Below are 115,343 nucleotides of genomic sequence, written 5' to 3'. Positions count from 1 at the left end.
GCGGCGGACGACCTCAAGCGCAGCGGTCAAGATCTGGCATTTTGTGTTTTTGGTGGTCTTCGACATCTTGGATTCTGAACCGTCTGGTCAGTACAGTTCAAATGCATATAAACCGTCCAGCCGGTACAGACAAGGAGTTCATAGCAGCCGTGAGGCGATTATTCTTTAAAGCGTTTATTCAGAAGGCAGAGGAACCGCGAAAAAAAGAACCGAAAACTAAAGGATTGGCAGATCACTGAGCGACCCGCGAATCCCAGGAATGCATGGTGAAAAAACCGCTCGAAGTAGTCTGTGAGTGGTCCAAGCCCCGGATCAGGCCGCTTCGTCTTCCATGGACGCTTCGGCTGCGGCCTGTTCCGCAGCGGCCGCTTCCGCGGCGATCCGTGCGCGTTCACGGGCTTCATCTTCAACACGCTCGGCGAACTCGATAAACTCTTTGGCCGGCATGGGTGCTGCGAAGTAATAGCCTTGCGCTGCTGTCACGCCGAGTTCCATCAGGCGGTCAATCTGCTCTTCTTCCTCAACGCCTTCGGCGATGATGCCCATCCCGAGATTGTCTGCAAGCTCGACCATGGAATCCACAATGGTCGTGGAGTTGTCGTCGGAACTGATGCTGTCGATGAACATCTTGTCGATCTTGATGATATCCACGCCCAGCTTCTGCAGATAGGCCATACCGCCATGGCCTGTGCCCACGTCATCAAGCGCAATGCGGACGCCGAGAGCCTGCAATTCGGCCATGATCTTGCGCGCTAACTCCATATCCTCAAGCGGATAACGTTCGGTGACCTCAACAACAATTTGTTGATAGGAGATCTCGGAGTTCTCGAACGTATTCTTGATGTCGGACACGATCTCACGGTCGAGGAAATGCCCGGCAAAGAGGTTGATCGACAGCTTGAAGTCCGGATGCTCGCCGTAGAGCGCACCGACCTCGTCGCTTGCCACCCGCATCATGTGGCGGGTCATGTCAAAGATATGCCCATTGGCTTCGGCATAGGCCATAAATTGGCCAGGTGAGACAATCATGCCGTTCGGGCGGCGCCAGCGCATGAGAACCTCGCAGCCACGAACACGCTTGGTCTCGATATCCATGACCGGCTGGTAATACGGAATGAATTCGCCGTTTCGGATCGCGGCCACGAACTCGTCGTTCGCCTCGCTCTCCGGCCGCCAAGAGTACCAGATACCGATAGCGACAAACAGAACAGCAATGGCTGCGCAGGCCGCCGCGGCAATGACCTTCAACTGCTGCACGACCTGCAAGGCCGCCGACGCAGGCGCATTGACGATGGCAATCAGCGGATAAAGCTCAGATGCAACTTCAACCGACAGCATTTCACTCGGATCGTTGCCTTCCGAATTGTAGCCACCGACCTGATACCAGAGAAGATTGTCGCCGAGGCGCAATTCTGTCCGCCTGTAGGATCTCAGATACTCAGGGCCAGGATCCATTGCGATCACCGCCGGGGTGATCTCGGCAAACAACCGTGTCTCGTTTTTCAGATCCCAACTAACCACGGCGGCTCTGGCGCCAAGGTAACTGCGCTCCAGCATACCAATGCCCACCAGCGGGCCGTCTGGACGCAGGGGCGGCAGGACCACTTCTGCAGACAGTTCCCGATCAGGGATGATGCACATGCGCTGTCCGGCAGCATCTACCAGCCCAATGGCGTCGATCATGCCGTGGTCGATGATCTGCTGCTCGTAGATAATCCGGTCGGCTGCATCGCAGGTTTCAACGTCGTCTCGATCCAGTCTTTGCAAGAAAGAAACAGTGGTGGTTATGGCCTCTTCCGCACGGCGGATGGACACCTGCCCCATCGCTTCCATCTCGCTGACGGCGCGGCTCTCGGCATATTGATTGAGGATAATATTGATCGCAAACAACGGCGTTGTCGCAAGCACCAATGCGATCAGAACCGTCTTAGCAAAACCGAAATAACGAAAGGACAATGCGCAAGCCCGTTGAGTACCATCTCCCGCAAACCATGCCGCGAAATGGGTAAACAAGCCCTGAATGCAGAAGCATTTCTTAACCCTGACAAGACGATTTCACTAAGCCAGCAGGCTAATTGGCAGCTTATGATGAACCCAAACTGCGACTGCATATGCTGAGGCTGCGCCCACCGCTGTTTTCATTTTCCACAACCTTTCGGCGCACATTTACCGGCCCAAGTGCGGAAATCCGCCAAGAGCGTGATCGCCGTCACATTATCGCTGCACCAATCGGGTGACAAAACCTTCGAGGCAGGTCAAGAAACCGGTCTCTTTTTCAATTCGCACCAGCTGCAATAAATGGGTCCCTATCTGTCGCCGTTGGTATTAAGCTACGACGCAGGCTCGCGTCAGCCCTGACACTTCACGTTTGGAGTACACATCATGATTTCCAAGAAGTCCCGGATCGGCCTCGGCCTTTCAACCGCAGTTGGTCTGTTTTTGGCTCAGGCTGCACCGGCCATAGCATTCGACCCAAGCGGCGTACCGGTTGCCGATGCGTTCTTGAAACTCCTCGATTCAGACAGCGGCGACGTGGAAAGCTATGGCAGCGTCAACGAAACGGGCGGTGACGTAACAATCGCCGACCTCGTTCTCAAAAGCGAAGATGACGATGGCACTGTCACCATCGGCACCACGACCCTCTCCGGCGGTTCTGTTCTGGACAATGGCCGTTTGAAACTGAGTGGCCTTCAGCTTCAAAACCTGGAACTTGCTGCCGACGATGGCGGCCTCACCATGGCAAACATGACCGCAACGGATCTTGTCTTGCCAGCGGCTGAAGAAGTTCAAAACGGCGCCCCGACCGTTGATCCGAGCTACAAGACCTTTGAAGCTTCGACCATTCAGATTAATGACGAAGACGGCAAGATCGCCACAATCGACACGATCACCTCGACCATCGACGAAATGGACGGCGATCAGCCAACAAGCGGCAGCTTTGCAATCTCAAACATCGTCGTAGATGTGAAAGAGATCCAGGCCGAAGAAGCCAAATCCCTGCAGGACCTTGGCTACGAATCCCTCAACATGAACATTTCCGGCTCAGGCAAGTGGGATCCGGATGCGGCTACCATCAATATCCCGGACCTTAAGATCGATGGCCAGGACGCTGCCGCGCTGACACTGTCGCTCTCACTTGGCGGTGTAACGCGCGAAGTTGTGGAGGAGCTGAACAAGGCTTCCGACAATCCGGAAGAGTCCATGGCCCTTCTTCAGAACATCTCCGTGTCCAATGTGCGCGTCCGTTTGGATGATGCATCTCTGACCGGCCGGGTGCTAGATCAGGAAGCCCAAAAAGCTGGCGTCGACACCCAGCAGTATGTTGCTGGCCTAACCGGCAGCTTGCCGCTGATGCTGGGCATGCTTCAGAACAAGGATCTCGAAGGCCAGGTTGCTGAAGCCGTGACACAATACCTGACCAATCCGGGTTCCCTGGAAATCACCGCGTCTCCGGAAAACCCGGTCCCGTTTGCCCAGATCATGGGGGCGGCGATGTTGGCCCCGCAAATGGTTCCGCAGTTGTTGGGTGTGTCGATTACTGCCAATCAGTAATCCATACTCCGAAACCCAAAACGCGGCGGAACGTACCGCCGCGTTTTTCTGTTTTCATCAGGCTTGATCAGGTATTGGTGATTTCGAAGCCGATGGCGTCGAAGAAGGTGACATCAAACAGCTCACCACCCTTGATCTTAAGATCACTCAAGATTTCCGGGTTTTGAACTGTGTAGGTGCGTTCCTCACCATCCGGGCCAGTGAAACGGATCTTTCCGGTTTCAGTGTCCGCGGTAAGGATCTTGACCGTGACGGTCATCTGACGGGCTGTCAGGCCCGCGGGCAAGCGGTCCTCATCGGCAAGAACGACCGTTTTTGAGGCATCGATCTCAGGCTTGGTGTTTTTGCTTTTTTCGATGTCGATGACGACACCGGCAAGATACGTCACGTTCAGGAACTGGTTTTCCCGCACCGATGCGATGTCAAATCCGGCCTGAACCGGAACAGCGAATTCATTGCGGTCCTTCGCCTTGACGATGATCTCGTTGCGGGCCGGGTTGGTCGTGACGACCTGCGCTTTATAGGACACTGTTTCGGCGGCTGCGAAGGCTTCCTCAAAGGTTGGCTCGGACATCGCCGAGGCGGCACCAGAAAAAGCGAACACCGACAGCGCGGCGGCCGCAATGGTCAAAATGAGGGGACGTGCTGACATTTGAAAAGTCCTTTGCAAAATCGGTCAAGGTTTTCGATGACGCCAAGGCCGCTCGCTGATCACTCAGCGATGTCCCTGGTTTCGCTCAGCAAACATCTGAACCAATTGCGGCTCTTTCATGAACGCAAAGATTGCAAATTTTTTAGAATTCGCCCTATCGAGGAAACTGATCAGTGGGTCGCAAAAAGGCTTTGTCGACCCGCAATCCCGGCGTCGCAGGAGAATTACTCCGCAGCTTCCGTTTTGTCCTGAAACTGCAAATCACAGAGCCGCCGGTAGATGCCGTCGTGATCGTAGAGCTTGTCGTGCGTTCCGCTCTCCACTACCTTGCCCTGATCCATGACATGGATCTGGTGAGCATGGCGAACCGTTGAAAGCCGGTGTGCAATAACGAGTGTCGTCCGGCCGGTCATCAAGGTTTCCAGCGCGGACTGGATCTTGGCTTCAGATTCTGCATCCAATGCCGATGTTGCTTCGTCCAGCAAAAGGATCGGTGCGTCCCGGAGCATCGCACGGGCTATGGCGATCCGTTGGCGCTGACCACCGGATAGATTGTTGCCGCCCTCCCCGGCACTGGTGTTGTATCCGTCCGGTAGAGCGGTGATGAAGTCATGCGCATTCGCCGCTTTCGCCGCTTCGATGATGTCCGCTTCGGTTGCACCAGGCACACCAACGCCGATGTTGTCGCGAAGGCTCATGTTGAAGAGATATGCATCCTGCCCGACGTAGGCGATGGACCGGCGCAAGGTCGCGACCTGAACCTCCTGAACCGGCTGACCATCAATCCGGATTTCGCCGGATTGGGGATCATAGAACCGCTCGATCAGCGAGAACACGGTCGATTTGCCGGCACCCGAGGCACCGACCAACGCAGTCATTTTCCCCGGCTCGGCCTTGAAAGACGCACCGCTGAGTGCTGCTCCCTCGCCATAGGAAAACTGGACGTTGTCGAAAACGATTTCACCGCTTGAAACAGCAAGGGATTTGGCTCCGTCACGGTCCTTAAGATCGGCTTTCTCATCGATCAACTCGTACATCAAGCGCAGACCGACCATTTCACGGCCAAGATTGACATTGAGCCGCGCCAGGCGGCGTGCCGGATCGTAAGCGAGCAAAAGCGCCGTGATGAAGGAGAACAAAGCGCCCGGGTCCTGACCCAGCTCCACCACGGAATACCCGCCATAGAAGATCACCATCGCAATGGCGAAACCGCCGAGCGTGTCCATCATGGGCGATGTCCGGGCGCTCAAGGTTGCGATTTTGTTCGCCTGACGCTGGACGTCCTCTACCGAGTCGCCCATGCGGTCCCGCATGGCGTCTTCCATGCCAAATGCCTTGACAACACGCACGCCAAGCACGGTCTCTTGCAGGGCTGCCGTAATCTTGGCGGTTGAGACCACCTGGCGGTTCATATGTTTCTTGACCCGCCGGATCAGTATCGCAACGCCAATGACCGCCGGCGGCATGATGACAAAGGCAAAGAAACTCAGCAGCGGGTTCTGAACGACCATCACGATGACAAGACCGATCAAGGTCAGGAGATCACGGCCGAGCGAGACGACCACCATGTCCATCGTCATGCGGGCGGAGTTTACCCCTTGTGTGACGATCACATTGATCTCGGCGAGCGATTTCCGGTCGTAATAAGCCTGGTCGAGCTGCAAAATATGGTCAAACAGGCGCTTTTGAAGGCTGGCAATGATCGCGTTGCCCACCCGGGCAAGCACCACCAGCTGGCCATAGGTGGACACGCCCTTGACCGCGAATATCAGCATCACCACGCCGGCAATGACATAGACCATCTGTTGGTCGCGGTTGACGAACACCTCGTTGACCACGTCGCGCATGATCCAGGCACTGGCCGCTGTGGTCGCCGCCACGAACCCCATGAACACGAATGCGAGCGCGTACTGAGGCAGATAGGTCCTCAGGTTTTCCCCGAAGAGACGCCGGATCAAGGGAATGGTTTCATTTGGATCCGTCTCAGCGTTCACTTTCCGAAAATTGAGCACGCACTCATGCCTTTCTTCGGCGCAACCGGACCCTGTGTCCTTCCCTGCGCCACCCTGCCCGCACTATCTATCGCGTTTCGCTGCATTCTTAAAACCAGAAGCATCGCCTGTTGCATTGAAATCTGTGATTTCATGTTGCGATGGGTGATACAGCCATTTCGCGAACTGCGTTGTTGCGAGTCGATCAGCGGCAATTCACCGACCGGAGCTTTCTAACCCTCTGATGCGACAAAGGCCAGCAGAGCCGGCCTTTGTGCGGAAGTGAACTGGAGCCTTCTATCAGGCTTTTGCACCCTTTCCCGGTAAGATCACTCTTCCGGGAGGTTAAGCCGCAAATGAAGTTCGCGCAGCTGGGCGGTATCCGGCTCATTCGGCGCGCCCATCATCAGGTCTTCAGCTTTCTGGTTCATCGGGAACAGCATGACCTCACGGATGTTGGCCTCGTCCGCCAGCAGCATCACGATCCGGTCGATACCGGCTGCGCAGCCACCGTGCGGAGGTGCTCCGTACTGGAACGCATTGACCATGCCGCCAAAGCGCTTGTTGACTTCCTCATTCGGATATCCGGCGATCTCGAAAGCCTTGTACATGATTTCCGGCTTGTGGTTCCGGATCGCACCGGACACCAGCTCGTGACCGTTACAGGACAGATCGTACTGGTAACCGAGGACCTCGAGCGGATCACCTTCCAGCGCTTCCATCCCACCCTGCGGCATGGAGAACGGGTTGTGTTCAAAATCGATCTCGCCGGTTTCCTCGTCCTTCTCGTAGATCGGGAAGTCGACGATCCAGGCAAATTCGAACCGGTCCTTGTCGGTGTGGCCGAGCTCTTCACCGATGGTGACACGGGCTTTTGCGGCAACAGCCTGGAACTGCTTCGGCTTGCCACCAAGGAAGAAGGCCGCATCGCCGACCTCAAGACCGAGCTGCTGGCGGATGGCCTCGGTGCGCTCCGGACCGATGTTCTTCGCAAGCGGACCGGCCGCTTCCATGGACCCGTCTTCCGCCTTGCGCCAGAAGATGTAACCCATGCCCGGCAAGCCTTCGCCCTGGGCGAACTTGTTCATGCGGTCGCAGAACTTGCGGCTGCCACCTTTCGGGGCTGGAATGGCGCGGATTTCCGTGCCCGGCTGTTCCAGAAGGTTTGCAAAGATCGCAAAGCCGGATCCGGCGAAATGTTCGGAGACGATCTGCATCTTGATCGGGTTGCGCAAGTCCGGCTTGTCAGTGCCATACCACAGCGCGCTGTCCTTATAGGAGATCTGCGGCCAGTTGCGGTTGACCGGACGGTCGTTGCCGAACTTCTCGAAGACGCCTGCAATCACCGGCTCGATTGTGTCGAAAACTTCCTGCTGGGTCACGAAGGACATTTCCATGTCCAGCTGGTAGAAGTCGGTCGGCGAACGGTCGGCACGCGGATCTTCATCGCGGAAACACGGCGCGATCTGGAAGTACTTGTCAAACCCTGAGACCATCAGCAGCTGCTTGAACTGCTGCGGTGCTTGCGGCAGCGCGTAAAACTTGCCCGGATGCAGACGGGACGGCACCAGGAAGTCGCGCGCGCCTTCCGGGGATGAGGCTGTGATGATTGGCGTCTGGAACTCGTTGAAACCAATCGCCCACATACGGTCGCGGATATCGCGCACGACATTGGAGCGCAGGATCATGTTGTTGTGCAGCTTTTCGCGGCGCAGATCCAGGAAGCGATATTTCAGGCGCACCTCTTCCGGGTACTCCTGTTCACCGAAAACAGGTAGCGGCAATTCTTTGGCGGAGCCAAGAACTTCCATGTCCCGGATAAAGACTTCGATCTCACCGGTTGGAAGGTCAGGATTGATGGTCTCTTCGGTCCGCTTCTTCACGGTCGCGTCGATGCGGATACACCATTCGGAGCGCACGGTTTCAGCCAGACCAAAGGCCGCAGAATCAGGATCGACCACGCATTGTGTCATGCCGTAGTGATCGCGCAGATCGATAAACAGCACCCCGCCATGATCTCGGACCCGGTGGACCCAGCCGGAAAGACGGATGGTCTGGCCTTCGTCGGACAGACGCAGATCACCGCAAGTATGGCTACGGTAGGGATGCATTCTCGTTCCTCAATTCTTGTTCAGATGTGCAGAGCGCCTCAAACAGCCAGTCGCAATGTCGAGACACAGAAAACCATTACGGCCCGCAGAACGCCGGCCGTGCGCGCTGCACAAGCCATGCCCAGCGCGGAATGTCAAGGGAACGGGAAGCAATCATCAAAACGAAGAGCTGGAAAACCGGATGGAACCCCAACCGGTCTACCGGATCATGTCTTCCGGTTTCTCCTCATGATCCACCGCCTCGGCCGCCAGCTCGGCGTGAGGCCCGAGGATGCTGCGGATTTGACCACTCTTTTGAAGGTCGGTGATCCGGGTGTTGATGGCAGCGACAAACGCCCGCCCCGGCTCAGTATCGTGGCAGACAAAGGATATAGGCAGGCGAATGTTGTGGAGCGTTATCGGACTGACACGCAGGGCATCCGGCTTGCCCAATTCCTCCAACGCCAGTGCCGTATCCGGATGGTGCCCCAGGAATGCATCCAGGCGCCCGAGACTGAGCATTTCAATAAGCTGCTCTTCCGACGGGATCGGATAGAACTTCTCCGCGTTTGCAAGGCCGTGAATGCTGCCAGAGCCTTCGATGTAGCCCACCCGATACGGGTCGAAATCAGATAGAGATGTGAAAGATGCCCCGTCGGTCGTGGTGTAGACACGGAGCGACACAATATCGACAGGCTGAGAGGCGATCAAAGTTGCCGTTTGATCACCGGCATCAAGCCCCATGATGTTCGTCGGAAAGAGACAGCTGCCGGTATCACCGAGGAACAGGGCCCTTGCACGGTTGAGCGGGGCAGCTCCCCTCGGCACCTTCGCAAGTAGGCCAGACAGCGCCACGTCCAGCAAAAGGTCATATTGCTTGCCGCTGGTTTCGGTCAGCCTGTGCGGAAGATAGTTCAGATAGAGCTTAACGGTATCTGGCTGTTGCGCGCCTGCAGAGGCCGGCGACAGAATAACCGACGCAAGGAACAAAAATCCGACATGGCCAAGTCTAAGTTTCTTGCAGGTCATGATGTATTCTGTCTTTGCAATGCACCGGGATCAAGCCTAACCCTCATCAAACACCCCGTGATGACCGTTCTCCGTCAGAACGGACCGTTAAAACGTCATTCTCACTGAGAGACTTGGGCGCCAATGGCATCTTCAGCATCAGTCGGGAGATTGGCGTGTGGACCAAGGACCCGGCGAATGTCTCCATCCTGGTGGAGCTGCAGGATCCGCGCGTTCACCTCTTCGATGAAGTGCCTCCCGTCTGCCGTGTCGTGGCAGACGAAAGAAATTGGAAAACGCACATTGCTCACCGTGATGGGACTAACCCGCAACAGGCCCGGTCGGTTCAGATCTTCTAGAGCCAAAGCTGTGTCCGGGTGATGACCCAGGAACGCATCAAGACGTCCGAGCTCCAACATCCGGATAAGCTGTTCCTCCGAAGGAATGGGAACGAAAAGCTCATGCTTGGGGCCAAGACCCTGTACAGTCCCGGACCCCGCGATGTAGCCGACCCGTCTTGGGTCAAAGTCATCTACAGATGTGAAGGCTTTTTCCGTATCTCCGGTCGGTGTGTAAAGCCGCAGGGAAACAATGTCGATCAGTTCTGAAGATACAATTGCGTCCGGCTCGGCGACTGCGTGAAGTGCCTTGACGCTGATCGGAAAGAGGCAGCTATCACGGTCAGACAAGAACAGTGTCAACGCGCGCTTCATAGGGGACGCTTCGCGGGCAACAGTTAGCTCGGTGTCGGCGAAAATCTCGTCCAACAGGCGGTCATACTGCTTGTTGCTGGTTTCCGTCAGCCGGTGCGGCAGGTAGATCAAATGAAGATCCGTTTCGGCATCAGCAGCCGCCACAGGGCCCGCCAGATTCAAGCCCATCGCCAAAAAGACAATAGCAACTAGACGCTTGGAATTTCTGTATAGCGAATGCATTACCGCTCTCTACCCAGTGGCCTGCAGTATCTGCAGAGCTATTCCTGACCTCCCGTTGCGGAAGCCTCCTATTGCATTCCGGGCGTCAGGTCACCCATAAATCTTAGCCATCTTCTCGCAATTTGGGATGACCGCCGCTGACTGCGGCTTGCTGTGATGGGCTAACTCTTTAAATCAATTAGATATTCTATCCGCTCAAGTTGTTCCAAGCACAATCACGTCAAATGACTCTACGGTGTGGATACACAGCAGTGGTCAACCGCAAAGGCTCATCTCCTTGTTGCGAACAGACCTTGTTGCTCCACCGGTTCAACATGTTTGTCCAAGATCAAACGCATTGCGCAGTCTTACAAGCATCCCCAGTCTGTTGGTTCTCTCCGACTTGAAACTCGGCCCCCGAGGTAGTGTAGTGGCAGTTGAGGTTCACCGGACGCGCCGATGTATCCAACCCTGGCCAGGCCTTGCCAATGACCGACTTTTACGGCCCAGGCTTTCCCAGGGAGAAAACCGCAGAGAGACAACGGCTACAGTCACAATGCCATTTGACTTCTGATCAACATCTTCTGGTCGCAACCCAGTTTCTTTTTGAAGTTCAGACAAAACTTGCGACCAATCCGGATTATTCCGGTTTGAAAGATCTCGTTTTCCCAGACGATTGGGGTGAGGCAAATTTTAGCGAACACCTTTAAACGACTTAAACAGGTCGTATTGTTTTTGTAACGGACGATTGCGCGCTCAATACTCACAACAGCAGTCACCAGAACCGCGATATGCAATGATGAGAAGGCCCTCAATGCTTCGCTTTGCCGCCATCACGACCCTCTTAGTTAGCCTCCTGTCAGGAGCAATTGGCGGCATCGGTGCAGGTGTTGCGCAGGAACATCAGACACTCACGACGCCGTCCCTTGTTGTGGATCTCGACACCGGCGCTGTCTTGCATGCAGAAGCGGCTGGAGATCCCTGGTATCCGGCATCGACAGCGAAGTTGATGACCGCTCTCATTACGTTCCAAGCGCTTGAGCGCGGGGACGTCGACCTCTCAACGCCGGTTATCCTATCCCATAACGCAATCGACCAGTCCGCTGCATATGCCGGATTGAAGGTCGGCAATGCGATGACGCTGAAAGATGCGCTCTATGCGGTATTGGTCGGTTCGGCAAATGAAGTGGCCGTCGCACTTGCGGAAACCGTTGCGGGGACGGAAGCTGCGTTTGTCGACCTCATGAACTTGGAGGCGAACCGTCTGGGGATGACGGCAACCCATTTCACCAACCCGAATGGCCTTTTCGATCGCAAACAAACCGTATCCGCGCGCGATCTTGCGGTTCTCGGCCGCCACCTTTTTCAAAAGTATCCGCAATACCACGAGATGTTTCGAACCGCTGCTGTGACCATCGATGACAAGGAACTGATCTCGTACAACGAACTGATCACGCGTTACCCCGGAACGCTGGGTCTCAAGACCGGTTTTGTCTGTTCGGCAGGCCGCAACATCGTGGCGATTGCAGAGCGGGATGGCAAACGCTTGCTGGTGGTTGTTCTGGGCGCGACAACAGGCCGGGAACGCTCAGAACGCACAGCCAAATTGTTCAATGACGGCTTTGCCGGAAACCTCACCGCAAATGGTCAAGCCCTCGCCGAACTTTCCAACGCTTTGGAGACACGGCCGGAGGATATGCGCATGCGGCTTTGCAGCAATGAAACCGCTGACTATGAGGCCGGACAAAACCGGCGCTATCCGATGGGCCTCCCCGGAGCGCCGAGCTATCTCATGGATCCTGTTTCCGCCCCGACCTACAGCTTCCAGACATGGTTCGTGCCCCAGCCAGAGTTTGTTCCCGTGCCCAGCGCAAAGCCCGTGCAAGCGGTTGAGCTCATCGCTACACCACCGGCAAGCGGATCCACCGTCGAAATCGTGCCACCGAGCAAACCACCCTTGCCAAGAGGCTGATCCATTACGGTATCCTGGGACTACGACTGCCTAGGTGTCGGTCAGACTGATTGAGATGTGGAGCTTGTTGCCGTCCGGATCCCGGACATAAGCGCCATAATAGTCCGGATGATAATCGCGTGGGCCGGGCGCCCCTTCATCCGTTCCACCGTTGTTAAGTGCCGCGGAATGAAACGCGTGCACTCCGTCCTTGTCTGCAGCATGAAAGATGAACTGGGTGCCGTTTCCAAACGTCGCTGGCTTGTTGTTGTAAGGCGTTACGATGAACACGGTTACCCGTCCGTCTGCTTCCGCATAGCCTCTTTCATGTTCGCCTTTAAATGCTGGCGTCATTCCGATCGTTGCAAATACCGCGTCGTAAAATCCGGCTGCTTTCGCCATGTCGTTTGTCCCGATGCAAACACCGCTCAGCATGTTGAAATCCTTGCATTTACTAGGTAATTGGCAGGCTACCGCGAAGTGCGGAATAGCTGTCTCTACGATGGCTTATTGCGGAGTGTCGCCGCTAGAGCGATCTGTCACGACGCAAGTTCTGTTTGAAGGACAGTTTTCAGCTTGTCCAGACTGATCGGCTTTGTGAGAAAACCATTCATGCCGCTTTGGAGGCAAAGGTCCATATCCTGCTGCATGGCGTTTGCGGTCATCGCGAAAATGGGCACAAGGCCGGCAGGACCTGGCAGCTGCCGAATTCGGCGCGTTGCCTCTAGGCCGTCCATCACCGGCATCTGCATATCCATGAAGATCATGCCGTAGTCGGCTGACTGCACACGATCAATGGCTTCCTGCCCATTGTCCGCGATATCTGCTTCATATCCGAGTTTTTGAAGAAACCCAGTGATAACCAGCTGGTTCGTCACGATGTCTTCAACAACAAGCAAGCGCGGAAGAGACCCGGGCTCAGCTTCTGAGACTTGATGCGGAAATTCGGGTTTCGTGTCTTGCACCCGGTGAGATGTCGGCAAAGGGTTTCCAAGAAGCGTGTTCTGGATTGCGCCGCGGGTCAAAGGCTTTGGGAGTACAATCGTGTTTTGCGCAATCGCTGGCTCCAAATCCGCCGCGTCGAACACAAGATTTGACGCCAGAATGACCTCTGCAGTGCTGTAATCTGGCACCATACGTGCCTGTCTTAAGAACTCATACGCTTCAGCCTCTGAGACTGCGCTGATCAGAATGGTGTCTGTCCGATTTGCAGAGAGTTTCTGCAATGCATCGGCAGATGTTGATGCGCTGACAACTGTGTGACCCAGATCATCAACCAGCGCAACGAGTGTTGTTCTTGCAAGAGGCTCTCCAACCAGAACCAGCACGGTCTTCGGTGCCTGGTCCTGAGACATCGTTTTTGCAGTCTGTCCGAGCTGTTGATCGTCTTTGAGCAGTGGCAGTTCAAACCAGAAGAGACTGCCTTCGCGCTCTTCGCTTTGGACGCCAATCCGCCCGCCCATCAGACTGATCAATTGGCGGGTGATCGCGAGGCCAAGGCCTGTGCCGCCATGTTGCCGGGAGGAACTTGGATCGACCTGAACAAACTTATCGAAAAGTGTTGGAAGCTGGTCCTGCGGAATTCCGATCCCCGTATCTTCGATCTCAAACCGAACCTTACCGGAAGACTTGGCTTTTGAGACCCGAACGGCAACAGTGCCCGTGTCTGTAAACTTCAGGGCGTTCCCAGCGAGATTGAGCAGGATTTGGCGCAGGCGGCCAGCATCGCCAACCACACTGGTTTGCAGCTCCATGGGCAAAAAACTGACAAGGTCCAATGATCTGGAAATTGCCGCCGGAGCCAGGATCTCCAGGACGCCATCAATCACGTCCGCCAATTGAAACTCCTCGTTGGAGAGTTCCAGACGTCCGGCTTCGAGTTTCGAGAGATCCAGAATGTCGTTGATGATCGTCAGCAGTGCATCGCTGGATTCCCGGATCGTGGTCGCGTAATGCCGTTGGTTGTCTGACAAAGAAGTGTCGAGCAGCAAGGTTGCCATGCCAATGACGCCGTTCATCGGTGTCCGGATCTCGTGGCTGATGTTTGCGAGGAACTGGGACTTGGCTTCGTTTGCCTTCACAGCATCCGACATTGCTGTCTTGAGCGCTGCAGTGCGTTCTTCAACCTGCGCTTCCAAATCGCCGAGCGTGGAGATCAGTTTCTGATTGATCTCATAAAGCTCACTGCTCTTGTCTTCCAGGAGCCGCTCCGCTTCCTTGCGCGCCATGCGTTCGCGTTCAAAGCGCCGTTTCCATTTTATCGCATCGGGATGATCGCTCACACCGGCCTCTCCCGGCTGATCATGAACTGTACTTCGTGCGGGCCGTTTTGATCGGTGCGTTCGATCTCCAGATCGTCCTTAAAATGCGCGCCACATCCACGTATGAGCCCATGGGCGAGGTCTCCAAAAGGCCGCTTCGATTTGTAATTCATTTCCAACTTGTCAGGTGCATGCCGGATGCAGCGGAAGGTGGGAAGCTCCGCATTCGGATAGAGCTTTTTCACCTCGACATGAATGTAGCCTTCAATGTTTTCCAGAAAGTCGAGACTGCATGTTGCCCCGCTGAAAAACTGAGAATGGGTCACGGTGAAGCGCTGAAAAAGATGCTGACCGAATGCGGTGATCAGAGCATCGATTTCCATTCCCGTCACCTTGTGCAAGGCTGCGACCAGTTTGACCATGTCTGTGTGGGAGTATTCCTGGACCGCTGTGAACCCGGTTTCGACACCGACCCCGGAAATTTCCATGATCTCGTCGGCCACATCAAAGGAGAACTCGTCTTCGACCATCTCCATGAATTCGGTGAACACCACGCCAAGCATCTCTGTCGCCCCTCACCCGAATGCTTCGAGTCTCTTTGACCAGCTGCAGAACTTTCTCCCGCAGCGTAATTTGACCGGCACTCCGGTCAACACGTTTTTGCAGATCCCGTAAACGCAATCCGGCATTCCTGCTGGCCAAGCTTAAGATGATTTGGTTGCGAATGCGGAAACTAGCCTCAGACTTACCCTGAAAGGTGTAGCTGACGACGTTGACGCTTGCGGTAGCAAGATCGGACTGCCAAAAAGAGGCAACGTCAGATTTGGAGATACTCAAATGAAAGACATTGTCATCACCAGCGCAGCCCGGACGGCTGTCGGCAGCTTCGGCGGGTCCCTGAAAGACATGGCACCGATTGACCTCGGCACGGCGGCTGCAAAGGCTGCAATTGAGCGCGCCGGCATTCAGGCCGACCAGGTCGAACAGGCTTTCTTCGGCAATGTCATCCACACAGAGCCGCGGGATATGTACATCTCGCGTGTGGCCTCCCGTCAGGCTGGTGTGCCAGACCATGCGCCCGCGCTGACCATGAACCGTCTATGCGGGTCCGGTCTTCAGGCAATTGTCTCCTCGGTCCAGGCGATCTCCATGGGCGACGGCGATGTCACTCTCGCGGGCGGTGCGGAAAGCATGAGCCGATCCGGATATCTGATGCCTGCGGCCCGCTGGGGCCAGAAGATGGGCGACACGACAGCGCATGACATGATGACCGGCGCCCTGCACGATCCGTTTGGCATTGGACATATGGGCGTTACGGCAGAAAACGTTGCAGAGCAGAATAACATTTCCCGCGAGCGTCAGGACGCGTTCGCGCTGGAAAGCCACCGGCGTGCCAGCGAAGCGATCAGGAATGGTCACTTCAAAGATCAGGTCATCCCGCTGACTGTTGGCCGCCGCGGCAAGGAGACCGTTTTTGATACGGACGAACATGTCCGCCACGATGCCAAGATCGAAGACATCGCCAAGCTGCGCCCGGTCTTCAAAAAGGACGGCCTGGTGACCGCCGGCAATGCCTCCGGGCTCAATGACGGGGCTGCCGCGATTACCCTCATGACATCTGAAAAAGCCGCTGAACTGGGTGCCACACCAATGGTGAAAATCCGCGCTTATGGTGTTGCAGGTGTCGATCCGGCAGTCATGGGCATTGGTCCGGTCCCGGCAATGCAGATCGCGATGAAACGCGCTGGCATCACAGCGGCCGATCTGGATGTGGTGGAATCCAACGAGGCTTTCGCCGCCCAGGCCTGCGCTGTCAACGATCTACTCGGATTGCCGGGCGAAAAGGTCAACCCGAATGGCGGTGCGATTGCGCTTGGCCACCCGATCGGAGCAACGGGCGCAATCATCATGACCAAGCTCATTTATGAGCTGAAGCGGACCGGCGGCTCTCTTGGTGCTGCCACCATGTGTATCGGCGGCGGTCAGGGCATTGCGATCATCGTCGAAAACGCAGGCTAAAACCTGACAAGGCACAAATCCAAGGCGGCCCATGTGGCCGCCTTTTTTGTTTGTCGGTCAAAGACCCCAATCTGCTTTTCGCCCCGCCTTAAGTTGAAAAACTGCCCGTGTCCCGCGATGATGGTATCCAACGCCAAAACCCATCAAGGACCCCTTCTGATGCCCCATCTCCCCCAATGGATCGCAGCCGCAGTTGCTGGTGCATTTGCAACCAGCATCAGCTTCGTGCCCTTGTCCGCGCAAGAGCCGCCCAAAATGAAGATGACCACCGAAATTCCGGATGGCATCACCACGCCGGACAACATCGAGACTCAGCTTGGCGATTTGACCTTCTTTGACGGGGTTCCGGATGCAGAAACGACAGAGAAGATCTACAATCTTTACGATTTTTCACAGGCCTACCAAGCCTATCTCAATGGCCTGAAAATCGCCTCCATGGATGCGATGCTGCGCGGTATTGAGGAATGGGGCCCGGCCAACACAACTGTTGTTCAGTTTGCGGACTTGATGGATTCGACCGCGCTTTTCCTAACGCCGAACACGACCAGTGTGTATCAGACGGCCGTATTGCGCATGGGCGATGAACCGATGGTGATCGAGACACCGCCAAACGTGCTCGGCTTCATCAACAACGCCTGGTTCAAATATGTGATGGACTTCGGCAATCTCGGACCGGACCAGGGCAAAGGCGGCAAGTTTCTGATCCTTCCACCCGGTTTCGAGGGTGGCGTGTCCACGGACGGTTATACCGATGTTGTGCAAACCGACACCTATGCCCATTGGGTGCTATGGCGCGGTTATCTGGATGAAAACGGATCTCCGGAAACCGCTGTCTCGCAGACGCAGGAGCAGTTTCGGATCTATCCGCTCTCACAAGCAGACAATCCGCCAGAGATGACCTTCGTCGATGTGTCGGGCAAGGAATTCAACACCATCCACTTGATGGATGCGCGCATGTTCCAAGAGATCAACAACGTCGTGCAAGCCGAGCCGACATATGGCGAAAGTCCGGAACTGCTCGGCTATCTGGCGGCGGTCGGCATTATCAAGGGCCAGGACTTTGCGCCTGATGCGCGCATGCAATCGATCCTGGAACGGGCAGCGGCGGCTGGAGCCGTCACGGTCAAGACGCTGATTTCCAAACCGCGCGCGACTGAAGCCTACTGGTATCCGGGCGAAAGCAATTGGCAAAACGCGTTCCCGGGTGGCGCCTACACGTTCACCATCGACGGTGCGATGAAGCATGACTTCCGCTCAGCGTTTCATTTCTACGCGACAGGTATAACACCGGCGATGGCGTTCAAATCACCGGGCAAGGGCTCGCAATATGCCTTCACCTACCGGGATGCGGACGGAAACGCGTTGGATGGCGCCAAGACCTACAAGCTGAACGTTCCGGCAAATGTACCGGCCAAGGATTTCTGGTCGTTCACGCTCTATGACAACCAAACCCGCTCGATGCTGCAGACCGACAAGCAGTTCCCAGCCCTTGGCAGCAATGACGCAGGCCTGGTGCAAAACGCCGACGGGTCGACCGATATCTACTTCGGCCCGGAAGCGCCGGAAGGCAAAGAGAGCAATTGGCTGCAAACGGTGCCCGGCAAGGGCTGGAACACGATCATGCGCCTTTACGGCCCTCTGGAGCCGTGGTTCGACCAGACCTGGCGTCCGGGAGAGATCGAATTGGTTGAGTGAGGTGCAATATTCAGGAGCCGTTCGGGACATCCGGCGGCTCCTGACCGGCTGACCATGTCAGGCTGCTTCCGAGCCATTGGTGATGTCCAACAAACATCTCCTCTTTTTCGGATGAAACGCGGTTGCTAAAGCAAATCGCGCTTATGTGTATACAAGTTTCGCTGCCACTCGGCTTTGCCTCGTATGCGAAACCTGAAGCATCTTGTATTCAATTAAGTGCGACACCCTATAGAACGGGTCTAGATTCTGGCCCCGGAGCTTCCGCAATTGTTTTCCGTTCTTTCAAACCGAACATACCGGCTTCTGTTCTTTGCTCAGGTGGTAGCGCTTTTCGGCACGGGTCTGATGACCGTCGCGCTGGCTCTGCTTGCCTACGACCTTGCGGGCGCGGATGCTGGCGTTGTGCTCGGCACTGCACTCGCCATCAAGATGATCGTCTATGTGACCTTGAGCCCGGTCGCTGCCGGATTTGCAGCCCGGTTTCCAAGACGCGGGTTTCTGATCTTCCTGGATCTGGTCAGAGCATCGGTCGCTCTGGCTCTACCCTTCGTTGACGCGGTCTGGCAGATCTATGTTTTGATCGCCCTTCTCCAGTCAGCATCCGCCGCCTTCACACCGACGTTTCAGGCGACCATTCCGGACATCCTGACCGACGAAGACGACTACACAAACGCCCTGTCACTCTCCAGACTCGCCTATGATCTTGAAAACCTTCTGAGCCCGATGGCCGCCGCGCTTCTCGTCAGTGCGATCGGTTTTCATTGGCTCTTCACCTGGACCTCTGCAGGCTTCCTGGTATCGGCTGCTCTTTTGTTCAGCACCGTGCTGCCAGCGATGAAGGCGGCACAAAGCGTTTCCCCGTTAGAACGGATCAAAAATGGGGTGGAAATTTATCTCAAGACCCCGCGCTTGCGCGCGCTGATGGCGCTCAATCTCACGGTCGCGGCCTCCGGCGCCATGGTGATTGTCAACGGCGTTGTTCTAGTCAAATCCGAACTCAGCTTCAGTGATACCGATCTCGCGCTTTCCATGGCGGCCTATGGCGGCGGTTCCATGGCTGCCGCGTTTCTGGTCCCCAAGCTCTTGAAACGGTTTGCGGAGCGTTCCGTGATGCTCTCTGGTGGCGCGGTGCTGCCAGTTCTGCTTCTTGTATTTGCAGCGCTTTATTCAAACCTGCCTGAACAGGCGATCTGGCCCGCGCTTCTTGTCTCCTGGGCGATCATGGGTGCCGGCATGTCCGCCGTGCTGGTCCCTTCTGGCCGCCTGTTGCGGAATTCCGCGCACGCTGAAGACCGGCCGCTTGTCTTTGCCGCACAATTTGCGCTGTCCCATGCGGGCTGGCTGATCACCTATCCGCTGGCGGGCTGGCTCGGCAGTACCGCCTCGACACCGCAAACCTTGACCGCCCTTACGCTGGTTGCTGCACCCGCTGCCCTTGCAGCAGCGTGGCTCTGGCCGAAAGACGATCCGAGATACCTCATCCACGATCACCCGGACCTGCCGCCCGATCACCCGCATCTTGTCAATGCCCATGGCAACCGGCACGGGCATGATTTCGTTATCGACGGCCTCCATCCGAATTGGCCGGACCGATGAGTTAAGCTGCGCTCATCGGCGATCATTTGCGCAGTTCTTCTGTCTGCCCTCAGGTATCAACTGCCTGCAACAAAGGATGCCATTGACCGCGCACTTCATGGGACTGCGCATCCGAAAAATCAAAAACCCCGGTTCCGGCTGCCGCATGCTTTGCATAGGCAACCCGGTCGGAAATGCGGCAGAGAACCGGATATCCCTTCTGGGCCAAAGTCTGTTCCAGTTCAGCCACTTGGGCAGATCTGCGATTGATCCGGTTGGCCACCAAGTGAATATCCGCTTTGCCCTTCCGCACGCGTTTGATTTCCGAAATACCGTCGAGAAATTTCAAGGTCGCATCCCAGTCGAATGCGGAGGCCAGAACGGGGACCAGAATATCGGAAGCTTCCGCGATCAGTGTCTTTGCGAGTTCGGAGCGCAGACCACCCGGGCCGTCAATAACAATCGCGTCCAGCCCCTTGGTCTTGTCACCGATGCTGCTTTCCTTGGTCCAGTTCAGCCCGTCAATTGTGGCGAACTTGCCCGGCCGGCGCTTGACCCAGGAAAGGCTCGATTTTTGCCGGTCCGCATCGGCCAACGCCACGTCCTCACCGCGCACCGCCAAAGCGACCGCCAGATTGGTTGCAATTGTTGTCTTGCCGCATCCGCCTTTGGAATTGACCACCAAGATCTTGCGCATTCCCGCTCCCCATTCAAACGTCTTATCTGCTTGCGCCCACACTAGGCGCACATATTGCGCCTTTTCAAGATCTACATCGCCAATCGGCACCATTTCGTGGCGACAAGCTGGCAGAACTCGGGTATAGCTTTCGATCACCATGGAAGTGATTACAAAAACTGAAGACCTCGCCGCTGCCTGTCAGCGTCTTGCCACCAACGACTATGTCACCGTCGACACGGAATTTCTCCGCGAAACGACATTTTGGCCGAAGCTCTGCGTTATCCAGATGGCCGGAACCGACATGGCCTTTATCGTTGACGCTCTGGCTGAAGGCCTTGATCTAGATCCCTTTTTCGACCTGATGCGCGACGACAGTGTGACAAAGGTGTTTCACGCTGCCCGGCAGGATATCGAAATCATCTACCATTTGGGTGGCCTGATCCCGGCCCCGCTGTTCGACACGCAAGTCGCAGCCATGGTCTGCGGATTTGGGGATTCCATCTCCTACGACCAACTTGTCTACAAGGTCACGGGTGCACGGATCGACAAGTCGTCCCGGTTTACCGATTGGGCACGTCGGCCGCTGACCGCCAAGCAGCTGGATTACGCCCTCGCCGACGTCACCCACTTGCGCGATGCCTATCAGTTCCTGAAAGCAAATCTGGCCGAACAAAACCGGACCCACTGGGTGCAGGACGAAATGACAGTCCTGACGTCGGTTGCGACCTACCGCACGGATCCAGACCAAGCCTGGAAACGCTTGAAGCTTCGCGTGCGCAAGCCGGTTGAGCTCGCGGTCATGATGGAAGTCGCCGCTTGGCGCGAAACCGAGGCCCAAAACCGGGATGTCCCCCGCAGCCGCGTGATCAAGGACGACGCCATCTATGAACTGGCCGCGCAACAGCCGGTGACGGCGGAAGCGCTTGGCCGCTTGCGGACCATTCCGCGCGGCTTCGAGCGATCCCGCAACGCAGACGAAATCCTGAAAGCGGTCCGCCGGGCACTCGATATCCCGAAATCCGAGCTCCCGAAATTGCCGAAAGGCCGGCAAGCTCCTGATGGATCTGCCGCGGCGGTCGATTTGCTGAAGGTTCTTTTGAAGCTCGTCAGCGAAGCCCATGGCGTTGCGGCCAAGGTGATTGCCACTGTCGACGATCTGGAGAAGATCGCGGCTGATGACAATGCGGATGTTGCGGCGATGAAAGGCTGGCGGCGTGAGCTGTTTGGAGAAACGGCACTCAAGCTCAAGCGCGGCGAAGTGGCCTTGGCGTTCCAGAACCGGCAGATCACCGTTCTGGAGCAAACACCTCAGCAGGCCACACAGGCAGCAGAGTGATTACAAACTCAATATAGAGATCTGACAAAAAGGTGCTGTTTCAGGCACCTTTTTTCTTTTTTAGACCAGTAGACCAATCGAAAGTCGAAGTGAACAACTATGCGCTAACGCGCACACTCACCGGTGCATCAATGACCTTGGACAGCTGACCGACACGCTTGCGCAGGCGTTCTCCATCGAGATCAGCCAGCTCGGTGCCAAGATCAAGCACAAGCTCCTCGCCTTCCTTGCTGATGCCGACTTTCGGCAGCATGCCGCCCATGGAGGCACTCAAGAGCGAGGCAACACGCAACGTCGCGCCCAGAACCTTGGCGCGGATACGAAGCCGGTCGGTGAACAGCTCCCGGATAACGGTCGACAGTGCGCCTTCCCTGAGCCCCTCATGGCGGTAGAAGACGGCCGCAGACAAATACGCCCGGCTTGCGTGATCAAGACCTACGAACGATGCGTTGGAAATGATGTTGAGACTCTGCTCCCCGCGATAGTCCGGATGAGCCCGCCAGCCAATATCAGACAAGAGGCAGGCCGCATGACGCAGCCGGGTTTCGTTGGCGGTCTCTTCGATCGAAAGCATTTGGAACAAGGCGTCGGACCAGGCAATCAGTTCCTCGGCGAATTGTGGTGATCGCGCCCGCAACACACAGAGCTCTCGGGCGGCCTCAATAACCGGATCCTGCGCCTGCATTTCCGGTGACAATTTGGAATGCAGAAGTCCTTCACGAACGCCGGTTGCTGAAAACACCAGCCGTTCCGCCTTCATGGCGGTGAGCACACGCTCCAGAACAACGGCCCCGATCGGAACGAGCGGACGGCGTTGCTTGGAAACAACTTCGGCAAGTTCCACGTCTTCCAAATCCGGAACCGCAATCTTTCGACAGAACTCAATCGCTTCATCTGCGTTGATTTGATAGTTGTGCATCACGTGCAGCGGATAGTTTTTCTGCATCAGATGAAGACGGCCCAAAGACCGCCACGTTCCACCGACCGCATAGAACGTCCGCTCGCCCGGCGGTAAATCCGGCCAATGGAAGTCCTTCAGTGTTTCCTCTGCAATCTCAGAAGCCTTTTCGATACTCCCCTCGGCCATTTCCGCAAGGCGCAGACCGCCGAGTGGGAATGTCATGCCAAGGCCCGGGCCTTTGTCATCGACTTCGACGAGTTCCAGACTGCCCCCGCCCATATCGCCGACAAGTCCTCGCGGCTGCCAGAACCCTGCCGTAACGCCAAGGGCCGAAAAATAGGCCTCTTCGTTGCCGTCCAATATCCGCACCGGTGCACCGAGGATCGCCTCGACCTCGCGGACAAAATCCGGCCCGTTCTCTGCATCGCGGGTTGCAGCTGTTGCTACAATATAGATGTCCTGACAGCCTGTATGACGAATGAGCGCGCGAAAGCGGACCAGCTCGCCAAGTGCGGCCTTTACAGATCCGTCCGCAAGTTGCCCCGTCGCCGCAACACCGCGCCCAAGACCTGCCAGCATCTTTTCATTGAAAAGCATCGTCGGCGTGCGCGCCTTGCGCTCATAGATCACCAGGCGAACGGAGTTGGATCCGATGTCGACCACAGCGATTGGGCCGGTGCCGTTGAGCCGGCCACGCGCCGGATGATGTTGGGAAGACATCAAAGGTCAATCCTTGCCCTTGCGGCCTGTCGGCGGGCAGTTTTCCTGACCACCGATCTTGAATGTGCCTGCACTTAACGTCATCGGATCACAGGGTCAATTCCAGAATTACAGTTTCCGCCGCGCATCTGATCGCTCAGCTAAACGGCCAGTTCATCTTCTCTTTTTTCGCTTAACGAAAGGCTTCGGGCGGTCGCTTTTTAGTGACTTTCCGCGGCCGGACAAAGACGGGTTCGTCATGAAATAGCGATGGGCATTGAACGGCTCGTCAGTGGCGCCGGGTTCAATACGCTCGTGACTGCCGTTTGAAAGGATCCGCCAGCTTTGCTGATTGTCCTTCAAATTGGCCACCATGATCTGATCAAGAACCTGCTCATGCACTGTCGGTGTTGTGAGCGGCACCAACACTTCCACACGGCGGTCGATGTTGCGCGGCATGAGGTCGGCGGAGCCGATATAGACATGCGCTTCAGGGGACGGCAGGCCATGACCGTTGCCGAAACAGAAAATCCTTGAGTGTTCCAGAAACCGGCCAACAATGGATTTCACCCGTATGTTGTCGGACAACCCGGTAATCCCCGGCCGGAGGCAGCAAATACCACGGATGACCAGATCGACCTGAACACCCGCCTGGCTCGCCTTATAGAGCGTATCGATGATTTCCGGATCGACCAGGCTGTTCATCTTCATCCAGATCTGTGCCGGACGGCCCGCACGGGCATGTTCGATTTCCGCTTCGGTCAACTCGATCATGCGGCTGCGCAGATTGACCGGCGAAACAGCCAGGTGATTAAGCTCTGCCGGCTCTGCATAACCGGTGATGTAGTTGAAGACCCGCGCAGCATCCTCGGCAACGCCCGGATCGTCAGTGAAGAAGGACAGATCCTCGTAAATCCGCGCCGTGATCGGATGATAGTTACCGGTCCCGATGTGGCAGTACGTCTTCAGCTGCCCGTGCTCCCGCCGGATCACCATGGAGAGCTTCGAATGGGTTTTCAGCTCGATAAATCCGAAGACAACCTGGACACCGGCACGTTCCAAATCCCGCGCCCATTTGATGTTGGCCTCTTCGTCAAACCGGGCCTTCAGCTCGACCAGAGCGGTGACCGACTTTCCGGCCTCGGCCGCCTCCGCCAGAGCCTTCACGATCGGCGAATTGTTGGATGTCCGGTAGAGCGTCTGCTTGATCGCCACAACATCTGGATCTCTGGCGGCCTGGCGCAAATACTGGACGACGACGTCAAACGACTCATACGGATGATGGACAATGATGTCCTTCTGATGAATTGCTGCGAGGCAATCACCGCCGTGCTCCCGGATGCGTTCCGGAAAACGGGCCGTGTAGGGCTCAAACTTCAGATCCGGCCGCTCCAGATCCACGATCTGGGACAAGTTGTTCAGCGCCAACAGCCCTTTGGCGAGGAAGATCTCCTCCCCGTCCACATCCAAGGCATCAGCCACGAACTCCTGTAAGGCGGGCGGTGTCGTCTCCTGAATTTCCAGACGGATCACCGATCCGCGCCGGCGGCGTTTCAGGGCGCTTTCAAACAAGCGCACCAGATCTTCTGCTTCTTCCTCGATTTCCAGGTCACTGTCACGGATGACCCTGAACGCGCCTTTGCCACGGATTTCGTAACCCGGAAACAAACGGTCGATGAACAGCGAGACGACCTTCTCGATCGCAATGAACCGCTCGGCCCCATCACTGGTCTTGGGCATTTGAACAAACCGGGCGACCTGACTTGGAATACGCAGCAGGGCAATCATGCTGCGCCCGCCGCTGGTCGGCGCCAGCTCAAAGACGATTGAAAACCCGAGGTTCGGAATAAAGGGGAACGGGTGAGCAGGATCGATGGCAAGCGGTGTCAACACCGGGAAAATGTAGGACAGAAAATGGTCTTCCAGCCATTCTTTTTCGTTGGCATCCAAGAGGTCGCCATGAAGGATCTCGATACCTCTTTCAGCGATCTCACCACGCAACTCACCCCAGATCTGCTGTTGGGTTGCCTGCAACTGATGAACCGCTTCGCTAATCTTCTCCAGCTGCTCTGTCGGCGTCAGCCCGTCATCGGAAAGATGGGTCACTTCGGCCCGTTGCTGGCCCCGCAGACCGGCAACGCGCACCATGAAAAACTCATCCAGGTTGTTAGCTGAAATCGACAGGAACCGCACCCGCTCCAAAAGCGGATGGTTGCGGTTCATGGCTTCTTCCAAAACCCGGAGGTTAAACTGCAACCAGGACAATTCGCGGTTCATAAACCGGGCTGTCGATGTCGGTAGATGCTCAGCCGTATCCCGCGCCGCCTTGATGTCCGGGTGGTTGGGCACCTTTTGCACTGAGGATGCAGTGTCAGGTGCGTCAACAGTCTCGGTCATACGGGTTCCTCCGGTCCGAAGCATTAGCGCAACTCGGCATGTTGCCGGGTCGCTTCTGGTCATAACATCTGAAAGCTCAATGGCCTAGTGTGGTGAATTTGAAATTCGCCACGTCACAGCAACGCGCTCCGTAGCGACCTTCAAATTCGAAAACCACACTAGAAACATAAACTTGTTAGTCACCCTTTTGAATCAGAAGTTCGTTCCGAGCAGGCTTCACAATGAGACGAACTTAAGATTCGGGTAACCAAGCCGAGTGGCCTTTAATCGGAGCCTGTGACAGTTTCAAGAACCCGGCCCGCGAGCGGCTTGGTGATCTTCACCCTGCCGGCAAGGGCTTCCTTGTCGATGGCGTCCACGGCCCTGAGAGCAACCTCCAGCGACCGTTCCATGCGCACGACCAGATAATCCACAACACCGATATCAACGGCGATCTGCCGGTCCGCAAAGAGCTTGACCAGAACCCGCCGCAGCAGATCGTCATCCGGCTCAAGCACTTCGACCGGTGTTGCCGCGCGCAACCGTGACATCAGATCCGGCAAGGATATCTTCCAGGACGCCGGCCATGTGCGGCTGGTGATCAAAACCGTCTTGCCCGCCTGACGCGCCGCGTTTAGCAAATGAAACAGGGCCGTGTTATTGACGCCGCGATGCGCATCTTCAACGACACAGGCGGGTGCTGAGACAAGCGCGGAGACGCCAGCCTCGGTCAAATCCCGCGCCTGGATAATTTCCGCACCGGTTTCATCACGGAAAGCCTCGACCAGGTGCGTTTTACCCGAACCGACAGGACCTGCGAGGATGATGACGGGCGACGGCCAATCCGGCCAGCGCTCCAGGAGCTCAAACGCCGCCTGGTTGGATTTGCCCACAAGGTAGTCTTCGCGGCCGAGGGCAGCATCATGCGGCAAATCCAGGGGCAACTGGCGCGGTGTTTCCGCCATCTTAACTCGTCTACTCGTTGGCTCCCTCTTGGGAGGCGGTGTCCTCAGGCCCGATTTTACTCAATCGGCGGCTCCCGGTGTAAACCGGGCTCGCTAGGTACTGCTTCAGCGCAAATCGTGCAAGCACGCCAATCATGGCCGCTGCCGGAACTGCAATCAACATCCCCACGAATCCAAAGAGATATCCAAAGGCAAACAGCGCGAACATGAGCGTCACCGGATGAAGGCCTGTGCTGTTTCCAACCAGTTTCGGCTGGAGGATATTTCCTTCAAGAAACTGACCGACGGCAAAAATTGCACCGATAACAAGGATCATCGGCCATTCCGGCCAGAATTGCACGACCCCGACACCCATGGAGACAATGAAACCCAGTCCCGCACCGACAAACGGGATGAAGCTGACGAGGCCTGCGCCCATTCCGATCAAAAGACCGAAATTCAGCCCGGCAACGGCGAGCGCGATGGCATAAAACGCGCCAAGCAAAAGACAGACAGACAGTTGACCTCGAACGAACCCGGCAACAGCGCCATCCATCTCGCGGGCAAGACCGCGAATTTCCTCAAGATGATCGCGCGGCAGCCAGCCGTCGATCTTTGCGATCATGTGATCCCAGTCGAGCAGCAGGTAAAACGCTACGACAGGCGTGATAACGAACAGAGACAAGATCGATAACAGCGCCTGACCGCCGCTCCAGACCGATTGTGCGAGTTTGCCGACAAACGCCGCGCCCTGCCCCACCATTTCGGCCATGCTTGCTTGCAGATCTGCAAGATTTATCCCGGCAGCTTCGGCAAGACGCTGACCCATTTGCTCGTTCACCAGCCCCTGAAGCTGGCGCACCAGCTCCGGGAACCGTTCAAGAAACGATGCAAGCTGGTTTCCGAGAACCGGCAGCAGCAAGATAAAAAACAGAATGAGCAGGAAGACGAACGCCAGCAGAATCGTAAATGTCGCCCAAAGACGCCCCATGCCCAGTTTTTCCAGCCGGTCACACACGGGATCGAGCAGGTAAGCAACGGCAGCGCCGGCTACAAACGGCAGCAAGACCCCTGAAAACACATAGAGAAACGCGCAGAAAGCGAACAGGGAAATCAGCCAGAACTGGATCTGACGGCGCAGTGTCATGTGTCGGTTTCCTTGTTCCGAATACGGTCTGCCGACTGCACGATATGCATCCCTGTGCCCGGCACTCTCTCGTTGTGTGCAGTTAGGATGCCTGGGGTAGAGAGGTCAAGAGCCCGCCATTTGCCGGTGACTTCACCCGCCCGGCTCTTGTTTTCTGAAGCCCCAGGCTGTAAGCGCAGCAGGCAAAGCCAACCGCAGCCAGCTTTGGAGCGCCTCATGAGCCAATCGTCTTCTTCCGGTTCCAACGGTTTGACCTATGCCGATGCCGGGGTCGACATCGACGCTGGCAATGCTCTGGTCGATCGGATCAAGCCGCTGGTCAAGGCAACTTCCCGCCCCGGTGCAGACAGTGATATTGGCGGTTTTGGCGGTCTCTTCGATCTCAAGGGCGCCGGGTTTGCCGATCCGGTTCTGGTGGCCGCCAATGACGGCGTTGGAACCAAGCTGAAGATCGCGATTGAAACGGGCCAGCACCGCACCGTAGGGATCGATCTGGTTGCCATGTGCGTCAATGATCTGATCGTTCAGGGCGCTGAGCCTCTGTTTTTCCTCGACTATTTTGCAACCGGCGCGCTGGATGTCGACACGGCCACCGATGTGGTCGCCGGTATTGCTGATGGCTGCAAGATGGCGGGTGCTGCCCTGATTGGCGGTGAAACCGCCGAAATGCCGGGCATGTATGCTGCAGGCGACTATGACCTTGCGGGCTTTTCCGTCGGCGCCGTGGAGCGCGGCGAGATTCTGCCGCGCCAGGATGTTGCTGAGGGCGATGTGCTCCTCGGCCTCGCGTCGTCCGGTGTCCATTCCAACGGTTATTCGATGGTGCGCAAGATCGTGGAGCTGTCCGGCCTTGAGTGGTCTGCACCAGCACCGTTCGCAGATGGCCAGACCCTTGGCGAAGCGCTGATGGTCCCGACCAAGATCTACGTCAAACCGCTCCTCGCGGCCTTGAAGGAAACCAACGGCATCAAGGCGCTCGCGCACATCACCGGCGGCGGCCTGCCGGAGAACCTGCCGCGTGTCCTGCCAAAAGGGTCTTCTGCGCGCATTGACCTTGCCAAGATATCCGTTCCGCCGGTTTTCTCCTGGCTCGCCGAAAAGGGCGGAGTTGCAGAAGCTGAAATGCTACGCACCTTCAACTGCGGCATCGGCATGGTTGTTGTGGTCGCAAGCGATGAAGCCGCAGCGGTCTCGGCCGCGCTGGAAACAGCCGGTGAAACCGTTGTCGAAATCGGCCGGATTGAAACAGCTGGAAGCAGCCCTGTCCTGTTTGACGGCGCACTCAAGCTTTAATCCGCCAACATTGATCCGAAAGCCATAATCCGAAACCGGGGGCCTGCCATCATGAGCCGCAAAAAGACCGCCATCCTGATATCCGGCCGCGGCTCAAACATGGGCGCCTTGATTTCCGCGGCCATGGATCCGGCTTTTCCGGCAGAGATCTCGCTGGTCATTTCCAACCGTCCAGACGCCAAGGGGCTTGAGCGGGCCCAAGAGTTCGGGATTGCCACAGCGGTTGTCGATCACACGGAATTCGGCGGCGACAGGCAAGCCTTTGAGCGCTCCGTCGATGACGTCCTCAAAGTCGCCAGGATCGATCTTGTCGCTCTGGCCGGCTTCATGCGGATCCTCTCGCCTTACCTCGTCAACGCCTGGGCGGGCCGGATGATCAACATCCACCCGGCCTTGCTTCCCTCCTTCAAGGGCCTGGCGACCCACGAGCGGGCGCTTGAAGAAGGCGTCAAACTGCACGGCGCCACCGTGCATTTTGTCTCTGCTGAAATGGATGACGGACCGATCATCACACAAGGCGCTGTGCCGGTTCTCGATCAGGATACGCCTGACAGCCTCGCGGCTCGGGTATTGGACGTGGAACACAAGATCTATCCGAAAGCCCTGCAACTGGTGGCGTCCGGAAAAGCCAAGATCAAGGGCGGCACCAAAGTCGCCACCGGCGATGTGGACGAGACCGTTGTACCGCTGATCTGGCCTTAACCCCTCACCGCACTCCGATTTGCTCCATCGAAATCTTGCGTCCGAAAACCTGTTCGGCGTTCTTGTAGGCGAGTTTTTCGGCGATCTCGCGCGGGAACTGGGAGAGCCACAGGCGGTTCATGTCCATGATCGCCGAATAGTTCTCCCACTGGCTGTTCACCCAGGTGTCGCTGCCGATCATCAGCCGGTCCTGGAAATCGAGAATGATCTCCACCCACTCGGGGCTGAGCTTGTCGCCCGGTCCGGCAATCTCCCATTCCCGCAAGGAAGTGTCCGCAAGAAGATCCGGAAACTCCTCCATCAGCGCGTAGACCTCTGACGCCGGCGTAGAGAGGCCAGCATGCGCCCAGATGATCTTCACATCCGGGTCCAGCCCATAGAGCCAGCGGATCGGTTCCGCGCCGGAGTGAACGTGCAAGTAGATGTCCCGGTCCTTCGCCATCTTGATGATCTTGCGGAAGAGCGGCTCATCAGATGTGTCCAGACGGTGAATGTGGAATTCACCAATACCCTCGTGCGGATAAGTCTCAAGACGCGCCTCCAGATAGGCGTCCATCCCCTCCGTCTTGGTCCAATTTGAGGACCCGGCCGCGCCGTGGTAGGGTCGAAGCTCCGGGACGATGCGATTGGGGGCATATTCCCAAAGCATGATCGTGCCTTCATCCGGGGTGGACGACACCAAAGCCATGCCGACCCCGTTTTCGTCCATGAGTTCGATGATGGTTTCGACCGGAAACCTTTGCCATGCCGGTTCCTTGTAATGGACATGCGCATCGAACAGCGGAACATCCTTGATCGCTTTACCGATTGGCGGCCCATCGGGTCCGTCCGCATGTGCCGTTGAGAATGCGCCGAACACCAGGATGGCAGTGGCAATCGATTTGAACTCCAAACGTCTTCTCCCGGCGTTATCAATCTGGCCTTTCAGTATAGAGGCCTGATGAAATGCCGAAAGGCGCACCGCGTTCGAAAAACATCACTCTCGGATTCACCGAACTGCTGCGGGATGACAAATTTGATTGACTGCACTATACAGTCAATATGCAGTCAATTTGGAAAGTGATCGACAATGACCGACTGGTGCCCTGACCTCAGCCGCAGCGCAGCGCCCCGCTACCTAGCGCTTGCAGACAGCATTGAGGAGGACATTGCATCGGGCGTCTTGAAAACCGGAGACCGGCTGCCTGCACAGCGTCGTCTTGCCGTTCAGCTCGGGCTCGACTTCACCACGGTTGCCCGGGGCTATAATGAAGCGCGCCGCAGAGGCGTCATCTCCTCGCTCGTCGGCAGCGGCACATTTGTCTCAGGTGACAAAAACACGGTCCCGATCGGTGCGCTTTCGCAAAACCCCATGCGAATGGCTGCTCCTGATTTTTCCATGAACCTGCCGCCTGAGCCGAATGCCCCCGAGCTTCAGGCGAAGATGCAGAAGAGCCTTTGCGTGCTCTCTGCCGATCTTCCTGGGCTGATGCGCTATCAGATCTTTGAGAGCTCAGAGCAAGACGTAGAAGCGGCCAGCCTCTGGCTGCGTCAGACTGGACTGGCGCCAGACACTGACTGCATTTTGATTGCCCCCGGAGCCCAGGCAGCACTTGCCGTGATCCTGACGACATTGACAAATCCAGGCGATCATATCGCGTGCGAGACTATCACCTATCCAGGTATAAGATCTCTTGCGGCCCAAATGGGTCTGCATCTGGCCGGGCTGGACATGGATGACGACGGAATTGTGCCGGATGCATTGGAAAAGACATGCAAAACAGGCTACCTGAAAGCGCTTTACCTCAATCCAACGATCCAAAATCCGACCACATACACAATGCCGGAGGAGCGGCGCCGCGCAATCGCAATTATCGCGGCCCGGTATGGTGTGCCGATCCTGGAAGATGATCCTTACAGCCCCTTGCTGCCCTCCGCTGCACCACCGCTGGCGGCACTCGCCCCCCGGAACACATGGTACATCGGCTCCTTGTCGAAGACCCTCGGCGCGGGGCTTCGTCTTGCCTACGTGCAAGCGCCGACAAAGAAGGCCGGTTGGCAAGTCTCCCGCGCGCTGCGCACAAGCCAGGTGATGCCCGCCCCGCTCACCGTTGCGCTTGCAACGCAATGGATCCTGGATGGAACAGCGGAAGAAATCTGCGCGGCCGTCACCAGAGAATGCGCGGAGCGGCAAAAGCTTGCCGCGCACTATTTTCAGGACCTAGCGCATCGCACAGACCCAAACGGTTTTCATCTGTGGCTCTCACTTACCAACGGCTGGACCCGCTCAAGTTTTGCAAGCCAGCTGCGCGGTCTCGAGATCGGCGTGACGGAAAGTGATGCGTTCACAGTTACCGGCTCGTCGCCGGAGGCTGTACGCCTGTGTCTGGGCGGCCCTGTTCCGCGCACCAATCTGAACACGGCACTGGAGACGATCGCCAGCCTCCTGGACAGCTCCCCGGAACAGGCGTCCGCCTATTTCTGACTGGCCGAGTTCGCGGCAGAACCAAAATGCCGCACCGGCCCTGCTTGCGAAACAGGTTCATTTTTGAGATATTGACTGCAGACAAAATGACGTCAATTTTAAAATTGACTGCATATAGCGGACAGGAGAAGTCCTGACCGGAAAGGCTTCAAACATGAGCACACAGCATCACTGGCCCAAGCTGCCCCCGCTTCAAACCGGCATTCGTGGCCGCTGCCCCCGCTGCGGTGAAGGCAAGATTTTTGACGGCTTCCTTACCATGGCCAAGGGCTGCAAGGTGTGCGGTCTCGATTACAGCTTTGCCGACCCGGCCGATGGTCCGGCCTTTTTCGTGATCTGCTTTGGCTGTATCCCCGCGGTGGCTTTCGGCATTTGGCTGGAAATCGCGTTTACCGCGCCCTACTGGGTCCACCTCGTCACAACCTTGCCGCTGATCCTTTTGACCTGCATTCCGATGCTGCGCCCACTGAAAGGCTGGCTGATCGCCAGCCAGTATTTCTACAAGGCCCAGGAAGGCCGCCTGGTAACGGCCGACGACATCGAAACAGACACCAACTCGACGAGCAAAGCCGCGAGCTAAACAGGTATGCAGCGGCGCTGAGCCTCCCTCTTTCAAAGGCGGCCATGCTGCCGATGTAACAGCGTTTCCTTCGAATACATCACGATCGGGAATGCCGGTTCGATACCTTCCCACAGGCATTGAACCTGCTGCACCGCCCATCCGGCCCCGCCCCACCCCTCAATCCCGAGGGAGGGGGCCGGACGGGATTTCAGACTTTGTGGACCCTAATGCCCACCACCGGCCAGTCCGACACCGGTGACCAAAGCAATCCAAACTTTAATCCGCAGCCCCCAAGCCTTGATGATCCCGAGCCCGCTCAACACATGGCCGGCCAGGCCATGACCAAAATTGCGATCATAGGTCTGCACAATACATCCACTGCCGTTGACCAGAAGCTGCTCGTGTTCCGGGTGAACCATCTCAAGGAGCACCGTGACTTCGCCCCGGACCGAAAACTGGGAAGGTTCCAGCAAACGGCCGGTTGCTGTTATCTGACCCGCCGCGATCTCCGGCTGGATCCCGGCAATTCGCGCAGGAAGAACGGAATCGACCATTGCAACATTGAAGTTTGTGTCACATGCAACCTCTGCAGGCATGCCAACATAAAGGACCGATCGAGCCACCTGAGAGAAGCCGGCAAGGACACGCCTTGGGTGTTCCGGATCCCGGTCCGGTATGATGATCATGGCCGGGTTGGTCGCGATCTGTGACGCGCGGGCTCCCACATGCAGGGTCAATTGATCGATCATTCCGTCCACCTGAGAGCGGACAACGGTTTTCTCGAGTTCGACTTGCGCCTGCTTTAACGCCGCCTCGGCACTCGCCCGCTGAGCCGGGATAACTTCTTCAAGCTGAAGGTTGGCCTCGTCGAGCATCGCCTGCGCCTGGGAAACCTTGGCCTGAGCCGCATCCCTGTCGGCAACAGCCGCTTCATAACGGGTCGCCGTATAAGCAGCAGACTGGCGGACTCGCAACTCTTCCTGATCTTCAAAAACCTCGATGGCCTGCTGCAACACCGCCTCTTCCCGATCCAGAGAAGCCTGTGCGGACCGGACCTGCGCTTGGGCAAGAGCAAAAGCCTTGTCGATTTCGGCCAACTTCAGTTCGGCAGTCCGAACCGCAGCCTGTTCCGTTTCGTCGCTCACGGTAAAGAGGACCTGTCCCGGCTCCACCCTGGTTCCGTTGTCGACGGCAATCTGTGTTACGGTACCGCCATTCTCGCTGACAACGGGTACCGTGCGGAACGGTACAAACCCCGTGTAGGACTTTGGATAATAATAAAAGACGGTGAAGAACACTGCGAACGCCAATGCCAGCCAGGCAAAGAGCGCAATGTGAACATTGTAGAGTGTGATCGGAATGCCGCGCCAGCGCAAATAAAGGATCCGCAGGACGAACGGGATTGAGGTAACGGTCAACTCAATCATTGCCGGTTCCTCCTTTGGATTTATCTGAAGGTGTTACAGGTGTTGGGGGCGGCGTATCTGACTGTTCAGATTCAAGATCATCAGCCTCTGCTGTCACCGTTTGGCCGGAGGCTTGTTTGGGTGCGGTTCGGACCCGTTTTCCGTCCCGGTCGTGCTCACCAAGATGCTCATGCTGCAGCTCTTCGAGCATGATTCCCTCAAGCTCCCCCTTCAGCGTGTGTTCTTTCATCGGCTCAAACCAGAGCATCAGATCCCGTGCGAGAGCCGTCGCAATCAAGGAAAGCGGCAGGAGAATACTGAAATGGCTCAAAGGCGGGAAAATCTCGTACGCAAACGCAATCATCAAGAGGGTCGGAATTGTGGTCTGAAGGGGTGTTCCTTCATTGTGCTTCTCCGCGAACCGATCGAACCGCGCGTACATATGGAAGACAGCAAACAACAAAAGAAACAAGAGCACGAGCGCAGAAAACGCTGTTGTGTCCGTCTCACCGGGGCTTGACCACCATGGAACTGTCTGCCCCGCGACATCTGACGATGATGCCCTGGCCGGAATTGAAAGAAGTGCAATAAAAAGCAGTAAAAATGCCCTGCAAATGAGTTGGCTTGGTTTCATATATTGCCACTCCAATCAGATAAAAACGTTCAGTATGAAATCGGTGAGCCGCGCGCCCCTAGGCCTTTCTAGACAAAAACTCTAACAGTTTGAAAATCAAGGTCATCCTTGATCACTTTTGAAGTTCAACGACCCGCTCATCGGCCCACATGTGCGCGCAGAAACCCATCCGGTCTCCATTGACCTCAAAAAAGGTCTTATCAGGCGATCGAGGTGGGCCGCCGTAACACTGATTGTTTGACGAAAGCCTTTGGAGACTCTCCCTAGACCGCCCGCACCCACACCGCTGTGTCGTGATAGGCTGCGCCGCCGTAAGGGGCGACCGGGTCGGCACCGGTAAGCGTGTTGATGCCGCGGCCATCTTCAAATGCCTCGTTCGGCCAGATGCCTTCCGAAATCACCGTACCCGGGGCAACGGTTTCGACATACCGCGCGTGCAGCGTGACCGCGCCGCGCGCATTGCCCATCTTCACCTTTGCACCATCAGCTATTCCGAACCTTTCGGCATCCTGAGGCCGCAGCCAGACTTCCGGCCGCCCCTCCTTCTTGCGCGAGCCATCGGTCTCGTTGAAGCTGGAATTCAGGAACGAGCGCGCCGGCGCCGTCACCAGTCGCAGCGGACATTCTTCGTTTGCGGCTTCAATTGCATCCCACTGATCCGGAAATTCGGGCATCTGCTGCCACGGACCGAAGGGATCGCCAGCGGGCTTGTTGGGGGCAGCGGAGCGGCCCCATTCCGGTTTAAAATGAAATTTCTGATCCGCATGACCGAAGCCGTTCAGGTAATGCGCCTCGGCAAAATCGGGCTGCAGATCGATCCACTTGTTTGCTTCCAGATTTTCCAAGGTGCCATAGCCGGAGTTTTCCAGCATCCAGGCGATGTGTTCGCGCGCGCTTTTCTCAAAACCTGCATGAGGTTTTGAATCAACGCGTGTTGCGATCTCGTTCAAAACAAACAGGTTTTCCTTCGGCCCTTCAGGCGGCTCGACCACTTTTGGACCAAGCAGTAGATACTGATGGCCGCCGCCCTTGTAGATATCGTCGTGCTCGAGGAATTGCGTTGCCGGCAGGACGATATCCGCCATTTCGGCGGTTTCCGTCATAAACTGCTCGTGGACGACGGTGAAGAGATCCTCACGCGCAAAGCCCTTGCGCACAAGCTCCTGTTCCGGGGCGACCGACATCGGGTTGGTGTTCTGGATCAGCATAGCCTTGACCGGAGGCCCGCCCAACAACGCGTCCTGATCGCCCGTCAGAATACGCCCGATGAGGCTTTGATCCAGCGTCCGGACAGATGGATCGATCAGACTGTTCGCCTCGATCATCTCCTTGTTCAGTTGGTAGATCGCCCCGTTGTTGTGAAACGCACCGCCGCCCTCAACTTGCCAGGCGCCGGTGACCGCTGCGATGGAGGCGGCCGCGTGCATGGCCACCGCGCCGTTGCGTGCGCGGGTGAACCCGTAGCCGAGACGGAAGAATGTCTTCTTGACCTCACCGATCATCCGGGCAACCTCTTCGATCCGGGCCACCTCAAGACCGGTGATCGCGGCTGCCCATTCTGGTGTCCGCGTTTGAAGATGTGATTCCAGTTCCTTCGGGAAGTCCGTGTATTTGCTCAGATAATCCCAATCGGCAAAACCATCCCGGAAGAGTACATGCATGATTGCACAGGCAAGTGCGGCGTCGGTCCCCGGCTTCAAGATCAGGCCGACGTCCGCTTGTTTCATGGTCTCGGTCTTGTAGACGTCGATGACAACGATCTTGGCCCCGCGCGCCTTTCGAGCCGCAATCGCGTGGGTCATGACGTTGACCTGCGTTGCAACCGCGTTGGTGCCCCAGATCACGATTTGGTCTGAGACGGCCATTTCGCGCGGGTCAGGCCCGGCCAGTTTGCCGGTGCCTGCGACATATCCAGTCCAGGCCATGTTGGTGCAGAAGCTGTCGAACTGGCGGGAGTAGCCCTTGGCGTGGCGCAGGCGGTGAATGCTGTCGCGCTGCACCAGCCCCATGGTCCCGGCGTAGTGATACGGCCAGACGCTCTCGGCACCGAATTCGGCTTCTGCCTCCAGGAACTTTTGGGCAATCAGGTCCAGCGCGATGTCCCAGGAGATTTCCTCAAACCGCCCTTCCCCCTTCTTGCCGACCCGCCGCAAGGGCTTCAGCAAGCGCTCCGGGTGATAAAGCCGCTCGGCGTAGCGGGCGACCTTTGCGCAGATAACACCCGCGGTGTACGCGTTGTCCTTGGCACCGTTCAGCCGCTTCACATCGCCATTGGGATAGAAATGAACATCCAGCGCGCAGGTGGACGGACAGTCATGAGGACAGGCGGAAAAGGCAGATTTTGGCGGCTGCTGCGTCATGGATCATTCCGGTCTTTGAACACGAGCGATCCTTATCCCTTTTCGCGCGCACAACCGTCAAGCACAGCTTTGTTCGGGTGACATTTGCGAGAGAACAGTCCCGCATGTGTTAGCGCAACTTGATGCGTGCATCGCGGTCGTGCCATTTGGTCTGAAATTCCTCGGCACTGACCACACCATCCTTGTTTTCGTCCATCAGGTCGACCCAGGTGCCCGAATTCGACATGAATTCACCGGCTGACACTTTGCCGTCGCCGTCGACGTCGTTCAGGTCGAGCCCCATCAACATGGACGTGTCCTCGGACCCGGAAGCTGCCCCGGTTTCCGCGCTGACGGTAAACTCGTCGCTGTCCAGAAATCCATCCTTGTTGGTGTCAAGCTTTGCAAACAGAGCTTGCCTGCGCTTTTCGGCTTCTTCGAGGGAGACAGCGCCGTCGTTGTTTATGTCCCATCGTTCAAGAAAACTGGCCCCGGCATCATCAGCCGCCTGAACATGCGTTGCGCCCAACACGCCCGCAAAGAGTGCCGGTAAAAAAATTGATTTCATAAAAGCCCCCAGTTTCAATCCGTGGGCAGAGCACACTGTTCAAAAATGACAAGGGTGCGCATGCCCACGCACCCTTGTCTCCTTATTCAGCTGCCACTGCAAGGGCCGCGGCCACCTTGCCGGCGCTGACCATGGCGCGGCCCAGCCCCCGGGGGTGGCGGGCGGTGACCGCCCTGAAGGAACCGGGGCCGGTGGCCACCCTGTGCTTGGATTAGTGTCAGAGCCACTCCGCTGTTGTCCGCCATTGCCGTGAAATCGATTGTTGGCACATTGCTTTCGGGATCAGCTGCAAGCTCTGCAAACTGGCTTTCGGCATCATCAACTCCCCCATCCGCGCGGCGTTTCAAGCGCTTGAAACTGCTGTCCGCGGCCCCCATCCAGCAGCGGGGAATGTAAGGAAAACTGTCTGTCAGGACGTAGTGATAGGTGCCGTTCGGATATTCCGGGGTAACGGCGAAACGGCCGTTGCACTGGTCCAGATCCCCCGCCCCTGGCACATAGGTCCAGTCTTGGGTGAATTTGCCATTGTAACGCCCGCCCGGCCCGTTTGGACGGGTTCCGCTCTTAACCCGATAACTGCTTTTCAGCTTCTTCACCGCCGATTTCTGCTCAGAGTTCGAATAGCCATACGGCCCGTAGATCGGAAATCCATCCGCTGCCCATCCGATCAGCGCGGGAACGGAATTACCGCCTTCAGCGGCCAGAACCCCGGTCGGAATGCCGTGGTAGTGGTACGTCCCGTCCGGCTGCACATGGGCATTGTACTTGTCGAGCCCCAGCTTGCAGGCCCCGCCCAGCGCCTCATAATTCCAGCCAGAACGGCGATCATTCTGCCAGTATTCCGCCGTACCGGGATCCATGACAACGCCATTGATCGCAATGCCGAACACAGCCCCTTGGGCGTTTGACGCACGGCCGGTCTTGCGCGGAGTGAGCGGAACCTTGAGATTGTAATTTTTCTTGGAAATTGAATGAGGATTGTTGCGGTTCGGGAAGGTGCCCGGTTTTTTGATCGGATAACCATCGGCGCGGATCCGCCGTGTGTTGCCATCCACCGTGATGTTCGCTGAGGCTTCGGCTTCCGGAACTAGAAGCTCCAAAACATCCTCTCCGAAGTGGTGATGTTCAAGCGCTTCTTCACCTGTCAAAGGCGCCGAACTGTCGTGCGCCGCGGCTGGTGAGGCAGCGAGTGCACACATGAGAAATGCCGTTTTGCGCATTTCCAAGTCTCCCGTGTCGTGGGGTCTGTAGACATTTGGGATTTGGCCTTGGTTTGGCTCAAGGGGCGCCAGTTCAAGAAGAAAAGGCGCGGGAAGGATACCCCTTTCAAGCCTTTGCGACGCCGAAATGAGCCCTTTGAGCCAAATCCGCTCCGGACGCGGTGAATTTCGGCCTCGCGGGCGTCGAAAAGTCCTTGTGGTGTGCGGGCACCACCGCAGGCTTTCCTTCTACTCGAGGGCCGGAATTCAACACGCGCCAAGACCGAAACCCAAATGTCTACAGACCCAAAGCCCAAGACACACTCAATATGGCTGCATCGTCAAGCAGATGCTGTCCCAAACCGGTATGGAAGTGTAACGGAATGTAACGGTGGCACTTTTTACGCCTCCGCCGTCCCGGCCTTACGCCGGGACCTGTCACCGGCATTCAAGTATGGCCCCGGATCAAGCCCGGGGCAGCGCGAAGGAGTGGCAAAAGGTTTCCCAAACACAAAAAGGGCCGGCCACTATTCGCGGCCAGCCCTTTCATATTCAATCAGCTAAAAAGAAATTAGCCGACCAGCTCGGTGCCGGAGAACCAGAAGGCGATTTCTTCTGCTGCTGTTTCCGGAGCATCGGAGCCGTGAACAGAGTTTTCGCCGATGGACAGAGCGAATTCCTTGCGGATGGTGCCTTCGTCAGCATCTGCCGGGTTGGTTGCGCCCATGACTTCACGGTTCTTCGCGATGGCGTTTTCACCTTCCAGAACCTGAACAACGGTCGGGCCGGAAGACATGAATTCAGTCAGTTCGCCGAAGAACGGACGCTCTTTGTGAACGGCGTAGAAAGCTTCTGCTTCACGGATGGACATCCAAACGCGCTTGGAGGCAACAACGCGCAGGCCTGCGTCTTCGAACTTCTTGATGATGGCACCGGTCAGGTTGCGCTTGGTTGCGTCCGGCTTGATCATGGAAAACGTGCGTTCAATCGCCATAGTCTCGTCTTTCTCGATTTTGAGGAAAGGACCGGCAACACCGCCGTATCCTGCATCTTTTTGAAATTTCGCGGCCTTAATAACGGGGCCTTGCCCCGCCCGCAAGGGGGGCATGACATGACATTTTCATGTCGATGATTGTCTGCTTGTGTCTTTAGCCTGCTGGTCATCCCCCGAGTTGCCGCCTAATCTGACAAAAGACACAGTTCCAACAGCCTCACAAAAGGTTCGCTGAATGCGCCTGTTCCTGACCCGTATCCGTCCTTTGCTTGGCACCTACCTGACCGTGACAGGACTGATTTTGCTCGGCGGGTTTGGAGCTCTGGCCTCTGCCAGCGAGGCCAGAGCAAACAGCTTTGCCACCCAGGACACCCGGCTGGCAGGACTGCCTTCAGAAGATCTGCAAGACCTCTTGGTGTTTGTCGGCGGCAATGCGCTCTTTGCAGCCTATCACGAAGCCGGGCATATGCTGGTCTCTGAACTCAACATCCCGGTCCTTGGCCAGGAAGAAGACGCCGTCGACAATCTCGCGACCTTGTCCATGCTGGCTGCTGACGATGACGAGACGGATCTTCTGCTGATCAATGCGATGATCGGCTGGTTTCTGGTCGCCTCGCTCGGCAGCGACGATCTTGTCTTTTACGGCGAACATGATCTCGATGAACAACGCGGCTACCGGATCTTGTGCCTGATGGTCGGCGCGGATGAAGACGCATTCCTGGATCTTGCCCGTGATCTTGATCTCCCGGAGGAGCGCATCGAGACCTGCGCCTTCGATTATGAGCAAACGGCCGCCTCCTGGGAGGCCGTCACCGATCCCTATCTCCGCGATGGCGATACACCGGCCGGCCGGATCACAATTGTGCACGACCCGGCCCCCAAGGGTCTGGAAAGCGTGGCCTTGTTCCTTCGGGAAGCGGAAATTCTGGAACAGGTCGCCGATGAACTCGACACATTTTATGATTTGCCAGAACGTGTCACCTTCCGTGCGGCGAGCTGCGGGGTCGAAAATGCCTTTTGGGACCCGAACACGCGGGAAGTGATCTTGTGCCATGAGTTTCTCGGCGGGCTGGCCGAGCTCTATCTCACGGATCTGAAGTACGACAATTAGGAAGCAATTCGCTCTCAGCCACCGCCGGTCTTGCAGCTTTGCCACAGGTTGCAGCCTGCAGACCCGCATCATCCGCTTTCCGCTTGCATCCGCAGCGCTGCTCGGCCATTGATCCGGCCCATGTTGCAAATATCGGATCTCACCTACCGGATCGGGGACCGTCTCCTGATCGACAAAGCCAGCGTAACCCTGCCCGCCAAGGCCAAGACCGGCCTTGTCGGCCGGAACGGGGCCGGCAAATCGACGCTTTTCAAGATCATCACCGGGGACCTTTCGTCGGAAACCGGTTCTGTCCAGATCCCGAAACGCGCCCGCATCGGCCAGGTGGCCCAAGAGGCGCCAGGCACGGAACACACCTTGATGGAAGTGGTGCTCGCCGCCGATACGGAACGCACCAAACTGTTAGCCGAGGCAGAGACTGAGACCGATCCGGAGAAGATCGCAGAAATCCATACCCGGCTTGCCGACATCGGTGCGCATACGGCCGAAGCACGGGCCGGCGCCATTTTGTCCGGTCTCGGCTTTGACGCCGCCGCCCAGCAACGGCCCTGCTCGGCCTTTTCCGGCGGCTGGCGCATGCGGGTGGCGCTCGCTGCGGTTCTGTTCTCCGAGCCGGATCTGTTGCTGCTTGACGAGCCGACCAACTATCTGGATCTGGAGGGAACGCTTTGGCTGGAAAACTATGTCGCGCGCTATCCGCACCAGGTGCTGCTGATCTCCCACGACCGGGATCTTCTGAACAAGGCCGTGGACAGCATCGTGCATCTCGACCGGGGCAAGATGACCTATTACTCCGGCGGCTATGACAGCTTTGACCGGCAACGGCGTGAAGCGATGATCCTTCAAGAAAAAGCCAAGGAGAAACAGGACGCCCAGCGCAAGCACATGCAGGCGTTTGTTGACCGCTTTCGTTACAAGGCCTCCAAAGCCCGCCAGGCACAGGCCCGGCTGAAAATGCTGGAAAGGATGGAGCCGATCGCGGCCCTGACGGAAGAAAGCTCCAAGCCGATCCATTTCCCGGATCCGGAGGGCCGTCTCGCCCCGCCGATCATCAAGCTGGAAGGTGTCTCAACCGGATATGGCGACACCAAGATCCTGTCCCGTCTGACGCTGAACATCGATACAGATGACCGGATCGCTCTGCTTGGAGCCAACGGCAACGGCAAGTCGACCTTCGCCAAGCTGATTTCCAACCGGCTCGTCGCCATGGACGGGGAAATCACAAAGGCAACCAAGCTGAAGATTGCGTTTTTCGCCCAGCATCAGCTCGATGAACTGCGCCCGGAAGAAAGCGCTGTGGCCCATGTGCGCGCCCTGATGCCGGACGCGCCGGAAGCCAAGGTCCGCGCCCGCGTTGCCCGCTTTGGTCTGCCGACCGACAGGCAGGAAACACCGGCAAAGGACCTATCGGGGGGGGAAAAGGCCCGGCTGTTGCTTGGACTTGCGACTTTCGACGGTCCGCATCTCCTCATTCTCGATGAGCCGACCAACCACCTCGACATCGACAGCCGCGAAGCGCTGGTCATGGCCTTGAACGGGTATCAGGGCGCGGTCGTTCTCATCAGCCACGACCGGCATCTGGTCGAAGCGTGCGCCGATCGGTTGTGGTTGGTGGCGGGCGGCAAGGTCGAGCCCTATGACGGCGACATGGAGGATTACAAACGTCTGATCCTGCAAGGCCCTGAAGCGGCACAAAAAGCCCGCGACAAGGCGGTGGCGGCCGAGGCCGACGCGGCCAGCGCCCAGGAAAAGCGCCGGGAAGCGGCCCAAAAACGCAGCCAGTTGAAACCGCTGAAACAAAAGATCGATGCGGCGGAAAAGGAAATGGCGCGCTTGCAGGAAAAGATCGCCAAGATCGACGACATGCTTGCCGATCCGGAGTTCTTCCAGACCGACCCGGAGCGCGCCGCCAAATTCGCCAAGGAACGCGCCTTTTGCGAAAAGAAACTGGTCAAGACGGAAGAAGACTGGCTGGAACTGTCAGCAGAGTTTGAAGAGGCTGGGTGAGTTCTCCGCTATTTTCGCTCGAGTGGTAAATGATGTTCCGGAACCGCTTTCTTGGTCATGCCCGGACTTGAACCGGGCATACACGCCTTGGCGTTTGCCCTTCCGCGCGACTTTTCGAGTGGACACCAAACGGCAAGAATCCCATGGTCGAGCCATGGAAGGGTCTAGGCGAAATGCGACGTTGTATGATCATCGAGATTTCTTGGATTTAGGAGACGCCGTGCTTCGTACGTATTTTATGCTTTCATTTTTTGCGCTGGCCGCAGCGGCTCTGCTTTCCTTCTCCGCCGCGCGTGCTGATGAAGAGCCGTTTTATTTTTGTACCGGTGATTATGTCGAAGAGATGCAGGCCAATGCGGTTCTCGTTCTGCGCACGGACATGGCTGCAATCCAGCCGAAGGACAAAAAAGACCTGAACTGCGAGCTTCCAGATGCCGATGAAACAACACTGCTGCGGCTGATTATTTCCGGCAAAAACGGAGATTTGGAAGCATCTCTACTGCAATACTGGACAGAGTTTCATATCGCGGGCCAACCAAGTCCGGTCAGGATTATGGTCCTCTCAACTTTTTATCCTTATTGGATGAAACGAAGATACGAAGTCAGCGGCCGTCTTTGTGGATACGAAACCCTTGAAAATGGCCTGCAAAGGCGCGCAAAGGTTGATCAGCAGCCTTGCTCTTCCAAAAGCGAATTTATGTTCGGCCGGATGGACACTGGTCAACTGTTTGAAATCTCCTGTCAGCCGGGACATTCGGAATGCGTTCTGACTGCGGATTTTGGCGGTTGGAACATCTCCGCAATAGCGGACAAACAAGTGTTGCTGACTTATTGGCGTGAATTTTCCCGCGCCTTTACCGACGAAATCTCCAATCGAGTTGTTCTGAACTTCACGCCCGACGGATGTGAAGGGGACGCCTGCGCGCTGCTGGAACGACTGATCAGACAGAAATAGGCGGCTCCCGCCCTTCGTCACCCCGGATCGGGGTCCGGGGAAGACGGAGGGTGTGGCGAGAGGCATTGGCCTCTCGTCCTTAGGCCTCATCCCTAACAGATCCTTGCCGCAAAGCCTCAAATCCTCCTCATCCGGCACACGTGATTTTGACGGCGCTGCCTTATGGTTGTCGCGCAATGGGAACGGCTGCTGCCAGGCAGCTTTCGGGATGAGACGAGACAACCGTGCGCGAAAAAATCACCACGCTGGGGTTTGATGCCGATGACACGCTTTGGCACAACGAGCACCTCTTCCGGCTGACGGAAGACCGGTTTGCCGAGTTGCTCGCCGATTACACCGATCCGCAAGGCCTGAAAGACAGGCTTCTGGCGGCGGAAAAGCGCAACATCCTGCACTATGGTTACGGCATCAAGAGTTTTACCCTGTCGATGATCGAGACCGCAATTGAGGTCACCGACCGCAGGGTACCGGCCAGCGTGGTGGCGCAGATCCTGGACGCCGGACGGGAGATCTTGAGCGAACCGGCAACACCCCTGCCCTATGTGCTGGAAACGCTGAAGGCGGTCAAAGGCCGCTACAGGTTGATCATGATCACCAAGGGCGACCTGTTCGATCAGGAGCGTAAGGCCACCGGGTCAGGGCTCGACCGCTATTTTGACGCTCTGGAGATAGTCTCGGAGAAGACGCCGGAAACCTACGAGACGCTGTTTCGCCGTCATGGCACCGGGGCGCAAGAGGCCATGATGATCGGCAACTCCCTGAAATCCGATGTGCTGCCGGCGCTCGCCGCAGGATCTTTTGGAACGCATGTGCCTTTTGGCCAGACACGGGCGCTCGAAGAAGCCGATGTTCCGGAAGCCTCTGACCGTTTTTACCAGATTGACCACATCGGCAAGGTGCCGGAACTGCTGGCGAAAATCGCCGCCTAACGGTCTGCGGCTTTTGAAACAGCCGTCCCCTATTCTCTGCGGTCATCCCCGCCTTGTGCGGGGATCCATTGGCACCCGTGTCCGCGGGAACGCGTACAAACCGAGTGGGAATTCTTCATCCGGATAAAAAAACGGTATGCGCAGACCTGTATATTGGACCCCCGCACAAGGCGGGGATGACCTCAGAAAGTTTTTGCCATCAAGTGCTTAACTTCACTCGCCGAGTGACCAAGCCTCAGGCGCGGAAGACGGCAAGTTCGCTTTAGCTCAATCGTCCTTTTCGACCGGACCGCCCTGTTTGACCCAGTCGGCAAAGCCATCGGTAATGTGAGCGGCCTCAAACCCCATGGAGTTTAGGGTCGCAACTGTCAGCGCCGAGCGCCAGCCGGCGGCGCAGTGGAAGACGAACTTCTTGTCCTCACCGAAAATCTCCTTGAAATAAGGACTTTCCGGATCCACCCAGAATTCGGTCATGCCGCGCGGACAGTGAAAACTGCCCGGGATATAGCCGGAGTGCTTGCGCTCACGGATATCCCGGAGATCGACGAACTGCACGCGCGGATCCTCGACAAGTGCAATGGCGTCCTTCGCGTCGATTTGCTCGATTTGCGCCCGCGCCTGGGCGACAAGCTCGGCGGATGAGATTTTCAAGTTTTTCGGCATACCGCCTCCCTAGATTTTTCGTTCGAACACTGCCCGGACATGTGGAATGATCCGTCCCGGACGTTCAATTTCATAAAACTCTTCCCGGACCATTTTCAGACCGAAGGTTTCAAAACGCCGCCATTCGGATGGTTTCATCGGCCACGGCGGGCCCTTCGCGTCTCCGTCCTCCTTCTGACTGCGATTGATTAGAAGCAGCCGTCCCGCCGGAGCGACCAAACCGGCCATGACCTTAACCGCCCTGGTGCGCAAATCGCCATCAAGCGCCTGAATGGTGTAGCACTCCTGAACCAGATCAAACGCACCGTGCCACTCGTCCGGCAACTGAAAGAGGTCTGCCGCACGGTAGGAAACAGAACTGTCCGGAAACCGTTTCTGCGCCCACACAATAGCGTCTTCCGACAAATCGAACGCTTCCGTTTTGTAGCCCGCCGCTGCAAGAGCTTCCGCATTATCGCCAAGGCCGCACCCGATATCGATGGCGCGTTTTCCCTCGCCCGGATTATCCGCAAGCCATTCGACGATCGCCTGCTTGGGCGCCAAATCCGCCCAGGGAACGGCGGCCGGATCGCCGCCAGCTTCACGGTAAACCGTATGGAACCAGGCCAGCCGGTCATCGGCCGCGCCGCCCTTGGCACCGGTCAGTTCGTCAATCCGGCCCCGCGCCGCATCCCGGCGGGCCATGAATGCACTGTCGGAGTGAACCGTCTTGTCGCTCATGCCTTGCGCTCCCAGCCGCCCGCTTCCGTTTGCTGCCAATAGGCGATCTGAAACCCGGAGGATTTGGCTTCCTTCCAGCGCATGCGCGCCTCTTCGACCGCTCCCTGATCATTGCCGTCAAACATGTAGATCGCCCGTTTGTAGGGGTCGAGCGCCGGCGGTGCGGCCCGGTCCACGAGAAACCGCACATCCGCCTCGTTCGGATTGTCCTGCTCGAAGGTCAGATAGATCGGCTGATGTTCCGCATATCCATCGGCCTTGGTGCCATGCGGCAGGAAGCTGTCGTCCTGATAAGTCCACAAATGGGCATCGAGCGCATTGCACCGTTCCTGTAATCCGGTTTGCACAATCACTTTCCAGTCGCGGTCCAGACACTTTTGAAGAAGTTCCGGCAGGGCCAACTCCAGCGGCTTGTGCAAGAGATGATAAAAGACAACTTCAACGCTCATAAGGTTTCAACAACACCTCTTTGAAGACCCAAATCAGTCACCATGCACAGCACTATCATGCGCTGGCGGTCATAAGTGATGCAGCTCAGCCACAGGAGGGACGGCAAATTGCATCCACACAAATCCGACCGTGGACACCTTAGCCGAGTCGTTGCATTAACCTTCCGAAAATAACCGTTCGTTAGGCTTACCGCCGGGGACGATCTTTCAAGATCTGGCGTTATGGCTGGGGTGCGGTTTCCCGACCCGGCCGAGATGGGGATTGTGTATGCTTGCACGAGTAGTTGTGTTTTGCGGATTGGTGGCCTGTGTAGCTGGAGCCACTGTCGGCATGGGTTTCCTGGTCGAACCTGCGACCGCATGTCAGGCCTATAAAACCTGCTGATTTTCCGGACTTCTCAGTCCATGAAAAACCCGCCAATTCGGCGGGTTTTTCTTTGTTTTCAGCTCTTTTCAATCAGCTCTCGTAGTGGTCCGCCACCAACTGGTTGAGCAGGCGAACGCCGTAGCCAGACGCCCAGCTCTGGCACGTGTCATCCTTAGGCGCTCCAAATGCTGTGCCGGCAATGTCCAGATGCGCCCATGGCACATCGTTGGAAAAGCGCTGCAGGAACTGCGCGGCGGTGATAGATCCGGCCCACCGCCCTCCGGTGTTTTTCACGTCAGCATTCGGTGTGTCGATGAGCTTGTCGTAATCCTTCGACAACGGTAGGCGCCAGAGCGGCTCTCCGCTGGCCTTGGCGGCATCCAACAGCTTCTCGGCCAGTTCATCATTGTTTGAAAACAGACCCGCGTTCAAATTGCCGAGTGCAACCAGGACCGCACCGGTCAGTGTTGCCAGGTCGATCATGATTGCCGGCTTGTATTTTTCCTGCGTGTACCACATGGCATCGGCCAGAACGAGACGGCCCTCGGCGTCCGTATTCAGGATTTCGATGGTCGTTCCGGACATGGCGGTCACGATGTCGCCGGGCCGTTGTGCGTTGCCGTCCGGCATGTTCTCGACAAGACCGATGACACCCACCACATTTGCCTTGGCCTTGCGGGCCGCAATTGCATGCATGGCACCCGTAACGGCTGCTGCGCCGCCCATGTCACCCTTCATGTCTTCCATACCGCCGGCCGGTTTGATGGAGATCCCGCCGGTATCAAAAACCACGCCCTTGCCCACCAAGGCGACGGGAGCAGCGCCTTTTTTGCCGCCGTTCCAGCGCATGACGGCAAGGCGCGGCGGACGGACCGAGCCTTGAGACACGCCCAAGAGCGCGGCCATCTTGAGCTTTTTCATCTCCTTTTCGCCGAGGATTTCGACCTCAATACCAAGCGCTTCCAATTCCGAGGCCTTGGCGGCGAATTCGACTGGCCCAAGAACGTTTGCCGGCTCGTTGACCAAATCACGTGCCAGGATCACCCCATCGGCAATGCCTTCCGCCGTTGTCCAGGCTTTTCGCGCGGCTTTGGGATCTGAAACTTGAAGGGTCAATTTGAGCGTTTTCTTGGCCTTGTCGTCATCCTTTTTGGACTTGTACTTGTCGAATTCGTAAGCGCGCAGTTTGGCACCCATTGCAAATTCAGCCGCAAGCTCCGGATCCAGCTCCTCGCCTTCCGGGGCTTCAAGAACGACTGTCGCCGCCTCTGCCTTGGCAGACTTAAGGGCGGCAAACACTGCACCGCCGAACGCGCGCCAGTCATCGCGGGTGAGCCCGTCCATCGCACCGGTTCCAAAGACAATCAGCCGATCGAGAGAAAGACCACCGGGTGCGACGAGATCGAGGCTGGTCTTTTTCTTTCCGGAGAACCCTCCGATCTCCGCGACATTCGCCAGGCCACCCGTCAAATCACCGACGAGTCCTGCGGTGGCAGCTCCAGTTGCCAATGCCTCGCCTGCCAAAGCGACCACAATCCCCTTTGACGGAGCGTCGATTTTCGAAAAGGAGATCTTGTTCAGCTTGGTCATCGTTTGTCCTTGCAGGTCGGTCAAAGTCATCAGGATGTGAAACAGGACAACGTTGTGTCCTGGCCGGGAGATATCCCTAGATTGCTAAATCATGGCGTTTTAAAGCGTTTTCGGCAAGATCAGTTGCAAATTAATGTATATTAACCATCTTCTTTCATGGGCCATTCACCACATCCCGTGTTATTGAACATAAAGTCAAATTTTATGAGATTTGTACGGAGTATCCGGCAGCTGCCATGAACACGCTGGAACGCTATATTATTCGGCGCACCGCCTATGCGTTCACGCTCACACTCGCCGCTATGACGGGGGTTGTTTGGGCAACGCAGGCGCTCCGGCAGCTGGACCTCGTGACGTCCAAAGGACAGACAATCGTCCAGTTCATCGGCATCACCATGTTGGCCTTGCCGTTTCTGATCGTCACAGTCGCGCCCTTTGCGCTCATGATCGCGCTCATACTGGTACTGAACGCGCTCTCCGGCGACAGCGAGCTGATCGTGATTGATGCAAGCGGTGGATCCAGGTTTCTGGTACTCAAGCCCGTACTTGTGTTTGCCACGATCATCATGCTGCTGGTGTCTGCCTTCTCGCTCTATGTCGCGCCCGCCGGCCTTGCCCAGCTTCGAACGGAAATCACGCGTGTGCGGGCAGATCTCGTTGCCAACATCGTCAAACCGGGGCGTTTCATCAACGTGGAGGAAGGGTTGACCTTCCACATCCGAAACCGGTCTGGCAAAGGCACACTCGATGGTCTTTTGATGCATGACACGCGGGACCCAGACACGGCCTTTACCTATCAGGCTGATACCGGAAATATAATTGAGGCAGCCGGCCGGACATTGCTGGTGATGCAGAACGGCACGATCCAGCGGCGGCCGAAACAGGTCGGCGATATGTCGATCGTCCGATTTCAGTCCTATGCCTTCGATTTGTCCAACCTGATCCCGGAAGCGAGCGAACCGGTCTTCAAGCCGAGCGAGAGAAGCACTGCAAACCTCCTTGGCCCGCCCGGAAATGATTATTTTGCTGTGACACACCCGGATCGGCTTCGGGCAGAAATTCATGAGCGGTTCAGTTTGCCGCTCTATTGCTTGTCCTTCGCTCTGATAGTTTTTGCATTCCTTGGCGTTGCACGGACGACCCGGCAGGGGCGCGGCATGGCGATTGTGGGCGCGATCACCTGCTGCGTTCTTTTGCGCACTACCGGCTTCGGGATCACGGCAATCTCCAATGATACCGCTGTGCTTTATGCGATGCGGTATGTGGTTCCCGTTTTGGGCGGTGGCATCGCCCTTGTTTCGATCCTCCGCGGGCACCAGGGCAAACAGTCTCAAGCCCTCCAACGGTTCCAGCTCATGATCGGAGACTGGGTTGAAGCAATCACCGCAAAATTGACCAAGAACCGTGCCGGGAGCGCTTCATGATCCTGGGGCGAACGCTTTCTGTCTACTTCTCCGGCCGCTTTATAAAAGCGATCCTTGGCCTTTTCCTGTTCGCCGCGGTGCTGCTCTTCCTGTTCGATGTGCTGGAACTTGTCCGGCGCGGCAGCGACAGAGAGGGCTTCACAGTGATGCGGGTCGCCTACATATCGCTCCTACGGGTCCCTCTCCTTCTGGAGCAGGTCATCCCATTTACGGTTCTGTTTGGTGCAATCGCAGCCTTCGTCACACTCAGCCGCGCCTTGGAACTGGTCGTAACCCGGGCGGCTGGCATTTCGGTTTGGCAGTTTTCAACTCCCGCCGTTTTGGTTGGTCTTTTCCTCGGGGTGTTCTCAATCACGGTCTACAATCCCGCTGCGGTCTACCTTCAGCAAAAATCAGAGGAAGCTGCTGCCGGATTGTTCGGGGCCGATCAGACCTTCTTGTTGCAGAGCTCCGGAGAGGTCTGGGTCCGTCAAGACGGCCTCGATGGAGAGTCTGTGCTGCGCGCTTCTCAGCTTCTGGACAACGGGACACGTCTTTTGAGGGTCACGGTTTTCACCTTTGACGAAGACGGCACGTTCCGTGAGCGGATCGAAGCAGAACAGGCACGGCTTGGAAACGAGACCTGGTATCTCGACAATGCCATCGTCTACACCACTGAAAACGATCCACAGTCTTACAGCGTCTATCAAATCAGTACGTTCCTGACAGCGACAGAGGTTCGAGAGAGCATCGGGTCGCCCGAATCGATATCATTCTGGAACCTGCCCCGGTTTATCGAACTGGCGAGAAACGCGGGTTTGCCAGCCTATCGTTACAATCTACAATATCAATCGCTTCTCGCGCGGCCATTGTTGTTGATTGCAATGATCCTGATCGCAGCGGCGGTTTCCCTTAAAGTTTCGCGATTTGGTGGATTGGGACGGATGATTCTGGGTGGAATCCTGTCCGGGTTCGTGCTTTACGTTCTTACGGAACTGGCCAAGGACTTCGGAGGGGCGGGAATCGTGCCTCCGTTGGTTGCTGCGTGGGCGCCAGGAATATTTGGGGTACTTATGGGTTTGACAATTCTCTTGCATCAGGAAGACGGGTAAGGCGCATGACGTTTCCGTTTTTTCTGAACACAGAGATTTGGGCCGGACGTGCATGCCTTTTGGCAGCCGTCAGCGCTCTTGCCGTGTCAGCTGGAATATTGACGGCCCCGCATTCTGCATCCGCACAGAACCTTGATTTTTTCAACAGCGAAGCGCCCTCCGCTGACGAAGACCTCCTGCTTGAGGCCAACAACCTCACCTACGATTTCGACCGTGACATCATCACCGCGCGCGGCGATGTGCAGGTCTACTACGACGGCAACACGGTTCAGGCCGCTCAGATCGTTTTTAACCGTGGCACGCAGCAGCTAACGGCTACAGGCAACGTCATTTTCCTAGATACCGAAGGCAACATTCTTCGGACCGAAGAGTTGCAGATGTCGGAAGACTTTGCGCAGGCCTTCGCCCGCTCGCTTCAGATCGACATGCCGAACAGAACGCGGCTGATTGCCGAGCAGGCAACCCGTGAAGACGGCAACGTTACAGTCGTGGAAAATGGTGTGTACACCGTCTACACGAATCCGACGCGTCCGGCTGGCAAAGCACCGCTCTGGCGCATCCGTTCCAAAACGATTATCCATGACAAACAGGAAAAGGTGATCCGGTTCGAGCAGCCGTCGCTCGAATTCTACGGACAGCCGGTCCTTTATGCACCGTTCTTGTCGATGCCTGACCCAACCGTCAAGCGTCATTCCGGCTTTCTAATCCCGAACTGGGTGATTGCGGACAAGCTCGGGTTCGGAGCGAATATTCCGTACTATTGGGCCTTGAGCCCGCATCGCGATCTAACGACAACATTTACTCCGCTGACCAGGCAAGGGCTGTTTGTCGACGTTGATTTCCGTCAGCAGTTCCGGCGGGGCGACTTTTCGCTGTCAGCTGGCGGCATCTATCAGCTTGATCCTGACCAGTTCAAAACCCAGCGCGCCGACAGCGACATGCGCGGTGCTTTCCGCACGACGGGCACATTCAATGTAACCGGTGCCTGGAACCTCGGCTGGGATGTCACCTACAAGAGTGACCGGGCCTTCTTTGAAGACTATTCCTTCACAAGCTGGGGCGGGAACGAAACCTCGAGGATCTACTTCGAGGGCCTGACTGAGCGCAACGCTCTCAGTTTCAACACCTACGGCTTCCAGATCGCTCAGGCAGATTATACGTCGAGCAACTTCAACGCGGATGGTTTCTCGCCCGTTGGAAGCAACCTGCAGAGCAAACAGCCCTTAGTGCTCCCGGTCGTCGACTACGATTTCGTATTTGCAGACCCTGTGTTGGACGGCGAGCTTTCACTCGCTGCGAACTTCACATCGTTGACCCGCGAAGAAACCGACGCGTTCTCCATTGATGGTGGGACCAATGCCCGCTTCCGCGGAGTGGACGGCACGTTCTCGCGTCTGTCGGTCGACGGCACCTGGCGCCGTACCTTTGTCGACCCACTTGGTCAAACATTTACGCCGTTCGCGTATATGAAGGGCGATCTGTTCTTCCTGGCCTCCCCGGATGCGGATGTTACAGCTCTCGCAGGTGAGAGTTTTGTGGGCCGTGCTATGCCGGCGGTCGGTCTGGAATACAGCTATCCGATCATCGCAAGCTTCAACGGCGGCAACCAGATTTTCGAGCCGATCGCTCAGATCATCGCCCGCCCGAACGAACAGCGCATCGGCGAACTGCCGAACGAGGACGCACAGAGCATCGTCTTCGACACGACCACCTTGTTTGATACGGACAAGTTTTCCGGTTTCGACCGCGCTGAAGGTGGCACCCGCCTCAATGTGGGCTTGAACTACAAGCTTCAACTGAACAGCGGCCACTATCTAACCGGCCTTTTCGGCCGGTCCTATCATCTCGCTGGCGAGAACTCCTACAAGGTCCCGGATATTCTGGGCGCGACACAAGATTCCGGACTTGAGTCCGATCTGTCCGACTATGTCGGCAGCTTGTACCTGGATACCAAATACGGTGTGAAACTCGGCACGCAGGCACGGTTTGATAAGGACGACTTCTCGATCAACCGTTTGCAAGCTCAAGCCAGTGCTATCTACGGACCGGTGGTCTCATCGGTCGCCTATGCCTTCCTCGATGCCCAGCCCAATGTTGGCATTGACGATACGCGCGAAGAGTTACTCGGCTCAGCCAGCCTGCGGCTGCAGGAGAATTGGCGTGTGTTCGGATCCATGCGCTACGATCTTCAGAACAGCAACATTGTTCAGGACGGCGTCGGCGTCGGCTATGACGACGATGGCTTCTCTCTTTCATTGTCTTATTCAGAAGACCGCAGCCGCAACGATGGCGACACAACCGATCGCCTCTTGTTTTTCCGGGTTGGCTTGAGAACACTCGGAAATACTCAGATTCAAAGCAACGCGATCAACAACTAGTGATTTTGCTTTAAGAACGGCTATTATTTCACCGGCGTGCCACCAGAATGCCCCAAATAAACCAGATGCTGTGAAACATCGGGTTTCTCTTTTATTCTGACGTGCACTTTGTTATCCAGTGTCGTCAAACATGGCCAAAACTCACGGAAGTTCCATGCGCAATCGCTTCGTCATCTTGTCCGCACTCGTGGCTCTACTCTTGGCAGCGCCAATCGCACCGTCTGCCAATGCGGCAATCAAGGTGATCGTCAACGATGTGCCGATAACCGACTATGACATCACCCAGCGCGCCCGGCTCATTACGCTCACTCAGCGGAAAAGTGCCTCTGTTGCCCGGCGTGAAGCCGTGCAGGAACTGATCGACGACCAAGTCAAGGTCGGTGAGGCGACCCGCATGGGCATGAGCGTCAGCGACAGTGAAGTCGACAACGCCTATGCAAACATCGCCAGGAACGTGAAACTTACCCCTGCCAGACTGACTCAGGCACTCGGACAGGGCGGAGTGCGAGCCGAAACACTGAAAAAACGCCTGCGAGCGCAGCTCATCTGGGGCAAGCTGGTCCGGGCCCGGTTCAGCGGCGGTGTCGATGTGGACGAGTCCGATATAATCGCGGCCCTTCGCAAAACCGATGAAGAAGACCGGGCCACGTCCATTGAATATGACCTTCAGCGCGTGATCGTCGTTGTTCCGAAAAACTCCTCCAACGGTTTCAAATCCCAGCGCCGCCGCGAAATCGCTCAGATCCGCAAAGCTGTCTCCAGCTGCGAGGACATGGGCTCTGTCCTTGGTCAATATAAGGAAGTTGTTGTCCAGCCAATCGGACGGCGGCTTGAAACCGAAATTCCGCCGAACATCATTGATCAGGTGAAAAAGTTGGGGCCCGGCAAACTAACCAACCCAAACCCGACCCCAGTCGGCTTTGAAATGATTGCCATTTGCGGGAAACGTGAGATCCAGTCCGACATTGCCATGCGCACCAAGCTGGAAAACGAACTGCGGGCCAAGGAAGGCGAAAGCCAAGCCCGTCGTTTGTTGATGGATGCCAAGCGCCGGTCAACGATCATATATCGTTGATCAATATGCCGCTCTCCAAGATGCGAAGTTCAGGAAAGCCTGTTGCCATCACGCTCGGCGAACCAGCGGGAATTGGCCCGGACTTGACACTGCAGGCTTGGTTCAATCGGAAAAAGCTTGGCCTTCCAGCCTTCTACGTGCGTGGCGACGTCGAACTCTTAAGCCAGCGTGCGGAAAAACTCGAACTTCCGGTCCACTTCGAAAGCTGCTCACCAGACCAGGCTTCGGATCGGTTTTCTTATGCCCTGCCCGTGGTTCAAACGGGCCCCAGCCTAACCGATATGCCAGGGGAAGAGGATCCGGCGGCTGCCGCTTCCGTCATCAACTCGATTGAAGCGTGTGTGCAAGACGTTTTTGACGGTGCTGCGATTGGTGTCGTTACCAATCCGATAAACAAGGCTGCGCTTTATAAGGCTGGTTTCAAACATCCCGGCCATACCGAGTTTCTGGGTTCATTGGCCGAAGAGTTTTGGCCCGGCCAGCCTTCCAAACCTGTCATGATGATTGCCGGGCCGGATCTGATGGTCGTACCGGTCACCATTCATATTCCGCTTTCCGATGTCCCTCAGCGTTTGACAGAAGACTTAATCGTCGAGACAGCAGAAATCGTTTCAAACGATATGACGAGCCGGTTCGGCTTTAAAAATCCGCGCCTCGCTTTGTGCGGCCTCAATCCGCATGCGGGCGAGAATGGTGCCTTGGGTACGGAAGATCAGAATGTCATTGTACCGGCTGTTGAACGATTGAAGGCAATGGGAATTGCGGCCTCAGGCCCGCACCCGGCAGACACGATGTTTCACCCGGAAGCCCGTCTGAAATATGACTGTGCCCTCGGCATGTATCACGACCAAGTTCTGGTGCCTGCTAAAACCATCGGCTTCGATGACAGTGTCAATGTCACGTTGGGCCTTCCTTTCATCCGCACGTCTCCTGACCACGGCACAGCCTATACGCTTGCCGGCACCGGGATGGCGCGGATCGAGAGCTTTTGTGCAGCTATTCGCATGGCGCATGCGCTGGCGCATCCTGAAACGCTTTAGGACACCAACCGCGGCATGGCCCAAATCGACGATCTTCCACCGCTTCGCGACGTCATCGCGACCCATGGACTGAATGCAAAAAAGTCGCTTGGACAGAACTTCCTGTTAGATCTAAACCTGACGTCCCGGATCGCCCGATCGGCTGGGAGCCTGGAAGATCATACGGTCCTGGAAATCGGGCCAGGCCCGGGCGGCTTGACCCGGGCGCTGCTGGCTGCGGGTGCCAAGAAAGTTGTCGCGATCGAAAAAGACAGCCGATGCCTTCCGGCACTGGCCGAGATCGCGGATCATTACCCAGGACGCCTTGAAATCATCGAGGGTGATGCTCTTGAAACAGATCCGGTTGCTGTAACTGGTGGAGACAAGGTGCGGATTGCGGCCAACCTTCCCTATAATGTGGGTACTCAATTGCTGATCAACTGGATCACAACGCCCGACTGGCCGCCCTTCTGGTCATCGCTGACCTTGATGTTTCAAAAGGAAGTCGGGGAACGGATCGCCGCAGCACCTGGCTCAAAAGCCTATGGCCGGCTCGGGGTCCTTGCCGGTTGGCGCTGCAAGGGCGGTATCTTGTTCGACATCAGTCCGAAGGCGTTTACCCCGCCGCCGAAAGTCACATCCGCGGTCGTGCATCTGACCCCAAATCCGGCCCCCCTGCACTGCGATCTCTCCAGCCTGGAGAAATTGACTGCGGCTGCATTCGGGCAACGCCGCAAGATGTTGCGCGCCAGTCTGAAGTCTCTGTCCCCGGATGCAGAACGTTTGATTGAAGAAGCTGGGCTAAAACCAACCGCCCGCGCAGAAGAAATTGACATTGCCGGTTTTGTCAAACTGGCGAATACATTCCATGCGGTAGGCGCGCTCTAAGGTATCTTGAGCTTCTGAGCGCGCTGGAGCAGCGGTCGGGTTAGCCTTTGGAGACCAATTCGACTTCTAGGTCGTCAACCATGCCTTGAATCAAGGAACCGATTTTTGGCGACCGTGCCTGCTTGAGGCGTTCTGCTTTCAAGATGGCCCGGACATTTTCGTAGGCCCGCTCCAGATCGTCGTTCACGACGACATAGTCGTACTTCGACCAATGCCGCATTTCGCCAACGGCGGTTTTCATGCGCTTGGCGATGACATCATCCGCGTCTTCCGCGCGGCGATAGAGACGGGATTTCATTTCGGCGATGGAGGGCGGCAGAATGAAGATCGAGACGACGTCGTCACGCATCTTTTCATAAAGCTGAAACGTGCCCTGGATGTCGATATCGAACAGAATGTCCCGACCGTTTTCAATGGCGTTTTCAACGGGCCCGCGCGGCGTCGCATAATAATTGCCGTGGACTTCCGCCCATTCCAGCAACTCGTCATGGGCCCGCATTTGTTCAAAACGGTTTGGATCGAGGAAGTGGTAATGCACCCCGTCCACTTCGCTCGACCGGCGTGGCCGGGTGGTCACAGAAATGGAAAGTTCGAGATTGTTTTCCTTTTCCAGCAACAGCCGGGCAATGGTCGACTTCCCGGCGCCAGAGGGCGAGGACAATACAAGCATCAGCCCGCGGCGCTGCTGCTCGGCTTCATCCGCACTCACACGCGTTCCAACTGCCGTGTCCGTCATGACCGTTTCACTCCAGGTTTTGTATCTGCTCGCGCATTTGATCTATGACGGCCTTCAAGTCCAGCCCGATTGCCGTAAGGTCCACATCATTGGACTTTGAACACAGTGTATTGGCTTCCCGGTTAAATTCTTGTGCAAGAAAATCAAGGCGGCGGCCAATAGCGCCGCCGGTGTCGAGCAGCTCCCTCACCGCGTTCACGTGGGCATGCAGGCGATCGAGCTCTTCACGAATATCGGCTTTCGTCGCCAGAAAGACCGCTTCTTGATGCAAACGCTGCGGATCGAGCTTTGTTTCCGATGCTTCAAGAAGCTCCTCGACCATTTTTTTCAGTCGAGCCTTAATGGCCTCCGGCCGGCGTGCCGGCAGGTCTTCTGCAGCCTGTGTCAGGCTCGCAATCGTATCGATCTGCTGGTGAACAACCTTGCCGATCGCTGCACCTTCAGAATGGCGCATGTCGACAAGATCAATAAGTGCCGCGTCAAGTGAGGTCAAAAGAGCACTTTGCAAGGCCTGCTGCGCCGCCTCGTCGTCTTCCTGCTCCTTGAGCTCGAAAACACCCTTTTGCGCCAAAATACCATCGAGGGTGGGAGGAGCCACATTTGGAATTCTGGTTTCAAGCAACTTGATCGCGGACAAGACAGACTCCAGGGCGGCTTCGTTCACCTGAAGCTGATTTTCGGCCTGATCCCGCTGCATCGACAGGCCAATGGAGATATTGCCCCGGCGCAGAACCTTGCTGCACCGCTCCCGGATCTTTGGCTCAAGGGCTTCCAAACCTGTCGGGATGCGGATTCGGAGGTCGAGAGATTTTCCGTTTACGGACCTCAGTTCCCATGTCCAGCGAACGACGCCGGATTCACCGGGCGCGCGCGCGAACCCTGTCATGCTGGCAAGTGCCATATGCCCCTCCGGATCTCTGCCGGTTTTGACCGCTAAATCTACGGTGCCCCAAAAGGTGTCAGCGTGCGGTCAGTTTTGTTCTGCCTGACGGCGCTGCCGCTCTATCTCACGCCATTTGCGTACGTTGGCGCGGTGCTGATCATATGTTTCTGCAAAAATGTGTCCGCCCGTCCCGTCGGCGACAAAGAACAAATCCTTTGTCCGGGACGGATTGGCAACGGCCTCCATGGCAGCCCGGCCCGGATTGCCGATCGGCCCCGGCGGCAAGCCGTCAATTTGGTATGTGTTGTAATTGTTTTCAGCGTCGATTTCTGACTGCTTGATAGCAGACCTATCCTTGAGCCACGCTTCCCCGCCATAAAGGCCGTACAATATCGTCGGATCCGACTGCAGGCGCATGTTTTGGTTCAAGCGATTGACAAAGACCCCGGCGACCCGGGGCCGCTCGTCGGCGAGCGCAGTTTCCTTTTCAACGATGGACGCCAGGATCACCAGTTCTTCCGGTGTACCCACTGGCAGATCTTCTACTCGTCGCTCCCAGATTTCTGCCAGGAGTTTGTCCTGTGCAGCCTGCATCTGGTTCAGAACTGACTGCCGGGTTGCTCCCCGCGCAAAGGTATATGTTTCAGGCAAAAGTGCGCCTTCGGCAGGCACGTCCGTGATCTCTCCAACGAGAATCGGATGTTCGCGAACCCGCTCGATGATTTGAGCGGTAGTCCAACCTTCCGGGATCGTGACGGAGTGCGTCACGGCTTTGCCTTCGACCAGATCCGTCATGACGTCTTTCATGGAGACGCCGGGAGCGAATGCGTATTCACCGGCTTTCAGCTTGGTCGCACTCTTGTAAAACCGCGTGCCAAGCTGGAAGACCCACTCATCAAGCATGGTGTCGTCGATCACGCCTTTTGCTGCGAGGCGGTCGGTGATCCCGGTCAGACCGGAACCTGACGGAATAATGATCGTCGCTTCTTCTGTGAGCGGACCAGCCTGCTCAAACATGTGCTTGCCGAAATAAAGCGCGCCGCCAACAGCTGCCAGCCCGAAGACCGCCAGAGAAATGACCATATTGATCAGGATAACGATTGGATTGCGCACATGACGGGAGCGTTGCGGAGGCGCAGGTGCCGGCTCGGGTTGCAATGCTTCGCGCGGACTTTTCGGCTTAATGCCCATGGCCTATCGCACCTCCTGACAAGATCTCACGGGCCTGTCAAACTGCAGTCACGTGTAAAACAAACGGGCCGAACGAACGAATCGGCGACCGGCCCGATGAACTGTGAATGCGTTATGCGGCAACTTTACGGAAAACAAGCGACGCATTGGTTCCACCGAAGCCGAAAGAGTTCGACAAGGCAACATCAATGTTCATTTGTTTCGCTTTGTGCGCCACAAGGTCGATTTCGGTTTCAACCGATGGATTGTCAAGGTTGATCGTCGGCGGAGCCATTCCGTCGCGAATTGCCAAGACAGAGAAAATCGCCTCTACCGCACCAGCAGCCCCCAACAGGTGACCGATGGAGGACTTGGTGGAGGACATCGTCAAGTTGGACGCGTGTTCACCGGCAAGGCGGGTTACAGCCCCCAGTTCGATCTCGTCCCCAAGCGGCGTGGAAGTGCCGTGTGCGTTGACGTAATCCACATCAGCTGCTGTGATGCCTGCGCGATTAAGCGCGGCTTCCATGCAGCGGTAGGCGCCATCGCCATCTTCGGACGGCGCCGTGATGTGATAGGCATCGCCGGACATGCCGTAGCCGATGACTTCGGCGTAAATTTTCGCACCGCGTTTCACCGCATGCTCGTATTCTTCGAGGATGACGATGCCTGCGCCTTCGCCCATGACGAACCCGTCGCGGTCCTTGTCATAGGGCCGGGAGCCTTTTTCAGGCGCATCGTTGAACCCGGTGGAAAGTGCGCGGCAGGCGGCAAAGCCAGCCAGCGCCAAACGTCCGACCGGAGATTCCGTGCCGCCAGCGACCATAACGTCGGCATCACCAAATGCGATGAGACGAGAGGCATCGCCGATTGCATGCGCGCCGGTAGAGCAGGCTGTCACAACAGCATGGTTCGGGCCTTTGAGCCCATGGCGAATGGAGACATATCCACCGGCTAGGTTGATCAGGCGGCCCGGAATAAAGAACGGGCTGATCCTGCGCGGCCCCTTCTCAACGAGCATGTGGGCACCCTTTTCGATGCCCTGCAAGCCGCCGATACCGGACCCGATCAAAACACCGGAGCGGACCTGTTGCTCGTAAGTTTCGGCTTTGAAACCGGAATCGGCAATCGCCTGATCGGCAGCTGCCATCGCGTAGACGATGAAGTCATCGACCTTGCGCTGTTCCTTCACGTCCATCCAGTCGTCCGGATTAAACGCACCTTCTACAGCCGGATCGCGCGGGATTTGGCAAGCAATCTGACAAGCCAGATCGTCCACTTTGAAGTTCGTGACCTGATTGGCCCCGCTTTTTCCTGCCAGGATATTCTTCCAAGTGACATCGGCCGTGCCGCCCAGCGGCGTTACCATGCCCAACCCTGTTACGACTACTCGCCTCATACACCCGCACTTACGTTAGAAGGGCCTGGCGGGATACATTACCCCGCCGGCCCGATCTTCAAATAAGGTTCAAGCTAAGGGGAAACCCCTTACTTGTTGGCTTCCAGGAATTTCACAGCGTCGCCAACGGTCAGGATGGTTTCAGCTGCAGTGTCCGGGATTTCAACGCCGAATTCTTCTTCAAAAGCCATGACCAGCTCAACGGTGTCGAGGCTGTCTGCGCCCAGATCGTCGATGAAGCTTGCGCCTTCAACAACCTTCTCTGCATCTACGCCGAGGTGCTCGACAACGATTTTCTTAACTCGATCCGCGATATCGCTCATCTTTTACTTCCTTGGTTTTCGTCTGTTCATCACTCGCGGCACGGCGCCGGACCGGTTGACTAGAAACGCGGCGGACCGAACTCACTGAACTCAAGTGTGTCTTTGCACACCCCGGCCTGAGACCGGGCCAAGATGTGCAATTTGTAACAATCGGCGGGTAGGTAACACACTTTGTTGACCATTACCAGCCGGTCAGAGCCGCTTCTTTGCGGCCAGGATTATTTTTGCCTGCTCGGCAAATCATCCTTTTAAATCATTGCCATACCGCCATTGACGTGCAGCGTTTGCCCTGTGACATACGCGGCCTCGTCGCTGGCAAGATAGGTTGCGGCCGATGCAATCTCGGAAGCTGTGCCCAAACGGCCTGCCGGCACGCTGGTCAAAATCGAATCTTTCTGCTTGTCATTCAGCGCATCGGTCATCGCTGTTTCAATGAAACCCGGTGCAATACAGTTGACGGTGATGTTGCGGCTAGCCACTTCACGCGCCAAAGACTTGTACATTCCGATCATGCCGGATTTGGCCGCGGCATAGTTGACCTGACCCGGGTTTCCGGTCACGCCCACAACGGAGGTGATGCCGATGATCCGGCCAGCACGGCGCTTCATCATGCCCTTGATCGCGGCGCGGCACAGAAGAAAGCCGGACGTTAGGTTAACTTCCAGCACCTGGTCCCACTCTTCGTCTTTCATGCGCATGAAGATGTTGTCGCGGGTGATCCCGGCATTGTTTACCAGGATGTCCACCGAGCCCATCTTCTCTTCAGCTGCCGGCAGCAAACCCATGACAGCTTCACGGTCCGACAGGTTTGCTGGTGTCACGAAGGCACGCTCACCGAGATCGGACGCCAAAGCTTCAAGCTTTTCAGCGCGGGTTCCTGACAGGGAGACGGTTGCTCCTTGTGCATGAAGCGCCCGGGCAATCGATTCCCCGATCCCACCTGTCGCACCGGTAATCAGCGCATTCTTGCCTTCCAAGCTGAACATATAACGTCCTTCCTTGCGTTTCGCGCCGTATGGCACAGGCCCTGGCCGGGCCGGGTTCTTAGTTGTTGCTTTTTGGATCTTAGCTGGACAGCTTTTCGATGACCGCGTCAATGTCGTCCGGCGAATTGACGGCCATGCCGCCGGCTTCCTTCGCAATCCGCTTGACCATGCCGGTCAGGACCTTGCCGGTTCCAACCTCAACAAATGTGTCGACGCCCTCTCCTGCGAGCCAGGAAATGCTTTCCCGCCAGCGTACGGTGCCAGTCACCTGCTCGACCAAACGGTCGCGGATTTCGCCCGGATCTGTAATCGGTTTGGCGAGAACATTGGCAACGAGCGGCACGGCCGGCGCCTTGATATCAGCATTGTTCAGAGCTTCAGCCATGGCCTCGGCCGCCGGTCCCATCAGCGAACAATGGAACGGGGCGCTTACGGGAAGAAGGACTGCCCGGCGGGCACCGCGTGCTTTGGCGATTTCGACGGCGCGCTCAACGGCGGCCACATGACCGGACACAACCACCTGGCCGGGCGCATTGTCGTTGGCTGCCTGACAAACTTCGCCCTGCGCTGCATCCTTGGCAACTTCAGCAGCAGCCTCGAAATCCAGACCCAGAAGCGCTGCCATCGCGCCCTGCCCGACCGGAACTGCATTTTGCATGGCGTTGCCGCGCACGCGCAGGAGTTTCGCAGCTGTTGCCACATCCAGGCTGCCAGCTGCCGCAAGAGCGGAGTATTCACCCAGTGAATGACCCGCGACGAAAGAAACGGACGCTTTCAAATCCAGGCCCTTGGCTTCCAGAACCCGCATGGTGGCGAGACTGACAGCCATCAGAGCCGGCTGAGCGTTAGCGGTCAGCGTCAGATCGCCTTCCGGACCGTTCCACATGATGTCGGAAAGTTTTTGGTCCAACGCATTGTCCACCTCTTCGAAGACAGCCTTAGCTTCTGGAAATGTGTCGGCGAGAAGCTTGCCCATGCCAACAGCCTGGCTGCCCTGGCCCGGGAATGTGAATGCGGTGGTCATCTGGATAAGTCTCCGAATTGGCCTCAGCCAGCGGTGTTTTTTGTTTTTGCCGCGAGCTGTTGCTACAAGGAAGAGCGTTTTTGAGCGGGCATTTTTAGAAAGAGCCCACGTGCCTTGGCGGCAGGCTATGAAACGGACGGGGGTAAAGTGTCAAGAGCGATGAGGGAAGTTTTGAGGGAATTGGACGTTCTTCAAAGACAAAAGCGCACGTGGCGGCTGCAGGCATGAATGTCCAGTCCATCTGGCGCTATCCCGTCAAATCCCTTTCGGGCGAACCCTTAAATAAAGCGCTCATAGAAGACCGAGGCTTGTCAGGCGACAGGGCGTATGCCGTGGCGGACGCGAGCGGCAAACTTGGCAGCGGCAAATCCACCAGCCACTTCCAACGCATCGACAACTTGCTGTTTCTCCGGGCAGAAACACAGAACAACGAAGTTCACATAGGACTGCCCGGGGAGACCTTGGAACCGATCAGCTCCAGAGATTTGCCGAACCGCCTCTCAGACTATCTCGAACAGCCGGTGACACTCGTTGAAGACCAAGACGTGGCGCATTTTGACGACGGCGCTGTCCACATAATCCTGTCCTCTGATCTAAACCGGCTCCATGCGCGGTTTCCGCATTTGGATTTCGATCCGCGCAGATTCCGCGCAAACCTTTTGCTGAACACGCCAGACCACATGAGCGCAGAGGATATGCTGGGTCGCATTATCACCATTGGTGATGTCCGGCTCAAAATCACCCACCCGACAGAACGCTGTGTCATGGTCACCGCCAAACAGGAGGGGCTGTCTTCAGAACCGCTAATCCTGAAAGCAATTTCCCAAGGCTACGACGTCAATTTTGGCCTCTATGCCTCGGTTTTGAAACCCGGGCGAATTGAGGTTGGGCAAGACGTTGAGATATCTGCCGAGATTGGTGGGCGCGATAGGTCTGGGCGGCAAGAATTTGGTTTCTGACGCTGCAACGCCTTGAAGCGGAGGATTTCCGGGTCCGGCCCTTGCATTTCTCCCAAAACGGAGTATACACCGCGCTTCATCCGGGTTTGGCCGGGGGCTGAACGGAAGGGCGTTTGCCAGGATATCGTAAAGAATATCCGACTTCCCGTGTTCCCACTCCCGTAAGATTTCTCGTAGCCTTTCCGGGCTTACGAGGAGGCTTTGCGCCAAACCTGAGTTGTCAACCGAAAGAAAGGCAAGTTTCCATGCCTCATTACGAGCACGTGTTCCTGGCCCGCCAGGACGTTTCGGCCCAGCAGGTCGAAGCCCTCGTCGAACAGTACAAAGGCCTCATCGAAGGCGCTGGTGGCACTGTCGGCAAGGTGGAAAACTGGGGTCTGCGTACCATCGCATACCGCATCAAGAAAAACCGCAAGGCACACTACACCCTGATGAACATCACAGCACCGCATGCAGCGGTTGCCGAGATGGAGCGTCAGATGGGCCTCAGCGAAGACGTTCTGCGCTTCATGACCTTCAAGGTTGACGAGCTGGACGAAGAGCCGTCTGCAATGATGCAGAAACGTGATCGCGACGATCGCGGCGGCCGTGGTGGCCGTTTTGGCGACCGTGGTGGTGATCGTGGCGGCCGTGGTGGTGACCGCGGCGGTGATCGTGGTGGCGACCGCGCTCCGCGCCGGGCTGAAGGGGAGTAAGAGATTATGGTAGACATTTCACAAACCCCAAGCCGCCGTCCGTTCTTCCGCCGCCGGAAGACCTGCCCGTTCTCCGGTGCCAACGCCCCGAAGATCGACTACAAGGACATCCGTCTGCTGCAGCGCTACATTTCCGAGCGCGGCAAGATCGTTCCAAGCCGCATCACCGCGGTCTCCGCGAAGAAGCAGCGTGAACTGGCCCGTGCTATCAAGCGCGCCCGCCTGCTCGGCCTGCTGCCGTTCGTCATCAGCTAAGCACCTCTCAACGTCAGGAGATGCCTTCTGCCGGGTCCGCCCGGCAGAACCCGAATTGGGACCGCGGGCAAACGGTCTCTAACCGTCATCACACATGAAAGACGATGACGGGACAGTAGGAGAAAACCCATGCAAGTTATCCTTCTTGAGCGTATCGCTAAGCTCGGCCAGATGGGCGACACCGTTAAGGTGCGCGACGGCTACGCACGCAACTTCCTTCTGCCGCAAGGCAAGGCTCTGCGCGCCAACAAGGCCAACCTGGAGCGTTTCGAAAATGAGCGCGCCCAGCTTGAAGCCCGGAACCTTGAGCGCAAGTCCGAAGCTGAAGCCGTTGCCGCCAAAATGGACGGCGAAGCACTCGTCATGATCCGCTCCGCTGGTGAAACTGGCCAGCTCTACGGTTCAGTATCCACACGTGACATTGCTGAAGGTCTGACGACTGCAGGCTTCTCTGTCACCCGTGGCCAGGTCGAACTGCGCAGCCCGATCAAAACCATCGGCATGCACGCTGTTCTCGTTCAGCTGCACCCGGAAGTCGAAGTTGGCATTTCCGTCAACGTCGCACGCTCTGAAGACGAAGCCGTTCGTCAGGCAGCCGGTGAAGATCTGACCGCGCCGGAACAGGACGTCTTCGAATTTGAAGAAGACGAAGAAGAGGGCGAAGGCGAAGAAGCTGAAGCAACTGAAGAAGCAGTTGCTGAAGAAGAAGCTTGATTGCTGCGATCCAGCCTTTGAAAAACTTCTCGGAAACGGCGCTCATTCGGGCGCCGTTTTCTTTTGCCAGCTTGCTTTTTGAAAGCCGCCTCGCGTGCCAGCTTCACATATCCAGCCAACGCATTGAAAGTGCTGGTTTTTCCATTAACTAATCGTTAACTATTTAAAAACATATTGAATATCAACGACTAATAGTCAACTCCTGAGTCCTCAAAGGCGGTTTGAGTCAAGTATGTTTTCAACCTTTCCCCGTTGATCTGTGGACGCCGGTGGGAATCTGCGTCAAGCTTTTTTGCAGCTTGAGCCCACACCGGTCTGAGGCTATTTCCGATGACAACACGGTCATCGGGGGCAGGCATGAAGGGTACTTTGCAGAAGGTCGAGACAGAAGAAGACGTCCAGCGTCTGGCACCGCATAACGCGGAAGCCGAGCGGCAGCTTCTTGGCGCGATCCTCGTCAACAACGAGACATTCTACCGCGTGTCCGACTTTCTGGAGTCGCATCACTTCTTCGTGCCGCCGCATCAGGATGTCTATGAAAAGATCGGCCACCTGATCCGCGCGGGCAAGACCGCCTCCCCGATCACCCTCAAGACGTTTTATCCGGCCGACGCGAAAATCGCTGACCTGTCTGCGACCCAGTTTCTGCTGCGTCTTGCTGGCGATGCGGCGTCAATCATCAACGCGGAAGACTATGGCCGCACCATTTATGATCTTGCCATCCGCCGGAACCTGATCCGGATCGGCGAAGACATGGTCAACATCGCTTTTGACGCACCGATCGATGTCCCGCCGGAGCAGCAGATTGACGACGCCGAGCGCCGCCTTTTTGAACTGGCTGAAACGGGGCGCAGCGAAGGCGGATTTGTCTCCTTTGGCGATGCGCTGACTGAAACCATTGAAATGGCCCACGCGGCCTACAATCGTGAGGGCGCCCTGTCCGGGATTTCCACCGGCCTGCGCGAACTCGACAAGCTGATGGGCGGTTTGCAGCATTCCGACTTGATCGTTCTCGCAGGGCGTCCCGCGATGGGCAAAACCTCGCTTGCGACCAACATTGCCTACAACATCGCACAAAGCTATCAGGCCGAAGAACAGCAGGACGGAACCATCAAGACCGTCAACGGCGGCGTGGTTGGTTTCTTCTCGCTCGAAATGTCGGCCGAACAGCTCGCAACCCGTATTATCTCTGAACAGGCTGAGATCTCATCTTCGAAAATCCGCCGCGGCGACATTTCAGAGGCTGAGTTTGAAAAGCTGGCCGCTTGTGCGCAAACAATGCAGTCCGTTCCGCTTCATGTCGATCAGACCGGTGGTATTTCCATTGCCTCGCTGGTGGCTAAGGCCCGCCGCTTGAAGCGCCAGCGCGGCCTTGACCTGCTCATCGTTGACTATATCCAGCTCCTTTCCGGCTCGGCCAAGAACCAGGGCAACCGCGTTCAGGAAATCACAGAGATCACGACCGGGCTGAAAGCGCTCGCAAAGGAGCTCAATGTTCCGATCATCGCGCTTTCCCAGCTCTCGCGTCAGGTGGAATCGCGCGATGACAAGCGTCCGATGATGTCCGACTTGCGTGAATCCGGGTCCATCGAGCAGGACGCCGACGTGATCATGTTCGTGTTCCGTGAGGAGTATTACCTTTCCAAAACGGAACCGGATGAAGGCTCGCCGGAATATGAGATCTGGCGGGACAATATGGAGCGGCTGAAAGGCAAGGCGGAAGTCATTGTCGCCAAGCAACGTCACGGACCAACTGGAACCGCGAACCTTCACTTCGAAGGTCAGTACACCCGCTTCTCCGACTTGGCTGAGGACGACCACCTGCCCGAGCGCTACGAGTAAGATTGCACTTCCAGACCGGGTTGGATCTTTGACCAAGCAAGGCCGGCTTGACCGTTTTGGCTATCGGACGGGCACACTCTGTCCAAACCAAACGCTTTGCAGGCAGCGGCGAACCTTCTAATGTCGGCAGGTTGATGCACTGCGAAATCCGATTCTGTCCGGAGACCTGTCAGCCTCGTGTCCGAAACGCCCATGAATGCCTACTCCTCCGCCCTTTATGGCGGCCGTTTGACCGTTGATCTGGACGCCATTGCCGCGAACTGGTCTCTTCTGAGATCCAGATTAGCGCCGGGCAGTGAGTGCGCGGCAACCATCAAGGCAAATGCCTATGGAACAGGACAAGCAGAGACGGCAACCAGGCTCTTTGAGGAAGGCTGCCGGACGTTCTTTGTGGCGGTTCCAACAGAAGCCATTGCGCTGCGCCAGACACTTCCAAGTGCCACCATCTATGCGCTCGACGGCTTGTTTCCAGACACGGCTGATCTGCTTCTTCAGGACGATGTTCGGCCTGTCCTCGGGTCCCTGGACGAATTGAAGGAGTGGGCCGCACTTTGCAGGACCGCCGGCAAGAGTTTTCCTGCAGCGGTCCATGTCGACACCGGGATCCATCGGCTTGGCTTGTCTGGCGACGAGTTTGGAACAGCGCTCGCCGATCCAGAACTTATGGGCCCCTTTAAACCAAGCCTCCTCATGTCGCATCTGGCTTGCGGCTCGGATCCGGACCATCCGATGAACAAGGAACAGCTTGACCGGTTCATCGCGCTCACCTCGCCGTTCAAGGATGTTCCACGGTCCCTTGCCAATTCCGCTGGCGTCCTGATGGGACCGGAGTATCACTTCGATCTGGGCCGTCCCGGCATTTCCCTCTACGGCGGCCGGGCCTTCGACCACGGCGACAACCCGATGCAGCCGGTGGCCAAGGTGGAAGCCCGCATCATGATTGTGCGAAACGTTCCGAAAGGCGATGCGATCGGCTATGGCGCGACCCAAACCGCGAAACGGCCGCTGCGCAACGCGGTCGTCGCGGCCGGTTACGCGGACGGATTGTTGCGGCGTGCCAGCTCCTCAGATGACCGTCCTGGTGGTTTTGGAATAATTGGCGGCTATAAAGCTCCAATCCTTGGCCGGATCTCCATGGACATGATCACGCTCGACGTCACCGACATTCCAGATCACCTTGTTCAGCGCGGCGGGCTTGTGGAAATGCTGGGGCCAAATGTTGCGGCGGCTGACATGGCGGCATATGCGGAGACCATCGACTACGAATATCTGACAAGCCTCGGACGGCGTTTTGAACGCATCTACGGCCCGTTGGGTTGATTGGAGTTTTATTGGATGGCCCGCCGGTCCACATCTTTCGTTTGCCAATCCTGCGGCGCAGTCACCGCGAAATGGGTCGGCCGCTGCGAATCCTGCGGTGAATGGAACACCATTGTCGAAGAGCAGACCGGCGGCGGCATTGGCGGAGGTCCGAGCCGGGCTTCAAAGTCCAAGGGCCGTGTTGTCCCACTTGTCGGCCTGACCGGGGACACCAAGGAAGCGCCGCGCATTCAGACCAAGGTTGCCGAGCTTGACCGGGTCACTGGCGGCGGCTTTGTCCGCGGCTCCGCCCTGCTTGTCGGCGGTGATCCCGGGATCGGAAAGTCGACGCTCCTGATCCAGGCGGCAGCTCAACTTGCCAGCCTCGGTCACAAGACCGTTTACATCTCCGGCGAGGAAGCGATCGGCCAGGTGCGGTTGCGCGCTGAGCGACTGGGACTGGCAGAAGCTCCGGTCGCCCTTGCTGCAGAAACCAGCGTTGAAGACATCCTGGCGACCCTGGAAGCTGACACGGCCCCGGCGATGTTGATCCTGGATTCCGTCCAGACGCTCTGGACAGATCAGGCGGACTCACCGCCTGGCACTGTTACGCAGGTGCGGGCGTCAGCTCAGGCCATGGTCCGCTATGCCAAGAAGAATGGCACCACTTTGGTGCTCGTCGGTCATGTCACCAAAGACGGGCAGATCGCCGGCCCACGGGTCGTCGAGCACATGGTGGACGCGGTTCTTTATTTTGAGGGCGATGGTGCCCATCAATACCGGATCCTGCGCTCGGTCAAAAACCGGTTTGGTGCAACTGACGAGATCGGCGTTTTTGAAATGACCGGCAAGGGTCTTCAGGAAGTGCCCAACCCGTCAGCGCTTTTCCTGGGAGACCGCAATACCACGGCGCCCGGCGCAGCGGTCTTTGCAGGCCTTGAGGGCTCGCGGCCGCTCCTCATCGAAATCCAGGCCCTGGTGGCACAATCCTCCCTTGGAACGCCCCGGCGCGCTGTGATCGGCTGGGACACTGCGCGTCTATCCATGATCCTTGCGGTTCTAGAGGCGCGCTGCGGTGTGCGTTTCTCGCAGCATGATGTCTATCTGAATGTTGCCGGCGGGCTCAAAATCAACGAGCCCGGTGCTGATCTTGCCGTTGCTGCTGCCCTTGTCTCTTCGCTCAGCGGGCTTGCCCTTCCGGCCAATTGCGTCTATTTCGGCGAGGTCAGTTTGTCGGGGGCCATCCGGCCCGTGGCGCAAGCTCAATCAAGACTGAAAGAGGCCGAAAAACTTGGCTTTGATCAGGCTTATTGTCCAGAGGGTAACCTCAAGGACGGCGCCGCGTCTCCCTTCAAGGCAACGGGATTGCCGGAACTTGGGGACTTCATCGCTAAACTGACAGCGGAGACTGGTGCACAAGGGGCAACCTGACGCATCATCAGACCCGCTAGAGAGTGTAATTTTCGCGCTTCGGCGCCAGACAGAGGACTTATCGGAAACATGCCGATTACGCTGCTGGACGGACTGCTTCTGGTCATCATGCTCATCTCGGCGGTTCTGGCGATGATCCGCGGGTTTGTCCGCGAAGTCCTGTCGATCGTTTCCTGGGTCGCTGCGGCCGTTGCCGCGTTCATGCTCTATGAGCGCGTCATGCCATACACCCAGCAGTACATCTCACAAGATCTGGTCGCTATGGGTGTGTCCGCGGCTGCCGTCTTCCTGGTGACTCTGATCGTTGTCAGCTACATCACCATGCGCATTTCCGATTTCATTCTGGACAGCCGCATCGGTGCGCTTGATCGCACGCTCGGCTTTGTTTTCGGCGCCGTCCGCGGCCTTTTGCTGGTCGTTGTCGCAATGATGTTCTTCAACTGGTTCGTCCAGCCGGAACAACAGCCGCGCTGGGTGCAAAACGCTAAGTCGCTGCCGATCCTGTTGTCGGTGGGCGAACGATTGGTCGCGGTCTTGCCAGAAGACCCGGAAAAAGCGATTCTGGACAAGATCCGGGAAAATGAGCTAACAGGCGGACAACGCTCTAGCGCGCCTGCCGAAGAGCCCACTTACAGTGACTCTGAGCGTCAGGGCCTGGAACAGCTGACCACGGACAGCAACTGACGCCGAAAACCGGCGCCCGTTTAGACAAACGACACAATATCCGGACCGGCCCGCAGACCGGCCAGAATGTAAGGAGTGGTCGCCATGACTGGCGGAACCGATTTCCATGAGCCGTTCGACATCAATGACGACACATTGCGCGAAGAGTGCGGTGTGTTCGGCATTCTGGGCCATGAAGATGCCAGTGCGCTGACCGCGCTCGGCCTGCATGCCCTGCAGCATCGCGGCCAGGAAGCGGCCGGTATCGTGACCTTCGACAATGAGCAGTTCCGGGCGGAACGCCATTTGGGTCTTGTCGGGGATCACTTCTCCGACGCAGAGACGATCGGCCGCCTCACCGGCCGTGCCGCCATCGGCCATGTGCGCTACTCCACGACTGGCGAAACTATCCTACGCAACGTGCAGCCGCTGTTTGCCGAGCTGGAAGGCGGCGGCATCGCAATCTGCCACAACGGCAATTTCACAAATGCGCTGACCTTGCGCCAACAACTGATCCGCGACGGCGCGATCTGCCAGTCCACGTCGGACTCAGAGGTTGTCCTACAGTTGGTCGCCCGGTCCCGCGAACAGAAAATCGTCGACCGGTTTGTTGAAGCGATCACCCAGATGGAAGGGGCTTATGCCCTTGTTGCGCTGACGTCGAAGAAACTCATTGGCGCGCGGGATCCGCTCGGCATCCGTCCGCTGGTTCTGGGTGACTTGAATGGTGCTCCGATCCTCGCGTCTGAGACCTGCGCGCTCGACATCATCGGTGCGAAATTCATCCGGGACGTGGAAAACGGTGAAGTCATCGTCTGCACATCCACCGGCATCCAGTCCTTCTTCCCGTTTGGCAAGCGCCCCGCCCGACCGGACATCTTCGAGTACGTCTACTTCTCCCGTCCTGACTCCATCGTTGGTGGCCGCAGCGTCTATGATGTGCGCCGGGACATGGGCCGGGAACTCGCGCGTGAATCCCACGTGGACGCTGATGTGATCGTACCGGTGCCGGACAGTGGTGTTCCAGCCGCAATTGGCTACAGTCAGGAAAGCGGCGTTCCGTTCGAACTCGGCATCATCCGCAACCACTATGTGGGCCGGACCTTCATTGAACCGACCCAGCAGATCCGTGCGCTTGGCGTGAAGATGAAGCATTCCGCCAACCGATCACAGATCGAAGGAAAGCGCGTTGTGCTTGTGGATGACAGTCTGGTCCGCGGCACAACGTCCGTGAAGATCGTGCAGATGATCCGTGATGCTGGCGCCAAGGAAGTGCATTTCCGTTTGGCAAGCCCGCCGATCAAGCATTCCGACTACTACGGCATCGACACGCCCGTTCGTGAAAAGCTGCTGGCAGCGAAGTATGGGCTTGAAGAAATGTGCAACTACATCGGCGCTGACAGCCTTGCCTTCCTCTCCGTGGACGGAATTTACCGGGCCGCAGGTTATGATGGCCGGGACAACGAAAACCCGCAATTTACAGACCATTGTTTTACCGGCGACTACCCGACGCCGCTGACGGATTTGTCCGAAGATCAGGACTTCATCAGTGCGCCGCGTCTGGTGGAAGTCGGCTAAGGAATTAGCGAGTAACATGACACAGGATTTTGAAGGCCGGGTCGCCCTGGTGACCGGTGCGTCGCGCGGTATTGGATATCAACTCGCCAAACAACTGGCAGCGCGCGGCGCGCATGTGATTGCGATCGCCCGCACCGTTGGTGGTCTCGAGGACCTCGATGACGAAATCCAGTCTGCAGGCGGCCAGGCAACACTTGTTCCTGTCGACCTCACGGACCATGATGCCTTGGATCGTCTTGGCGCCGCGATCTATGAGCGCTGGAAGAAACTCGATGTCTTCATCGGCAATGCCGGGATGCTGGGTATCCTGTCGCCGCTCGGCCATATCAGCCCGAAAGACTTCGAAAAGGTCATGTCGGTCAACGTAACCGCCAATTGGCGGTTGATCCGGTCTCTGGATCCTCTGCTACGCCAGTCGGACGCCGGCCGCGCTCTGTTCCTGACTTCCGTGCAGGCCAGCACCTGCCCTGCTTTTTGGGGGCTGCAGTCCGTCTCAAAGGCCGGAGTTGAGGCAATGGCCCGTACCTGGGCGAATGAAAGCCTCAAAACCAACATGAAGATCAACCTGGCTGATCCCGGCCCCGTCCGGACCGGACTTCGGGCCAAGGCGATGCCGGGCGAGCCGCCGGAAAACCTGCCGCATCCACGCGAAATCGCGCCCGAGCTGCTTGAGCTCGTGAAAACCGATGTCCATGAGACCGGCAAACTCTACGACCGCGTCAGCCGCGAGTGGGTCAGTTTTTAAGTAGAAAGACGCTCTAAAGTCCGCTTTTCTGGTTCCTTATTTTAACGGAGGACCTCACCCATGCAGCTCGGAGCGTTTTCTATCAGCCTAACTGTCAAAGACCTTGACAAGTCGAAGGCATTTTACGAAGGGCTTGGATTTTCCGACCTAGGCGGGTCCGGGTCCGACGGTTGGGTCATTTTGAAGAATGGCGAGACGGTCATTGGCTTGTTTCAGGACATGTTTGAGAAGAACATCCTGACGTTCAATCCCGGCTGGGACCAAGACGCGAAAAAACTCGACGCGTTCACAGATATCCGATCGCTGCAGAAAACGCTGAAGGACAAGGGCTACAGTTTCGTCCAAGAAGTGGACGAGACAACAACCGGCCCCGGTAGTTTGATGCTGGTCGATCCGGACGGCAATCCGATCCTGATCGACCAGCATGTTTAACGGTCTCGCTAAGTAAACCCTCCTACTCCGCCGCTTGCAGCGGGGCGAAGGAGCTTTCGGCAATGTCGGTCAACTCCGCAAAAACACCCGGTGCACCGGTCACCACACGGGTGCCATGATAAAGGGCATGGGCGACGTCCTGCTCCAGAACCTTTCCGCCCGCTTCCTGGATGAGCAACATGCCAGCCAGGCAATCCCAGGCGTTCATGTGCGACTCGATATAGCCGATTAGGCGTCCAGCTCCAGTATACGCGAGCATCAGGCCGCCAGAGGCATTGCGGAAGAAAACCCCGCCCTTGGACACCAGCGCCCCGACTGCATTGACAGCATCGGTCACGGATGTGCGGCCATTGAAGCCAACGCCGACAGAACCGACGGACACGCTTTCGCTATCCGACACCTTGATCGGCTTGCCGTTCAAAAAGGCACCGCCGCCTGCCAACGCTGAGAATGTCTCCCCGGCGACTGGATCGTGGATCACTCCGAGAAGGGTCTGGCCTTGCTGAACACATGCGATGATGACGCACCATTGCGGTATGCCGGTGACGAAGTTCGCCGTGCCGTCGATCGGATCAATCACCCAGGTGAACCCGCTCTCGCCTTCTTCCATGCCATGTTCTTCGCCCAGGATCCCGTCATCCGGGTACGCTTCAGACAGCGCGTCGCGAATGAGTGTCTCAACGTTCTGGTCCGCTTCGCTTACAAGGTCCTGATGACCCTTTTGCGTGATCGTCAGGGTGTCGAGCTTTCTGAAATAATCCAGCGCGACAAGTCCGGCCTTTTGTGCAAGCGCTTCGGTAAAGGCAAGCCGATCGGATGACATGGAAGATCTCCTTGAAAATCAATTTATCTGAACAAAAGGGTCCCGGTAGACCACCGGGACTTGAGCCAAGGCTGCGCAGCAGCTGCTATTGGATTTTACGCTTTTTCTTCGGCGCATAGGGATTGTCGCCCTTGCGGTAAGACAACCGGATCGGCGTGCCCTGGATATCGAATTTCTCACGTAGGGAATTGATCAGATACCGGGTGTAGCTTTCCGGCAGTTGCTCCGGACGGGAACTGAAAGCCACGAAGTGCGGCGGCCGGGTTTTCGGCTGCGTCATGTAGCGGATGCGAACGCGCCGGCCTGCAACAGCGGGCGGTGGATGCGACGTGGTTGCCCGTTCCAGCCACCGGTTCAGCCCAGCTGTCGACACCCGTGCATTCCAGGCATCATAGGCGGCAAAAACACCTTCAACCAACCGGTCAATGCCCTGCCCCTGAATACCGGACAAGGTCACAATGCGGACGCCGCGGATCTGATTGAAATACCGTTCGTTGGCGTCCCGGATCTTTTTCCAGGCCTCTTCCCGGTCGTCGATCAAATCCCATTTGTTGACGGCAATCACCAAGGCTCGGCCTTCGCGGGCCACAAGATCGATGATCTGCAGATCCTGCTTTTCAAACGACATCGTCGCATCCAGGGTGACAACAACAACCTCGGCAAACTTGATGGCCCGCAGGGCGTCGGCGACGGAGAGCTTTTCCAGCTTTTCCTGAACACGGGCCTTCTTGCGGATCCCTGCCGTGTCGAACAGCTTGATGTGCCGGTCGTGCCAGGTCCAGTCGACGGAGATGGAATCGCGCGTGATACCGGCCTCCGGACCGGTCAACATGCGGTCTTCCCCCAACATCCGGTTGATCAACGTGGACTTTCCGGCATTCGGTCGGCCAACGATGGCAACGCGCAGAGGCCGCTCTTTCGTGCCAACCGGATCTTCATCGTCGACAATCTCACCGTCCTCGTCGACATCGACGTTGGTGACGGCTTCCTCGCGCTTTGCGTCCTCTTCCTCACTCACCCGGTCAACATGCGGTTTCAGAGCATCGTAGAGATCAGCCAAGCCTTCGCCATGCTCGGCAGAGATCGCGATCGGCTCACCAAGGCCAAGCGAGAAGGATTCGTAAAGGCCGCTTTCCCCTGCCCGGCCCTCAGCCTTGTTGGCGAGTAGGATTACGGGACGGGTGGTCTTGCGCGCCACATCCGCAAAGTGCGCATCGAGCGGCGTAACCCCTGCGCGCGCATCAATGACAAACAGCACAGCATCAGCGGTTTCAATCGCTTCTTCGGTCTGCCGGCGCATGCGGCCTTCCAAGGACGCCTTGTCGGCGTCTTCAAGACCCGCAGTGTCTATGATCGTAAAGCGCAGGTCGCCAAGGCGGGCTTCGCCCGGACGGCGGTCACGGGTCACACCCGGTGTGTCATCGACGAGCGCCAAGCGCTTACCGACAAGACGGTTGAACAATGTGGACTTGCCGACATTCGGCCGTCCAACGATGGCGACGGTAGCGCCCACGGCATTCACTCCTAAGAGGCGGATCAACCAAAGGATCCCGCCCTTGAACAAACTCAAAGCACCTCATCCTTGCCCGGCAGGCAACGATAAGGTGCTCAGATACTATAGCTTGACCAGTTTTGAAACGTTGAGGCTCAACTAGAGCCTCAGCGCCCAATGATCAGTTAAACGCGGCAACGCCATCCCGGCCGGTCAAGACAACCACCCGGCCACCGGCGGCAATCGGCGTCACGAAGACATCGGTGTTGGTGCGCTGTGTTGTCATGATATTGCCTGAGGCGGCATCGACCATGGCGATCTGGCCATCACTGGAAAAGGCGACAAGGGCGCCATTGGCCAGGATCGGGCCCGCCCAATTGCGGCGGCGCTTTTTCTTTTCCGGCTTCGGCAGTTGTGTCGCCCACATGGTTTCACCGCTCGAGCGGTCAAGCGCGACCATGCGGTCGTCAAGATCCACCATGAACACCGCGTTTCCGGAGACGACAGGCGTATGAACGCTGCCAAGGTTTTGATCCCATTGACGCTGTCCGGTGCGCACATCAACAGCCACCGTGCGACCGGCAACGCCGGTTGCGACAACCGTGTTGCCGGAGACAACCGGGCTTGCAGAAACATCTGCGAGACCAGACAGAGCCAGTGTCCGGAAACCGCGAGAGACACCATCAATCCAATCCGGCTCACCGGACTTGATATTGATGGCCATGATTTCACCGGACGAGAACGGCACAATCACCCGGTTGCCAGAGATGGCAGGGTTTGCTGCAGACAGAACACCGGCAGTCTCTTCGATCCCGGCAAATGTCCAAGCCACAGAGCCGTCTTCCTTGGAAAACGCATAAACTTCGTTGGACTGGCTCACGACAAAGACGTGACCGCCGCCGGCTGCCGGGGCACCGCGCGCCGGAGTGTCCATTTCAGCGGTCCAGATGACCCGGCCGGAACCCGCTTCAAGGGCCGCCACTTGGCGGTAACCGGTCGCAGCATAAACAACGCCGCCGTCAACAACCACACCGCCGCCTGGACCAACGTCGCGTTCGCCTTCAGGGCGCAGGTTTTGCGTCCACTGGCGGCCACCGGCGGTGGACAGCGCGACGACTTCGCCATTCGGCTTATAGACATAGATGCGGCTGCCGTCGCTTACCGGGCGGGAGGATACCCGCAAGGCTGACGACGTCAGGCCGCGGCCGGAACTGCCCACATTGGCTTGCCAGGCACGGCTGCCGGAAACGGAGACGGCCACGTTGCCCGGATCGTTGGCCGGACCGCCGCCAGCACTCGTCCAGGTCTGACCGCCAGTCGCAGCGCCAATGCTCGCCGCCTTGCCAAGAGCTTGGGCAGCCGGGTCTACACCATCGAAAACAGCCTGCCGTTCGCCCGGCAAGATCTCTTCCTTGCTGAACGGATTGAGCGAGCTGCCAAACTCACTGACTGATCCGCAACCGGCCAGAAAGACCGACAATGCCAGCGTGCCAACCAATGGCCGGACAGATACGTTTTTGAAAAAACAGATCACTGTGCAGTGCCCTCTTCAGCCGGTGTCCCGGTCTGTCCCCGGATCAGTCCGCCCAGGAGTGTCACGCGCTGACGAATGTCTTGAGGCGTCTCGGCATCATCCTCCAATGCCGTAATCCAGGTAAGCGCCGTCTCGGCATCGCCATTTTTCCAGGCGCTCAGAGCAAGCAGTTCACGAGCAGCTGCACGGAAGGCATCCGTATCGCCGGTTAGGCTCTCAATCCGGTCTGCAATCGCATCATATGGTTCGCTATCGACCGCAATGTAGGCCGCGCGGAGAGCTGCCACATTCTGCAGAGCCGGAGCGAGGTTCGAATCCCGTGACAGAGCATCGAACTCTGCGAGGGCGGCGGTTGCGTCACCGGAATTTGCCTTGTCGGTTGCCTGGCGCATCTGTGCGAGCGCCGGATAGCCGCCAATGGAAGATCCAAGTTCGGTGTAAAGCTGCGCCGCTTCCGAGTACTGACCAGCCTCCGACAAGCTGATGGCCTCAAGGAATGTGTCACCCGCTGACTGAGACTGTGTGTCTTGCCAGTAGAGCCAGCCCCGGTAACCACCGGTGCCAACCACGATCAAGACAGCGACCGCGATCACCCAAGACCCGAAACGGTCCCAGAGACGGCGGTACTTCTCATGGCGGATGTCCTCATCGACCTCACGAAAAATATCAGACATACGTGGCTAGTTCCTGAATTTGCTCTGCTGCGCCGGTCCGGAAATCCGGATTGGCTCCCCATCAAGGGGCGCACATTATCCATTTGATCCGGCTCGGGCAATTCCCCGTCCGGGCTTTAAACCGCCCTTCGTGGCGCAAGTGGGGCAACTGCCCGTTTTTCGTTGTTTTTGTCCCGACCCGGGTGCGATTTACACGCTTCCGCGTGCCTTATGCAACCGGCACCCCGATCAAAAGCACATGCAGCTTGAAGGCAAACAGGACATAGAGACCAAGACCGATAAGAATCACGATGATGTCGGAGAACTTGCCGGGCTCTTTTGCCATCACCGCACCGCCGCCAAGGCCGCGCCGCTTCAGTGAGATACGGTCTGCCACCGCCCAGACCAGGAAGCTGCCGAACAATAAAACAGATGCCAGATCGCCATTGGTGAGAAGGTGAGAAAACGCCCACAGTTTCACAGCAACCAGCATCGGGTGTTTCAGGGCCTTTTTGATCCGGCACGGAACATAGGCAGCCACAAGGAAAATGAACACCGGAACCATGAACAGCATGGTGACGTGACGCAACCAGAATGGCGGGTCATAAATGATCGCGGGGCCTTCGGCGCGGGCAGCACCGTAACCGTAAATGATCAGGACAAAGCCGATGGCGGAGACCACAGCAAACAGGCCCTTGTAGCCAAGAACGCCAAACTTCTCTTCCAATGCCGACCGCTTGTCAGCGAACATAGGCAGGCTGTGTATTCCCAAAAACAGAATCAATCCGGCAATAAGCAAAAGCATGCCCGCTCTCCCTCAAGGCATTGGCCACCACGAGGCGCATCAGCGCCTCTTCAAAGCCGGACAATAAGAGCGGCATCAAGGGCCTGCAACCGGAATTGCCATTGTTTTATCGCGAATTTTATCAGCGCAGCAGGGCGTCGGCCTGGTCCGGACTAAGCGGTTCCGGCCGTGTGGGCATTTCACTGATCTTAACGTGCTGACCGGTCGCAGCCGCGGTCTGAATTGCCTCGATAACATCAACAGCATGAAGAGCGCGCTCCATCGAGCAGCGAAAGTCCGTTCCAAGAAGCACTGCATTGACCATGTCCGCCAAGCCCGCAGACCGGTAATTGGCCCGGTCCCGGCCATGGATTTTGAAATTGGACCGGCCGAACGGGTGGTTGTCCTGGTTCAGAACCTCACGTGTTCCGTCCTTTAAAACCCGTATTACGTCACCGCCAAAAAACAAGGGATCCGGCAAAAAGAGCGTTCCCTCGGATCCATAAATTTCCATGGCGGAATGCGCATGGGCCTGGACGTCCCAACTTGCGGAAAACGCAATCAACGGACCGTCCTTGACAGACAATGCAGTGTGGATTGTTGTCGGTGTTTCGACATTGAAAACTTCGCCTTTACGCGGCCCCTGGCCAATCGTCCGGGTTTTGCTGGGCGTGCTGGACATCGCCGCCACTTGCTCGACCGGCCCGAGCAAATTGAGGACACTGGAAATAAAATAAGGGCCGAAATCGGCCATTGGCCCAATGCCGGATTTGTAGAAGATTTCGGGGTCCGGGTGCCAAGCTTCCATTCCATAGTTCATTGCATGAAGCGTGGCACCGGTGACTTCTCCGATCAGACCCTCCGAAACGGCCTTGCGGGCCGTTTGCGGTGCTCCGCCCAAAAACGTATCGGGCGCACAACCCACAAACAGTCCGAGCTTTTCGGCCAGTTGCCGAACTCCGGCACCTTCTGCGGAGGTTCGCGCAAACGGCTTTTCGGAATAAACATGTTTGCCGTTGTTGAGTATCTCCCGGCTCATCATAGCATGCGCATCGGGCGCTGTCAGATTGACGATTACGGAGATATCATCCGCCTGGAGCAGGTTATGAACCGTTTCGGCGCGAATATCGAACTCTTCGGCCCGGATAAGTGCTACTTCCCGATTAAGGTCCGCACAGGCGCGCAACTGCAGGCCCATGAACTTCGGGATGAGTTCAAAATAGATCCTCGAAGTGTTGCCGCACCCCAGGATCCCGATACCCCGCTCTTCCGACATCGCGGGCGTCTCCGGTGCTTTCTTTTGTAGTTTCGTGGTTCAAGTAGACACCGAAGATGCTGCGCCCAGCAAGACAGGCAAAAACAACGAGGGTTTTGCATCTCAAATCCGACTCCCGACCGCAACAATTCTTAGCAACGCCACATGGTCTCCAGTGATCACACCCAATTGGCATAAGGCATGAAATCGAGGTTTCCCTGATCCGTGAACTCTCGGTTGTCGTAGGCAGTTCAAATCCAAAATCGGAGAACACCACATGTCGAACAGCGCTGATGCAGCACCGCGGATTGTTGTCTCACATGATGAAGTGCCGCTCACTGTTTTTCTACTGACAGCCGCAGGGTTTCTCCCATTCGGAGCACTGTCATTTGCCGCAGTGTTTCTCCCCGTAGAGGCCCATCCGTGGATCTTGCCCGCCCAACACGCTTATGCAGCGGTGATCCTGTCTTTTCTGGGCGGGATTTATTGGGGCTGGGAGTTTGCGATGACGTTCGTGCAGTCCCGGCCGGTGTCATCAGCGCGGCTGGTGATTGGCGTCCTGCCGTCTATCGTTGGCTGGCTTGCTCTTTTCGCGAGCGGTGTATGGTCCGCCCTGCTGCTCGTGACCTGTTTTCTGGCATGGCTCGGATATGATCTCTGGCGAACACAGTCACATTCTGCACCGCGCTGGTATCCGAAACTGCGCATTCCGGTCACTGTTGCCGTGGTTGTCTCGCTGATTGCTCCGGTTCTGGCAGGTTAAACTTGTTGAGACGCTGAACACACCTTGCAGAGCCCGCGCAGTTCGATGGTCGTGCGCGACAGTTTAAACTCCTGCTCCTTCGTCCACTTGAGCAAGTCTTCAATCGCGCGATCCGGAGAAAACTCCTGAACGTTGCCGCACGTCTCGCAGATCGCAAACGCTGCGGTCTTGTGATCTGCACAGCCTTTGTGGCGGCAGGCAACAAAGGCGTTCAAGCTTTCAAGGCGATGCACCAGACCGTAGTCGACCAGCTTGTCCAACGCCCGGTAGACCTGAAGCGGTGCGCGAAACCCCTTCTCACGCAAGTCGTCGAGAAGGGCATAGGCTGTCAGCGGGCCGCTGGCGTCAGAAAGTTTACCGAACACCAGTGCCTGGTTTTTTGTCAGATCCGGATGGGCATGCGCCATGTCCTAAATCCCTCCCCGGTTTTCAGCGGTCAGTTTCTGAATCAACCTTCGAACCGGAAAAAGGCTGAGCACAAAAAGAAGCATGGCAGCGACCACAATCGACGGTCCTGACGGGGTATCGTAGTAAAGCGAACCATTGAGCCCTGCAACCACAGCGACCACGCCGGCGAATGCTGCAATGACGGCCATTTGTTCCGGTGACCCTGCCCACCTGCGGGCAGCGGCTGCCGGCAAAATCAGCAGCGCCGTAATCAAGAGCGCGCCGATGATCTTCAACGAAATCGCAATGACAATTGCCGTCAGCAGCATGAAGACCAATTCCGCCCGGTCCGGGCGCAATCCTTCCGCGCCCGCAAGATCGGAACTGACGGTCGCGGCAAACAAATGCCGCCAGATCAGCAGCAGCCCGCCCAGGACAATGGCACCGCCGCCGTAGATCATCGCGATGTCCGTCCGCGTGACCGAAAGTATGTCGCCAAACAAAAGCCCCAGCAGATCCACCCGAACCCAGGTCATGAAAGCCAGGCAGACAAGGCCGATCGCGAGCGCAGAATGGGATAACAAGCCCAACAACGCGTCAGACGGCAGGGTGTCTCCGTGACGAAGTGCCAAAAGGAGCAGTGCGAGCACAATGGATACCGCCCCGACAGATAGCGTGATGTTGACATCCAGCAACAAGGCCAGCGCCACGCCAAGCAGTGCTGCATGGGACAGGGTGTCGCCAAAATAAGCCATGCGCCGCCAGACCACAAAACATCCCAAGGGTCCTGCGACCAAAGCCACGCCAATGCCTGCAATCAACGCCCGCGTGAAGAAATCATCAAGCATCGGCTACACCGCCCGCGACCCGTTTATGAGGGGCTGTTTCGTTCGAAGGCTGCCCCCCGGATATCCCGTGAGCCTCATGCATGTGATCATGCTCTCCAGGGCAATGGTCGCAGACCGTGCCGTCTGAATGGCGGACCCGGCCATCGGGGAGATGAACATGATCATGACGGTGCTCATAGACCGCCAACGCACCACCGGCCCGGGTGCCGAACAACTGCTGGTAATTCTCGTCCCTGCTGACATCGGACGGAGTGCCGCGGCAGCATACATGACCATTCAAGCACACCACTTGATCCGCCGCCGCCATAACCACGTGCAAGTCATGTGAAATCATCAAGATGCCGCACCCGACCGTATTCCGGATCTCTGAAATCAAGCCGTAAATCGCAATCTCGCCGGCATAATCGACGCCTTGTACCGGTTCATCCAAAACAAGGAGATCCGGCGAGCGCGCGCCAACATCACTCTTTGAAGCTCGCCGCCAGACAGCGTGCGCATTTCCTCGCCGACCAACCGGGCCGCACCGGTGCGCTCCAGCGCGGCCATGCATTCAGCATCGGACAAAGGATTGGTGAGCCGCATGAACCTTTTAACATTCAGCGGCAGCGTCCAGTCTATCGACAGTTTCTGTGGAACATACCCAACAGAGAGACCATTGCGCCGAACAGCAGAGCCTTCTGTTGGTTTATGGATCCCCAACGCCAGTTTCGCCGTCGTCGACTTTCCGGAACCGTTCGGACCTATGAGGGTGACGATTTCACCGGGTGAAACGGTCAAATCGACACCGCGCACAAGCCAGCTTCCGCTCTTTTGGATCCCGGCCCGGGTCAACTGCACCAGATTGTCGGCTGCTTCGCTCATTCAACTCGCCTTTTGGGGATTCTTTGCCCCAGAGTGTTATATTATTACGTAAGTACTGTTTCATGTCTCCGGTTGCAAGCTGGTGCTGCGCTGTTAACACTTCCCTGCAAACTATCCGCTTACAAACAAGCATTGAATTTCACATCAGGAATCGGCTCGATGATTTATCCCTGCATTTTGTCTGGTGGTATTGGATCCCGCCTTTGGCCCCTGTCCCGCAAAGACCGCCCAAAGCAGTTTTTGCCGATATTCGGCGGCGAGAGCCTGTTCCAAAAGACCTGCAAGCGAGTCTCGGGCGAAGGATTTTCCAATCCGATCGTAATCGGCGGCGACAGCCATCGCTTCCTGATGGGCGAACAGCTTGCCGAGATCGACACTGCAGCCACAACAATCCTGCTGGAGCCGGTGGGCCGGAACACCGCCCCGCCTGCCCTCATGGCCGCGTTGCTGGCGTATGAAGAGGATCCGAATGCCCTGATCCTGCTTCTTCCGTCAGACCACCTGATCGGCAAGGAAGATGTGTTCATGACGGCAGTTCACCACGCGCGGGACGCTGCTCTGTCGGGCAAAATCGTCACATTCGGCATCACGCCGACAGAGCCCAACACAGGATACGGATATATCAAACTGGAGCCGGGTAGCGACCCGGTTCGCGGTGTGGCAGCTTTTGTTGAAAAGCCGGACCTTGAGCGGGCAAAAGCCTTTCTGGCCGATGGCGCTCATGTCTGGAATGCCGGGATTTTTCTCTATTCGGCGAAGACAATGATTGAGGCCTTCAAGACTTACCAACCAGCTTTGTCAGAGGCGATTACCGCGCTGATGGCCACCCGCCATGGTGATCTGGACTTTACCCGGCTCGATGAGGACGGCTTTGCAGCGCTTGAAAACATCTCAATCGACTATGCAATTATGGAGAAGGCAGACAATGTGGTCTGTGCGCCGATGGCTCCGGATTGGGATGATCTCGGTTCCTGGTCAGCGATCTGGGGTGTGCTTGATAAGGACGGCAGCGGAAACTCGGCGATCGGCGATGCCCGATTCCTCGACTGCAAGGAATGCCTTGCCTATGCCGACCAACGGCTGGTGTCCGTCATCGGCCTGGAAGATGTCATGGTGATTGCGACCACAGACAGTGTGCTGGTTGCCCACAAGGACAAGGCGCAGGATGTCAAGAAAGTGGTCGAACAGCTGGAATTGGAGGGGCGCAGCGAAACCGAGCGGCATCCGCGGACCTACAGGCCATGGGGCTACACAGAGCGGATCAACGCAGGCGACCGGTTTGCCGTTCAGTCCATGATGATCAAACCAGGAAAGCGCCTTAGCCTTCAAAGCCATTTGCATCGCGCCGAGCATTGGGTCGTTGTCTCCGGGACGCTGGAGATCACCATCAATGGTCAGGTGAGCCTTCTGACGGAAAACCAGTCGGCATATGTCCCGCTCGGAGCGCAGCATACTCTGCACAATCCAGGTCGCATTCCTGTCCGAATGATCGAGGTGCAATCCGGAACCTATCTTCAGGAAGACGATATCGTTCGTCATTCCTGAAGAAGCGGCGGTCCCCCACCCAATGGGTGTTAGAGGTCTTTCAGCTTGGCACTGACTTCGCGAAGCGTAAGCTTGTCTGCGGACGGCGGCGCGACTGAATGGCTGCCGAGCCCAGTGATACGTTCCGCCGCATCCTTCAGGTTGTGGTCCACGCGCTCCAGAACCATGCTCGGCATGCGCAGAGCAGCTGTGTAGACAACGATCGCCTCATTCACAGACGCCTCAAAGTTGATACTGGCAACCGCCACATAGACCGTTTCAGCCATCTGAGCGAGTTCTTCGGCATCCTCAACCATTGGCTTTATCATAGTCACAGTCTGATCAGGATTAAGGCCGACCCAAACCGCACCAGCAATAAAAACGAACGTAAAAACAAGGATATGAAAATTTCTCAGGAAATATCCCACCACAACCCCCACGGTAGGTTAACAACTCATTAACACGTGATTGTTGGTAATTGTGGGTGCAACAAAACGCAAGATGGCTGCCTGTTTGCGCGCCGGTATTTTCCCTGTGATGGTTAACGGCCGGGCGGTCCCGAACACAAACAAAGACGCAATTTAGAGGCGAGCTTTCACCTCAATTTGCCGATCGATAAAGTTTTACAGGAAGAATTACCGTAGTTTTACGGAGTGCCCCTTACAACGCGGCAGAAGTTCAAGGAGATACACATGTTCGACAGGAGCGGCGAAATGAGACTTTCGTCACTGGGTTTGCTGCTCATATTGGCAGCATGTGTCATGACGCTGTTTATTCAGCCAAGCCCGCAATATCAGGTTGACCCGCAAACTGTCGGCGCTTTTTTTGGCAGATCGGAATAGCAGTCAACGTGATCCATCCGTAGGTGGGTCAATCGGAGACGGAGCTCTATTTTTCAAGCCTATCGAACCTCACGGCGGTGCGCTTGCGCCGTATCTGCCTTTACCGGGATCGGCTCAAGTCTCGGCTCAAACAACGCCGGCAATTTCGAACCCGGTCCGCCTTTTGTTTGATCAGCCCCAAGGAGCATGATCGCGGAGCCGACAACAACCGACACCAGTGTAATGACCAGTCCAGCGACGAGCATAAGTATCGGCACCAAAGGGCTGTCATCGCCTCTAATCAGAACTGTCAGGTTGCCGATGTTCGAATAAAAAATGCCGCCAACGACCAGCCCGGAAATCCCGACACCTGCCAAACTGTTTACTACCAAGAGCCGGAAAAACGGATCTTTTGGCAAAAACCGTTTTGCGAATGTATCTACTGTCACGGTCATTTCAGAAGCCCTTTGTCTCTCGACACCTTTGTAAAAGCTTAGGGCCCGACCCGATGAGCGCAACCTGTCAAATCCGCGCAGTAATTCTGTGTCGTACAAGTTCCATTAAGGATCCGCTTTCTTTTTCGAGGCGTACACCTTGCGGAATGCCGGTTTGATATATATTAGTTCGATATATCGATCCGGTATATGACAGTTTTGCGAATGCCGCGAGCAAAGCAACTCGCGGATTTGCTGTTGGCGGCATCGACAGATGCTGAAGGAGCCAATCATGAGCGTGCGCGGTTTGTGCCTAGCCATCCTGTCCGGTGGGGACGCCACCGGATACGAAATACGCAAAGAATCGACAGAAGGCCGGTTCAGCTATTTCGACGACGCCAGCTTTGGCTCCATCTACCCTGCCCTTGCGCGCCTGGAAGCGGAAGGCATGGTGACTGTCCGTGAAGAGCCGCAAGCTGGAAAACCATCCCGCAAGGTCTATTCCATAACGCAGGCAGGGCGGGACGAGTTCATTCGGTCCTTGTGCGAACCCCAAGCGCCGGACACCTTCAAGTCCCCCTTCCTCTTGATTGCCTTGAATGCTGCCAAACTTCCGCCGGATGTCCTGCGCCGCGCCCTTGAACGCCGTAAGGCGCAGGTTCACGAAGAGCTCCGCTTGTTAAGCGGAATTGATGATGAGAACGGATGCACACATGCAGGCTCCGATTGGACCCGCGATTACGGGATTGCCTGCATGAATTTCACACTGCGCTACCTCGAAGACCACGGGGAAGCCCTTATTAAGATCGCCGAAGACGCAGCTGCCCCCTCCCAGGCCGCTGCAGAGTAAGCCCGATTTGGAGACCTCCGAAATGCGTATCAAGTTTTCCTACATCCTTGCAGCCGGCCTCGCGGCCGGTATTGGCGCGTGGATGTATAGCGGCACCGTTGTGATCGGTGGCGTGGGCGACGGTGAAAATGCTGCGCCCTCTCCTGCTCAGCGTGTTGCTCAAGCAACTGACAAGCTGTTCAAGGTCCAGGTTGTGGCTCTTACGGCGCAAGAACGCCAAGCCGTTCTGGAAGTGCGTGGCCGGACGGAAGCCGAAGCAAAGGTCGCCGTTCGCTCACACATTACAGATGACGTGGTCGACCGTCCCGCCCAGGAAGGTGCGCGTGTCGCTGCCGGAGACATCCTGTGTGTCCTCGATCGGGGAACCCGGGAATCGCGAATTCTCGAAGCAAAGGCAGCAGTCGCAGAGGCCGAAATGCTGAAAGAAGCCGCCACCCAGCTGAGCAGCAAGGGCTTTACGGCTGAAACGCGCGTGATGACCGTTCAGGCCCAGTATGATGCGGCCAAGGCCCGTCTGGAAGAAGCAGAACGCGAGCTGCGCCGGACCGTAATCCGCTCGCCGATTGACGGCGTGATCGAAAGCCCGATGGCCGAGATTGGTGCCCAACTCGACAAGGGCAGCATTTGCGCAACCGTTGTGAATTCCGATCCGATGATTGCTATCGGTGATGTAAGCGAACTGAACATCGCCCAGATCTCCCTGAACATGCCGGCTGAGGTGGTCCTTGTGACGGGCGAGACTTTGGAAGGGCATGTCCGTTACATTTCACCTTCTGCCAATCCGGACACCCGTACTTTCCGGATCGAAGTTGAAATCCCGAATGAAGATGGTGTTGCCCGTGATGGCGTCACGGCGGTTAGCCGCTTGCCATTGCCGGTTGAGAAGGCACACAAGATCTCGCCTGCCATCCTGACGCTGAACGATACCGGCCAGGTCGGCATTCGCGGCGTTGGCGAAGACAATGTCACCGTGTTCTATCCAGTCACTGTTCTTGGCGGAGAGCAGGACGGGATGTGGGTCGGCGGCCTTCCGGAGACCGTCAATGCAATCGTGGTCGGACAGGAATATGTCTCTGATGGCGTTCTTGTGGATCCGGTGTTTGAAACCGCGGAGATCAGCCAATGATCAACATGCTTGAAGGCGTTCTGCGCCGTCCAAAGACGGTCTTCGTGTTGATGCTTGCGCTGCTGGCCGCAGGGGTCATGACCTATGTGTCGATCCCCAAGGAAGACAGCCCCGACATCGATCTCCCGATCTTCTACATATCGATCACCCAGCAGGGCATTTCTCCGGAAGATGCCGAGCGCCTGCTCGTGCGACCGATGGAAACCGAACTGCGCGGGTTGGATGGCCTCAAGGAAATCACGGCGATTGCCTCTGAAAGCCATGCCGGTATCGTCTTGGAGTTCGACATTTCGTTCGACAAGGACGAGGCCCTTGCCGACGTGCGCGACAAGGTCGATCAGGCCAAGGGCGAGCTGCCTGCTGACGCTGAAGAACCGACAATCACGGAAATGAACTTTGCCCTTGCCCCGACCATGTTCGTGGCACTCTCAGGCAATGTCCCTGAACGCACGCTCTATCAGCATGCCCGGCGTCTGAAGGACCAGATTGAAGCGGTCGACACCGTCCGCTCTGCCGATCTTTCCGGGCACCGGGAAGAGCTCCTGGAAGTCCTGATCGATACCCAGAAGCTGGAATCTTATGCGATCACCCAGCAAGAGCTTTTGAACACACTGACCGCCAACAACCAGCTGGTTCCAGCTGGCTTCATTGACGGTGGCAAAGGGCGCTTCAACGTCAAGGTTCCTGGCCTCATTGAAAATGCATCCGACGTTTACAGTCTGCCGCTGAAACAAAGCGGTGAAGGCGTCGTCACGCTGGCTGACGTTGCAGAGATCCGCAGAACCTTCAAGGATGCAGATTCCTACACCCGCGTGAACGGCAAACCGGCCATTGCGCTGGAAGTCACCAAGCGGATCGGCACGAACATCATCGAGAACAACGCGGCAGTGCGTGCTGTCGTTGAGGAAGCCTCGAAAGACTGGCCGGAGACGATCCAGGTCGACATCCTGCTCGATCAATCCGACAACATCTATGAGGTTCTTGGCTCTCTGCAGTCCTCGATCCTGACCGCGATCTTCCTGGTCATGATCCTGGTTCTTGCAGCGCTCGGCATGCGGTCTGCCCTGCTCGTGGGTCTCGCGATCCCGACATCCTTCATGGTGGGCTTCCTGATCCTTGGCGGCATTGGCTACACGGTCAACACGATGGTCATGTTCGGCCTCGTTCTGACCGTCGGCCTGCTCGTCGATGGTGCCATCGTGATGACGGAGTATGCCGACCGGAAGGTGCATGAGGGCATGGAGGACCGTGAGGCCTATATCCGTGCTGCAAAGCTCATGTTCTGGCCGATTGTCTCGTCCACCGCGACAACCCTGGTGGCTTTCCTGCCTATGCTTTTGTGGCCGGGTGTTGCCGGTGAATTCATGAGCTACCTACCGATCATGGTGATCATCGTTCTGGCGGCCTCATTGGTCACGGCGATGGTATTCCTGCCGGTAACCGGTGGCGTGCTGGCAGATGTCTCGCATTGGCTCGGCCGTCACGCAGCTGCCTTGCTGGCTGTGACAATCGCGGCAGGTGGTGCATTTGCGATCGGAAGCGGTCCGCTGGTGCCGGGTCTTCTGGCAGGTGCCCTTCCTGAGGGCATGATTCCACTGGTCAGCATTTTGGCCGGGTTGGTCACGTTCGTTGGACTTGGGTATGTTTCCTATCGGATCTTGCGTCCGTTCGTGCGCTGGTCTCAGGAACGGGCTGCTGTTCGTGCCGCAAAAGACCGGGCGGAAGCGGAGCTTCTTTCCGGCAAGGCCCACTTCGATGTGAAGAAGGTCAAGGGCTTCACCGGTTTTTACGTCCGCTTCCTGAAGCTGCTTGCCGGGAACCCGATCGGCAACATCGTCACGATCGTCGCAATGATTGCCGTGTGCGGTTACATCATGATGTCCTTCGTCTCCAATCCGACCGGCGTGGAATTCTTCGTTGATGAAGAGCCGGATCAGGCTGTGGTTCTGATCTCCGGCCGAGGCAACATGTCTGCTGCGGAAGCGCTTGAGCAGGTGGCCAAGGTGGAAGCGGAAGTGATGGAGGTCAAAGGTGTGGCCCACATCGTCACCACCGCCTTTACACCGGGAGGCTCTTCGGGTGGCCCGTCTGTTGGCGGTGTCCAGGACAAGCCTGCCGATGTCATGGGCGAGCTACAGCTCGAACTTGCAAACTTCTGCTGCCGGCGTGAAGCCAAGGAGATCTTTGCAGAGATCCGCGAACGCACGTCCACCATTCCGGGCATCAAGGTGGAAACCCGCAAGATCGAGGGTGGCCCGCCGACCGGTAAGGACATCCAGCTTGAGCTGAAGTCGACGGATTACGATACGCTTGTTGAGAACGTTGCCCGAGTCCGCAATCATCTGAATGGCGTCGAAGCGCTGATTGACCAGGAAGACGACCGTCCGCTGCCGGGCATCGAGTGGCAAATCGCCATCGATCGGGAACAGGCTGGCCGTTACCAGGCTCATATCGCTTCGGTCGGCAACATGGTTCAGCTGGTGACCAACGGCGTGTTGATCGGCAAGTACCGTCCGAATGACAGCGAAGACGAGGTCGACATTCGTGTCCGCTTGCCGGAAGACGAGCGCACGATCGACCGGTTTGACCAACTGCGTCTTCAAACCTCGCTCGGACTTGTGCCGCTGGCTAACTTCGTCGATCGCTCTCCGGCCCAGAAGGTTTCGGAAATCGTCCGTCGTGACGGCCTCTACTCAATGATGGTCAAGGCAACCGTCAACCCTGCTTCCGGGTCCACACCGGATGAACAGGTTGGCGAGTTGGAGAAATGGCTGGACGCGCAAACCTGGCCGGACAACGTGTATTTGCAGTTCCGCGGCGCTGATGAGGATCAGAAGGAATCGGGTGAATTCCTGATGAAGGCGATGGTTGGATCGCTCTTCCTGATGTTCCTTATCCTTCTGACGCAATACAACTCGTTCTATCAGACCTTCCTGACCCTCTCGACGGTGGTCCTGTCGGTCTTCGGTGTGCTGCTCGGGATGATGGTGACAGGCCAGAAGTTCTCGATCATCATGACAGGGACAGGAGTCGTGGCGCTTGCCGGGATTGTCGTGAACAACGCGATTGTTCTGATCGATACCTATAACCGGTTTATCGATGATGGGCTTGATCCGCTGGAAGCGATCTTGAAAACCTCTGCGCAGCGGATCCGGCCGATCCTGTTGACAACCATCACCACGATTGCCGGTCTGATCCCGATGGCGACACAGATCAACTTCGACTTCGCCAACCAGGTTACGGCCTATGGCGGCATCACCGCCGTTTGGTGGGTCCAGTTGTCGACAGCGGTGATTTCTGGTCTCGCCTTCTCCACAATCCTGACACTGATCATGATCCCGGTCATGATTGCGTTGCCAAGTGTCTGGGTCGGTTCAGCGCGGTCCATCGCACAGCGGTTCCGGCGCAAGCCTGTTCCGGCTGCTGCACCCACCACTGACGCTGATCAGGATGTGGAGTGGACAGATCCGGAACAGGAGAAGGAACGCCCGGCTGCCAAAGTGGTGTCGATGCCAAAACCTGCGCCGCCGAAGGTTCCGAACCAGGAAGAACTCCCGCACGCGGCTGAGTAGACCTCCAGTAGACGCCGCTCGTGGAAAGGCCGCCGGTTTCCGGCGGCCTTTTCTTTTTTCAGCTTGCCGTCTGACCGCTCACCACCTATATAGTTGCTTAATACAACTATTTTAGATGTTAGAGCCATGACCCCTCAAGCCCCTCACCTCATAGAAGACATTCGTGCAGCGTCCAGAAAGTTGGTGCGCGAGTTTGGCTTTCTGGAAAAGACAATCGCCGGAACAGATCTTTCCGGCTCGGGCGTTCACGCAATCATAGAGATTGGCCTCACCCCCGGCCTGACGGCAAAGGAGTTGGGGGCGCGGCTCAAGCTGGAAAAGTCCACGATCAGCCGTCTTTTGAAATCCTTGGAAACGCGGGGCGAAATCGTCCAAACCCAATCCAAGACCGATGGACGCGCCTTCCAGCTCCACCTTACACCAAAGGGCAAGGACACTTGGATTGCGATCAACCGGTTTGGAGACAATCAGGCCCGTACCGCGCTTGCCAACATCACGGGCGTCGACACGGCAACAATCGCCAACGCCCTCACTTCTTATGCCCAGGCCCTTGGCAGCGACGCCTCCAATGCTGCGCCCGACGGAACACAATATCCGGTTGTCGAAGGCTATCAGACCGGCATGATCGGTGACATCTCGGCCCTGCACGCCCGGACACATGGCCCGATCGTCGGCATGGGACCGGCTTTTGAAAGTGTTGTTTCTCAAGCCATGGCGGAATTCATGCCGCGGGTCGAGCGTCCAATGAACAACAGCTGGAGCGTTCTGGAAAATGGAGCCGTGATCGGGTCAATCACGATCGATGGCGAAGATCTGGGCAATAACATTGCCCACCTGCGCTGGTTCATCCTGTCTGAACGCTTGCGCGGCAAGGGGCTCGGCAAAGTGCTCCTCAACAAAGCGTTGACGCATTGCGACCGGCTCGGCTTCGACGAAATTCATCTCTGGACCCTGAAGGGGTTGGACGCCGCACGGGCCCTTTATGAAAAAAGCGGCTTTGATCTGGCGGAAGAATACCTTGGCGATCAGTGGGGTCGGGAAGTCATGGAACAGAAATTCATCCGGAAGCGGGCCGCTTAGTGCGGGCCGGTGCCAGGATCATGTTTTGGAAATGGAATTGCCGCCGTCACACAACATGGCAGACCCAGTGACAAACGAGCCCGCATCCGACAAGAGGAACATAGCCGCTCTGGCGATTTCCTCAGGCTCGGCCATACGTTTCAGCGCATGCATTCCTTTGACGATCTCATGGTACTCGGGATCATCCCCAGCCATATCCGTTTTCGTCCCTCCAGGAAGCAGTGCATTGACCCGAATATTGGCGGGGCCGCATTCCGCTGCGAGGCACTGGGTCAACCCAATCAGTCCGGCCTTTGACGCGGCATACGCTGCCATCCCCGGCATGCCAACCGTGTGTCCGACAAAAGTGGATGTGAATACAATTGCTCCGCCGCCGTTTTCCCGAAGAGCGGGCACCTGGTATTTGGCCGCAAGAAAACAGCTTGTCAGGTTCGTGTTCAGAACGGTGTTCCACACTTCCTGACGCATGTCCTCAACGGGACCAAGATCGCCCAGGATCCCTGCGTTGTTAAATGCACCGTCAAGTCCGCCGAAATGATCCTTTGCAGCCTCAACAAGGCCTTTCGCGCAGTGCGGATCGTTTACGTCGCCGGGCACAATCAACACCTGATCCGCGTCAGCGCCCACACTTTTCCTGACCTCTTCGAGACGATCGGCTCGCCTTGCCGTGATCACCAGATTGGCTCCCGCTTCGGCAAACAGCTTCACAGCCGCTGCACCGATTCCACTGCTGGCACCCGTGATAAGAATTGTTTTGTCTTGCAACATTTTTAAGTCCCTCATTGACGTGAGGGAGCCTAATTGACGCACAATTCTCAACCGAGAAACCCGATTTCCGAGCCCCTTTCTATTGGATTACAGTATTAGCGGACGGAGAGTTCTAGCCCCAGAGGGACGGATCCTGCCAGACGACAGGTACGATCAGCGGGCCTTCGATTTGCTCCAATCCAGTCCCCAGCGACACGGACTGCCAGGCATCCGCCCACTCTTCAGGCATCGGATAAGGCGCGCGGATCGTGCGCTCTGACGCGAAGCCGAAACGGCTATAATATGCCGGATCCCCAAGCACCAGAACCTTGTCGATCGCGCGTTCCTGAAGACGTTTGAACCCCTCGCTAACCAGCGCGCTGCCGATCCCTTGTTTGTGCTGAGCCGGGTCCACGCAAAGCGGAGCCAAGAGGCCGACAGACACAGCGTCAACACTGCAAATCGTAAACGCGACATGGCCAACGACTTTGCCATTGTCTTCCGCAACGAGTGAAAGAACATCGACGGATCCAGTCAACAAAGATCGGACCACCGGCAAGAGATCCTCATCCGGAAATGCAGCCGGATAGATCCGCTCCAGGCTTTTCAGATCTTCTGTGGTGCTTTCCCGAAAGATCATATCGCCCTTGCCTTATCGCGGTTAGCTGCCGTGGTCCTTGTCACGGTCTGCAATGTTGTCGAGGTCGGTGTCGCTTTCGTCGCCATCTTCATCGATGCTCTGGCCCGTGTCGGCCAAAACGAGTTTGCGATGTTGCTGCCAGGAAAAGGGAATGCTCAAGAGATAGAGCACTGACCCGCCCGCCAGCATCCGGAATGGATAGCTGGCCGTCAGCGCAACGATCAGAACGGCAAAGACGAACAGTGGCAGAACATAATCCCGGCGCACCCGCGTACCAAAATTTTTGCCTGAAAACGTCGGCAGCCGACTGATCAGAAGGAAAGCAATTGCAATGGTGTATGCCGCGACCACCGCGCTGTCCGCAAACCAATGAGGAAACAGGCCAAGAAAGTCGAAATAAAGCGGCAAAAGCACGGTCAATGCACCGGCGGGAGCTGGCACGCCGGTAAAGAACCTAGAAGCCCAGGTTGGTTTATCCGGGTCGTCCAAGGCCACATTGAACCTTGCCAGACGCAGAGCGGCGCAAATGGCAAAAATCAGAGCGGAAATCCAGCCGAGAGAGCCAGCCTCATTCAAGATCCAGATGTAGAGCATCAACGCCGGCACGACGCCAAAATTGACAAAATCCGCCAGTGAATCCAATTCAGCACCGAATTTTGACGTTCCCTTCATCAGACGGGCAACCCGGCCATCCAGCCCATCGAGAACAGCGGCAATTAAAACCGCACCAACGGCAAACTCCCAACGGCCCTCAAACGCCATGCGGACTGCCGTCAACCCGGAACACAATGCCAGGAGCGTCACCATGTTCGGCACGATCAGGCGCAGCGGCACCCTGCGAAAACGCGGCTGCCGCTTGGTCTTGATGGATGTGGGGCCAGTATCCTCGATCACGATCGCGCCTTAACTCACCCGGGTTAGTGTGGGTGCCGGAGCCTGCGGCTGGTTGAGGTCTGCCAGGACTGTTTCGCCCGCAATCATGGTTTGACCAAGCGCGACCTTCGGCACAGTTCCCGCAGGAAAATAGACATCGAGCCGGGAGCCGAAGCGGATCAAACCAAAGCGTTCGCCGGCGGAAAGATTTTCGCCTTCCTTCACAAAACAGACGATCCGGCGCGCGACCAGGCCTGCAATCTGAACAACACCAATGTTCGTGCCGTTGTGATCGATCACAAGACCGTTGCGCTCGTTGTCGTCACTGGCCTTGTCGAGCTCCGCATTGAGGAACTTGCCCGCCCGGTATGCGACCCGAACAATCTTGCCGCCTGCCGGTGCCCGGTTCACATGGCAGTTGAAAACATTCATGAAGATCGAGACCCGGACCAAAGGTTCGGCGCCCAGCTCAAGCTCTTCTGGCGGGCGAACTGGACCTACATGGCTTACGACACCATCTGCAGGGGAAATCACCAAGCCGTCGCCAACCGGGGTTACCCGTTGCGGGTCTCGGAAGAAATAGCAGACCCAACCTGTGAAGAAGAGACCGATCCAAAACAAGGGATCCACGAACCAGCCGACAACCAGGGTCGCAACCAGCGCTATGGCCACAAAGGGCCAGCCTTCGCGGTGAACCGGGACCAGGGATTTCGTTACGGAATCGACAATCGACATAGTTCTGCTTTCAGCATCCACAAAAGGGCAGGATCATTTTCGAGCGGCGAAGATCTCACCGCAAATTGCTCATTGGTCGCCGAGCGCACCTGATGCGCAGGGCAACTGCCCCCGCTTCTAAAAGCTTTTTTTCTCAATGAGAACCGTTTTCGGGGCAGTTCAAGCGCTTTTTGCCGGAGCAGTGCCGATACCGGATACCCGAGCATCCCGGTAATCACTCTCCCAATAGGCTGGTTTGCCGTATTTGGAGATCAGAAAATCGACGAAGACACTGACCTTGGGCGGGACAAAGCGTGTTGGCGGATAAACCGCCCAAATCGCCCCAACCCGGGCAACCGGATAATCTTCCATCACCGCGACCAGTCGCCCGTCCCGCAAATCCTCCCAAACATGGGCAAGGGACTTCAAGCTCAGTCCAAGGCCATGGATCGCGGCATCATATGTCAGGTCACCGCTGTCACCCTTGATCACCGGGTTCTTCAATTCAAAACCAACCTCCCCGTCCGGACCATCGAAATACCAAACCGGGACTGACGCCATGCTGATGCAATCGTGGTTGTTCAGGTCTTCAGGGGTTTTGGGCCGGCCTTTCCGGGCAAGGTAATCAGGCGATGCGCACAACGCTCTTGGATTTCCGCCCAGCCTGCGGGCCAGAAGTGAGCTGTCGGCAAGCGGCGCGCCCCGGATGGCCATATCGTAGCCTTCCTGAACCACATCGACCATGCGGTCAGAGATATCCATTTCAATTTGGACATCCGGGTAAAGACTCCGGAATTCGACGAGATGCGGAAGAATGTGTTTCCGGCCGAAGAAGGTGTTGCACGAAATGCGCAACGCGCCTTGAGGCGTATCCTGCGTCGCCTCGAGCGCTTGCCGTGCCTGCTGCAACTCATTGATCGCAGACCGCGCGTGATCAAGAAGGACGCGGCCGGCTTCAGTCAGTGTTGTCTTCCGGGTTGTTCTTGCAAAAAGTTGCGCTCCAAACGTCTTTTCAAGATTGGTCAGACGCGCACTTGCTGCCGACGGCGACAATCCAATCTCCCGGCCGGCACCTGACAGGCTGCCAAGCTCGGCGACCCTGATAAAGAACTCCAAATCGTCAAGACGCATTATACGAAACTTTCGAAATATCCTTGCGATATAAGCCACATTCTTCAAATGGACGCAATATGGGACAACGTCTCCACCGAAACGAAGGAGACCACCATGTTCCACACCGGAGACGAATTTGAAAACCGCGCCCGCGCTGAACGTCACTACGAGCTGCGTCGCTTGAGACATGCCCTGTCTGACCTTTTGTTCGGCCAGACTGTCGAGACAGCCGCCAAGATGCCGAAAAGGCTCACAAGCGCCAATGACAAGGACTTTCCAACGTCCCGCGCAGCTTAAGCGCGGGAGTTCCTCTCACTCATGGAGTGCAATCGCGGCGAAGTCCCAAGGCTATTTTGCTGGGACATAGTCTGCCGGTTGCCCGCGGGTAATAATCCCGAGATCGTCGTTTTCGCGCGCTGCCCGCAAACGCTCTTCCGCCTCATCGGCTTCACGCTGACGCGCCCACATCGATGCATACAGTCCGTCGTTTGCCAGCAGTTCCGAATGTGTTCCCCGTTCTGCAATTTCACCAGCTTCGAGCACAATGATCTGGTCCGCATTCACGACCGTGGACAAACGGTGAGCAATCACCAGCGTCGTGCGGTTCTTTGACACCTGATCCAATGCCGACTGGATCTCGCGTTCCGTATGAGTGTCCAGAGCCGAGGTTGCTTCGTCGAGAATCAAGATCGGCGGTGCCTTGAGGATCGTCCGGGCGATTGCGACCCTCTGCTTTTCGCCACCGGAGAGCTTGAGCCCGCGCTCACCAACTTCAGACTGGTAGCCTTGCGGCAGGTTTTCGATAAAGTCGTGGATCTGCGCCATGCGCGCCGCGTCCCTCACCTCATCATCGGAGGCATCCGGCCGCCCGTAGCGGATGTTGTACGCGATGGTGTCGTTGAAGAGGACAGTGTCCTGCGGGACCATGCCAATCGCATGGCGCACACTTTCCTGGGTGACATCGCGAACATCCTGTCCATCGATCTCAACGGCGCCGCCGGTCACATCATAGAACCGGAACAACAGTCTTGAGATCGTTGATTTTCCTGCCCCGGACGGGCCGACAATGGCGATCGTCTTGCCGGCCGGAACATCAAAATCCACGCCCTTGAGGATCGGCCGATCGGCATCGTAGTGGAATTCGACATCTTTAAAGCGGATCGTGCCTGCAACAGCCTTGAGTGGAGCCGCTCCGTCTTTGTCCTTGATCTCCGCTGGCACAAGCAGGAGATCGAACATCGATTCGATATCGGCCAGACCCTGACGGATTTCGCGGTAGAGAAAGCCGATGAAATTGAGCGGCATGGAGATTTGCATCAGCAGTGCGTTGATCAGAACAAAATCGCCGATGTTCTGTTCGCCGGCCATGACCGCGCGGGCGGAGAGACCCATACAGGCTGCCATTCCGAGGCCCAGGATCACTGCCTGACCGAAGTTGAGCCAGGCAAGCGACGTCCAGGTTTTTGTCGCCGCCTTTTCATACTTGGCCATCGAGACATCGAAGCGCTCGGCTTCCATCTTCTCATTGCCGAAGTATTTGACCGTTTCGAAATTCAGCAAGCTGTCGATGGATTTCGAATTGGCATCCGTATCGCTGTCATTCATTTCCCGGCGTATGGCGATCCGCCAGTTGGAGGCCTTAATCGTGAACCAAACGTAAGCCACGATCATCACGGCAACGATCACGACATAAGCAAAGCCGAACTGGAACCAGATCACACCGGCCATAAGCGCGAATTCCAGAACGGTCGGAATCCCGTTGAGGATCGTGAAGCGGACGATCGACTCAATCCCCTTGACCCCACGTTCAATAACCCGGCTCAGGCCACCGGTTCGCCGGGCCAGATGAAACCGCAAGGAAAGTTGATGCAAATGGCGGAAGGTCAGTTTGGCAAGCTGTCGGACGGCGTGCTGGCCCACGCGGGCAAACAAGGCATCGCGCAACTGGTTGAACGCAACGGCCATCACCCGAGCCGCGTTGTAGGCCAGAACCAGCATGACCGGAGCCAAAAGGAAAGCTGGCAAGCCAACATCTTCGCCAGCGAGAACATCTGTCGCCCAGGCGAAGAAATAGGGCGATAGAACGGTAATGAACTTGGCTACTACAAGCGCAGCAACTGCCAGCAAAACCCGTTTTTTCAGATCTGGCCGTGAAGACGGCCAGATATATGGCCAAAGGTTTTTGAGCGTTGAAAGCGTGTCACCTTCATCCGCACTAACAGCCTTTTGTGCGGGCGCGCTTTTTTGTGCGTGAGCAGGGTTTGACGGGGCCGAACCGGCCGACGTCCCATGTGATTGCGTCAAGTATTCTCTCCCGATGCCCTTTGCAGGCCGTTCCGGTAACTTATTCGTTTGCCGCCAACTCGTTCACCGCGCCAAGAACGCCGTTGTCGTGCTCGGAATTCAAAAGCCTCCAGAATGCATCCGATGCTTCCTGCGTCTTTGAAATCTGATCCCAGTTCAAAACATAATGGCAATTGCGCCCACGGGTGTCGCAGGTCAGAAACCCTGCATCTTTCAGAACCTGAAGGTGCTGTGACACGGTCGATTGAGCGAGCGGCAGGGCACTGACGATTTCGCCGCAGCAAGCTTCTTTCTCACCGGCCAAACGCCGCAGGATCGCAAGGCGCGCCGGATGCCCAAGCGCCCGGAACTGTGCAGCCAGGCTTTCACATCCCGACAGACCGGACGCGTTTTCGCCGCTTGCGGTGTGCGGGCAAACCTGATCGCTCATGCGGGGAACTCCTTTCGGGCGGCGCCAATAATCGTAAATATGCGATCAATACCCAAAAAGACAAGGTCCAACACGAATTCGGGCGGACACCAAAGCGGCGCCCGCCCCAATAATCGCTTTACAAAACCTACAACAATCAGCCGTTCCGGCCGGTGTCCGAGGTAGGCGCGGGCCAGTTCAGGTCTCCTTCCGGTGTCAGGAACACCTGTCCCGGATAGATCAGATCCGGATCGCGAATCTGGCCCTTGTTGGCTTGGTAGATTGTGGTGTAGCGGATACCGTCCCCATAAAGGCGCCTGGAGATCCGCCAGAGATTGTCCCCCTTGCGAATGATCACAACAGGCAGCGCCTTCCTGACGTCCGCGCTGTCACCGTCTGCCGAGCCGGAAGTTCCGCTCGCGACGACCTTTGTCAGGACGATCTGTTCATCCTGTTGTTTTTCAAAGGTCACGGCCGCCCGCGCATCCACTGATTTGCCGTCTTCGGCAATCATGTCAGCCCGGACTTCCACATTGCCTTCTGCGACCGACTTGTCGCCTTCAAGGAGCCACCGGCCGCTGGAATTTGCTGTGGCCTCGCCCTGGTAATCATCACCGACATAGACACGGACAGACGATCCAGGTTCTGCGGTGCCGGCGACGTAGACCTTGTTCTCTTCCGACTCCACTGCTTCAACCGTAACAGGCGGGTTACCGCCCTCAGTGCCGGTTTCGGCAGATGCACTCGTCTCGCCCTGAGAGGCCGCGGCAACTTTCTGGTTTGTATCGGTTGGAGACGCGTCACCGGAACTATCCGGAGCGTCGGAGGCAGAGGCTGTTGTCGTCTCTACGGGGGCCGTGGTTGCTTCCGGTTCCGAAGCTGTGCTGGTTCCGGCGACCTCTGCCGTCTGCTCAGACGCTTGGGAACCGCTGTCGGCAGTTTGTTGTTGTGTGTCTGCGGTCGCAGTTCCGTTCGAAGCTGAGTCAGGATCAGTGCTCGATGCAGCTGCCGACACAGTTGTTTCAGCGGCTGCCGGAGCAGCTCCCTCAGAACCGCCAGCCTCAGCTGTCATGTTCTCAGAAGGCGAGGAGCTCGGTGTGTCTCCTGCTGCTTCAGAGGTCGGTGCCGCGGCCACAACAGTTTCCTCAGCCTTTGGCGCTTCAGCGACTGCAGCCGGCGCTTCCGGCTTTTGCAAGATATTGGACGGTCCATCAGGCGAATTCAGGACCACGAGTGGTTGTTGCTTTCCACCGTCCGGAATGGAGATGGCAACCCGTTCATCAGACGTGGACAGCTGCTCTCCGCCCTGATCATGAACTTCCAGAGCAACGTCATAATCGCCAGGCTTCAACGGCTCATCTAGAATGATGGTCCATTCGCCCGCCGGGTTGGCAATGGTTTTGCCAACCACCTCACCGTTTGCTGTCAGCGCCACAATGGCTCCGGCTTCCGACCGCCCGGCGACAACCGTCTCGCCGGTTGGTTCTACACCCACCACGTCGAAGCTCGGCTTGTCTGACACCGCCGCAGTTTCAGACGCCTCGGGTTCGTCAGGTGTGGCGGCCGGGTTTTCTTCTTGCTGAACTGCGGGTTCAGACGTGACGGCCTGCTGGTCCGGAGCAGCACTTGCCTGTTGATCGCCTTTGGAGGACTCGTTTGTAGTCCCAGCAACCTGGCTATCTGCGCGCTCCTGCTCCACCGGCATCTCGCCACTGTCACGATAGAAGTAACCGGTGATCAATGCCGCCACGCCAACAGGCACGGCAATTATCAAAGTCCGGATCAGGGTCTGCTTGCTCATTGCTCTTCCCATCGAAAGCAATGCGGCTGACCGGCCGCTGCTTTCGTATCTTTCCCTTGGCAGACGGCAGTATTTGTCTGCTTGCCCCATTGGATATTCTACATCCATGCATAACGGCCTTTTTGTGCCGCGGCAAGAAAACCGCGGATCACCAACCGGCCTTTCGAACAGAATGCTTGACCTTATACAGGGCTCAATGCCACATCATGTCGTTATGACGACAAATTCTCCTAAGCATCTCAAAAGCGTTTGTGTTTATTGCGGCTCGAGCTTCGGGTCGGACCCTGCACATGAGGCGGCAGCCGCTCGACTTGGCCAGTTGATTGCCGAAGCCGGATTGCGGCTTGTGTATGGCGGGGGCTCGGTTGGCCTGATGGGGACCGTCGCGCGCGCAGCGATGGAATGCGGCGGTCAGGTCACGGGAATTATTCCGCAGTTTCTTGAAAAACGCGAGGTGATGCTGGACACAGTTGAAGACCTCGTGATCACCCAGAACATGCACGAACGCAAACATCTGATGTTCGAAAAGTCAGATGCCTTCATCGCTCTTCCAGGTGGGATTGGGACGCTGGAAGAAGCGGTCGAAATGATGACCTGGGCTCAGCTTGGCCAGCACCGCAAGCCGGTTGTTCTTGCGAATATCAACGGCTTTTGGTCCCCCCTTCTTGAGCTGCTCGATCACATGCGCGCGCAGGGATACATCCGGCCAGACACTGAAGTCCCTTACCTAATTGCCAAACAAGTGGATCAGATCATCCCCATGCTCGAAAAAAGTATCGGCGATGGTTCTGATGCGCCGTTCGAAGGTGGAGCGGCGGCCGCAGATCTTTAGCCAGCAAAAAATAATGAAACTCTCCGAACGTTAGGTGTTCGGCGACTGGACGACGATTTTCGCTGGTCTTTTCGGTATGTTTTGACCCTCTGGTTAAGGTCTTGGAAGCTTCTTCCCTTGTAAATTTGCCAAGCAAATCACACGGGCGGATCAGCTTACATGCGCACTATGCTTCTGGTGGAAGACGCATCGTTCTTCGAAAAGGCGATCGTTGACCGGCTTCAGGATATCGGACGTCACCAGATCATGGTCGCGCGAAATTTCAGTGAAGCGGAAAGCTGCCTGGACATGCCGATCTGCGAACCCGATCTTGCATTGGTGGATCTGACTCTGCCGGACGCGCCAAATGGCGAAATTGTAGACCTTTGCCGCAACAGAAACATTCCGACGATCATCTTCACAAGCAAGTTCGACAACGAAGTCCGTGAAAAGGCCCTTGCAAAAGGGGTGATCGATTACGTCCTGAAGGATACACCCGCAAGCCTCGATTATGTGGCTGAGTTGCTGAAACGGCTGTCCTACAATCCCAAGATCGGTATCTTGATTCTGGATGATTCCTCTGTCGACCGGGAGCGGATCGCCCAGATCACATCGCACCATCTTTATCAGACTTACCAAGCCAGCACGCCGGCTGAAGCCCTGCAGATGTTGCGGGATCACCCGCACATCCGGCTTGTTCTTGCCGATTATTACATGCCGGACGAAGACGGTTTTGCATTTCTGAAGACGGTGCGGCGGAAATACAGCCGCGAACGCCTGAGCGTGATTGGCATGTCGTCGCTATCGAACTCAGATAACCGCATCCGCTTCTTGAAGTACGGCGCTGCCGATTTCATCGACAAGTCCTATGCGCCAGAAGAAATCCTTCTCCGGATTTCGTTAAACCTGGACATGATGGACCGCATCGCAGAGCTCAACACCCTTGCCATGCAGGATGCGCTGACCGGGGTTCACAATAGGCACTTCCTTTTCACAAAGGCCGTGAAGCAAATCGAGTCCTGGGCACATTCGGGCAATAAAGCGTCTTGGATTGCGGTGTTTGATCTCGATTCATTCAAACAGATCAACGACGAATACGGACATGATGTCGGCGACAGTGTCCTTCTAGGTTTTGCGCGCCAGCTTCGAGCGCTCGCCGGACCGGAGGACATAATCATCCGGCTGGGCGGCGACGAGTTCTGCATGATCTTCCGATCGGAAACACGCGACAGCCTAACCCTGAAACTGGCCGGGTTCATGAAGAGCCTCAGCACACACCCGATCCGGCATTCGGGAACCGACCTTCTGTGCCAAACAAGTGTCGGCATTGCAAAGCTCGAGGGCGGAGAGATCTCCGACGCGCTCAGCATCGCCGACAAACATCTTTACGCCTCCAAGCGGAGTGGGTTTGAAATGCTCGCCGTCGCTTCCGACGGATGACAGACCAGCAGATTAGACCGTCGCCTGCTGCGCTTTTCTGGCGTTTCGTGCATTCCGCCAGCTGTCGAATGTAAAGACCACGAGCGCAATCCAGATCATGACAAAACCGAGCAGTTTGACCTGATCCAGCGGCTCTCCCCAGACATAAACCGCCATCAGAAAGTGTATCGATGGCGCAATGTACTGCATCAAACCAAGCATGAAGAGTGGCAGACGGCGTGCGGCCGAGCTGAAACAGATCAGCGGCAACGCCGTAACAATGCCTGTGCCTGCAAGCGCAATGAGGACTGGAATATCATCCAGGATCAGCGCATCGACACCCCATGAAAGGCTGAGAAGCAGGTATCCGATGGCAATCGGAAACAGCAGCACCGTCTCAACGAACAGGCCGGGCGTTGCCTTAACCGGTGTCACTTTCCGCACATAGCCGTAGCCTGCAAACGAGAACGCGAGCACCAGAGACACCCAGGGCAGCCCACCCGCCAGTACCGCCTGCAAGACAACGGCAAATCCGGCCATGGCAACGGCAATGTACTGCCATTTCGTCATGCGTTCGCGCAAAACGATCAGCCCAACCAGAATGCTGACGAGGGGATTGATGAAATAGCCGAGCGATACGTCCAGCACCTGCTCGTTCGCAATCGCCCAAACGAACACCAGCCAGTTGACCGAAATGAACGACGCGGACATCGCGAGTTTTTTCAAGACTGCCGGGTCAGCAAAGACATCAAGAACCTCCTGCCAGCGGCCCCGGAGATACAAAAAACCGCCGACAAACAGCACGGACCAGGCAATCCGGTGCGCAACGACGAGGTCCGCCGAAACCGTATCGGTCAGCTTGTAGTAGGCCGGAAAGAACCCCCACATGCCGTAAGCCGCAAGGCCAAAGAGGAGGCCACGGCGGAGTTCGTTTTCCGCCTCGGTGCGTGTCACGGGCTCAGACATAGCGCGTGCCTTTCTGGCGCCGAACCTTAGCTCTCCTGAGCCTTGACAAGCGCGAATGTGATGGAATCGACCAGCGCTTGAAAGGACGCATCGACGATATTGGAGGAGACACCGATGGTGAACCAGCGCCGCTGGGTCCTGGCATCATGGCTTTCGATCAGAACCCGGGTCACCGCATCGGTACCACCGTTCAAGATGCGCACCTTATAGTCGATCAGCTCCAGCCCTTCAATCGCGGCCTGATACTTTCCAAGGTCCTTGCGCAGGGCCATGTCGAGCGCGTTGACCGGGCCGTTGCCTTCCGCAACGGACATGCGCGTCTCCCCATCGACGTTTACCTTGACCACTGCTTCGGAGACCGTGATCAGATCACCGATGGCATTAAACCGGCGCTCGACCATGACTTTAAAGGAATCTACCTGGAAAAAGTCCGGCACCTCTCCGAGCTCGCGTAGCGCAAGCAGTTCAAAGGATGCATCCGCTGCCTCATAGGCATATCCGAGCGCCTCCCGCTCCTTTACCTTGGCCAGCAGCCGGTCCAGACGAGGATCGGCCTTGTCGACCGTGATGCCGACACGTGCCAGTTCGCCCAGCAGATTGCTCTTTCCGGCTTGATCGGATACGAGCACCCGGCGCTGGTTGCCCACCGTCTCCGGGGCGACATGCTCATAGGTTTGCGGATCCTTCAAGATAGCCGAGGCGTGAATGCCGGCCTTGGTCGCAAACGCCGTTTCCCCCACATAGGGTGCATGCCGGTTTGGCGAGCGGTTGAGGATCTCGTCGAAGGCATGAGAGATCGCGGTGATGTCCTGAAGCTGGTCTTCACTGACACCGATTTCCAGACGGTCGGCAAACTGTGATTTCAGTTTCAGGGTCGGGATCAGTGTGATCAGGTTCGCATTACCGCAGCGCTCGCCCAGACCGTTCAGGGTCCCCTGGACCTGCCGCACCCCGGCATCGACGGCTGCCAGGGAATTGGCCACCGCATGACCGGTGTCATCGTGCGTGTGAATGCCAAGATGACTGCCGGGCACGACCTCCTGAACCTTCGTCACGATGGAATGGATCTCGTCGGGCAATGTGCCCCCGTTGGTATCACACAGAACAACCCAGCGGGCTCCGGCCTGATAGGCAGTCCGAGCGCACGCGAGCGCATAGTCTGGATTGGCTTTATAGCCATCGAAGAAATGTTCACAGTCGATCATGGCTTCCTTGCCGGCCGAAACGGCAGCCGTGACAGTACCTTCGATCGCTTCGAGGTTTTCCTCATTTGTGCAACCAAGCGCCACATCCACATGATAATCCCAGGCCTTGGCAACAAAACAGCAGGCGTCCGACTGGCTGGCCAGGATCTGTTGGAGGCCAGGATCGTTCGACGCCGATCGCCCTGCCCGCTTCGTCATTCCGAAGGCAGTGAACGTCGCATTTTTTGTCCGCTTTTGAGAGAAGAACTCGGTATCGGCCGGATTTGCTCCAGGATAACCGCCTTCCACATAGTCGACCCCAAGCCGCTCCAGCAGTTCTGCAATGACGATCTTCTCGTTTACGGAAAAATCAATACCGCTGGTTTGCGCACCATCGCGCAGGGTCGTGTCGAATAGGTAGAGGCGGTCTTTGGTCATCTGTCTGTTCCGTCGGACATCTGCGGCGCTACGGGCCACTCTTTCGTATCGTGGTCTGGGTGCTGGTGATTGCTGGCGTCAATTTCGGCGATCACATCCGCAAATTCCGGGTCATCTTCGGGCCCGCCCGGCAACGCATGCAACGTGTCAACGCCCGAGATCCTGTCCCGCTTCCAGTGTTGTTTCGTTACGGGGACCCGGGCGGGCTCATCAAATGCTCCGATCGCCAGCCCAATCAATGGATAATCGCGATAGGCAAAAACAAGCGGTGTTCCGCACCGGCTGCAAAACCCGCGATCAACTACGTCAGAGGAGGCGTAATAAGTTGGCTGCCCGCGGGTCCATGTCAGATCTTCGTGGCGCGCATCGACAAGTGGCGCGAAGAAATTGCCGAATGCCTTCTGGCACATCCGGCAATGGCAAATGCTCGCTTCACCCAGTGTTCCCTCAACGCGAAACCGAACCGCGCCGCATTGGCAGCCCCCGGTGTAGGACCCGCTCATCGGATGGTCTCCGGCCAGGCTTCCGTATCCCGATCCGGATGCTGGTGGTTGCGGAGGTTGGAAAACACGTCCTGTGCCGCAGCCTCCGCTTCTTCCGTTCGGGTCGGCAGATCCGCAAGTCCCTCGCACCAGGACAAGCGGTTCTCCAGTCCCAACTGGATTTCCGGGGCCACAAGATCCGGCTGATCGAGGCTCGCGATCGTGATGTCGATATGAGAGCCTTCAAACTCATAGGTCAGCGGCGTGCCACAGTCCCGGCAAAATCCGCGCCGAACGAGGTTTGAACTCTGAAAGTAAGCTGGCTCTCCCCGCGTCCAACTGAGATTTTCAACGACGACGAGCGCTGCAAACGGTCCGCCGACCGCCTTTTGGCACATGCGGCAATGGCAAATCGACGGCCGTTTGAACCCTTCAGCACAGTACCGCACCGCCCCGCACTGGCAGCCGCCGGACTTGATGTCTGTTTCTTCCGTCATCCGTTTTGCCTCTCCCTTTTGCTCTAACGGTTCTTCGTTAACTGCAAAGAACCGTTAGGCCAGTCTTTCCCTGACCCAGTTCACCGCTTCATTTCCCAGGTCGTCACGCGGGCGCCGGTTTCAGAGTCTTTTGAATCCTTTAGCGCGATGCCTTGAGATGCCAGTTCATCGCGGATCCGGTCGGCTTCGGCCCAGTTCTTTCCGTTGAGCGCCTCCAGCCGGGCAGTGATGGCAGCCTTGATTGCGGCTTCGTCGATGCCGGACATATCCGCTGCAACAGGCTTGAGACCCAACAGAGCTCCAGAAGCTGAAAACTCGGCCAGTTTAACCGGGTCCTTGTTCGCCTCGCCCGCAAGGCCATGCAACGCCTGAATGGCTGCGGCCGTATTCAGATCATCGTTCATGGCATCAAGCACGTCTGCTGCCGGAGCCGCATCCGTCTCGACAAGATCCGGCCATTTGCCCAACAGGTTCTCTGCCTCTTCCAGCTTGCGCACAGAAAAGTCGATCGGCTCCTTGTAATGGGTCATCAGCATGGCAAGGCGCAGCACTTCGCCGGGCCATTTGCGGCCGCCGAAATTCTCCGTCTCCAGAAGCTCGTGGATGGTGAAGAAGTTGCCTTCCGACTTGGACATCTTCCGGCCTTCAACCTGCACAAAGCCATTGTGAACCCAATAGTTCGACATGGTTTTTGTGTCGTTGGCGCAGCACGATTGGGCGATCTCGTTTTCATGGTGCGGAAAGATCAGATCCAACCCGCCGCCGTGAATGTCGAAAACCTTGCCAAGATGGTGCTCGCTCATGACGGAGCACTCGATGTGCCAGCCCGGACGCCCGCGCCCCCACGGACTGTCCCAACCGGGTTCTTCCGGCGAGGACAGTTTCCAAAGCACAAAGTCTCCCGGGTTCTTCTTGTGGCTATCGACCGCAATGCGGGCACCCGCGATCTGCTCATCCAGCTTGCGCTTGGACAGACCGCCGTAATCCGGCATTGAAACCGTGTCGAACAGCACTTCGCCGCCATCCGCGGTCTCAGCCACATAGGCATGCCCCTTTTCGATGAGCAGTTCGATCATCTTGACCATGCCATCGATGTGCTCAGTTGCCCGCGGCTGGACCGTCGGCTCCAGGCAGCCAAGAGATGCCACATCCTTTTGGTATTGATCCGCCGTCTTTTTGGTGACTTTTGAGATCGCCTCATTGAGCGGCATATCCGGATAATCACGCAGCGCACGTGCGTTGATCTTGTCGTCAACGTCCGTGATGTTGCGGGCGTAGGTAACGTGCTCAGCGCCGTAGAGATGGCGCAGCAAACGGTACAAAACGTCAAACACAATCGCCGGACGCGCATTGCCGATATGGGCAAAGTCGTAAACGGTCGGTCCGCAGACATAGAGACGCACATTGCTATCATCGATCGCGCAGAAGTTTTCCTTCTGGCGGGTCAATGTGTTGGTGAGCTTCAAGCCCTTGAAGGTGCCGGATTTCGCTGGGTCAGCGGCGCTCATGTCAAACGGTCTCCTGGCCGGCTGGCCGGGCGGTCCGTCTACAAGGAAATTTGCCAAGAGGGAACGGCCACAGCCAGCGGTGTCGCTAGCTGCAAATAATGGTGGTGATAATGATGTTCCGTGTGGCCGTCATCATGGCAAGGGTTATGGACCGGTTTCATCAGAGCGGTCAAGATCACTTTTTCATGCAAACAACCCTTCCTTCAGGTTCTGGCGTTGGCGCACAGGCCGGGAACCTTTAATCTGACGCTGCGGGAATCAAGGAGGGGCTTTCCGATGCACACGACAGATCATGCGAGCCGGTACATTCGACACGCAGCACTGATCACGCTGGTAACAGCGGTGATCGCGATACAACCCTTGGTAGGGCTTGCCCAATCGGCGCCAGCCCCAACCTCAAAGCCGCAGCGTGCCGCAGAAAACGTGGAAATCCCGGCGCCCGTCTTCCTGGAACCGGAAACGCCAATCGCCAGATCACTGCAAGCGGCGATGTCACCGGATGTCTCGGAAAAGGCTGTCCTGTTTTACGGGCAGCGCGCTTTTGCCCCGATCTGGTTTTCCGCCGAAGGCATGAGAGAAAACGCCCATTTGGCCGTTGCAGCCATGGCGGCGGCAAATGAGCACGCGCTCAATCCGGAAAACTATGATCCTCTCGGCCTTGTGGATATGGCTTCCTCTGCCCAGACCGCAGACGACTGGGCTCAGTTTGAGCTGGAACTCACCAAGCAGTATCTGCGCTATGCCACGCACCTCTCTTCCGGCCGCGTTCAACCCAACAAGGTCAACAAGGCTCTGAACCTCTTTCCCGACCGTCCGGACCCGACGATGCTACTTGAACAGGCCGTAGAGGCGATTGACTTCAGCGCGTTCCTCGAAGGTCTTGCGCCCCGCTCTGACAATTACGCGCGCTTGAAACGGCGTCTTGCTCAATATCGCGAGAAAGCAGCCAGCGGCCCCTTCACCACTGTTCCGGACGGTGATGTGCTCAAGCCCGGCATGAGCGATCCGCGTGTTGCTGCGCTCCGGGAGCGGCTGATTGAAGAAGACATTCCCGGAGCAGCCGAACACAGCGGCGATGTTTATGACGGTGTTCTCATCGAAGCCGTCACAACCTTCCAGGATCACCACGGCCTAGCCAACGATGGCGTCATCGGCAAGGAAACCCTCGCCCGCTTGAACATTCCCTTGGAAGAAAAACTCGTCCAGATGGAGCTCAACATGGAGCGCCGGCGCTGGATGCGGGACGATCTCGGCAGCTTTTATGTGTTCGTCAACCTGGCCGACCAGGAGCTCAAAGTAGTCAAGGAAGGCAAGACCATCCACACCGCGCCGGTGGTGGTTGGCAAGCCTTACCACGCCACACCGGTGTTTTCCGATACGCTCGACTACGTGGAGATCAATCCCTTCTGGAACGTACCATACTCAATCGCGACCTCCGAGTATTTGCCGAAGCTGAAGCAAAATCCCTCGGCCCTTACGAGCAAGAACATCCGGGTGTTCCGGGACGGGACTGAAGTCGCCCCGACGCAGGTAGCCTGGAACAGTTACGCGCGGGGCAATTTCCCCTTCCGGCTGCGTCAGGATCCGGGAAACAGCAATGCGCTCGGCCGGATCAAGTTCATGTTCCCGAACGAATTCAATATTTACATCCACGACACGCCATCAAAATCCCTGTTTTCCCGGGCCGAACGGGCTTTCAGCCATGGCTGCATCCGGGTATCAGATCCCTTTGCACTCGCTGATGTCCTGTTGGCCCATAAGAATGCGGATGAAGGGCATTGGGAGAAAATCCGGGATTCAGAAAAGCGGACCGTCGTCAAACCCAGCGTGCCGATCGAAGTACACCTCACCTATCTGACCGCATGGATGAACAAGGACGGTTCGACTCACTTCAGAAAAGACATTTATGGCCGGGACGAGAAGCTTCTTGACGCGCTACGGACCGCCATGACAGAGAATCTATAGATATTTTCTTATATCTTTCAATACCTTGAAGGTAATTCATAAACCTGAACGCCAGCTGAATACGGCACTCAGCATGGGTTCAAGGCGCAAAACATATTCTCCGGATCAACAACACAGCGTTGCCTTCTGGAGAAAGAAAATGTTGAACCGCCTTTTTGTGATCATCTTCCTGGTTATTGTCCTCGGCGGTCCGTTCATCGCGCTCTTGGCGATTACGGACGGAACAAAGGCATTCGGCAACGAAGTTCAACAGAAAAGCGTTTGCCTGATGACCGGAACCGGTTGTGGAAACGGAAACCTGGTTGTCACCGTTGCCAGCCGCATATAAAAGCGCCAAAGGACACGGACGTTCTTTGATTGCGTCCCACAACGAAGTTTGGCAAGGTCTATTGATGGACTACAAAGCGCTGGAAGAAAAAGCGGAAACCGCCGCAGAATTCATGAAGCTGATGGCTTCCGCGCCCCGGTTGCTTCTGATGTGCCATGTGATGGACGAAGAGCGCAGCGTTGGCGAACTGGCCGAGAAGACCGGTATGCGCATGCCGACTGTCTCTCAGCAGCTTGCTCTTTTGCGCGCGCAAGGGCTTGTTTCAACACGGCGCGAAGGCACCACCATCTATTATCGGCTGGCCAGCGAACCGGTCAAAGATGTGATGGCCATGCTTTACAAGCATTTTTGTGCGGACGCCGAACTGCCAGTCGCCCACCATCTCGAAACGCTCGAAGGCGACAAGCCGGGCTCACGCCAATAAGGCGCAAGCAGCGGCCTCCCGACTTAGCTCTCCAAGTAATCTCCACAGCGCGGTGGTTCCTGGGTTCCCCAAGGCATCAACGGCACGGTCGATGTTGAATTCTTCGGGCTACCTTCGATCAGCTTGTCGGAATAAACCATATAAACAAGCGTATTCCGCTTCACATCGCAGCCGCGCACGATCCGCATCTTCTTGAACATGAACGAACGGCCCTGGCGGAACATCTCCTCGCCTTGCTCGAAGTTTTCCTTGATCTGCACCGGGCCGACCTGACGGCATGCAAGCGATACATCCGAGACTTCTTCTGCAACGCCCAGCCAACCGGAAACCCCACCCTTTTCCGGAACAGTAAAGTGGCAGGACACTCCGTCAATCAGCGGGTCATCGATGGCATAGGTCGCCAGCTTGTGGTCCGGGGTCAAAAACTTCCAGACGGTCGATTTTTTGAAGATCAGATCCGGTTCATCGTTGGCAAGCGCCGGGGCAGCGGACTGCATGCAAAGGCTGAGAAAGAGGATGGCTGCAGTGCGAAACCGCATGATAAAACTCCAAGTGTCAAAAAGCTGTCTTCAATGTGGGAACCAGCCTCAGGGTATCAAGCACTCTCCGCGTTAGAAAGCAAAACCGCCCGGGCCATGATAGGACCCGAGCGGTGTTTATCGAGTATAGCCTGCTGTTCAGGCGCCGGCTTTTTCCAGAACCTTCTCGTCCTGGTCAACCTCTTCTTCCAGAAGGAGTTCGCCGTCTGGAGCCGCCTCTTCACCGCCAGCGAGCAGAGACGCTGCAAAGTCACTGTCAGTTACGAGTTCATTTGAAGCTTCTGAAGGTGCTTCTGCGGTCTCGCCCGTGTCTTGTTCAACATCCGCACTGGAGTCGTCTGCAACTATCTCGTCGACGGCCACTGGCTCATCTTCTGCTACGGCGACTTCCGTTTTTTGAGACACCGGCGATGTGCGGGTCAGCGCATCTTCCAAATCGTCGCAACGTTCCCGTGTCCAGATCTGCGGCTGGTCCAGCCCCTGCGCTTCATCATACGCCCTTGCGACGTTGAACGGCAGGTGTGCATCAAAGAGCAGCGCGCTGCCAAATCTCGGCTGAAGCGCATCGTTGAGGGATTGGAAGGTGTCGTGCAGGCCCAACTTGCTCTCGGCACAAGCTGCAGCCGCATCGCGCAAAGTCACGACATAATCGCGGGTGGTTTCAATCGCGGTTGCGACGGCTGCAGACCCGATTGCCGGGCGGCCATGGCCCGGGACTAACGCAGAAGGTCGGAACGCCATGATCCGGTCCAATGCCCGCGGCCAATCGGCCAGGTGCGCGTCGCCGCAATAAGGGGCGGTGTTTGATTGAACCAGACCGCCAGCATAAAGCACGGAACTGTCTGAGACCCAAACGACCAGATCACCCATCGTGTGTCCCCGCCCAAGATGCATAAGGCGCACTTCGCGGCCGCCAAGATCAATGGACATGGATGATGCGATTGTCATGGTCGGCATCGCCAGCGCCGGGAGCGCATGACCAGCAGGATAAAAGTCCGGATACCGGGCTTTCAGAACTTCGCGATCATCAAGACCGCGGGTTTCCATCATGCGTTTGGTCAGATCAGACGCGATCACCTCGCCAGCCTCAAAGGCTGCAGCACCAGCCGTGCTGTCGCCATGGAAATGCGTCAGCAGCAGGACCTTGATCGGTTTGTCAGAGATCTCGCGGATCTTCTTGAGGAAAATCTGGCCGAGTTCTTCCGTCGGCTGGGCATCAATGACAAGGAGCCCGCGCTCGCCAACGATCACACCGGTATTCGGACACCCTTCGGCAGAAATGGCATAGCACCCGGATCCAAGATCATGGATCTTCGCGTCTTGTCCGAGTTCACGTTCAGATGATGTGTCTGCCGTAGTCATGACAGCCTCGCTTTCCTGCCAGCCAACCCGATGAGCAATTCACCGGTCTCAGGGTGTGAATATGTTCTTGCCACACCAGCGTCACTTGTTACGGCATCGATTCGCAAATTTTGGTGCATTATTTCGTTAAACGTTTCTTTCTTATCAACAGATAGGTCTAGTAATTGCGCCTCATACAGGCATTTCTATGGCATTGAACCGGACAACGAGAAGCAAACGCTCCGTAGATTTGCAAAATGACCGCCGAGTGCTTTCACCTCTGTTTTGACCAGCTATACTTCTGCTTGGTTACCATTGAGGCCCTGACCACCGAAAACCAATCGGCTTGACGGGGTGCTGCGCCTCTCCAGCATGCGATCCGTATCTTGCGTGAAGCATGTCCCAACAAGACCTGAGTTCTCATGCCCAAAACCAGCAATGCGCCCCAAGAAACAGCAGTGCTGAGACTCAATGAGTTTCTTCCCTACCGGCTGAACCATCTGGCAGAGACCGTCAGCCGGTCGCTGTCCAAGATCTACGCCGATGATTTCGGGATCGGGATCCCGGAATGGCGCGTGGTGGCAACACTCGGCGAACATGTAGCAATGACAGCGCGCGACATCGGCAAAGCGACGGCCATGCACAAAACGAAGGTGAGCCGCGCCGTCGCCGCTTTGGAGAAAAAAGGGCATCTCAGCCGCGGCGCGAACCCGGATGACCAGCGCGAACAACTCTTGCAACTCACCGATAATGGCCGTGCCATGTATGAGGACCTCGTGCCAAAAGCGTTGGGCTATTCCCTTCACTTGGAAGCGGCCTTGAGCGAAGAGCAGCGCATCGCTCTGGACGAGATCTTTCAACGTCTTCATGCCGCTGCGGAAAAATAAGCCTGCCGCCCTGCCCACCATTAACCGAACATGAGAGCTTTCCTTGATATGGCTTGGCTTCGAGAGGATACTGATCTGGCTGTTTGAGCAGCAAGGCGCGGGGATGATATGCGCCGGTGGGGAAAAGTGATGAAGCTTCGCAGTCATGCCGCGTTTTTGGCAGTGTCGTGCGCGCTGGCGTTCGCGCCGGTGCAGCTGCTTACTGCTGTCCCGGCAGAGGCTGCAAGCTGTGCCAGCTTGACATCGGAACTGCGGCAACTTCAGTCTGGCGGCAACCGTCAGTCCGCGGGTGCTCAAAAATGGCAAACCGCTAAAAGCCAGCAGCAAAAGGCACTCAGCGCGGCAGAGCGGGACTTCAGCTATCTAGGTTGCAACAGCAACGCCAGTCCGCAGTGCCAGGCACTTTCTGGCAAAGTCCAGCGCATGCGTTCCAATTTAAGAGCCATCGATCGTCAATTGGCAAAGGCTGGTGGTGGAAACGCCAGCAATCAAAAACGCATCCGGCAGGTACAGGCGGCCTTCAAGCGCCAAAACTGCGGCGCTCCCGCAAATACGCGCAATGCGACCGCCAATCCGAACTCTGGAGATGCTCCGCGTTCGCTGCTGGCCCGAATTTTCAACCCGCAGCAAACGCCGACTCAAACCAAGCAAAAAGGGTCTGCTCAAAGCACCAAGAAACGCACCAATTCCAGCGGCAAGCGCAGGATCCCATCTGGAGGAACGTTTCGGACCCTGTGTGTACGCACGTGCGATGGGTATTTTTTCCCGGTCAGTTTCGCGACCGGAAAACGGCAGTTTGCCAATGATGCGGCCCGCTGCAACGAGATTTGCCCGGCCTCTGAAACCGAGCTCTACGTCTACAAGAACCCGGGCGGCGACCGGTCTGATATGATGTCACTTGCAGGTGACCTTTATTCCGAACAGCCGTTTGCTGATCGTTACAAAAGCGAGTTTGTCGAGGGATGTAGCTGCCGGCTGACGGGGAAGGCGAAGAGCCGCTCTGGCTGGACAGAAGTCAGCAATCCCGGCGCATCCGGACGGCGAATTGCGTTTTCGGACATCAGCAGTGGGCTGCCGCCAAGCTACACAGCTGAAAACATCCGCACTTCGCGGCCGGCAAATCTTGAATCGAACTCAACGCTTTCCCGGACACCGCTGACCAAAGAGCAACTGCCAGCTTATGAAGACCCTGACACCCGCGCGAACCTGGAAAAAGGTTTTGATGTGACAGCGTCGATCGCGAAAGCCGCTGAACAGCTCAAACCGGCTGCCACTGAAGGCGACGGTTCGAATGGCAAACCTGGAGAGCTGCCGTTGCTCGGAAACCGCAGATCTCTGGCGGACGAGAACCTTGAAACAGCCTCGATCCCGCCTGTCTTCAAGTCGGACGACCCG

The 115,343-nt window shown here is 57.0% G+C and carries 103 protein-coding genes and 1 pseudogene (2 of these 104 running past the window's edge); 45 read left to right on the top strand and 59 right to left on the bottom strand.

Annotation, left to right across the window (positions count from 1 at the left end):
- Positions 1 to 66 carry the 5' portion of a TetR/AcrR family transcriptional regulator gene (locus tag RBB44_RS08350; RefSeq protein ID WP_209175999.1) on the bottom strand. It extends 486 nt beyond the left edge of the window, so 66 of the gene's 552 nt are visible here — the first part of the coding sequence; it begins with the start codon at positions 64 to 66; its stop codon lies off the left edge, out of view.
- A gap of 246 nt (positions 67 to 312) precedes the next feature.
- On the bottom strand, positions 313 to 1,956 hold the full coding sequence (locus tag RBB44_RS08345; protein WP_209176000.1) for an EAL domain-containing protein: 1,644 nt from the start codon (positions 1,954 to 1,956) through the stop codon (positions 313 to 315).
- A 426-nt stretch (positions 1,957 to 2,382) separates the two neighbouring features.
- On the opposite strand from RBB44_RS08345, the gene RBB44_RS08340 reads away from it, so the two are divergent.
- Complete coding sequence (locus RBB44_RS08340; RefSeq protein WP_306146936.1) at positions 2,383 to 3,552, top strand: hypothetical protein; 1,170 nt, start codon at positions 2,383 to 2,385, stop codon at positions 3,550 to 3,552.
- 67 nt (positions 3,553 to 3,619) lie between these two features.
- Here the strand turns inward: RBB44_RS08340 and RBB44_RS08335 are convergent, their stop codons facing one another.
- The 5 genes from RBB44_RS08335 to RBB44_RS08315 all read right to left on the bottom strand — a co-directional run bounded on the left by RBB44_RS08335 (position 3,620) and on the right by RBB44_RS08315 (position 10,150).
- Positions 3,620 to 4,204, bottom strand: a complete 585-nt coding sequence (locus RBB44_RS08335; RefSeq protein WP_306146935.1) for a hypothetical protein — start codon at positions 4,202 to 4,204, stop codon at positions 3,620 to 3,622.
- Between the two features lie 224 nt (positions 4,205 to 4,428).
- Positions 4,429 to 6,198 carry an ABC transporter ATP-binding protein gene (locus RBB44_RS08330; protein WP_306156122.1) on the bottom strand — a complete coding sequence of 590 codons (1,770 nt, stop codon included), beginning with the start codon at positions 6,196 to 6,198 and terminating at the stop codon, positions 4,429 to 4,431.
- A 326-nt stretch (positions 6,199 to 6,524) separates the two neighbouring features.
- The gene (gene aspS, locus RBB44_RS08325) at positions 6,525 to 8,306 is read right to left on the bottom strand and encodes an aspartate--tRNA ligase (protein WP_306146933.1); all 1,782 of its coding nucleotides are present in this window, start codon (positions 8,304 to 8,306) and stop codon (positions 6,525 to 6,527) included.
- Between the two features lie 198 nt (positions 8,307 to 8,504).
- Positions 8,505 to 9,314, bottom strand: coding sequence for a hypothetical protein (locus tag RBB44_RS08320; protein ID WP_306146932.1), 810 nt, complete (start codon positions 9,312 to 9,314; stop codon positions 8,505 to 8,507).
- A gap of 101 nt (positions 9,315 to 9,415) precedes the next feature.
- Positions 9,416 to 10,150 carry a transporter substrate-binding domain-containing protein gene (locus RBB44_RS08315; protein WP_306146931.1) on the bottom strand — a complete coding sequence of 245 codons (735 nt, stop codon included), beginning with the start codon at positions 10,148 to 10,150 and terminating at the stop codon, positions 9,416 to 9,418.
- A gap of 871 nt (positions 10,151 to 11,021) precedes the next feature.
- Here RBB44_RS08315 and RBB44_RS08310 point away from each other — a divergent pair.
- Positions 11,022 to 12,179 carry a D-alanyl-D-alanine carboxypeptidase family protein gene (locus RBB44_RS08310; protein ID WP_306146930.1) on the top strand — a complete coding sequence of 386 codons (1,158 nt, stop codon included), beginning with the start codon at positions 11,022 to 11,024 and terminating at the stop codon, positions 12,177 to 12,179.
- A gap of 30 nt (positions 12,180 to 12,209) precedes the next feature.
- Here RBB44_RS08310 and RBB44_RS08305 read toward each other — a convergent pair whose 3' ends face one another.
- The 3 genes from RBB44_RS08305 to RBB44_RS08295 form a co-directional block, all read right to left on the bottom strand.
- Positions 12,210 to 12,593 carry a VOC family protein gene (locus RBB44_RS08305; protein ID WP_306146929.1) on the bottom strand — a complete coding sequence of 128 codons (384 nt, stop codon included), beginning with the start codon at positions 12,591 to 12,593 and terminating at the stop codon, positions 12,210 to 12,212.
- 104 nt (positions 12,594 to 12,697) lie between these two features.
- Positions 12,698 to 14,440, bottom strand: coding sequence for an ATP-binding protein (locus tag RBB44_RS08300; RefSeq protein ID WP_306146928.1), 1,743 nt, complete (start codon positions 14,438 to 14,440; stop codon positions 12,698 to 12,700).
- Positions 14,437 to 14,982 carry a heme NO-binding domain-containing protein gene (locus RBB44_RS08295; RefSeq protein WP_209176010.1) on the bottom strand — a complete coding sequence of 182 codons (546 nt, stop codon included), beginning with the start codon at positions 14,980 to 14,982 and terminating at the stop codon, positions 14,437 to 14,439. The genes RBB44_RS08300 and RBB44_RS08295 overlap by 4 nt, the downstream gene beginning before the upstream one ends.
- 274 nt (positions 14,983 to 15,256) lie before the next feature.
- Here RBB44_RS08295 and bktB point away from each other — a divergent pair, with 274 nt between their 5' ends.
- The 3 genes from bktB (at position 15,257) to RBB44_RS08280 (ending at position 19,729) form a co-directional block, all read left to right on the top strand.
- Entirely contained in the window at positions 15,257 to 16,438 is a 1,182-nt protein-coding gene (gene bktB / locus RBB44_RS08290; protein WP_306146927.1) for a beta-ketothiolase BktB, read from the top strand.
- 159 nt (positions 16,439 to 16,597) lie between these two features.
- On the top strand, positions 16,598 to 18,133 hold the full coding sequence (locus RBB44_RS08285) for a DUF1254 domain-containing protein (protein WP_306146926.1): 1,536 nt from the start codon (positions 16,598 to 16,600) through the stop codon (positions 18,131 to 18,133).
- 267 nt (positions 18,134 to 18,400) lie between these two features.
- Positions 18,401 to 19,729, top strand: coding sequence for an MFS transporter (locus RBB44_RS08280; protein ID WP_306146925.1), 1,329 nt, complete (start codon positions 18,401 to 18,403; stop codon positions 19,727 to 19,729).
- 49 nt (positions 19,730 to 19,778) lie between these two features.
- Here RBB44_RS08280 and RBB44_RS08275 read toward each other — a convergent pair whose 3' ends face one another.
- Positions 19,779 to 20,405, bottom strand: a complete 627-nt coding sequence (locus tag RBB44_RS08275; RefSeq protein ID WP_306146924.1) for a ParA family protein — start codon at positions 20,403 to 20,405, stop codon at positions 19,779 to 19,781.
- A gap of 139 nt (positions 20,406 to 20,544) precedes the next feature.
- On the opposite strand from RBB44_RS08275, the gene rnd reads away from it, so the two are divergent.
- Positions 20,545 to 21,723, top strand: coding sequence for a ribonuclease D (gene rnd / locus RBB44_RS08270; protein WP_306146923.1), 1,179 nt, complete (start codon positions 20,545 to 20,547; stop codon positions 21,721 to 21,723).
- Between the two features lie 97 nt (positions 21,724 to 21,820).
- Here rnd and RBB44_RS08265 read toward each other — a convergent pair whose 3' ends face one another.
- From RBB44_RS08265 to RBB44_RS08250, 4 genes are all read right to left on the bottom strand, one after another.
- Positions 21,821 to 23,344, bottom strand: a complete 1,524-nt coding sequence (locus RBB44_RS08265) for a Ppx/GppA phosphatase family protein (RefSeq protein ID WP_306146922.1) — start codon at positions 23,342 to 23,344, stop codon at positions 21,821 to 21,823.
- Positions 23,345 to 23,497: 153 nt separating this feature from the next.
- Positions 23,498 to 25,720: an RNA degradosome polyphosphate kinase gene (locus RBB44_RS08260; RefSeq protein WP_306146921.1), complete on the bottom strand. Its 2,223-nt coding sequence runs from the start codon at positions 25,718 to 25,720 to the stop codon at positions 23,498 to 23,500.
- Between the two features lie 263 nt (positions 25,721 to 25,983).
- The gene (locus RBB44_RS08255; protein WP_306146920.1) at positions 25,984 to 26,664 is read right to left on the bottom strand and encodes a hypothetical protein; all 681 of its coding nucleotides are present in this window, start codon (positions 26,662 to 26,664) and stop codon (positions 25,984 to 25,986) included.
- A gap of 10 nt (positions 26,665 to 26,674) precedes the next feature.
- A complete protein-coding gene (locus RBB44_RS08250; protein WP_306146919.1) occupies positions 26,675 to 27,790 on the bottom strand; it encodes an AI-2E family transporter in 1,116 nt (371 codons plus the stop codon).
- 216 nt (positions 27,791 to 28,006) lie between these two features.
- Between RBB44_RS08250 and purM the strand changes: the two genes are divergently transcribed.
- Both purM and purN read left to right on the top strand, forming a co-directional pair.
- Positions 28,007 to 29,083 carry a phosphoribosylformylglycinamidine cyclo-ligase gene (gene purM, locus RBB44_RS08245; protein ID WP_306146918.1) on the top strand — a complete coding sequence of 359 codons (1,077 nt, stop codon included), beginning with the start codon at positions 28,007 to 28,009 and terminating at the stop codon, positions 29,081 to 29,083.
- Between the two features lie 51 nt (positions 29,084 to 29,134).
- Positions 29,135 to 29,785 (top strand): phosphoribosylglycinamide formyltransferase, encoded by a 651-nt coding sequence (gene purN, locus RBB44_RS08240; RefSeq protein WP_306146917.1) that lies wholly within the window; start codon positions 29,135 to 29,137, stop codon positions 29,783 to 29,785.
- A gap of 4 nt (positions 29,786 to 29,789) precedes the next feature.
- Here purN and RBB44_RS08235 read toward each other — a convergent pair whose 3' ends face one another.
- Positions 29,790 to 30,677 carry an amidohydrolase family protein gene (locus RBB44_RS08235; RefSeq protein WP_306146916.1) on the bottom strand — a complete coding sequence of 296 codons (888 nt, stop codon included), beginning with the start codon at positions 30,675 to 30,677 and terminating at the stop codon, positions 29,790 to 29,792.
- A 177-nt stretch (positions 30,678 to 30,854) separates the two neighbouring features.
- On the opposite strand from RBB44_RS08235, the gene RBB44_RS08230 reads away from it, so the two are divergent.
- Positions 30,855 to 32,249, top strand: coding sequence for a PLP-dependent aminotransferase family protein (locus RBB44_RS08230; RefSeq protein WP_306146915.1), 1,395 nt, complete (start codon positions 30,855 to 30,857; stop codon positions 32,247 to 32,249).
- A gap of 154 nt (positions 32,250 to 32,403) precedes the next feature.
- Positions 32,404 to 32,829: a DUF983 domain-containing protein gene (locus tag RBB44_RS08225; protein ID WP_306146913.1), complete on the top strand. Its 426-nt coding sequence runs from the start codon at positions 32,404 to 32,406 to the stop codon at positions 32,827 to 32,829.
- Positions 32,830 to 33,035: 206 nt separating this feature from the next.
- Here RBB44_RS08225 and RBB44_RS08220 read toward each other — a convergent pair whose 3' ends face one another.
- From RBB44_RS08220 to ndk, 6 genes are all read right to left on the bottom strand, one after another.
- A complete protein-coding gene (locus RBB44_RS08220; protein WP_133950281.1) occupies positions 33,036 to 34,238 on the bottom strand; it encodes an HlyD family secretion protein in 1,203 nt (400 codons plus the stop codon).
- Positions 34,231 to 34,851 (bottom strand): hypothetical protein, encoded by a 621-nt coding sequence (locus RBB44_RS08215; protein ID WP_306146912.1) that lies wholly within the window; start codon positions 34,849 to 34,851, stop codon positions 34,231 to 34,233. The genes RBB44_RS08220 and RBB44_RS08215 overlap by 8 nt, the downstream gene beginning before the upstream one ends.
- A 263-nt stretch (positions 34,852 to 35,114) precedes the next feature.
- Complete coding sequence (locus RBB44_RS08210) at positions 35,115 to 37,211, bottom strand: molybdopterin-dependent oxidoreductase (RefSeq protein WP_306146911.1); 2,097 nt, start codon at positions 37,209 to 37,211, stop codon at positions 35,115 to 35,117.
- Positions 37,212 to 37,320: 109 nt separating this feature from the next.
- The gene (locus tag RBB44_RS08205; protein ID WP_306146910.1) at positions 37,321 to 37,758 is read right to left on the bottom strand and encodes an EF-hand domain-containing protein; all 438 of its coding nucleotides are present in this window, start codon (positions 37,756 to 37,758) and stop codon (positions 37,321 to 37,323) included.
- A gap of 86 nt (positions 37,759 to 37,844) precedes the next feature.
- Complete coding sequence (locus RBB44_RS08200) at positions 37,845 to 38,978, bottom strand: YHYH protein (protein WP_306146909.1); 1,134 nt, start codon at positions 38,976 to 38,978, stop codon at positions 37,845 to 37,847.
- Between the two features lie 550 nt (positions 38,979 to 39,528).
- Complete coding sequence (gene ndk / locus RBB44_RS08195) at positions 39,529 to 39,951, bottom strand: nucleoside-diphosphate kinase (protein ID WP_133950293.1); 423 nt, start codon at positions 39,949 to 39,951, stop codon at positions 39,529 to 39,531.
- Positions 39,952 to 40,186: 235 nt separating this feature from the next.
- Here ndk and RBB44_RS08190 point away from each other — a divergent pair, with 235 nt between their 5' ends.
- The 4 genes from RBB44_RS08190 (at position 40,187) to RBB44_RS08175 (ending at position 44,953) form a co-directional block, all read left to right on the top strand.
- Positions 40,187 to 41,062: a DUF4344 domain-containing metallopeptidase gene (locus RBB44_RS08190; protein WP_306146908.1), complete on the top strand. Its 876-nt coding sequence runs from the start codon at positions 40,187 to 40,189 to the stop codon at positions 41,060 to 41,062.
- Positions 41,063 to 41,182: 120 nt separating this feature from the next.
- Positions 41,183 to 43,069, top strand: a complete 1,887-nt coding sequence (locus RBB44_RS08185; RefSeq protein WP_306146907.1) for an ABC-F family ATP-binding cassette domain-containing protein — start codon at positions 41,183 to 41,185, stop codon at positions 43,067 to 43,069.
- Positions 43,070 to 43,271: 202 nt separating this feature from the next.
- Entirely contained in the window at positions 43,272 to 44,024 is a 753-nt protein-coding gene (locus RBB44_RS08180) for a hypothetical protein (RefSeq protein WP_306146906.1), read from the top strand.
- 224 nt (positions 44,025 to 44,248) lie between these two features.
- Entirely contained in the window at positions 44,249 to 44,953 is a 705-nt protein-coding gene (locus RBB44_RS08175) for an HAD family hydrolase (protein ID WP_306146905.1), read from the top strand.
- Positions 44,954 to 45,220: 267 nt separating this feature from the next.
- On the opposite strand, the gene RBB44_RS08170 is transcribed toward RBB44_RS08175, so the two are convergent.
- The 4 genes from RBB44_RS08170 to RBB44_RS08155 all read right to left on the bottom strand — a co-directional run bounded on the left by RBB44_RS08170 (position 45,221) and on the right by RBB44_RS08155 (position 48,742).
- The gene (locus RBB44_RS08170) at positions 45,221 to 45,616 is read right to left on the bottom strand and encodes a rhodanese-like domain-containing protein (protein WP_306146904.1); all 396 of its coding nucleotides are present in this window, start codon (positions 45,614 to 45,616) and stop codon (positions 45,221 to 45,223) included.
- A gap of 9 nt (positions 45,617 to 45,625) precedes the next feature.
- Complete coding sequence (locus RBB44_RS08165; protein ID WP_306146902.1) at positions 45,626 to 46,336, bottom strand: bifunctional 2-polyprenyl-6-hydroxyphenol methylase/3-demethylubiquinol 3-O-methyltransferase UbiG; 711 nt, start codon at positions 46,334 to 46,336, stop codon at positions 45,626 to 45,628.
- Positions 46,333 to 46,785 carry a DNA polymerase III subunit chi gene (locus RBB44_RS08160; RefSeq protein WP_306146901.1) on the bottom strand — a complete coding sequence of 151 codons (453 nt, stop codon included), beginning with the start codon at positions 46,783 to 46,785 and terminating at the stop codon, positions 46,333 to 46,335. Before RBB44_RS08160 ends, RBB44_RS08165 begins: the two co-directional genes overlap by 4 nt.
- A 457-nt stretch (positions 46,786 to 47,242) precedes the next feature.
- On the bottom strand, positions 47,243 to 48,742 hold the full coding sequence (locus RBB44_RS08155; RefSeq protein ID WP_306146900.1) for a leucyl aminopeptidase: 1,500 nt from the start codon (positions 48,740 to 48,742) through the stop codon (positions 47,243 to 47,245).
- Positions 48,743 to 48,978: 236 nt separating this feature from the next.
- On the opposite strand from RBB44_RS08155, the gene lptF reads away from it, so the two are divergent.
- From lptF to rsmA, 6 genes are all read left to right on the top strand, one after another.
- On the top strand, positions 48,979 to 50,166 hold the full coding sequence (lptF, locus tag RBB44_RS08150; protein ID WP_306146898.1) for an LPS export ABC transporter permease LptF: 1,188 nt from the start codon (positions 48,979 to 48,981) through the stop codon (positions 50,164 to 50,166).
- On the top strand, positions 50,163 to 51,257 hold the full coding sequence (gene lptG, locus RBB44_RS08145) for an LPS export ABC transporter permease LptG (RefSeq protein ID WP_133950320.1): 1,095 nt from the start codon (positions 50,163 to 50,165) through the stop codon (positions 51,255 to 51,257). The genes lptF and lptG overlap by 4 nt, the downstream gene beginning before the upstream one ends.
- A gap of 5 nt (positions 51,258 to 51,262) precedes the next feature.
- Positions 51,263 to 53,635, top strand: coding sequence for an LPS-assembly protein LptD (locus RBB44_RS08140; protein WP_306146896.1), 2,373 nt, complete (start codon positions 51,263 to 51,265; stop codon positions 53,633 to 53,635).
- Positions 53,636 to 53,789: 154 nt separating this feature from the next.
- Positions 53,790 to 54,710, top strand: coding sequence for a SurA N-terminal domain-containing protein (locus tag RBB44_RS08135; protein WP_209177623.1), 921 nt, complete (start codon positions 53,790 to 53,792; stop codon positions 54,708 to 54,710).
- Positions 54,711 to 54,715: 5 nt separating this feature from the next.
- Positions 54,716 to 55,750 carry a 4-hydroxythreonine-4-phosphate dehydrogenase PdxA gene (gene pdxA / locus RBB44_RS08130; RefSeq protein ID WP_306146894.1) on the top strand — a complete coding sequence of 345 codons (1,035 nt, stop codon included), beginning with the start codon at positions 54,716 to 54,718 and terminating at the stop codon, positions 55,748 to 55,750.
- Between the two features lie 15 nt (positions 55,751 to 55,765).
- Positions 55,766 to 56,617: a 16S rRNA (adenine(1518)-N(6)/adenine(1519)-N(6))-dimethyltransferase RsmA gene (rsmA, locus tag RBB44_RS08125; protein WP_306146893.1), complete on the top strand. Its 852-nt coding sequence runs from the start codon at positions 55,766 to 55,768 to the stop codon at positions 56,615 to 56,617.
- Positions 56,618 to 56,657: 40 nt separating this feature from the next.
- On the opposite strand, the gene gmk is transcribed toward rsmA, so the two are convergent.
- The 7 genes from gmk to fabD all read right to left on the bottom strand — a co-directional run bounded on the left by gmk (position 56,658) and on the right by fabD (position 63,138).
- Complete coding sequence (gene gmk / locus RBB44_RS08120; RefSeq protein ID WP_306146892.1) at positions 56,658 to 57,353, bottom strand: guanylate kinase; 696 nt, start codon at positions 57,351 to 57,353, stop codon at positions 56,658 to 56,660.
- A 7-nt stretch (positions 57,354 to 57,360) separates the two neighbouring features.
- Positions 57,361 to 58,254 carry a YicC/YloC family endoribonuclease gene (locus RBB44_RS08115; RefSeq protein WP_306146891.1) on the bottom strand — a complete coding sequence of 298 codons (894 nt, stop codon included), beginning with the start codon at positions 58,252 to 58,254 and terminating at the stop codon, positions 57,361 to 57,363.
- Positions 58,255 to 58,323: 69 nt separating this feature from the next.
- A complete protein-coding gene (gene mltG / locus RBB44_RS08110) occupies positions 58,324 to 59,427 on the bottom strand; it encodes an endolytic transglycosylase MltG (protein WP_306146890.1) in 1,104 nt (367 codons plus the stop codon).
- Between the two features lie 112 nt (positions 59,428 to 59,539).
- Positions 59,540 to 60,805 (bottom strand): beta-ketoacyl-ACP synthase II, encoded by a 1,266-nt coding sequence (gene fabF, locus RBB44_RS08105; RefSeq protein ID WP_133950336.1) that lies wholly within the window; start codon positions 60,803 to 60,805, stop codon positions 59,540 to 59,542.
- 89 nt (positions 60,806 to 60,894) lie between these two features.
- A complete protein-coding gene (locus RBB44_RS08100) occupies positions 60,895 to 61,128 on the bottom strand; it encodes an acyl carrier protein (protein ID WP_008194310.1) in 234 nt (77 codons plus the stop codon).
- Between the two features lie 248 nt (positions 61,129 to 61,376).
- Positions 61,377 to 62,114, bottom strand: a complete 738-nt coding sequence (gene fabG / locus RBB44_RS08095) for a 3-oxoacyl-[acyl-carrier-protein] reductase (RefSeq protein WP_306146889.1) — start codon at positions 62,112 to 62,114, stop codon at positions 61,377 to 61,379.
- Positions 62,115 to 62,193: 79 nt separating this feature from the next.
- Positions 62,194 to 63,138 carry an ACP S-malonyltransferase gene (fabD, locus tag RBB44_RS08090; RefSeq protein ID WP_306146887.1) on the bottom strand — a complete coding sequence of 315 codons (945 nt, stop codon included), beginning with the start codon at positions 63,136 to 63,138 and terminating at the stop codon, positions 62,194 to 62,196.
- Between the two features lie 224 nt (positions 63,139 to 63,362).
- On the opposite strand from fabD, the gene RBB44_RS08085 reads away from it, so the two are divergent.
- The 11 genes from RBB44_RS08085 to RBB44_RS08035 all read left to right on the top strand — a co-directional run bounded on the left by RBB44_RS08085 (position 63,363) and on the right by RBB44_RS08035 (position 73,751).
- The gene (locus RBB44_RS08085) at positions 63,363 to 64,097 is read left to right on the top strand and encodes an MOSC domain-containing protein (protein ID WP_306146885.1); all 735 of its coding nucleotides are present in this window, start codon (positions 63,363 to 63,365) and stop codon (positions 64,095 to 64,097) included.
- Positions 64,098 to 64,342: 245 nt separating this feature from the next.
- A complete protein-coding gene (rpsF, locus tag RBB44_RS08080) occupies positions 64,343 to 64,792 on the top strand; it encodes a 30S ribosomal protein S6 (RefSeq protein ID WP_133950344.1) in 450 nt (149 codons plus the stop codon).
- Positions 64,793 to 64,798: 6 nt separating this feature from the next.
- On the top strand, positions 64,799 to 65,047 hold the full coding sequence (gene rpsR, locus RBB44_RS08075) for a 30S ribosomal protein S18 (protein ID WP_133950346.1): 249 nt from the start codon (positions 64,799 to 64,801) through the stop codon (positions 65,045 to 65,047).
- 129 nt (positions 65,048 to 65,176) lie between these two features.
- Positions 65,177 to 65,761, top strand: a complete 585-nt coding sequence (rplI, locus tag RBB44_RS08070; protein ID WP_133950348.1) for a 50S ribosomal protein L9 — start codon at positions 65,177 to 65,179, stop codon at positions 65,759 to 65,761.
- 357 nt (positions 65,762 to 66,118) lie between these two features.
- On the top strand, positions 66,119 to 67,603 hold the full coding sequence (locus RBB44_RS08065) for a replicative DNA helicase (RefSeq protein ID WP_306146881.1): 1,485 nt from the start codon (positions 66,119 to 66,121) through the stop codon (positions 67,601 to 67,603).
- Between the two features lie 177 nt (positions 67,604 to 67,780).
- The gene (gene alr, locus RBB44_RS08060) at positions 67,781 to 68,923 is read left to right on the top strand and encodes an alanine racemase (RefSeq protein WP_306146880.1); all 1,143 of its coding nucleotides are present in this window, start codon (positions 67,781 to 67,783) and stop codon (positions 68,921 to 68,923) included.
- 15 nt (positions 68,924 to 68,938) lie between these two features.
- Positions 68,939 to 70,333 (top strand): DNA repair protein RadA, encoded by a 1,395-nt coding sequence (gene radA, locus RBB44_RS08055; RefSeq protein ID WP_209173612.1) that lies wholly within the window; start codon positions 68,939 to 68,941, stop codon positions 70,331 to 70,333.
- Between the two features lie 69 nt (positions 70,334 to 70,402).
- Positions 70,403 to 71,017 carry a CvpA family protein gene (locus RBB44_RS08050; protein WP_133950356.1) on the top strand — a complete coding sequence of 205 codons (615 nt, stop codon included), beginning with the start codon at positions 70,403 to 70,405 and terminating at the stop codon, positions 71,015 to 71,017.
- A gap of 84 nt (positions 71,018 to 71,101) precedes the next feature.
- Positions 71,102 to 72,574, top strand: coding sequence for an amidophosphoribosyltransferase (purF, locus tag RBB44_RS08045; protein ID WP_306146879.1), 1,473 nt, complete (start codon positions 71,102 to 71,104; stop codon positions 72,572 to 72,574).
- A gap of 16 nt (positions 72,575 to 72,590) precedes the next feature.
- On the top strand, positions 72,591 to 73,319 hold the full coding sequence (locus tag RBB44_RS08040) for an SDR family NAD(P)-dependent oxidoreductase (protein ID WP_306146878.1): 729 nt from the start codon (positions 72,591 to 72,593) through the stop codon (positions 73,317 to 73,319).
- 60 nt (positions 73,320 to 73,379) lie between these two features.
- Positions 73,380 to 73,751 carry a VOC family protein gene (locus tag RBB44_RS08035; protein WP_306146877.1) on the top strand — a complete coding sequence of 124 codons (372 nt, stop codon included), beginning with the start codon at positions 73,380 to 73,382 and terminating at the stop codon, positions 73,749 to 73,751.
- A gap of 22 nt (positions 73,752 to 73,773) precedes the next feature.
- Here the strand turns inward: RBB44_RS08035 and RBB44_RS08030 are convergent, their stop codons facing one another.
- From RBB44_RS08030 to RBB44_RS08005, 6 genes are all read right to left on the bottom strand, one after another.
- Positions 73,774 to 74,574, bottom strand: coding sequence for an inositol monophosphatase family protein (locus RBB44_RS08030; RefSeq protein WP_306146876.1), 801 nt, complete (start codon positions 74,572 to 74,574; stop codon positions 73,774 to 73,776).
- Between the two features lie 85 nt (positions 74,575 to 74,659).
- Positions 74,660 to 76,087, bottom strand: coding sequence for a ribosome biogenesis GTPase Der (der, locus tag RBB44_RS08025; RefSeq protein ID WP_306146875.1), 1,428 nt, complete (start codon positions 76,085 to 76,087; stop codon positions 74,660 to 74,662).
- Between the two features lie 160 nt (positions 76,088 to 76,247).
- A complete protein-coding gene (locus tag RBB44_RS08020) occupies positions 76,248 to 77,600 on the bottom strand; it encodes a PQQ-binding-like beta-propeller repeat protein (RefSeq protein ID WP_209002445.1) in 1,353 nt (450 codons plus the stop codon).
- A complete protein-coding gene (locus RBB44_RS08015) occupies positions 77,597 to 78,274 on the bottom strand; it encodes a tetratricopeptide repeat protein (protein ID WP_306146874.1) in 678 nt (225 codons plus the stop codon). The genes RBB44_RS08020 and RBB44_RS08015 overlap by 4 nt, the downstream gene beginning before the upstream one ends.
- 208 nt (positions 78,275 to 78,482) lie before the next feature.
- A complete protein-coding gene (locus RBB44_RS08010) occupies positions 78,483 to 79,058 on the bottom strand; it encodes an NnrU family protein (protein ID WP_306146873.1) in 576 nt (191 codons plus the stop codon).
- A gap of 121 nt (positions 79,059 to 79,179) precedes the next feature.
- Complete coding sequence (locus RBB44_RS08005; RefSeq protein ID WP_306146872.1) at positions 79,180 to 80,313, bottom strand: Gfo/Idh/MocA family protein; 1,134 nt, start codon at positions 80,311 to 80,313, stop codon at positions 79,180 to 79,182.
- A gap of 256 nt (positions 80,314 to 80,569) precedes the next feature.
- Here RBB44_RS08005 and RBB44_RS08000 point away from each other — a divergent pair, with 256 nt between their 5' ends.
- The gene (locus RBB44_RS08000) at positions 80,570 to 81,055 is read left to right on the top strand and encodes a DUF3429 domain-containing protein (RefSeq protein WP_306146871.1); all 486 of its coding nucleotides are present in this window, start codon (positions 80,570 to 80,572) and stop codon (positions 81,053 to 81,055) included.
- Here the strand turns inward: RBB44_RS08000 and RBB44_RS07995 are convergent.
- From RBB44_RS07995 to RBB44_RS07985, 3 genes and pseudogenes are all read right to left on the bottom strand, one after another.
- Positions 81,052 to 81,462, bottom strand: a complete 411-nt coding sequence (locus RBB44_RS07995) for a Fur family transcriptional regulator (RefSeq protein WP_306146869.1) — start codon at positions 81,460 to 81,462, stop codon at positions 81,052 to 81,054. The two genes, RBB44_RS08000 and RBB44_RS07995, sit on opposite strands and share 4 nt — an antisense overlap.
- 3 nt (positions 81,463 to 81,465) lie before the next feature.
- Positions 81,466 to 82,290, bottom strand: a complete 825-nt coding sequence (locus tag RBB44_RS07990) for a metal ABC transporter permease (protein WP_306146867.1) — start codon at positions 82,288 to 82,290, stop codon at positions 81,466 to 81,468.
- Positions 82,283 to 83,151: pseudogene (locus tag RBB44_RS07985) on the bottom strand (ATP-binding cassette domain-containing protein). Before RBB44_RS07985 ends, RBB44_RS07990 begins: the two are co-directional and overlap by 8 nt.
- A 159-nt stretch (positions 83,152 to 83,310) precedes the next feature.
- On the opposite strand from RBB44_RS07985, the gene RBB44_RS07980 reads away from it, so the two are divergent.
- Complete coding sequence (locus RBB44_RS07980; protein ID WP_306146866.1) at positions 83,311 to 84,696, top strand: mannose-1-phosphate guanylyltransferase/mannose-6-phosphate isomerase; 1,386 nt, start codon at positions 83,311 to 83,313, stop codon at positions 84,694 to 84,696.
- 29 nt (positions 84,697 to 84,725) lie between these two features.
- On the opposite strand, the gene RBB44_RS07975 is transcribed toward RBB44_RS07980, so the two are convergent.
- Together RBB44_RS07975 and RBB44_RS07970 are read right to left on the bottom strand one after the other, a co-directional pair.
- A complete protein-coding gene (locus tag RBB44_RS07975) occupies positions 84,726 to 84,992 on the bottom strand; it encodes a hypothetical protein (RefSeq protein WP_306146864.1) in 267 nt (88 codons plus the stop codon).
- Positions 84,993 to 85,576: 584 nt separating this feature from the next.
- Positions 85,577 to 85,951: a hypothetical protein gene (locus tag RBB44_RS07970; RefSeq protein ID WP_306146862.1), complete on the bottom strand. Its 375-nt coding sequence runs from the start codon at positions 85,949 to 85,951 to the stop codon at positions 85,577 to 85,579.
- Positions 85,952 to 86,222: 271 nt separating this feature from the next.
- Here RBB44_RS07970 and RBB44_RS07965 point away from each other — a divergent pair, with 271 nt between their 5' ends.
- The 4 genes from RBB44_RS07965 to RBB44_RS07950 all read left to right on the top strand — a co-directional run bounded on the left by RBB44_RS07965 (position 86,223) and on the right by RBB44_RS07950 (position 92,558).
- The gene (locus tag RBB44_RS07965; protein WP_166672746.1) at positions 86,223 to 86,780 is read left to right on the top strand and encodes a PadR family transcriptional regulator; all 558 of its coding nucleotides are present in this window, start codon (positions 86,223 to 86,225) and stop codon (positions 86,778 to 86,780) included.
- Between the two features lie 22 nt (positions 86,781 to 86,802).
- Entirely contained in the window at positions 86,803 to 87,906 is a 1,104-nt protein-coding gene (locus RBB44_RS07960; RefSeq protein ID WP_306146861.1) for an efflux RND transporter periplasmic adaptor subunit, read from the top strand.
- Positions 87,903 to 91,478, top strand: a complete 3,576-nt coding sequence (locus RBB44_RS07955) for an efflux RND transporter permease subunit (RefSeq protein WP_306146860.1) — start codon at positions 87,903 to 87,905, stop codon at positions 91,476 to 91,478. The genes RBB44_RS07960 and RBB44_RS07955 overlap by 4 nt, the downstream gene beginning before the upstream one ends.
- A 126-nt stretch (positions 91,479 to 91,604) precedes the next feature.
- Entirely contained in the window at positions 91,605 to 92,558 is a 954-nt protein-coding gene (locus RBB44_RS07950) for a helix-turn-helix domain-containing GNAT family N-acetyltransferase (protein WP_306146859.1), read from the top strand.
- Positions 92,559 to 92,576: 18 nt separating this feature from the next.
- Here the strand turns inward: RBB44_RS07950 and RBB44_RS07945 are convergent, their stop codons facing one another.
- The 5 genes from RBB44_RS07945 to RBB44_RS07925 form a co-directional block, all read right to left on the bottom strand.
- Complete coding sequence (locus tag RBB44_RS07945) at positions 92,577 to 93,326, bottom strand: SDR family oxidoreductase (protein WP_306146858.1); 750 nt, start codon at positions 93,324 to 93,326, stop codon at positions 92,577 to 92,579.
- A gap of 112 nt (positions 93,327 to 93,438) precedes the next feature.
- On the bottom strand, positions 93,439 to 93,945 hold the full coding sequence (locus tag RBB44_RS07940) for a GNAT family N-acetyltransferase (RefSeq protein WP_306146857.1): 507 nt from the start codon (positions 93,943 to 93,945) through the stop codon (positions 93,439 to 93,441).
- Positions 93,946 to 93,966: 21 nt separating this feature from the next.
- The gene (pssA, locus tag RBB44_RS07935) at positions 93,967 to 94,779 is read right to left on the bottom strand and encodes a CDP-diacylglycerol--serine O-phosphatidyltransferase (protein ID WP_371932239.1); all 813 of its coding nucleotides are present in this window, start codon (positions 94,777 to 94,779) and stop codon (positions 93,967 to 93,969) included.
- A 69-nt stretch (positions 94,780 to 94,848) separates the two neighbouring features.
- Positions 94,849 to 95,574 carry a phosphatidylserine decarboxylase gene (locus RBB44_RS07930; protein ID WP_306146855.1) on the bottom strand — a complete coding sequence of 242 codons (726 nt, stop codon included), beginning with the start codon at positions 95,572 to 95,574 and terminating at the stop codon, positions 94,849 to 94,851.
- A 138-nt stretch (positions 95,575 to 95,712) separates the two neighbouring features.
- Positions 95,713 to 96,663 (bottom strand): LysR family transcriptional regulator, encoded by a 951-nt coding sequence (locus tag RBB44_RS07925; RefSeq protein ID WP_306146854.1) that lies wholly within the window; start codon positions 96,661 to 96,663, stop codon positions 95,713 to 95,715.
- A gap of 96 nt (positions 96,664 to 96,759) precedes the next feature.
- Here RBB44_RS07925 and RBB44_RS07920 point away from each other — a divergent pair, with 96 nt between their 5' ends.
- Positions 96,760 to 96,942, top strand: coding sequence for a hypothetical protein (locus tag RBB44_RS07920; RefSeq protein WP_306146853.1), 183 nt, complete (start codon positions 96,760 to 96,762; stop codon positions 96,940 to 96,942).
- 51 nt (positions 96,943 to 96,993) lie between these two features.
- On the opposite strand, the gene RBB44_RS07915 is transcribed toward RBB44_RS07920, so the two are convergent.
- From RBB44_RS07915 to RBB44_RS07905, 3 genes are all read right to left on the bottom strand, one after another.
- Positions 96,994 to 98,949 carry an ABC transporter ATP-binding protein/permease gene (locus tag RBB44_RS07915; protein ID WP_306146852.1) on the bottom strand — a complete coding sequence of 652 codons (1,956 nt, stop codon included), beginning with the start codon at positions 98,947 to 98,949 and terminating at the stop codon, positions 96,994 to 96,996.
- A gap of 40 nt (positions 98,950 to 98,989) precedes the next feature.
- Positions 98,990 to 99,379 carry a helix-turn-helix transcriptional regulator gene (locus RBB44_RS07910; protein WP_306146851.1) on the bottom strand — a complete coding sequence of 130 codons (390 nt, stop codon included), beginning with the start codon at positions 99,377 to 99,379 and terminating at the stop codon, positions 98,990 to 98,992.
- 136 nt (positions 99,380 to 99,515) lie between these two features.
- On the bottom strand, positions 99,516 to 101,159 hold the full coding sequence (locus tag RBB44_RS07905; RefSeq protein WP_306146850.1) for a LysM peptidoglycan-binding domain-containing protein: 1,644 nt from the start codon (positions 101,157 to 101,159) through the stop codon (positions 99,516 to 99,518).
- 214 nt (positions 101,160 to 101,373) lie between these two features.
- Here RBB44_RS07905 and RBB44_RS07900 point away from each other — a divergent pair, with 214 nt between their 5' ends.
- Together RBB44_RS07900 and RBB44_RS07895 are read left to right on the top strand one after the other, a co-directional pair.
- Positions 101,374 to 101,991 carry a TIGR00730 family Rossman fold protein gene (locus RBB44_RS07900; RefSeq protein ID WP_209177595.1) on the top strand — a complete coding sequence of 206 codons (618 nt, stop codon included), beginning with the start codon at positions 101,374 to 101,376 and terminating at the stop codon, positions 101,989 to 101,991.
- A 159-nt stretch (positions 101,992 to 102,150) separates the two neighbouring features.
- Positions 102,151 to 103,410, top strand: a complete 1,260-nt coding sequence (locus RBB44_RS07895) for a diguanylate cyclase (RefSeq protein ID WP_306146847.1) — start codon at positions 102,151 to 102,153, stop codon at positions 103,408 to 103,410.
- 12 nt (positions 103,411 to 103,422) lie between these two features.
- Here RBB44_RS07895 and rarD read toward each other — a convergent pair whose 3' ends face one another.
- The 5 genes from rarD to cysS all read right to left on the bottom strand — a co-directional run bounded on the left by rarD (position 103,423) and on the right by cysS (position 108,464).
- Positions 103,423 to 104,355 carry an EamA family transporter RarD gene (rarD, locus tag RBB44_RS07890; RefSeq protein ID WP_166672747.1) on the bottom strand — a complete coding sequence of 311 codons (933 nt, stop codon included), beginning with the start codon at positions 104,353 to 104,355 and terminating at the stop codon, positions 103,423 to 103,425.
- Positions 104,356 to 104,381: 26 nt separating this feature from the next.
- On the bottom strand, positions 104,382 to 105,977 hold the full coding sequence (gene cimA, locus RBB44_RS07885) for a citramalate synthase (protein WP_306146846.1): 1,596 nt from the start codon (positions 105,975 to 105,977) through the stop codon (positions 104,382 to 104,384).
- Positions 105,974 to 106,480: a GFA family protein gene (locus RBB44_RS07880; protein WP_306146844.1), complete on the bottom strand. Its 507-nt coding sequence runs from the start codon at positions 106,478 to 106,480 to the stop codon at positions 105,974 to 105,976. The genes cimA and RBB44_RS07880 overlap by 4 nt, the downstream gene beginning before the upstream one ends.
- Positions 106,477 to 106,956, bottom strand: a complete 480-nt coding sequence (locus RBB44_RS07875; protein WP_306146842.1) for a GFA family protein — start codon at positions 106,954 to 106,956, stop codon at positions 106,477 to 106,479. The genes RBB44_RS07880 and RBB44_RS07875 overlap by 4 nt, the downstream gene beginning before the upstream one ends.
- Before the next feature lie 80 nt (positions 106,957 to 107,036).
- Positions 107,037 to 108,464: a cysteine--tRNA ligase gene (gene cysS / locus RBB44_RS07870; protein WP_306146840.1), complete on the bottom strand. Its 1,428-nt coding sequence runs from the start codon at positions 108,462 to 108,464 to the stop codon at positions 107,037 to 107,039.
- Between the two features lie 276 nt (positions 108,465 to 108,740).
- Between cysS and RBB44_RS07865 the strand changes: the two genes are divergently transcribed.
- The 3 genes from RBB44_RS07865 to RBB44_RS07855 all read left to right on the top strand — a co-directional run bounded on the left by RBB44_RS07865 (position 108,741) and on the right by RBB44_RS07855 (position 111,181).
- Entirely contained in the window at positions 108,741 to 110,429 is a 1,689-nt protein-coding gene (locus RBB44_RS07865) for a murein L,D-transpeptidase (RefSeq protein ID WP_306146839.1), read from the top strand.
- Between the two features lie 139 nt (positions 110,430 to 110,568).
- Positions 110,569 to 110,757, top strand: a complete 189-nt coding sequence (locus tag RBB44_RS07860; RefSeq protein ID WP_306146838.1) for a sugar transporter — start codon at positions 110,569 to 110,571, stop codon at positions 110,755 to 110,757.
- Positions 110,758 to 110,821: 64 nt separating this feature from the next.
- The gene (locus tag RBB44_RS07855) at positions 110,822 to 111,181 is read left to right on the top strand and encodes a helix-turn-helix transcriptional regulator (protein ID WP_008188976.1); all 360 of its coding nucleotides are present in this window, start codon (positions 110,822 to 110,824) and stop codon (positions 111,179 to 111,181) included.
- 23 nt (positions 111,182 to 111,204) lie between these two features.
- Here the strand turns inward: RBB44_RS07855 and RBB44_RS07850 are convergent, their stop codons facing one another.
- Entirely contained in the window at positions 111,205 to 111,720 is a 516-nt protein-coding gene (locus RBB44_RS07850; RefSeq protein ID WP_040451832.1) for a CreA family protein, read from the bottom strand.
- A gap of 138 nt (positions 111,721 to 111,858) precedes the next feature.
- Positions 111,859 to 113,082, bottom strand: coding sequence for an MBL fold metallo-hydrolase (locus RBB44_RS07845; RefSeq protein ID WP_306146837.1), 1,224 nt, complete (start codon positions 113,080 to 113,082; stop codon positions 111,859 to 111,861).
- A 437-nt stretch (positions 113,083 to 113,519) separates the two neighbouring features.
- Here RBB44_RS07845 and RBB44_RS07840 point away from each other — a divergent pair, with 437 nt between their 5' ends.
- Positions 113,520 to 113,948 carry a MarR family winged helix-turn-helix transcriptional regulator gene (locus RBB44_RS07840; RefSeq protein ID WP_306146836.1) on the top strand — a complete coding sequence of 143 codons (429 nt, stop codon included), beginning with the start codon at positions 113,520 to 113,522 and terminating at the stop codon, positions 113,946 to 113,948.
- A 129-nt stretch (positions 113,949 to 114,077) separates the two neighbouring features.
- Positions 114,078 to 115,343, top strand: partial view of a DUF2865 domain-containing protein gene (locus tag RBB44_RS07835; protein ID WP_306146835.1) — the 5' portion only. 72 nt of this gene lie beyond the right edge of the window; only the first 1,266 of its 1,338 coding nucleotides appear in the window; its start codon is at positions 114,078 to 114,080; its stop codon lies off the right edge, out of view.

The organism is Roseibium sp. MMSF_3247 (genome assembly GCF_030733765.1).
Classification (GTDB): Bacteria; Pseudomonadota; Alphaproteobacteria; order Rhizobiales; family Stappiaceae; genus Roseibium.
The sequence above is the reverse complement of the archived record's forward strand: the minus strand, read 5'-3'. Positions and strand labels throughout refer to the sequence as shown.

Excerpts from the sequence above, each read along its gene's own strand:
- RBB44_RS07970 (WP_306146862.1), bottom strand. The coding sequence starts at position 85,951 with ATGACCGTGACAGTAGATACATTCGCAAAACGGTTTTTGCCAAAAGAT.
- RBB44_RS07905 (WP_306146850.1), bottom strand. The coding sequence starts at position 101,159 with ATGAGCAAGCAGACCCTGATCCGGACTTTGATAATTGCCGTGCCTGTT.
- purF (WP_306146879.1), top strand. The coding sequence starts at position 71,102 with ATGACTGGCGGAACCGATTTCCATGAGCCGTTCGACATCAATGACGAC.
- radA (WP_209173612.1), top strand. The coding sequence starts at position 68,939 with ATGGCCCGCCGGTCCACATCTTTCGTTTGCCAATCCTGCGGCGCAGTC.
- RBB44_RS07860 (WP_306146838.1), top strand. The coding sequence starts at position 110,569 with ATGTTGAACCGCCTTTTTGTGATCATCTTCCTGGTTATTGTCCTCGGC.
- purN (WP_306146917.1), top strand. The coding sequence starts at position 29,135 with ATGAGCCGCAAAAAGACCGCCATCCTGATATCCGGCCGCGGCTCAAAC.
- RBB44_RS07990 (WP_306146867.1), bottom strand. The coding sequence starts at position 82,290 with ATGCTTGATGATTTCTTCACGCGGGCGTTGATTGCAGGCATTGGCGTG.
- fabG (WP_306146889.1), bottom strand. The coding sequence starts at position 62,114 with ATGTTCAGCTTGGAAGGCAAGAATGCGCTGATTACCGGTGCGACAGGT.
- RBB44_RS07950 (WP_306146859.1), top strand. The coding sequence starts at position 91,605 with ATGACCCCTCAAGCCCCTCACCTCATAGAAGACATTCGTGCAGCGTCC.
- RBB44_RS08015 (WP_306146874.1), bottom strand. The coding sequence starts at position 78,274 with ATGTCTGATATTTTTCGTGAGGTCGATGAGGACATCCGCCATGAGAAG.
- RBB44_RS07945 (WP_306146858.1), bottom strand. The coding sequence starts at position 93,326 with ATGTTGCAAGACAAAACAATTCTTATCACGGGTGCCAGCAGTGGAATC.
- RBB44_RS07940 (WP_306146857.1), bottom strand. The coding sequence starts at position 93,945 with ATGATCTTTCGGGAAAGCACCACAGAAGATCTGAAAAGCCTGGAGCGG.
- rpsR (WP_133950346.1), top strand. The coding sequence starts at position 64,799 with ATGGTAGACATTTCACAAACCCCAAGCCGCCGTCCGTTCTTCCGCCGC.
- RBB44_RS08335 (WP_306146935.1), bottom strand. The coding sequence starts at position 4,204 with ATGTCAGCACGTCCCCTCATTTTGACCATTGCGGCCGCCGCGCTGTCG.
- fabF (WP_133950336.1), bottom strand. The coding sequence starts at position 60,805 with ATGAGGCGAGTAGTCGTAACAGGGTTGGGCATGGTAACGCCGCTGGGC.
- RBB44_RS07960 (WP_306146861.1), top strand. The coding sequence starts at position 86,803 with ATGCGTATCAAGTTTTCCTACATCCTTGCAGCCGGCCTCGCGGCCGGT.
- RBB44_RS08340 (WP_306146936.1), top strand. The coding sequence starts at position 2,383 with ATGATTTCCAAGAAGTCCCGGATCGGCCTCGGCCTTTCAACCGCAGTT.
- aspS (WP_306146933.1), bottom strand. The coding sequence starts at position 8,306 with ATGCATCCCTACCGTAGCCATACTTGCGGTGATCTGCGTCTGTCCGAC.
- RBB44_RS07895 (WP_306146847.1), top strand. The coding sequence starts at position 102,151 with ATGCGCACTATGCTTCTGGTGGAAGACGCATCGTTCTTCGAAAAGGCG.
- cimA (WP_306146846.1), bottom strand. The coding sequence starts at position 105,977 with ATGACCAAAGACCGCCTCTACCTATTCGACACGACCCTGCGCGATGGT.
- RBB44_RS08135 (WP_209177623.1), top strand. The coding sequence starts at position 53,790 with ATGCGCAATCGCTTCGTCATCTTGTCCGCACTCGTGGCTCTACTCTTG.
- RBB44_RS07925 (WP_306146854.1), bottom strand. The coding sequence starts at position 96,663 with ATGCGTCTTGACGATTTGGAGTTCTTTATCAGGGTCGCCGAGCTTGGC.
- RBB44_RS08065 (WP_306146881.1), top strand. The coding sequence starts at position 66,119 with ATGAAGGGTACTTTGCAGAAGGTCGAGACAGAAGAAGACGTCCAGCGT.
- RBB44_RS08115 (WP_306146891.1), bottom strand. The coding sequence starts at position 58,254 with ATGGCACTTGCCAGCATGACAGGGTTCGCGCGCGCGCCCGGTGAATCC.
- RBB44_RS08140 (WP_306146896.1), top strand. The coding sequence starts at position 51,263 with ATGACGTTTCCGTTTTTTCTGAACACAGAGATTTGGGCCGGACGTGCA.
- RBB44_RS08255 (WP_306146920.1), bottom strand. The coding sequence starts at position 26,664 with ATGGCGGAAACACCGCGCCAGTTGCCCCTGGATTTGCCGCATGATGCT.
- RBB44_RS08305 (WP_306146929.1), bottom strand. The coding sequence starts at position 12,593 with ATGCTGAGCGGTGTTTGCATCGGGACAAACGACATGGCGAAAGCAGCC.
- RBB44_RS08185 (WP_306146907.1), top strand. The coding sequence starts at position 41,183 with ATGTTGCAAATATCGGATCTCACCTACCGGATCGGGGACCGTCTCCTG.
- RBB44_RS08200 (WP_306146909.1), bottom strand. The coding sequence starts at position 38,978 with ATGCGCAAAACGGCATTTCTCATGTGTGCACTCGCTGCCTCACCAGCC.
- lptG (WP_133950320.1), top strand. The coding sequence starts at position 50,163 with ATGATCCTGGGGCGAACGCTTTCTGTCTACTTCTCCGGCCGCTTTATA.
- RBB44_RS07880 (WP_306146844.1), bottom strand. The coding sequence starts at position 106,480 with ATGAGCGGGTCCTACACCGGGGGCTGCCAATGCGGCGCGGTTCGGTTT.
- rnd (WP_306146923.1), top strand. The coding sequence starts at position 20,545 with ATGGAAGTGATTACAAAAACTGAAGACCTCGCCGCTGCCTGTCAGCGT.
- RBB44_RS08295 (WP_209176010.1), bottom strand. The coding sequence starts at position 14,982 with ATGCTTGGCGTGGTGTTCACCGAATTCATGGAGATGGTCGAAGACGAG.
- RBB44_RS08205 (WP_306146910.1), bottom strand. The coding sequence starts at position 37,758 with ATGAAATCAATTTTTTTACCGGCACTCTTTGCGGGCGTGTTGGGCGCA.
- RBB44_RS08275 (WP_306146924.1), bottom strand. The coding sequence starts at position 20,405 with ATGCGCAAGATCTTGGTGGTCAATTCCAAAGGCGGATGCGGCAAGACA.
- bktB (WP_306146927.1), top strand. The coding sequence starts at position 15,257 with ATGAAAGACATTGTCATCACCAGCGCAGCCCGGACGGCTGTCGGCAGC.
- RBB44_RS07850 (WP_040451832.1), bottom strand. The coding sequence starts at position 111,720 with ATGCGGTTTCGCACTGCAGCCATCCTCTTTCTCAGCCTTTGCATGCAG.
- lptF (WP_306146898.1), top strand. The coding sequence starts at position 48,979 with ATGAACACGCTGGAACGCTATATTATTCGGCGCACCGCCTATGCGTTC.
- RBB44_RS07855 (WP_008188976.1), top strand. The coding sequence starts at position 110,822 with ATGGACTACAAAGCGCTGGAAGAAAAAGCGGAAACCGCCGCAGAATTC.
- RBB44_RS08190 (WP_306146908.1), top strand. The coding sequence starts at position 40,187 with ATGCGCCTGTTCCTGACCCGTATCCGTCCTTTGCTTGGCACCTACCTG.
- RBB44_RS07865 (WP_306146839.1), top strand. The coding sequence starts at position 108,741 with ATGCACACGACAGATCATGCGAGCCGGTACATTCGACACGCAGCACTG.
- RBB44_RS08050 (WP_133950356.1), top strand. The coding sequence starts at position 70,403 with ATGCCGATTACGCTGCTGGACGGACTGCTTCTGGTCATCATGCTCATC.
- RBB44_RS08010 (WP_306146873.1), bottom strand. The coding sequence starts at position 79,058 with ATGCTTTTGCTTATTGCCGGATTGATTCTGTTTTTGGGAATACACAGC.
- ndk (WP_133950293.1), bottom strand. The coding sequence starts at position 39,951 with ATGGCGATTGAACGCACGTTTTCCATGATCAAGCCGGACGCAACCAAG.
- RBB44_RS08260 (WP_306146921.1), bottom strand. The coding sequence starts at position 25,720 with ATGACCGAGACTGTTGACGCACCTGACACTGCATCCTCAGTGCAAAAG.
- RBB44_RS08215 (WP_306146912.1), bottom strand. The coding sequence starts at position 34,851 with ATGAAACCAAGCCAACTCATTTGCAGGGCATTTTTACTGCTTTTTATT.
- RBB44_RS08170 (WP_306146904.1), bottom strand. The coding sequence starts at position 45,616 with ATGCCGAAAAACTTGAAAATCTCATCCGCCGAGCTTGTCGCCCAGGCG.
- RBB44_RS07920 (WP_306146853.1), top strand. The coding sequence starts at position 96,760 with ATGTTCCACACCGGAGACGAATTTGAAAACCGCGCCCGCGCTGAACGT.
- RBB44_RS08100 (WP_008194310.1), bottom strand. The coding sequence starts at position 61,128 with ATGAGCGATATCGCGGATCGAGTTAAGAAAATCGTTGTCGAGCACCTC.
- RBB44_RS08005 (WP_306146872.1), bottom strand. The coding sequence starts at position 80,313 with ATGTCGGAAGAGCGGGGTATCGGGATCCTGGGGTGCGGCAACACTTCG.
- RBB44_RS07995 (WP_306146869.1), bottom strand. The coding sequence starts at position 81,462 with ATGGCGCATGCCCATCCGGATCTGACAAAAAACCAGGCACTGGTGTTC.
- RBB44_RS08230 (WP_306146915.1), top strand. The coding sequence starts at position 30,855 with ATGACCGACTGGTGCCCTGACCTCAGCCGCAGCGCAGCGCCCCGCTAC.
- RBB44_RS08320 (WP_306146932.1), bottom strand. The coding sequence starts at position 9,314 with ATGACCTGCAAGAAACTTAGACTTGGCCATGTCGGATTTTTGTTCCTT.
- RBB44_RS08220 (WP_133950281.1), bottom strand. The coding sequence starts at position 34,238 with ATGATTGAGTTGACCGTTACCTCAATCCCGTTCGTCCTGCGGATCCTT.
- RBB44_RS07910 (WP_306146851.1), bottom strand. The coding sequence starts at position 99,379 with ATGAGCGATCAGGTTTGCCCGCACACCGCAAGCGGCGAAAACGCGTCC.
- purM (WP_306146918.1), top strand. The coding sequence starts at position 28,007 with ATGAGCCAATCGTCTTCTTCCGGTTCCAACGGTTTGACCTATGCCGAT.
- RBB44_RS08310 (WP_306146930.1), top strand. The coding sequence starts at position 11,022 with ATGCTTCGCTTTGCCGCCATCACGACCCTCTTAGTTAGCCTCCTGTCA.
- RBB44_RS08250 (WP_306146919.1), bottom strand. The coding sequence starts at position 27,790 with ATGACACTGCGCCGTCAGATCCAGTTCTGGCTGATTTCCCTGTTCGCT.
- RBB44_RS07980 (WP_306146866.1), top strand. The coding sequence starts at position 83,311 with ATGATTTATCCCTGCATTTTGTCTGGTGGTATTGGATCCCGCCTTTGG.
- RBB44_RS08000 (WP_306146871.1), top strand. The coding sequence starts at position 80,570 with ATGTCGAACAGCGCTGATGCAGCACCGCGGATTGTTGTCTCACATGAT.
- pdxA (WP_306146894.1), top strand. The coding sequence starts at position 54,716 with ATGCCGCTCTCCAAGATGCGAAGTTCAGGAAAGCCTGTTGCCATCACG.
- gmk (WP_306146892.1), bottom strand. The coding sequence starts at position 57,353 with ATGACGGACACGGCAGTTGGAACGCGTGTGAGTGCGGATGAAGCCGAG.
- RBB44_RS08265 (WP_306146922.1), bottom strand. The coding sequence starts at position 23,344 with ATGTCTTCCCAACATCATCCGGCGCGTGGCCGGCTCAACGGCACCGGC.
- RBB44_RS08210 (WP_306146911.1), bottom strand. The coding sequence starts at position 37,211 with ATGACGCAGCAGCCGCCAAAATCTGCCTTTTCCGCCTGTCCTCATGAC.
- rpsF (WP_133950344.1), top strand. The coding sequence starts at position 64,343 with ATGCCTCATTACGAGCACGTGTTCCTGGCCCGCCAGGACGTTTCGGCC.
- RBB44_RS08040 (WP_306146878.1), top strand. The coding sequence starts at position 72,591 with ATGACACAGGATTTTGAAGGCCGGGTCGCCCTGGTGACCGGTGCGTCG.
- rplI (WP_133950348.1), top strand. The coding sequence starts at position 65,177 with ATGCAAGTTATCCTTCTTGAGCGTATCGCTAAGCTCGGCCAGATGGGC.
- RBB44_RS08160 (WP_306146901.1), bottom strand. The coding sequence starts at position 46,785 with ATGAGCGTTGAAGTTGTCTTTTATCATCTCTTGCACAAGCCGCTGGAG.
- RBB44_RS07875 (WP_306146842.1), bottom strand. The coding sequence starts at position 106,956 with ATGACGGAAGAAACAGACATCAAGTCCGGCGGCTGCCAGTGCGGGGCG.
- RBB44_RS08165 (WP_306146902.1), bottom strand. The coding sequence starts at position 46,336 with ATGAGCGACAAGACGGTTCACTCCGACAGTGCATTCATGGCCCGCCGG.
- fabD (WP_306146887.1), bottom strand. The coding sequence starts at position 63,138 with ATGACCACCGCATTCACATTCCCGGGCCAGGGCAGCCAGGCTGTTGGC.
- rsmA (WP_306146893.1), top strand. The coding sequence starts at position 55,766 with ATGGCCCAAATCGACGATCTTCCACCGCTTCGCGACGTCATCGCGACC.
- RBB44_RS07975 (WP_306146864.1), bottom strand. The coding sequence starts at position 84,992 with ATGGTTGAGGATGCCGAAGAACTCGCTCAGATGGCTGAAACGGTCTAT.
- RBB44_RS08085 (WP_306146885.1), top strand. The coding sequence starts at position 63,363 with ATGAATGTCCAGTCCATCTGGCGCTATCCCGTCAAATCCCTTTCGGGC.
- RBB44_RS07965 (WP_166672746.1), top strand. The coding sequence starts at position 86,223 with ATGAGCGTGCGCGGTTTGTGCCTAGCCATCCTGTCCGGTGGGGACGCC.
- RBB44_RS07955 (WP_306146860.1), top strand. The coding sequence starts at position 87,903 with ATGATCAACATGCTTGAAGGCGTTCTGCGCCGTCCAAAGACGGTCTTC.
- RBB44_RS08285 (WP_306146926.1), top strand. The coding sequence starts at position 16,598 with ATGCCCCATCTCCCCCAATGGATCGCAGCCGCAGTTGCTGGTGCATTT.
- rarD (WP_166672747.1), bottom strand. The coding sequence starts at position 104,355 with ATGTCTGAGCCCGTGACACGCACCGAGGCGGAAAACGAACTCCGCCGT.
- RBB44_RS08035 (WP_306146877.1), top strand. The coding sequence starts at position 73,380 with ATGCAGCTCGGAGCGTTTTCTATCAGCCTAACTGTCAAAGACCTTGAC.
- RBB44_RS07900 (WP_209177595.1), top strand. The coding sequence starts at position 101,374 with ATGACGACAAATTCTCCTAAGCATCTCAAAAGCGTTTGTGTTTATTGC.
- RBB44_RS08155 (WP_306146900.1), bottom strand. The coding sequence starts at position 48,742 with ATGACCAAGCTGAACAAGATCTCCTTTTCGAAAATCGACGCTCCGTCA.
- mltG (WP_306146890.1), bottom strand. The coding sequence starts at position 59,427 with ATGGGCATTAAGCCGAAAAGTCCGCGCGAAGCATTGCAACCCGAGCCG.
- RBB44_RS07845 (WP_306146837.1), bottom strand. The coding sequence starts at position 113,082 with ATGACTACGGCAGACACATCATCTGAACGTGAACTCGGACAAGACGCG.
- RBB44_RS08225 (WP_306146913.1), top strand. The coding sequence starts at position 32,404 with ATGAGCACACAGCATCACTGGCCCAAGCTGCCCCCGCTTCAAACCGGC.
- RBB44_RS08030 (WP_306146876.1), bottom strand. The coding sequence starts at position 74,574 with ATGTCATCCGATCGGCTTGCCTTTACCGAAGCGCTTGCACAAAAGGCC.
- cysS (WP_306146840.1), bottom strand. The coding sequence starts at position 108,464 with ATGAGCGCCGCTGACCCAGCGAAATCCGGCACCTTCAAGGGCTTGAAG.